Annotated in this window: 109 protein-coding genes and 1 tRNA gene (2 of these 110 only partly in view); 59 read left to right on the forward strand and 51 right to left on the reverse strand. The window is 32.6% G+C overall.

Features of this window, described 5'->3' with window-relative positions; translation table 11 throughout:
• The 8 genes from ACYX4H_RS04770 to ACYX4H_RS04805 all read left to right on the forward strand — a co-directional run.
• A protein-coding gene (locus tag ACYX4H_RS04770; protein ID WP_476238072.1) for a SusC/RagA family TonB-linked outer membrane protein crosses the window boundary here: on the forward strand, positions 1 to 2,691 show its 3' portion. Its footprint begins 804 nt before the window's first position; only the last 2,691 of its 3,495 coding nucleotides appear in the window; its start codon lies beyond the left edge, outside the window; the stop codon is at positions 2,689 to 2,691.
• An 11-nt stretch (positions 2,692 to 2,702) separates the two neighbouring features.
• The gene (locus tag ACYX4H_RS04775; protein WP_476238073.1) at positions 2,703 to 4,094 is read left to right on the forward strand and encodes a RagB/SusD family nutrient uptake outer membrane protein; all 1,392 of its coding nucleotides are present in this window, start codon (positions 2,703 to 2,705) and stop codon (positions 4,092 to 4,094) included.
• A gap of 116 nt (positions 4,095 to 4,210) precedes the next feature.
• A complete protein-coding gene (locus tag ACYX4H_RS04780) occupies positions 4,211 to 5,605 on the forward strand; it encodes a TlpA family protein disulfide reductase (protein WP_476238074.1) in 1,395 nt (464 codons plus the stop codon).
• A 74-nt stretch (positions 5,606 to 5,679) separates the two neighbouring features.
• Positions 5,680 to 6,894 (forward strand): thioredoxin family protein, encoded by a 1,215-nt coding sequence (locus tag ACYX4H_RS04785; RefSeq protein ID WP_476238076.1) that lies wholly within the window; start codon positions 5,680 to 5,682, stop codon positions 6,892 to 6,894.
• 43 nt (positions 6,895 to 6,937) lie between these two features.
• Positions 6,938 to 8,014, forward strand: a complete 1,077-nt coding sequence (locus ACYX4H_RS04790; protein ID WP_476238078.1) for a TlpA family protein disulfide reductase — start codon at positions 6,938 to 6,940, stop codon at positions 8,012 to 8,014.
• 104 nt (positions 8,015 to 8,118) lie between these two features.
• Positions 8,119 to 9,327, forward strand: coding sequence for a thioredoxin family protein (locus ACYX4H_RS04795; RefSeq protein WP_476238080.1), 1,209 nt, complete (start codon positions 8,119 to 8,121; stop codon positions 9,325 to 9,327).
• Between the two features lie 378 nt (positions 9,328 to 9,705).
• On the forward strand, positions 9,706 to 12,849 hold the full coding sequence (locus ACYX4H_RS04800; protein WP_476238082.1) for a TonB-dependent receptor: 3,144 nt from the start codon (positions 9,706 to 9,708) through the stop codon (positions 12,847 to 12,849).
• Positions 12,850 to 12,976: 127 nt separating this feature from the next.
• The gene (locus tag ACYX4H_RS04805) at positions 12,977 to 13,996 is read left to right on the forward strand and encodes an alkaline phosphatase D family protein (RefSeq protein WP_476238084.1); all 1,020 of its coding nucleotides are present in this window, start codon (positions 12,977 to 12,979) and stop codon (positions 13,994 to 13,996) included.
• 85 nt (positions 13,997 to 14,081) lie between these two features.
• Here the strand turns inward: ACYX4H_RS04805 and ACYX4H_RS04810 are convergent, their stop codons facing one another.
• The 3 genes from ACYX4H_RS04810 to rseP all read right to left on the reverse strand — a co-directional run bounded on the left by ACYX4H_RS04810 (position 14,082) and on the right by rseP (position 16,455).
• A complete protein-coding gene (locus ACYX4H_RS04810) occupies positions 14,082 to 14,696 on the reverse strand; it encodes a Crp/Fnr family transcriptional regulator (protein WP_476238086.1) in 615 nt (204 codons plus the stop codon).
• 265 nt (positions 14,697 to 14,961) lie between these two features.
• A tRNA-Asn gene (locus tag ACYX4H_RS04815) sits at positions 14,962 to 15,035 on the reverse strand.
• A 73-nt stretch (positions 15,036 to 15,108) separates the two neighbouring features.
• Entirely contained in the window at positions 15,109 to 16,455 is a 1,347-nt protein-coding gene (rseP, locus tag ACYX4H_RS04820) for an RIP metalloprotease RseP (protein ID WP_476238088.1), read from the reverse strand.
• A 171-nt stretch (positions 16,456 to 16,626) separates the two neighbouring features.
• On the opposite strand from rseP, the gene ACYX4H_RS04825 reads away from it, so the two are divergent.
• The 12 genes from ACYX4H_RS04825 to ACYX4H_RS04880 all read left to right on the forward strand — a co-directional run bounded on the left by ACYX4H_RS04825 (position 16,627) and on the right by ACYX4H_RS04880 (position 28,282).
• Positions 16,627 to 17,301: an SCO family protein gene (locus ACYX4H_RS04825; RefSeq protein ID WP_476238089.1), complete on the forward strand. Its 675-nt coding sequence runs from the start codon at positions 16,627 to 16,629 to the stop codon at positions 17,299 to 17,301.
• Positions 17,302 to 17,398: 97 nt separating this feature from the next.
• Entirely contained in the window at positions 17,399 to 17,632 is a 234-nt protein-coding gene (locus tag ACYX4H_RS04830) for a FeoA family protein (protein WP_475295179.1), read from the forward strand.
• Positions 17,629 to 19,731 carry a ferrous iron transport protein B gene (gene feoB, locus ACYX4H_RS04835; protein WP_476238091.1) on the forward strand — a complete coding sequence of 701 codons (2,103 nt, stop codon included), beginning with the start codon at positions 17,629 to 17,631 and terminating at the stop codon, positions 19,729 to 19,731. The genes ACYX4H_RS04830 and feoB overlap by 4 nt, the downstream gene beginning before the upstream one ends.
• Before the next feature lie 42 nt (positions 19,732 to 19,773).
• Positions 19,774 to 19,911, forward strand: coding sequence for a FeoB-associated Cys-rich membrane protein (locus tag ACYX4H_RS04840; protein ID WP_476238092.1), 138 nt, complete (start codon positions 19,774 to 19,776; stop codon positions 19,909 to 19,911).
• A 72-nt stretch (positions 19,912 to 19,983) separates the two neighbouring features.
• A complete protein-coding gene (locus ACYX4H_RS04845) occupies positions 19,984 to 20,856 on the forward strand; it encodes a 3-keto-disaccharide hydrolase (protein ID WP_476238093.1) in 873 nt (290 codons plus the stop codon).
• A gap of 134 nt (positions 20,857 to 20,990) precedes the next feature.
• Positions 20,991 to 21,650: a metal-dependent transcriptional regulator gene (locus ACYX4H_RS04850; RefSeq protein WP_476238094.1), complete on the forward strand. Its 660-nt coding sequence runs from the start codon at positions 20,991 to 20,993 to the stop codon at positions 21,648 to 21,650.
• Between the two features lie 25 nt (positions 21,651 to 21,675).
• On the forward strand, positions 21,676 to 23,892 hold the full coding sequence (locus ACYX4H_RS04855; RefSeq protein ID WP_476238096.1) for a TonB-dependent receptor: 2,217 nt from the start codon (positions 21,676 to 21,678) through the stop codon (positions 23,890 to 23,892).
• 19 nt (positions 23,893 to 23,911) lie between these two features.
• Positions 23,912 to 24,817, forward strand: coding sequence for a metal ABC transporter solute-binding protein, Zn/Mn family (locus tag ACYX4H_RS04860; protein WP_476238098.1), 906 nt, complete (start codon positions 23,912 to 23,914; stop codon positions 24,815 to 24,817).
• Positions 24,817 to 25,554 (forward strand): metal ABC transporter ATP-binding protein, encoded by a 738-nt coding sequence (locus ACYX4H_RS04865; protein ID WP_476238099.1) that lies wholly within the window; start codon positions 24,817 to 24,819, stop codon positions 25,552 to 25,554. Before ACYX4H_RS04860 ends, ACYX4H_RS04865 begins: the two co-directional genes overlap by 1 nt.
• Before the next feature lie 42 nt (positions 25,555 to 25,596).
• A complete protein-coding gene (locus ACYX4H_RS04870) occupies positions 25,597 to 26,712 on the forward strand; it encodes a metal ABC transporter permease (RefSeq protein ID WP_476238633.1) in 1,116 nt (371 codons plus the stop codon).
• Positions 26,705 to 27,865: a metal ABC transporter permease gene (locus ACYX4H_RS04875; protein WP_476238100.1), complete on the forward strand. Its 1,161-nt coding sequence runs from the start codon at positions 26,705 to 26,707 to the stop codon at positions 27,863 to 27,865. Before ACYX4H_RS04870 ends, ACYX4H_RS04875 begins: the two co-directional genes overlap by 8 nt.
• A gap of 57 nt (positions 27,866 to 27,922) precedes the next feature.
• Positions 27,923 to 28,282, forward strand: coding sequence for a YraN family protein (locus ACYX4H_RS04880; RefSeq protein WP_476238102.1), 360 nt, complete (start codon positions 27,923 to 27,925; stop codon positions 28,280 to 28,282).
• A gap of 6 nt (positions 28,283 to 28,288) precedes the next feature.
• On the opposite strand, the gene ACYX4H_RS04885 is transcribed toward ACYX4H_RS04880, so the two are convergent.
• Positions 28,289 to 29,620, reverse strand: coding sequence for a TlpA family protein disulfide reductase (locus ACYX4H_RS04885; RefSeq protein WP_476238104.1), 1,332 nt, complete (start codon positions 29,618 to 29,620; stop codon positions 28,289 to 28,291).
• A gap of 19 nt (positions 29,621 to 29,639) precedes the next feature.
• Positions 29,640 to 32,996 (reverse strand): transcription-repair coupling factor, encoded by a 3,357-nt coding sequence (gene mfd / locus ACYX4H_RS04890; RefSeq protein ID WP_476238106.1) that lies wholly within the window; start codon positions 32,994 to 32,996, stop codon positions 29,640 to 29,642.
• A gap of 245 nt (positions 32,997 to 33,241) precedes the next feature.
• On the opposite strand from mfd, the gene ACYX4H_RS04895 reads away from it, so the two are divergent.
• Positions 33,242 to 33,673, forward strand: coding sequence for a tellurite resistance TerB family protein (locus ACYX4H_RS04895; RefSeq protein WP_476238107.1), 432 nt, complete (start codon positions 33,242 to 33,244; stop codon positions 33,671 to 33,673).
• 78 nt (positions 33,674 to 33,751) lie between these two features.
• On the opposite strand, the gene ACYX4H_RS04900 is transcribed toward ACYX4H_RS04895, so the two are convergent.
• From ACYX4H_RS04900 to ACYX4H_RS04945, 10 genes are all read right to left on the reverse strand, one after another.
• On the reverse strand, positions 33,752 to 35,386 hold the full coding sequence (locus ACYX4H_RS04900; protein WP_476238109.1) for a sulfatase family protein: 1,635 nt from the start codon (positions 35,384 to 35,386) through the stop codon (positions 33,752 to 33,754).
• Between the two features lie 226 nt (positions 35,387 to 35,612).
• Positions 35,613 to 37,409, reverse strand: coding sequence for a RagB/SusD family nutrient uptake outer membrane protein (locus ACYX4H_RS04905; protein ID WP_476238110.1), 1,797 nt, complete (start codon positions 37,407 to 37,409; stop codon positions 35,613 to 35,615).
• A gap of 13 nt (positions 37,410 to 37,422) precedes the next feature.
• Positions 37,423 to 40,797, reverse strand: a complete 3,375-nt coding sequence (locus ACYX4H_RS04910) for a TonB-dependent receptor (RefSeq protein ID WP_476238111.1) — start codon at positions 40,795 to 40,797, stop codon at positions 37,423 to 37,425.
• A gap of 220 nt (positions 40,798 to 41,017) precedes the next feature.
• Complete coding sequence (locus ACYX4H_RS04915) at positions 41,018 to 42,130, reverse strand: FecR family protein (protein WP_476238112.1); 1,113 nt, start codon at positions 42,128 to 42,130, stop codon at positions 41,018 to 41,020.
• A 101-nt stretch (positions 42,131 to 42,231) separates the two neighbouring features.
• Positions 42,232 to 42,819 (reverse strand): RNA polymerase sigma-70 factor, encoded by a 588-nt coding sequence (locus tag ACYX4H_RS04920; RefSeq protein WP_476238113.1) that lies wholly within the window; start codon positions 42,817 to 42,819, stop codon positions 42,232 to 42,234.
• Between the two features lie 197 nt (positions 42,820 to 43,016).
• Positions 43,017 to 43,385, reverse strand: a complete 369-nt coding sequence (locus ACYX4H_RS04925; RefSeq protein WP_476238114.1) for a cupredoxin domain-containing protein — start codon at positions 43,383 to 43,385, stop codon at positions 43,017 to 43,019.
• 32 nt (positions 43,386 to 43,417) lie between these two features.
• Positions 43,418 to 43,966 (reverse strand): carboxymuconolactone decarboxylase family protein, encoded by a 549-nt coding sequence (locus ACYX4H_RS04930; RefSeq protein WP_476238115.1) that lies wholly within the window; start codon positions 43,964 to 43,966, stop codon positions 43,418 to 43,420.
• A gap of 131 nt (positions 43,967 to 44,097) precedes the next feature.
• Positions 44,098 to 44,256 (reverse strand): hypothetical protein, encoded by a 159-nt coding sequence (locus ACYX4H_RS04935; protein ID WP_475295163.1) that lies wholly within the window; start codon positions 44,254 to 44,256, stop codon positions 44,098 to 44,100.
• A 91-nt stretch (positions 44,257 to 44,347) separates the two neighbouring features.
• Positions 44,348 to 45,190, reverse strand: coding sequence for a helix-turn-helix domain-containing protein (locus tag ACYX4H_RS04940; protein WP_476238117.1), 843 nt, complete (start codon positions 45,188 to 45,190; stop codon positions 44,348 to 44,350).
• Between the two features lie 36 nt (positions 45,191 to 45,226).
• Entirely contained in the window at positions 45,227 to 47,350 is a 2,124-nt protein-coding gene (locus ACYX4H_RS04945) for a Tex family protein (protein ID WP_476238119.1), read from the reverse strand.
• Between the two features lie 267 nt (positions 47,351 to 47,617).
• Between ACYX4H_RS04945 and ACYX4H_RS04950 the strand changes: the two genes are divergently transcribed.
• On the forward strand, positions 47,618 to 49,147 hold the full coding sequence (locus ACYX4H_RS04950; protein ID WP_476238121.1) for an alpha-L-fucosidase: 1,530 nt from the start codon (positions 47,618 to 47,620) through the stop codon (positions 49,145 to 49,147).
• 73 nt (positions 49,148 to 49,220) lie between these two features.
• On the opposite strand, the gene ACYX4H_RS04955 is transcribed toward ACYX4H_RS04950, so the two are convergent.
• From ACYX4H_RS04955 to metG, 4 genes are all read right to left on the reverse strand, one after another.
• Positions 49,221 to 49,397 carry a hypothetical protein gene (locus ACYX4H_RS04955; protein ID WP_186826852.1) on the reverse strand — a complete coding sequence of 59 codons (177 nt, stop codon included), beginning with the start codon at positions 49,395 to 49,397 and terminating at the stop codon, positions 49,221 to 49,223.
• A gap of 144 nt (positions 49,398 to 49,541) precedes the next feature.
• Complete coding sequence (locus ACYX4H_RS04960; protein ID WP_476238122.1) at positions 49,542 to 50,237, reverse strand: YiaD family glycine zipper/OmpA-like lipoprotein; 696 nt, start codon at positions 50,235 to 50,237, stop codon at positions 49,542 to 49,544.
• 13 nt (positions 50,238 to 50,250) lie between these two features.
• Positions 50,251 to 50,721 carry a lipocalin family protein gene (locus ACYX4H_RS04965; RefSeq protein ID WP_476238124.1) on the reverse strand — a complete coding sequence of 157 codons (471 nt, stop codon included), beginning with the start codon at positions 50,719 to 50,721 and terminating at the stop codon, positions 50,251 to 50,253.
• Between the two features lie 226 nt (positions 50,722 to 50,947).
• The gene (metG, locus tag ACYX4H_RS04970; RefSeq protein WP_476238125.1) at positions 50,948 to 53,014 is read right to left on the reverse strand and encodes a methionine--tRNA ligase; all 2,067 of its coding nucleotides are present in this window, start codon (positions 53,012 to 53,014) and stop codon (positions 50,948 to 50,950) included.
• Between the two features lie 205 nt (positions 53,015 to 53,219).
• On the opposite strand from metG, the gene ACYX4H_RS04975 reads away from it, so the two are divergent.
• A complete protein-coding gene (locus tag ACYX4H_RS04975) occupies positions 53,220 to 54,245 on the forward strand; it encodes a S66 peptidase family protein (RefSeq protein ID WP_476238126.1) in 1,026 nt (341 codons plus the stop codon).
• Positions 54,246 to 54,290: 45 nt separating this feature from the next.
• The gene (locus tag ACYX4H_RS04980) at positions 54,291 to 54,545 is read left to right on the forward strand and encodes a hypothetical protein (RefSeq protein ID WP_476238127.1); all 255 of its coding nucleotides are present in this window, start codon (positions 54,291 to 54,293) and stop codon (positions 54,543 to 54,545) included.
• A gap of 79 nt (positions 54,546 to 54,624) precedes the next feature.
• Here the strand turns inward: ACYX4H_RS04980 and ACYX4H_RS04985 are convergent, their stop codons facing one another.
• Complete coding sequence (locus ACYX4H_RS04985) at positions 54,625 to 55,392, reverse strand: TerB family tellurite resistance protein (protein WP_476238128.1); 768 nt, start codon at positions 55,390 to 55,392, stop codon at positions 54,625 to 54,627.
• Positions 55,393 to 55,533: 141 nt separating this feature from the next.
• Between ACYX4H_RS04985 and ACYX4H_RS04990 the strand changes: the two genes are divergently transcribed.
• From ACYX4H_RS04990 to ACYX4H_RS05010, 5 genes are all read left to right on the forward strand, one after another.
• A complete protein-coding gene (locus tag ACYX4H_RS04990) occupies positions 55,534 to 55,944 on the forward strand; it encodes a BrxA/BrxB family bacilliredoxin (protein ID WP_475295147.1) in 411 nt (136 codons plus the stop codon).
• A 100-nt stretch (positions 55,945 to 56,044) separates the two neighbouring features.
• Positions 56,045 to 56,455 carry a hypothetical protein gene (locus ACYX4H_RS04995; RefSeq protein WP_476238131.1) on the forward strand — a complete coding sequence of 137 codons (411 nt, stop codon included), beginning with the start codon at positions 56,045 to 56,047 and terminating at the stop codon, positions 56,453 to 56,455.
• Positions 56,456 to 56,503: 48 nt separating this feature from the next.
• Positions 56,504 to 57,241, forward strand: coding sequence for a lysophospholipid acyltransferase family protein (locus ACYX4H_RS05000; RefSeq protein WP_476238132.1), 738 nt, complete (start codon positions 56,504 to 56,506; stop codon positions 57,239 to 57,241).
• An 11-nt stretch (positions 57,242 to 57,252) separates the two neighbouring features.
• Positions 57,253 to 58,245 (forward strand): acyl-ACP desaturase, encoded by a 993-nt coding sequence (locus ACYX4H_RS05005; protein ID WP_476238133.1) that lies wholly within the window; start codon positions 57,253 to 57,255, stop codon positions 58,243 to 58,245.
• A gap of 12 nt (positions 58,246 to 58,257) precedes the next feature.
• Entirely contained in the window at positions 58,258 to 58,911 is a 654-nt protein-coding gene (locus ACYX4H_RS05010) for an HD domain-containing protein (protein WP_476238134.1), read from the forward strand.
• A 1-nt stretch (position 58,912) separates the two neighbouring features.
• Here ACYX4H_RS05010 and ACYX4H_RS05015 read toward each other — a convergent pair whose 3' ends face one another.
• The gene (locus ACYX4H_RS05015; protein WP_475295140.1) at positions 58,913 to 59,788 is read right to left on the reverse strand and encodes an AraC family transcriptional regulator; all 876 of its coding nucleotides are present in this window, start codon (positions 59,786 to 59,788) and stop codon (positions 58,913 to 58,915) included.
• A gap of 205 nt (positions 59,789 to 59,993) precedes the next feature.
• Here ACYX4H_RS05015 and ACYX4H_RS05020 point away from each other — a divergent pair, with 205 nt between their 5' ends.
• From ACYX4H_RS05020 to ACYX4H_RS05030, 3 genes are all read left to right on the forward strand, one after another.
• On the forward strand, positions 59,994 to 60,578 hold the full coding sequence (locus ACYX4H_RS05020) for a hypothetical protein (protein ID WP_476238135.1): 585 nt from the start codon (positions 59,994 to 59,996) through the stop codon (positions 60,576 to 60,578).
• 443 nt (positions 60,579 to 61,021) lie between these two features.
• Positions 61,022 to 61,618: a hypothetical protein gene (locus ACYX4H_RS05025; RefSeq protein ID WP_476238136.1), complete on the forward strand. Its 597-nt coding sequence runs from the start codon at positions 61,022 to 61,024 to the stop codon at positions 61,616 to 61,618.
• 398 nt (positions 61,619 to 62,016) lie between these two features.
• The gene (locus ACYX4H_RS05030; RefSeq protein WP_475295137.1) at positions 62,017 to 62,616 is read left to right on the forward strand and encodes a hypothetical protein; all 600 of its coding nucleotides are present in this window, start codon (positions 62,017 to 62,019) and stop codon (positions 62,614 to 62,616) included.
• Between the two features lie 73 nt (positions 62,617 to 62,689).
• Here the strand turns inward: ACYX4H_RS05030 and ACYX4H_RS05035 are convergent, their stop codons facing one another.
• Positions 62,690 to 63,763, reverse strand: a complete 1,074-nt coding sequence (locus ACYX4H_RS05035) for a PA0069 family radical SAM protein (protein WP_476238137.1) — start codon at positions 63,761 to 63,763, stop codon at positions 62,690 to 62,692.
• A gap of 143 nt (positions 63,764 to 63,906) precedes the next feature.
• Between ACYX4H_RS05035 and ACYX4H_RS05040 the strand changes: the two genes are divergently transcribed.
• Positions 63,907 to 64,491 (forward strand): Crp/Fnr family transcriptional regulator, encoded by a 585-nt coding sequence (locus ACYX4H_RS05040; protein WP_476238138.1) that lies wholly within the window; start codon positions 63,907 to 63,909, stop codon positions 64,489 to 64,491.
• Positions 64,492 to 64,558: 67 nt separating this feature from the next.
• Positions 64,559 to 65,359, forward strand: a complete 801-nt coding sequence (locus ACYX4H_RS05045) for a type 1 glutamine amidotransferase domain-containing protein (RefSeq protein WP_476238139.1) — start codon at positions 64,559 to 64,561, stop codon at positions 65,357 to 65,359.
• A gap of 77 nt (positions 65,360 to 65,436) precedes the next feature.
• Here the strand turns inward: ACYX4H_RS05045 and ACYX4H_RS05050 are convergent, their stop codons facing one another.
• From ACYX4H_RS05050 to ACYX4H_RS05075, 6 genes are all read right to left on the reverse strand, one after another.
• Positions 65,437 to 66,219 carry an enoyl-CoA hydratase/isomerase family protein gene (locus tag ACYX4H_RS05050; protein WP_476238141.1) on the reverse strand — a complete coding sequence of 261 codons (783 nt, stop codon included), beginning with the start codon at positions 66,217 to 66,219 and terminating at the stop codon, positions 65,437 to 65,439.
• 12 nt (positions 66,220 to 66,231) lie between these two features.
• On the reverse strand, positions 66,232 to 67,716 hold the full coding sequence (locus ACYX4H_RS05055) for a sensor histidine kinase (protein WP_476238142.1): 1,485 nt from the start codon (positions 67,714 to 67,716) through the stop codon (positions 66,232 to 66,234).
• A 188-nt stretch (positions 67,717 to 67,904) separates the two neighbouring features.
• Positions 67,905 to 68,453, reverse strand: coding sequence for a CopD family protein (locus ACYX4H_RS05060; protein ID WP_476238144.1), 549 nt, complete (start codon positions 68,451 to 68,453; stop codon positions 67,905 to 67,907).
• 5 nt (positions 68,454 to 68,458) lie between these two features.
• Positions 68,459 to 69,478, reverse strand: a complete 1,020-nt coding sequence (gene hemH / locus ACYX4H_RS05065) for a ferrochelatase (RefSeq protein WP_476238145.1) — start codon at positions 69,476 to 69,478, stop codon at positions 68,459 to 68,461.
• Positions 69,479 to 69,539: 61 nt separating this feature from the next.
• Positions 69,540 to 69,701: a hypothetical protein gene (locus tag ACYX4H_RS05070; RefSeq protein ID WP_475295128.1), complete on the reverse strand. Its 162-nt coding sequence runs from the start codon at positions 69,699 to 69,701 to the stop codon at positions 69,540 to 69,542.
• A 215-nt stretch (positions 69,702 to 69,916) separates the two neighbouring features.
• Positions 69,917 to 70,813, reverse strand: coding sequence for a helix-turn-helix transcriptional regulator (locus ACYX4H_RS05075; protein ID WP_476238146.1), 897 nt, complete (start codon positions 70,811 to 70,813; stop codon positions 69,917 to 69,919).
• Positions 70,814 to 71,004: 191 nt separating this feature from the next.
• Between ACYX4H_RS05075 and hemA the strand changes: the two genes are divergently transcribed.
• The 16 genes from hemA (at position 71,005) to ACYX4H_RS05155 (ending at position 85,247) form a co-directional block, all read left to right on the forward strand.
• Positions 71,005 to 72,267: a glutamyl-tRNA reductase gene (gene hemA, locus ACYX4H_RS05080; protein ID WP_476238147.1), complete on the forward strand. Its 1,263-nt coding sequence runs from the start codon at positions 71,005 to 71,007 to the stop codon at positions 72,265 to 72,267.
• Positions 72,260 to 73,837, forward strand: coding sequence for a hydroxymethylbilane synthase (hemC, locus tag ACYX4H_RS05085; RefSeq protein ID WP_476238148.1), 1,578 nt, complete (start codon positions 72,260 to 72,262; stop codon positions 73,835 to 73,837). Before hemA ends, hemC begins: the two co-directional genes overlap by 8 nt.
• A gap of 82 nt (positions 73,838 to 73,919) precedes the next feature.
• Positions 73,920 to 74,120, forward strand: a complete 201-nt coding sequence (locus ACYX4H_RS05090; RefSeq protein ID WP_476238150.1) for a four helix bundle protein — start codon at positions 73,920 to 73,922, stop codon at positions 74,118 to 74,120.
• A 44-nt stretch (positions 74,121 to 74,164) separates the two neighbouring features.
• Positions 74,165 to 74,278: a hypothetical protein gene (locus ACYX4H_RS05095; RefSeq protein ID WP_476238634.1), complete on the forward strand. Its 114-nt coding sequence runs from the start codon at positions 74,165 to 74,167 to the stop codon at positions 74,276 to 74,278.
• A gap of 43 nt (positions 74,279 to 74,321) precedes the next feature.
• Positions 74,322 to 75,347, forward strand: a complete 1,026-nt coding sequence (gene hemE / locus ACYX4H_RS05100) for a uroporphyrinogen decarboxylase (protein WP_476238151.1) — start codon at positions 74,322 to 74,324, stop codon at positions 75,345 to 75,347.
• 149 nt (positions 75,348 to 75,496) lie between these two features.
• The gene (locus ACYX4H_RS05105) at positions 75,497 to 76,255 is read left to right on the forward strand and encodes an EI24 domain-containing protein (RefSeq protein ID WP_476238152.1); all 759 of its coding nucleotides are present in this window, start codon (positions 75,497 to 75,499) and stop codon (positions 76,253 to 76,255) included.
• Positions 76,245 to 76,781, forward strand: coding sequence for a GNAT family N-acetyltransferase (locus ACYX4H_RS05110; RefSeq protein ID WP_476238153.1), 537 nt, complete (start codon positions 76,245 to 76,247; stop codon positions 76,779 to 76,781). The genes ACYX4H_RS05105 and ACYX4H_RS05110 overlap by 11 nt, the downstream gene beginning before the upstream one ends.
• 5 nt (positions 76,782 to 76,786) lie before the next feature.
• Positions 76,787 to 77,470, forward strand: a complete 684-nt coding sequence (locus tag ACYX4H_RS05115) for a hypothetical protein (RefSeq protein WP_476238154.1) — start codon at positions 76,787 to 76,789, stop codon at positions 77,468 to 77,470.
• The gene (gene hemF / locus ACYX4H_RS05120) at positions 77,470 to 78,372 is read left to right on the forward strand and encodes an oxygen-dependent coproporphyrinogen oxidase (RefSeq protein ID WP_476238155.1); all 903 of its coding nucleotides are present in this window, start codon (positions 77,470 to 77,472) and stop codon (positions 78,370 to 78,372) included. Before ACYX4H_RS05115 ends, hemF begins: the two co-directional genes overlap by 1 nt.
• 52 nt (positions 78,373 to 78,424) lie before the next feature.
• On the forward strand, positions 78,425 to 79,414 hold the full coding sequence (hemB, locus tag ACYX4H_RS05125) for a porphobilinogen synthase (RefSeq protein ID WP_476238156.1): 990 nt from the start codon (positions 78,425 to 78,427) through the stop codon (positions 79,412 to 79,414).
• 78 nt (positions 79,415 to 79,492) lie between these two features.
• The gene (locus ACYX4H_RS05130) at positions 79,493 to 80,605 is read left to right on the forward strand and encodes a CNNM domain-containing protein (RefSeq protein WP_475295119.1); all 1,113 of its coding nucleotides are present in this window, start codon (positions 79,493 to 79,495) and stop codon (positions 80,603 to 80,605) included.
• A gap of 7 nt (positions 80,606 to 80,612) precedes the next feature.
• Entirely contained in the window at positions 80,613 to 81,086 is a 474-nt protein-coding gene (locus tag ACYX4H_RS05135) for a methylated-DNA--[protein]-cysteine S-methyltransferase (protein WP_476238157.1), read from the forward strand.
• Entirely contained in the window at positions 81,087 to 81,608 is a 522-nt protein-coding gene (locus tag ACYX4H_RS05140) for a DUF4442 domain-containing protein (protein ID WP_476238159.1), read from the forward strand.
• A gap of 61 nt (positions 81,609 to 81,669) precedes the next feature.
• Positions 81,670 to 82,821: a serine hydrolase domain-containing protein gene (locus ACYX4H_RS05145; RefSeq protein ID WP_476238160.1), complete on the forward strand. Its 1,152-nt coding sequence runs from the start codon at positions 81,670 to 81,672 to the stop codon at positions 82,819 to 82,821.
• Positions 82,818 to 83,531, forward strand: coding sequence for a 3'-5' exonuclease (locus ACYX4H_RS05150; RefSeq protein ID WP_476238161.1), 714 nt, complete (start codon positions 82,818 to 82,820; stop codon positions 83,529 to 83,531). Before ACYX4H_RS05145 ends, ACYX4H_RS05150 begins: the two co-directional genes overlap by 4 nt.
• 36 nt (positions 83,532 to 83,567) lie before the next feature.
• A complete protein-coding gene (locus ACYX4H_RS05155) occupies positions 83,568 to 85,247 on the forward strand; it encodes an ABC transporter ATP-binding protein (protein ID WP_476238162.1) in 1,680 nt (559 codons plus the stop codon).
• Here the strand turns inward: ACYX4H_RS05155 and ACYX4H_RS05160 are convergent.
• Positions 85,242 to 85,394, reverse strand: a complete 153-nt coding sequence (locus ACYX4H_RS05160; protein ID WP_476238163.1) for a hypothetical protein — start codon at positions 85,392 to 85,394, stop codon at positions 85,242 to 85,244. The genes ACYX4H_RS05155 and ACYX4H_RS05160 overlap by 6 nt on opposite strands.
• A gap of 264 nt (positions 85,395 to 85,658) precedes the next feature.
• On the opposite strand from ACYX4H_RS05160, the gene ACYX4H_RS05165 reads away from it, so the two are divergent.
• A complete protein-coding gene (locus ACYX4H_RS05165; RefSeq protein WP_476238164.1) occupies positions 85,659 to 87,617 on the forward strand; it encodes an acetoacetate--CoA ligase in 1,959 nt (652 codons plus the stop codon).
• Between the two features lie 30 nt (positions 87,618 to 87,647).
• Here ACYX4H_RS05165 and ACYX4H_RS05170 read toward each other — a convergent pair whose 3' ends face one another.
• From ACYX4H_RS05170 to trhO, 6 genes are all read right to left on the reverse strand, one after another.
• The gene (locus ACYX4H_RS05170) at positions 87,648 to 90,008 is read right to left on the reverse strand and encodes a penicillin-binding protein 1A (protein WP_476238165.1); all 2,361 of its coding nucleotides are present in this window, start codon (positions 90,006 to 90,008) and stop codon (positions 87,648 to 87,650) included.
• Between the two features lie 43 nt (positions 90,009 to 90,051).
• Positions 90,052 to 90,546, reverse strand: a complete 495-nt coding sequence (locus tag ACYX4H_RS05175; protein WP_476238166.1) for a gliding motility lipoprotein GldH — start codon at positions 90,544 to 90,546, stop codon at positions 90,052 to 90,054.
• Entirely contained in the window at positions 90,533 to 91,810 is a 1,278-nt protein-coding gene (locus ACYX4H_RS05180) for a PSP1 domain-containing protein (RefSeq protein ID WP_476238167.1), read from the reverse strand. Before ACYX4H_RS05180 ends, ACYX4H_RS05175 begins: the two co-directional genes overlap by 14 nt.
• Before the next feature lie 188 nt (positions 91,811 to 91,998).
• Positions 91,999 to 92,229 (reverse strand): ferredoxin, encoded by a 231-nt coding sequence (locus ACYX4H_RS05185; RefSeq protein WP_476238168.1) that lies wholly within the window; start codon positions 92,227 to 92,229, stop codon positions 91,999 to 92,001.
• A complete protein-coding gene (locus ACYX4H_RS05190; RefSeq protein WP_476238169.1) occupies positions 92,229 to 93,473 on the reverse strand; it encodes a peptidase U32 family protein in 1,245 nt (414 codons plus the stop codon). Before ACYX4H_RS05190 ends, ACYX4H_RS05185 begins: the two co-directional genes overlap by 1 nt.
• 4 nt (positions 93,474 to 93,477) lie before the next feature.
• A complete protein-coding gene (gene trhO, locus ACYX4H_RS05195) occupies positions 93,478 to 94,551 on the reverse strand; it encodes an oxygen-dependent tRNA uridine(34) hydroxylase TrhO (protein ID WP_476238170.1) in 1,074 nt (357 codons plus the stop codon).
• A 303-nt stretch (positions 94,552 to 94,854) separates the two neighbouring features.
• Between trhO and recA the strand changes: the two genes are divergently transcribed.
• The 4 genes from recA (at position 94,855) to ACYX4H_RS05215 (ending at position 98,431) form a co-directional block, all read left to right on the forward strand.
• Positions 94,855 to 95,853 carry a recombinase RecA gene (recA, locus tag ACYX4H_RS05200; protein ID WP_475295106.1) on the forward strand — a complete coding sequence of 333 codons (999 nt, stop codon included), beginning with the start codon at positions 94,855 to 94,857 and terminating at the stop codon, positions 95,851 to 95,853.
• A 115-nt stretch (positions 95,854 to 95,968) separates the two neighbouring features.
• Positions 95,969 to 96,382 carry a hypothetical protein gene (locus ACYX4H_RS05205; protein WP_475295105.1) on the forward strand — a complete coding sequence of 138 codons (414 nt, stop codon included), beginning with the start codon at positions 95,969 to 95,971 and terminating at the stop codon, positions 96,380 to 96,382.
• Positions 96,383 to 96,412: 30 nt separating this feature from the next.
• A complete protein-coding gene (locus tag ACYX4H_RS05210) occupies positions 96,413 to 96,955 on the forward strand; it encodes an RNA polymerase sigma factor (RefSeq protein ID WP_475295104.1) in 543 nt (180 codons plus the stop codon).
• Positions 96,956 to 96,958: 3 nt separating this feature from the next.
• On the forward strand, positions 96,959 to 98,431 hold the full coding sequence (locus tag ACYX4H_RS05215) for a hypothetical protein (RefSeq protein WP_476238171.1): 1,473 nt from the start codon (positions 96,959 to 96,961) through the stop codon (positions 98,429 to 98,431).
• A 96-nt stretch (positions 98,432 to 98,527) separates the two neighbouring features.
• Here ACYX4H_RS05215 and ACYX4H_RS05220 read toward each other — a convergent pair whose 3' ends face one another.
• Positions 98,528 to 99,271: a lysophospholipid acyltransferase family protein gene (locus ACYX4H_RS05220; RefSeq protein ID WP_476238172.1), complete on the reverse strand. Its 744-nt coding sequence runs from the start codon at positions 99,269 to 99,271 to the stop codon at positions 98,528 to 98,530.
• Between the two features lie 76 nt (positions 99,272 to 99,347).
• On the opposite strand from ACYX4H_RS05220, the gene trpS reads away from it, so the two are divergent.
• A complete protein-coding gene (trpS, locus tag ACYX4H_RS05225; protein ID WP_475295101.1) occupies positions 99,348 to 100,316 on the forward strand; it encodes a tryptophan--tRNA ligase in 969 nt (322 codons plus the stop codon).
• On the opposite strand, the gene dprA is transcribed toward trpS, so the two are convergent.
• Positions 100,313 to 101,419 carry a DNA-processing protein DprA gene (dprA, locus tag ACYX4H_RS05230; RefSeq protein ID WP_476238173.1) on the reverse strand — a complete coding sequence of 369 codons (1,107 nt, stop codon included), beginning with the start codon at positions 101,417 to 101,419 and terminating at the stop codon, positions 100,313 to 100,315. The two genes, trpS and dprA, sit on opposite strands and share 4 nt — an antisense overlap.
• A 104-nt stretch (positions 101,420 to 101,523) precedes the next feature.
• On the opposite strand from dprA, the gene ACYX4H_RS05235 reads away from it, so the two are divergent.
• The 3 genes from ACYX4H_RS05235 (at position 101,524) to ACYX4H_RS05245 (ending at position 103,624) form a co-directional block, all read left to right on the forward strand.
• Entirely contained in the window at positions 101,524 to 102,468 is a 945-nt protein-coding gene (locus ACYX4H_RS05235) for an HU domain-containing protein (RefSeq protein WP_476238174.1), read from the forward strand.
• Positions 102,469 to 102,571: 103 nt separating this feature from the next.
• Positions 102,572 to 103,081 carry an acyl-CoA thioesterase gene (locus tag ACYX4H_RS05240; protein WP_475295098.1) on the forward strand — a complete coding sequence of 170 codons (510 nt, stop codon included), beginning with the start codon at positions 102,572 to 102,574 and terminating at the stop codon, positions 103,079 to 103,081.
• A gap of 324 nt (positions 103,082 to 103,405) precedes the next feature.
• Positions 103,406 to 103,624: a DUF6515 family protein gene (locus tag ACYX4H_RS05245; RefSeq protein ID WP_476238175.1), complete on the forward strand. Its 219-nt coding sequence runs from the start codon at positions 103,406 to 103,408 to the stop codon at positions 103,622 to 103,624.
• A gap of 2 nt (positions 103,625 to 103,626) precedes the next feature.
• Here the strand turns inward: ACYX4H_RS05245 and ACYX4H_RS05250 are convergent, their stop codons facing one another.
• The 14 genes from ACYX4H_RS05250 to atpE all read right to left on the reverse strand — a co-directional run.
• Positions 103,627 to 104,856 carry a murein hydrolase activator EnvC family protein gene (locus ACYX4H_RS05250; protein ID WP_476238177.1) on the reverse strand — a complete coding sequence of 410 codons (1,230 nt, stop codon included), beginning with the start codon at positions 104,854 to 104,856 and terminating at the stop codon, positions 103,627 to 103,629.
• Positions 104,856 to 105,623, reverse strand: a complete 768-nt coding sequence (gene lolB1 / locus ACYX4H_RS05255) for a lipoprotein insertase outer membrane protein LolB1 (protein WP_476238178.1) — start codon at positions 105,621 to 105,623, stop codon at positions 104,856 to 104,858. The genes ACYX4H_RS05250 and lolB1 overlap by 1 nt, the downstream gene beginning before the upstream one ends.
• Positions 105,623 to 106,921 carry a tetratricopeptide repeat protein gene (locus tag ACYX4H_RS05260; protein WP_476238179.1) on the reverse strand — a complete coding sequence of 433 codons (1,299 nt, stop codon included), beginning with the start codon at positions 106,919 to 106,921 and terminating at the stop codon, positions 105,623 to 105,625. The genes lolB1 and ACYX4H_RS05260 overlap by 1 nt, the downstream gene beginning before the upstream one ends.
• Positions 106,922 to 106,979: 58 nt before the next feature.
• Entirely contained in the window at positions 106,980 to 107,294 is a 315-nt protein-coding gene (locus tag ACYX4H_RS05265; RefSeq protein WP_476238180.1) for an antibiotic biosynthesis monooxygenase family protein, read from the reverse strand.
• A 9-nt stretch (positions 107,295 to 107,303) separates the two neighbouring features.
• The gene (locus tag ACYX4H_RS05270; RefSeq protein ID WP_476238181.1) at positions 107,304 to 108,323 is read right to left on the reverse strand and encodes a sugar nucleotidyltransferase; all 1,020 of its coding nucleotides are present in this window, start codon (positions 108,321 to 108,323) and stop codon (positions 107,304 to 107,306) included.
• Between the two features lie 39 nt (positions 108,324 to 108,362).
• Positions 108,363 to 108,677 (reverse strand): GIY-YIG nuclease family protein, encoded by a 315-nt coding sequence (locus ACYX4H_RS05275; protein ID WP_476238182.1) that lies wholly within the window; start codon positions 108,675 to 108,677, stop codon positions 108,363 to 108,365.
• Between the two features lie 152 nt (positions 108,678 to 108,829).
• A complete protein-coding gene (dut, locus tag ACYX4H_RS05280) occupies positions 108,830 to 109,264 on the reverse strand; it encodes a dUTP diphosphatase (protein ID WP_476238183.1) in 435 nt (144 codons plus the stop codon).
• A gap of 1 nt (position 109,265) precedes the next feature.
• Positions 109,266 to 110,717 (reverse strand): lipopolysaccharide biosynthesis protein, encoded by a 1,452-nt coding sequence (locus tag ACYX4H_RS05285; RefSeq protein WP_476238185.1) that lies wholly within the window; start codon positions 110,715 to 110,717, stop codon positions 109,266 to 109,268.
• A 64-nt stretch (positions 110,718 to 110,781) separates the two neighbouring features.
• Complete coding sequence (locus tag ACYX4H_RS05290) at positions 110,782 to 111,228, reverse strand: hypothetical protein (RefSeq protein WP_476238187.1); 447 nt, start codon at positions 111,226 to 111,228, stop codon at positions 110,782 to 110,784.
• 194 nt (positions 111,229 to 111,422) lie between these two features.
• On the reverse strand, positions 111,423 to 112,289 hold the full coding sequence (gene atpG / locus ACYX4H_RS05295) for an ATP synthase F1 subunit gamma (protein WP_475295087.1): 867 nt from the start codon (positions 112,287 to 112,289) through the stop codon (positions 111,423 to 111,425).
• Positions 112,290 to 112,385: 96 nt separating this feature from the next.
• Positions 112,386 to 113,966 (reverse strand): F0F1 ATP synthase subunit alpha, encoded by a 1,581-nt coding sequence (gene atpA, locus ACYX4H_RS05300; protein WP_475295086.1) that lies wholly within the window; start codon positions 113,964 to 113,966, stop codon positions 112,386 to 112,388.
• Between the two features lie 42 nt (positions 113,967 to 114,008).
• Positions 114,009 to 114,539, reverse strand: a complete 531-nt coding sequence (gene atpH, locus ACYX4H_RS05305; RefSeq protein ID WP_476238188.1) for an ATP synthase F1 subunit delta — start codon at positions 114,537 to 114,539, stop codon at positions 114,009 to 114,011.
• Positions 114,540 to 114,591: 52 nt separating this feature from the next.
• Positions 114,592 to 115,092, reverse strand: coding sequence for a F0F1 ATP synthase subunit B (locus ACYX4H_RS05310; protein ID WP_475295084.1), 501 nt, complete (start codon positions 115,090 to 115,092; stop codon positions 114,592 to 114,594).
• A 104-nt stretch (positions 115,093 to 115,196) separates the two neighbouring features.
• A protein-coding gene (gene atpE, locus ACYX4H_RS05315) for an ATP synthase F0 subunit C (protein WP_004569351.1) crosses the window boundary here: on the reverse strand, positions 115,197 to 115,343 show its 3' portion. 42 nt of this gene lie beyond the right edge of the window; only the last 147 of its 189 coding nucleotides appear in the window; its start codon lies beyond the right edge, outside the window — the gene reads right to left on this strand; its stop codon occupies positions 115,197 to 115,199.

Consider the following 115,343-nt stretch of genomic DNA (forward strand, 5'->3'; position numbering starts at 1 on the left):
ATTGTAGTTGATGGTTTCCCTATTACCCAAGGAATAGAATCTCTTAACCCAAACGATATACAAGATATTACTATCTTAAAAGACGCCGCTGCCGCTTCTATTTGGGGTATACGTGCAGCAAACGGTGTTATTGTAATTGCTACTAAAAAAGGAGAAAAAAACCAACAAACTTCAATAGATTTCTCAACAAATTTCTCAATTACACCTCATAATGATATTATGGATTACCAATACGGTTCTACAGATGATTTATTAGCATTAGAGAAACATAAAGGTTTAAATAATTTTCTTAGGTTACCTCAAGGGTTTAGTCAACCGCCTTTAACCGAATCTCAAGAAGCCTATATGAGAGCGGGACTTGGAGAAATTACCGAGGCAGAAGCAGATGCAATTGCTAATAATTATAGAGGTATAGATAGCAGAAGACAATTTGAAGATTTATTTATGAACGATGCCACTTGGACACAGTATAACTTTGCAGTATCAGGAGGAGGAGAACACAGTTCTTACAGAAGTTCAATTGCCTATAATAAAAATAAAAATATAGGCTCTTTTACAGGAAATGATCGTGAGGAAATTTTAGCTAATATCCGCAGTATTTCAAATCTTACAGATAAATTAACATTTACAGGGTATATTGGTTTTAATACCATCAATCAATACTCTAATGGAATGAATTTTGGCGAATTAAGTACTTTGCAACAATATCAAAATATTGTTGATACAGACGGGAATTATTTAACTCAACATTTTTCTTTTAACCAAGACTTTAAAGAGCAACAGGTTGCTTTAGGTTTTCCTTATGACTGGAACTACAATTTAAAACGAGAACACGATAATAAAAATAACCGAACAAAAAGTACATTAATGCGTTTGCAAGCAGCATTAAAATATGATATTACTGATAATTTATCTATAGAAGGTTCTTACCAGTATGAATATTCAAATGCCGAAGCTACACGCCTTTTTAATGAAGAAACTTACCTAACACGAAGTACTGTAAACAGATTTACGGCATTTGATGAAAACAATGAATTGGTAAGCACTATTCCCACAGGAAGTATTATTGAAAAAGGACATAACTATAATAAATCACATTCGGCAAGATTTCAATTAAATTTTGACAAATCGTTTAACAATGGTTTACACCAAGTAAATGCTATTGGAGGTTATGAGCTTCGTCAAGTTTTAGTTAATGGTAATACATCTAGAAACTATGGGTTTGATACCCAGTCTCTCTCTTTTGGAAACGTCCCTTATGGAGAGTTTGTTAATGTAACACCTGGTTTTGCACCTCAAATTATTGAAGACCCTGCAAGATATATAGAAGCTGAAAATCGTTTTATTTCATATTACGCCAATGGAGGCTACACTTTTGATAGAAAATATACACTTAACGCCAGTATCCGTTTAGATGATGCTAACTTGTTTGGAGCAAGCGAAGAGTATCGTAATATTCCTTTATTTTCCGTTGGAGGCAAATGGAATCTTTTAAGAGAAAACTTTATTAATAACGACGTTTTTAGTGCATTAGCATTAAGAGCAACTTACGGAAGTAATGGTAATGTTGATACCTCTACAAGCCCATTTTTACAAGCTTCTATTGCTAGAGATTTTACAAGCGGTAATTTATTTGGTTATGTTTCAAATGTAAAAAATCCTAATTTAAGATTAGAAAAAACATACGTTACTAATATTGGAATAGACTATGGTTTCTTTAACAACAAACTTAGAGGAAGTATTGAATACTACAATAAAAAAAGTGAAGACTTATTATCTAACGTATCCTTTTCTTCTACCTATGGCTTTAACTCAGCACTTATTAATGCTGGAGAAATGACAAACAAAGGTATTGATGTTAATGTGCAAGTTGCGGTAGTAAACACAAAAGACTTTAGCTTTAATACAACCGTTAATTTTAGTTATAATGAAAATGAAATAACCAAAGTAGATACACCTACTCAAAACGTTAACACAGTACTAACTTTTATAGAACCTATACAAAACAAACCATTAAGATACTTATACAGTTTTAGTTATGCTGGTTTAGATGCAAACGGAGATCCTGGAGGATATAACGAAAATGGTGAATTAATTAATGTAAGAGGTCAAAAATTAGTTAACGGTGTTTTAGAAGATGGAAATAATATTACCAATATAGAGGCACTAAACTACGAAGGTACTACACTACCTAGGTATTATGGCTCTTGGATTAACAACTTTACTTATAAAAATTTATTTCTTAAAACATTAACCACCTTTAAATTGGGGCATGTATTTAGAAACACAGACATTTTAAACTTACACTCAGCTACAAATTTAACTTCTTATGGTACTGCCCATGTACACAGAGATTTTGCAAATAGATGGCAAAACCCTGGTGATGAAGAATTTACTGAAATACCAAGACTATGGGACACAGCTCAAGATACATTTAATGATGGGTACAGATATTATTCATTAGGAAATACATTAGTAGATAATGCATCACACATTAGAATAAAAGAAATAGTTTTTGGGTATAATTTTGATAAAAATTTAACAACCAAATTAGGTTTACAACGCCTAAGTTTAAGTTTGCAAGCACGTAATTTAGGGGTTATTACTTTTAACAAGTGGGGTAAAGATCCTGAGAGTTTAATTTTACCTATACAACCTACCTATTCATTAAATTTTACGGCTAACTTCTAAAAATTAAAACTATGAAAAAAATATATATATTATTATTGGGTTTAATTATTTTTACTTCTTGTGATAGAGAAGAATGGTTAGATATTAAACCAAAAGGAGTTGTAATTCCAACAAAAGTAAATGACTACAGGCTTTTACTAGATCAGGTATCTACAAGGTTTGGAGCTATTTCTCCAGTGCTCACTGGTGCCTATTCAAATACAGATTTACTATCTGATGATTTTGTAATTGCAGACGATTTAACTGATAGATTTGGAGTTGAAGACCTTAGAACATACACTTGGGAAAACAACATATTTGATATAACAGAAGAAGATGATGATTGGGCACGTTTGTACGGTCAAATTTACGTTACTAATATTGTTATTGAAGAAGTATTAGATGCCGACGGGAAGTTAGAGGAAAAGAAACAATTGGAGGCAGAAGCCAGAATACATCGTGCATTTGCTTATTTTTCTTTAGCAAACATGTATGGCTTACATTACAATCCGGCTACAGCATCATCTAATTTAGCAGTACCTCTTAGATTAAATTCAGACCTAGAAGGCGTAGATTTCAGTAGAGCCTCTGTACAAGAAATTTATGATTTTATAGTTGATGAAGTAGAAACTTCAATTGCAGATTTACCTGATATTTTTCAAGAAAATACTTTTAAACACCGCCCAACAAAACTAAGTGCCAATATACTACTTGCGCGTATATATCTTTACATGGCTGAATACGAAAAAGCAAGAGAGGCTGCCAATAATGCGTTAGCCATTTATAATGTGCTAAGTGACTACAATACTTATGGTTTGAGATTTTCAGTTCTAAATGTGCCTCGTAATTTTGATGACCCTGAAGTAGCTTGGAATAAAAATGCGAACACGTATAACATGAGAATTCTAACAGATGAACTTCTTAATTTGCATGACCAGGACGATTTAAGACTTACTAAATATGCTCAAATTTCAATTTTCTTTGGTATTCAAAAACCTGGGTTAGCATTGGGTTATCATTACTTTTCAGGACATAAAGCCAATGGATTTACTACTGCTGAAGCCTTATTAATAAGAGCAGAGTGTAATGCCCGTTTAGGGCAACCAGGACTAGCTGTAAACGATTTAAATACGCTTAGAGAAAAGAGATTTGCTACTGGAACGTATACCCCAATTACAAGTACAGATGCTGATGAAGTACTAGATTTGGTAAAACTTGAAAGACGTATTGAATTTGTGGGCGGTGGCTTACGTTTCTTCGACATAAAACGCTATAACGAGTTTGATAATGCAAACATTTCAATTACGCATACCTTAGCGGGTGAATCGCATACACTTGCTCCTGGAGACAAAAACTGGGCACTTCCTGTTGCTCAAATCTATATTCTATCAAATCCTGAAATAGGCGAGAATGTAAGAGATTAACAGTTACTAACATATAAAGCTATCTAAAGTAGTTGTACTTCTGTCACTACAAATAAGATTAGTGCCATAGTAATAAACTATTATAGGTAGCTTTTCTTTTAAAAAACATATTCAAATTGAAAATTTATAAATGTATTACCGTTGTTGCCTTTTTGGTACTACTATTTGGGTCTTGTAAACAAAAATTATCTACTTCTGAATATACAGTTATTTCAGGAAAAATAGAAAACACAAATGGCGGAGAATTAACCATTATGTTTAGAGATGAGTTTAAAGAATTTATCAAAATAAATAAAGACGGATCTTTTTCAGACACCTTAGATATTAAAGATGGACATTACATCATTATATGCGGAAATACATCTACTGGAGCTTATATAACCAAAGGTGGTAATGTTAATTTCACCGCTAGCGAAAAAGACTTTATTAATACCTTAACTTTTAAAGGTGATTATGCAGATTTAAATAATTATTTTGTTGAAAGAGGTAAAGCTGAAAATTATTTTAGGTCTAATGCAAAGGACTATTATGATAAAGATGAAGATACCTTTGTAAAGATGATAACTAATGATAAAAAGCAATTAGAAAACAAGTTAAATGCCCTTGACAATGTACCTGCAGATATCAAAGAAAAAGAGTTAAGACATTTAGCGTACAAAAACCTAGAGTACAAATATATGTACCAAGCATTTTACCACAAGAGATCTCCTGGTAATGAAAATTACAAAGCATCTAAAGGTTTCATGAAAGCGATAAATGAGATTCCTACAGATAAGCCAGAGGATTATAAATACTCTGCAGCATATTACTATTTAATGACATATGTTATTCTTGGAAACAGAACCAACCAAGAATACGAAAAGAATAAAGAAGCGGGTTACCTAGAGGCTTTTAATAATGCAGCGTTAACCATAGAAAGCGAAGATTTACGTAATCTTTTGCTATATGATAATATCATAGGGAAACTTCAAAGAGTACCAAACAAAAAAGAATTTTATGAAAACTTCATGAATATTTCTACTAATGATACTCATAAAGCTCTTATCACCAAACGGTATAATGAATTATCTTTTTTAAATCCTGGAAACCCATCTCCTAAGTTTACAGACTATGAAAATTACAATGGCGGAACAACGTCTTTAGAAGATTTTAAAGGTAAATACGTGTATATAGACATTTGGGCAACATGGTGCGGACCATGTAAATATGAAATTCCTTTTTTACAAAAAATAGAAAAGCAATATCATGATAAAAACATTGCGTTTATAAGTATTTCTGTAGATAAAAAAGCAGACTACCAAGCTTGGAAAAACATGATTAAAAACAAACAGATGTCTGGAATACAATTGTTTGCAGATAGAGCCTTCGAATCAGAGTTTATAAAATCTTATAAAATTAGTGCCATTCCTCAGTTTATATTATTAGATCCAAACGGAAACATAGTTAAATCTCAGGCTCCAAGACCTTCTGACGATAAATTAATAGACTTATTCAAGGAGTTAGGCATATAGAAACATCTAAGATATATTATTCTGCTACTTATGCTTAAGTACTAGAAAGTAATAAATAATGTAAAAGAAAAAACATGAAAAAAATAGTATTTATTGTTGGAGTACTTATTATAAGTTACAGTAGCTTTTCGCAAGGCATTACATTTGAAACTGGAAGTTTTAATCAAGCTTTAACAAAAGCCAAAAAGGAAAATAAATATTTATTTGTTGATTTTTATACAGTTTGGTGTGGACCTTGCAAAAAAATGAATAAAGAAGTTTTTCCTCAAGAAAAAGCTGGGAATTACTTTAACGAAAACTTAATTTCTATAAAAATAGATGCTGAAAAAGGAGAAGGTGTAGAATTAAAAAAGCAATATAACGTTCAAGCTTATCCTACCATGCTTTTTCTAAACAACAGCGGCAAAGAGCTTTATAGAATGGTTGGAGGTAAATCATTAGAAGAGTTTATTACAGGCACAAAAAACGCTTTAAACCCAGTTAAAAGATTAGATGTATTAACCAAAAAATACAATGAAGGAGAGCGCAATTTAGAATTTGTATTAAGTTACATAAACGCTTTAAATGATGCTTTTGATAATAAAACTAGCGCAGAAGTTTCTAAAGAACTAGTTAAATCCTTGCCCATAGAAAAGTTCAATACAAAAAAAATGTTCAACATATTGGCTAACACCGATATTGAATATAACTCTGAAGCCTTTAACTACATAGTAAAAAACAATAAACAACTATTGGCTAATGTTAATAGTTGGAATTATAACAAAACTGTTATTAATACTGTTTCAAAACATTTAACTAATAAAGCAAAAACAGTTTCTACACTTGAAGAATTAAAACATGAAATTAAAAAGGTTAATAAGAGGGTTTCTTTTTTAGAAGAAAAACAACTAGAATCGTTAGAAAAAGAAAGTACCTATAAATTCTTTACTACCCAAAAAGATTTTAAAAATTGGTTTCAACTTAAAATGCAAGAAGCCAATAAATACAAAGGAACAGAAGATTATAAGTATAGACTTCACACCATAGGTTCAGATGCACTTGGAATTCCAGCATTTATTGATTCTGACGATTGTATAAACCGCGTATTTAAAATGGCCAATACTTTGGTAGCCAATAAAGACAGCTTCATAATTGGCAACCTATTACTTGCAAAGGTTTACTTTAAACTAAAGGATAAAGAAAAAGCTATGAATTGCCTTAATATTTTTATTGATAAACATGGATTAGCTGGAGACCGTAAAGCATATACTTCAATTAGTATGTTAAAAACAGCTATTGAAAGTTTGTAGTACACATTAAAAAAAAATAAAACAGACTTAAATTTTCAAAAAAATGAAAAAAATAAAATTAGCCATTTTTGGCCTGCTACTATTATCTATTACAGCTTGTAATACAAAAAAAGAAGTTCCTTTAACCACTAGTAAAATAGAAGTACACACCAATGGTTTAAGCTCAGGAGAAATAACTATAGCGCCCTACCAACGGGTACAAAGCAGAGAAGAATACAATAAATTTACCATAAAAGATTCTTTAAAAAACAACATATCTGTTATTGAAATAGATACAGCACAAGCCATAAGACGTGTAACTTTAAAGTATAACAACAAAACCTATAACACTGAACTTTTTACAGGTACTGGCACATATAAATTAATTATTAAAAACGATAGTCTTATAGTACAAGGAGCTCCAAGACATAACGAATTTTTAAAAATTAGTGAAACGTTAGGAATACCTAAAATGGAACGTTTAAAATATAAAAAAGACCCAACCGAAGCCGAAATCAATTTTATTGATAATTACGCAAACAACCTTATTGCTACCATAAAAAAACACCCTAAAAACATAGCGTTAGCGCAAACTGCTTACGGGCAATTTTGGAGTGCAGATGCCACAACGCTTGACTCTGTTATAAGTAGTTTTGACACTAGTTTACATAACAATTACTTCTTAGCCCCATTGGTGGAACGTCGTAAAAATTTAGATTTAGTAAAAGTGGGGCAACCAGCACCTAACTTCACCTTAAAAAGTATAGAAAATAAAGACATTTCATTATCAGATTATAAAGGCAAATACCTTTTAATAGATTTTTGGGCCTATTGGTGCATACCATGCATAAAAGGTTTTCCAGAACTAAAAGAAATTAGAAAAACATACACTGAAGACAAACTTGCTATTTTAAGCATTAGTACAGATAAAAATTATGATAAATGGGTTGAAGCTGTTGAAAAACACAAATTACCATGGACACAAGTTATTGATGATGCTAATTTACCTGTAGATATAGGCTCAAAATACACAGTTGTTGCCATTCCGCATTTAATATTAATATCACCCGAAGGCACCATAATTTACAAACACCAATACACTGATAATTTAACCAATGAATTAGCAAAAATTTTAAACTAAGTTAACCATTAGCTTTGGTGTTTTAAAAAAACAAACTTTAACATTTCTTTACAAGAGTTTATAAGCACCTAAACGTCTTAGCTTTATAACATAAAAACAAAATAATGAAAAAAATTATAGTTCTATTCGTAGTTACATTAGCTTATAACCTAACATTTTCACAAGGTGTTTCGTTTGAACATTCATCATTTAACGAAGCATTAGCAAAAGCTAAAAAAGAAAACAAATTGTTATTTATGGACTGTTACACCACCTGGTGCGGCCCTTGTAAATGGATGACAAAAGAAATATTTCCGCAAGAAGAAGTAGGCAACTTTTTTAACGAAAATTTTATAAGCATTAAAGTAGACATGGAAAAAGGCGAAGGCATAGATTTAAATAAAAAATATGCTATAAAAGCCTACCCAACTTTACTATTTATTGATGGCAATGGAAATGCAGTACACAAATTAGTAGGCGGTAAACAAGCTATAGATTTAATTGAAGGTGCAAAATCTGCCCTAAACCCTAACTTAAGAATTGATTTTTTAAAAGAAAAATACAATACTGGCAATAAAGATTACAACTTTTTAATCACCTATTTAAAAGCTTTAAATGATCAACATGATAATGAAACTGCAGCTATTGTTGCAAAAGAAATTATAGAACAAACATCATTAGATAAATTTATGACTAAAGATTTGTTTTATGTAATAGCATCAGCACAATACCCATATAAATCTAAAGAGTACAACTATCTACTAAAAAACAAATTACAAATAAAAAAAATAACTGAAGATTACAATTACAGCAGTGTTTTAGGGAGCCCCATAATGGCACATTTGCAAGCTTTTGCAAAAACCAGTAAAAATTTAAAAAAGTTATATGCTGAAATTGAAAATTGCAACAAACAATTTGACATGAATGCTTTTGGCGACATATCAAAAAACCTAACCTATACTTTTTACATTGAGAATAACCAACTAGAAAAATGGTATAACAGTAAAATTGAAGATGTTGAAGCTTTAAAAAATGAAAAAAGCTACATATATGTTTACAATGGCATATGCGATGAAATTTTAAGAACCCCTAAACTAGCTGCAGAATCAAAAATTTTTAATGACTTTTTAAAGAAAGCCCAAGGTTTTTCAACAAATGAAGAAACTGGTATAATAATGGGTAATTTAATGCTTGCTAAACTATACCTTCATAAAAAAGAAAAAGAAAACGCATTAAATGCTTTTAACATTTTCTTTGAGGAGAACAAAAAAGCAGGTGGTAATAATAACCATCCCTCGGTGTCTAATCTAAGAAAGGCCATTGAAACTATTTAAAAGTATAGTTGTGTTGCATAAAAAACCACGCCCTAAGCGTGGTTTTTTTATAGTACTAAATATGAAAAGTAAACAATAATGCGTTTTTAAAAACATGTGAGGAATAAAACAATACCATAAAAAACTTACAAACCAAAGTTTACCTAATGTTAAAACATAAACTAAAATCAAATATTAACATAAAATTAAAACTTATAAAAGTTTTTTTACAAACTAACCCACTTTAAAACAAACAACTAAACAAGCCGTAAAAACAATAAACATTATTAAAACTTAAACTAAATGTTAACTTTTGTATGGTGTTAAAAATTAACATTGACCCACTAACCCTGTTGTATAGTTTTGCCTGCTCCAAAAAACAAATATTAAACAACAGAAATGAAAACAACAAACAAAATTTTAGTTTTAATAACTATAGTTTTATGCTCATTATCAGCTTTTTCCCAATCAACAAATGCATCAATTAAAGGAAAAATAACTGATACTAACAGCGAGCCTTTATTAGGTGTAAACATAATAATTCAAAACACAGCTACGGGTTTTAAAACAGGTGCCAACACCAATATGGAGGGTGATTTTATCTTACAGCAATTACCTCTTGGCCCTTACACAATTAAAATTTCTTATATAGGCTTTAAAACCGTTACTCAAAACGATTTAGAGTTAAACTTAAGCGATGAAATTGTATTAAATATTAAACTAGAAGAAAGTGCCTACGATTTAGATGCTGTAGTTTTAAAAACCAGCGGAACGACAAAACGTATTAAACAACTGGGGGCTTCAACAAAAATTAGTAGTCAACAAATTAAAAGCTTACCTGCCGAGGGTAGAAATTTTACCCGTTTAACAAGTTTATCGCCTTTACAAGGAGGTGGCTCTTTAAATTTGGGGGGACAAAGAAGAACATCTACTAACATTACCATTGATGGCGCAAACGCCCGTAACACTTTAACTGCTGGCGAAGTGGGTCGTGGCCCTTTTACTATTTCACAAGAAGCCATTAGAGAATTTGAAGTTTCAACTAATGATTATACTGTAACCCAAGGGCGTCAAAGTGGAGGCTCTTTAAATGCGGTGACTAAATCTGGTACAAACGAATTTCATGGTAGTGCATTTGGCTTTTATAGAGCCGATGCTTTACAAAGCAAATACAACATAAGAGGGCAAGAAAGAGATGCAGATTTTTACACCTTACAAACAGGAATTAGCTTAGGTGGCCCAATAATTAAAGATAAATTGCACTTTTTTACAACTTACGAAAGACAAGATTCTGGTAGCCCAGTTACCATTGCAGATATACAATCTGAAGATGATGAAAACCGCTATGGCGTTACACAAGAAAATTTAGATAGGTTTTTAAACATTGCCAGAACTCAATACGGGGTAAGTAATGACAAACAAGTAGGGCAATTTGATAGAGAAAGACGAGCACATAACTTATTTGTTCGTTTAGATTGGCAAATTAATAATAAGCACACCTTAACGTTCAGAAACTTATACAATCAATATGAAAGCCCTATGAATACCAGTGACAACTCAAACTTTGAGATTGCTGAAACTTGGTCTGATTTTGAATCGCATGAAAATAGTACGTTATTATCATTACGTTCTATATTTTCAGAATCAGTAACCAATGAATTTAAGGTACAATACCAACATGCAGAACGTTCTTATCTACCAAGTTCTCAGTTACCAAGTGCCAACATTCCACGTGCTATTGTTGATGTAACTTCAGATTTACCAAACGGAAACACAAGATCTAGAACATTTCAGTTAGGAGGACAACGTTACTCTCCAGAAACCAACTTAGAGAAACAAGTTCATATTGCCAATATCACTTACTTAAACACAGATAAAGTAAACTACACTTTTGGTACAGACAATACCATTTCATATCTAGAAACACTATTATCAAATGAACAAAACGGGCGTTTCTTTTTTGATTCTTTAGATGATTTTGAAAATCAAGTTGCAAGCAGATATGCTAGAGAAGTGCCTCTAACAGGCGTACCTCCTATAGTAGAACAAACCGTTTACGATTTATCTTTGTTTGCTGAAGCAGATTTTAACATTAATAAAAACATTAATGTAATTGCAGGCTTACGTTGGGATGCTACTATATTTTCTAAAGCAGGCGCATTCAATCCTGTAGTTTATGACGAATTAGGAATAAGCACAAATAACCAACCTACAGATTTTGATAATATTCAACCAAGACTACAAATGACTTGGAACATTAATGGCAACGATAAAGATATTTTAAAACTTGGTGGCGGCGTATTTTCATCACAACCACATTATTATGCGCAAGTAAACAACATTCAAAATAGCGGTGTATTATTAGGTGCCATTGACGTGTCTGGAGACAATGTGCCTACTCCAAATTTTGAAGGTTACAGACAAGACCCATCTACAGTTCCTGGTGTACCTGATGGCGAAACACCCTTTTCAACTATTAATGCTGTAAGTGATGATTTTGAAGTTCCAACAACATTTAAAGCTAATTTAAACTATACACACTTTTTTGACAATGGAATTTATGTTGGAATAAATGCTTTATTAAGTCATACAAAAAACAACTATACCTACCAAGAAGCTAATTTGGTTGATACACCATATTTTACAACACCTAACGGAAGAGATGTATTTGTACCTGCTAATACCATTGGCAGTAATGGTAGAGTAGACTGGAAGGCCTCAAGAAAGACTGATAAAGTAGGACGCGCTTTATTATTAACATCAGATGGAATATTAGACCAAGCTGCATTAATTATTAATGGCGGATCTAAAATTGGTAAAGATGGATACCTAAATGCTAGTATAACCCTTAACAAAACAAAAGACAACTCTTCATATAACTGCTGTGTTGCAAACACCTCTACATTTTTACCTGTTGAAGGAGACCCAAGAACATTAAATTACGGATATTCAGACAATCACTTTGGAAGTAAAGTAATTTTAAACGGTGCAACACCAACCTGGAAAGGTTTTAAATTAGGTATTACAGCCATAGGTACTGGTGGTTCTAGATATTCTTTTAAAGTAGACAACACAACAAGTGTAAACGGAGACTTTAACTTAAGCAATGATATAGCTTACGTTTATGACCCAAACAACCCAAATACACCAACTGAAATAGCCGAAGCTTACAACCAAATATTAAACGATCCTGAAACTACAAAAGCGTATAAAGATTATTTAAAAGATAGCTTTGGTGGTTTTGCAAAAAGAAATGGTGGTAAAAACCCTTTCTATTACACTGTAGATATGCGTTTAACTAAAGATATTAAATTTTATGGTAAGCAAAATTTACAACTATCTGCAGATGTATTTAACCTAGCCAACTTATTAAATAAAGATTGGGGAGCAAGCCATAATTACGGAAACAGAGAGTTAATGAAAGTAAATGGATTTGACCAAGCAACAAAATCTTACTCATACAACGTACAAACCGGTGCAGGTACAGAGCCTATTGGTGGTACACCATGGAGACTTCAACTTGGTGCTAAATATTCCTTTTAAAGAATATTGTTAGTTGCCTTTATGCGCAATGAGAAATCATTAAACTAAAAAGGCTGGTTTACAGAAGATTTAATGCTTCTGTAAACCTTTTTTAAACAAAAATTATTAGAAACAAAAAAAATCAAAAATGAAATATATTAGTACACTTTTTTTAGTAATCCTTTTAATAACTTGTAAAAGCACAATTCAAAATAATAATAAAGTTCCCTCTAAAAAAAACACTGCAGACTTTATACTTACATTTGGATCATGCAATAAACCAAATAAAAACAATGTGCTTTGGGATGATGTTTTAAACTTAAAACCCAATGTATGGATTTGGGGTGGTGATAATATTTATGGCGATTCTGAAGACATGAATAAAATAAAAGCTGATTATGCCATGCAACAAAAACAAAATGGTTATGCAGAATTAGTAAAAAACACTAAAATTATTGGTATTTGGGACGACCATGATTTTGGTAAAAATGATGCAGGTACTGAATACCCAAAAAAGAAAGAAAGCCAACAATTGATGTTAGATTTTTTTAATGTACCAAAAAATTCTCCTAGAAGAAAGCAAGAAGGCATCTATTCTTCTGAAATTTTCAAAACTAATAAAGGCAGTATTAAAGTTATTTTACTAGATACTCGTTATTTTAGAACCGGTATTTCAAAAGCCGATATTAATGGTTCTCAAGAAAACAGAACTTTGTTAGGTGCAAAACAATGGCAATGGCTAAATAATGAATTACACAACTCTACAGCCGATTTTAATGTTATTGTTAGCAGCATACAAACTATTGCCCAAGAGCACCTTTATGAAAAATGGGCAAATTTCCCTAAAGAAAGAGAAAAATTATTAAATTTAATTGCAGAATCTAAAGCTAAAAGAGTTATACTTTTATCTGGAGATAGGCATATTTCTGAATTTTCTAAATTAAAACACACTACAATTCCTAATCCATTAATAGATTTTACGTCAAGCGGCTTAACACATGCTAGTTTCAACTTTAAAGGTGAACCAAATGCTTTGAGACATGGCGAAGTAATACACACCTATAGCTTTGGAGCTTTATATTTTGATTTTAAAAAGAAAAAAGTAACCATGCAAATGCGTGGAGATAATAACACTATACAACAGGAATTGGTGCAAGTTTACAACTAAGCCAGTTACTAAAATATAGAAAGTTTGAGTTTTTAAGTTTTTTAAAGATTGGGAATTTGCTTTTAAAAAGTAGGTTCCCTCTTTTTTATAACTTTTCTAAGGCTAAAGCAATAGATTGCCTAGTTGTACCAATTAAATCTCCTAAATCTTTTTGAGTTAATAAATTAAAAAGCACATATTCATTACCTGAATAATCATGCACTTTATTATCAAAATAAGTACTTAAATATCTTAACTTTTCTGTAGTACCTTTTTCATTAGACATTTTTACTTTTTTTTCTGCATTACACCAGCGCTTTACCAAATAGCGTATAAACCAATCTGTTAGAATGGGGTCGTCCATTACCACGCGTTTAATAAAGTCTAAATCATAAACACGTAGCTTACAATCTATCATTGTTTTAGAGTATTCGTAAAACTGTTTATTTTCTAAATATTCAAAATTCCCAAAAAAATCTCCATCTCCTAAAACTTCATAAATAAAAGGTTTTCCTTCTTGGTTGTATGTACCCAACTTTACAGCACCTCGCACTATTTGGTAAATGCTTTTTGATCTAAAAATAGCCTTATAAACATTATTACCCTTTAGTTTTATTGTTTCTGAAACATAATTGTCTAAATCAGGATAATTTTCTTTTAAGTGTTGATAAACATCAAAATTTTGAAATTTTTTTATTGTTGCAGAATGTAAATTAATCATTTTTAGCGAGAGAATAATTATGTTACAAATTCTGATTTTTAAAAAAAACAAATGTTATGATAATATTACTAGTAGCTCTCTATAACATTAAATAAATCACATCAGGTATTTTGATAAAAAATACTATTAACTTAAAACCTCTGCAGTTACTTTTTCAATTAGAAACTTTTCAACTTAATATTTACAAAAAAACACCTTTACCATAGCAATAACGTATAAAACGAAAAAAGCCTCTACATTTCTGTAAAGGCTTTTGTTTTTAACGCTCCTCAGGTTGGGCTCGAACCAACGACCCTCTGATTAACAGTCAGATGCTCTAACCAACTGAGCTACTGAGGAAGGTTTTGTTTCGCTTTTGCGAGCGCAAATATATATATTATTTTAGTTCCCACAATACTTTTTTTAAAAAATTTTAATCAAATATTGCTTTATAAATATCATTACCGTTTGCAAACAGCACTAAGGCTATTAAAATAAAGAAACCAACCATTTGTGCATACTCCATAAACTTGTCTCCTGGTTTTCTTCCTGAGATCATTTCATAGAGTAAAAACATAACATGACCACCATCTAGAGCGGGTATTGGTAATAAGTTTAAAACCCCAAGCATAATAGATAAAAAAGCTGTTATACCCCAAAAAGATTGCCAACTCCATGTGTTAGGAAAAATATCATAAATAGCTTTAAAACCACCTACACCTTTATAAGCGCCCGTACTTGGTGTAAATATAGCGCCTAATTGATCCCAATAAGATACTACTCTATCTTTTGCCTTTTTTAAACCAACAGGAAAAGATTCAAAAAAACTATAATTTATTTTATCAAACTTGTAATAACCTAAAGCTTCTAGAGTTTCGGGTGTAGATCCTGCTGCGTAAACCAAGCCTAGTTTGGCACTATCACTTACTTTAAGTGAAAGATTAAGTTCAGATTTATCTCTTAAAACCTTTGCTGTAACGTTTTGTCCTTTAAATTTTGATAGGCTTGCAACCACCTGATCACCGTATTTTGTGTTTACATCATTTAAACCAATAATAATATCGCCTTTTTTGAGTCCGCTACCTTTATTAAATGAAGTATCTGGTACTTCAACAATGGCAAAAGGTGTTCTTAAGTCTATAAATTTTCGTTCTTTAGAATCTATTAATTGTGCTAAAAAATCTTCGGGTAAAGTAACGGTGGCTTGTTGCCCATTACGTTCAATAGTAACATTTTTTCCAAACAATACTTTTTCTGATATTTCAGAGTATTTTTCAATAGTCTCACCATCAACCGCCAATATTTTATCACCCGTTAATAAGCCAGCTTCATTAGCTACTTTATTATTTATTAAAAGACCATCTTTTATATTTTCATTTGGCAAGAAGGTATCGCCATAAAAATAACTCATTCCAACGTAAATAAGTATGGCTAAAATAAAGTTAACGGTTACACCACCAAGCATAATTATTAAACGTTGCCATGCGGGTTTAGAGCGAAATTCCCAAGGTTGTGGCTCTTGTGCCATTTGCTCGGTATCCATGCTTTCATCAATCATACCCGATATTTTTACATAGCCGCCAAGTGGTAACCAACCAATACCATAAACGGTTTCGCCTATTTTCTTTTTAAATAGTGAAAATTTAACATCAAAAAACAGGTAAAACTTTTCTACTCTAGTTTTAAAAGCTTTGGCAGGTATAAAATGCCCTAATTCGTGTAAAACTATTAATAGTGATAAACTCAGTAAAAACTGAGATATTTTTATAACAAACTCCATATATTTTTAATCAAAATTTTTTTGATAACCGCACAAAAGTAATCTTTTAAACCAAGTATAAAAAGACATTTGTGTATTGCACACCTATTTAACACGAATTTAAGTAACATACATTATCTAAGTTATCTTAATTTCGTTGTATTTTTGTAATACTTATTTTTATTAAATATCATGCTTAATTTTTTTAAAGATTATAAAATATTTGCAATTGTTTTTGGCGTTATTTCTGTAATAATAGTAGCATTAATTTACAATACACTTAATGTTTACCAACCACTACCCATTTACCAGCCTGCTATGGTAAGTACTGAGCTTGTAGATAGCACCATTCAGCACAAAAAAAAATATCATAAAATAGCCAATTTTTCTTTTACCAACCAAAACGGAAAAACAATTACTCAAAAAGATTATGAGGGTAAAATTTATGTGGCCGATTTCTTTTTTACAACATGCCAAACTATTTGCCCTATTATGACCAAAAATATGGCACAAATACAAAGCGAAATTATAAATGATGATGATGTTATGCTATTATCGCACTCTGTAACACCCGAAATTGATACCGTTGCGCAACTAAAACGTTATGCTATAAAAAAAGGCGTGAATGATGCTAAATGGAATTTGGTTACAGGTAATAAAAAGGAAATTTATGCTATGGCCAGAAAAAGCTATTTGGCGGTAAAAGATAATGGTGATGGCGGCCCATTTGATATGGTACACACTGAAAACTTTATGCTAATTGATAAAAAGCGTCAAATTCGTGGGTTTTATGATGGCACCAATAAAGCTGATATTAAAAAGCTATTAAACGATATTAACCACCTACAAAAGGAATATAGCAAATAAACCCAATGTAAATTTTAAGTAAACTTTAAACGCCTAAACTTTTAAAAGTTTAAACTTTTAGTTTACTTTTGCTTCTTTAAAATCAATCTAAATAAGTTTGCAATATACCTTAGCTCATCTTAAAAAAGGTGAAACTGCTGTTATTACCGATGTTTCATCAACCGAAATTCCATTAAAATTACTAGAAATGGGTTGTTTACCTGGTAATACAGTACAATTACTACAAGTAGCACCATTTGAAGATCCTATTTACTTAAACATAAACGGATCGCATTTAGCTATTAGAAAAGAAACAGCTCACCTTATTTTAATTGAAAAAAGCACGCTATGAGTAAACAAATAAACGTTGCTTTAATAGGAAACCCTAATACAGGAAAAACCTCTGTTTTTAACGCTTTAACTGGCTTAAACCAAAAAGTAGGCAATTATCCTGGTATTACGGTTGATAAAAAAGAAGGTATTTGCAAACTACCACGTGGTTTAAAAGCACATATTTTAGATTTACCCGGAACCTACAGCTTAAATGCTTCATCACTAGATGAAAATGTGGTTATTGAACTACTTTTAAATAAAAACGATAAAGATTTCCCTGATGTAGCAGTAGTAGTTACAGATGTTGAAAACCTTAAACGCAACCTACTACTTTTTACACAAATTAAAGATTTAGAAATACCAACACTGCTAGTTATTAACATGGCAGATAGAATGCAAAAAAAAGGTATTTCATTAAATATAAATTATTTAGAAGAACAACTACACACCAAAATTGCCGTAGTAAGCACCCGGAAAAACGAAGGCATAGATACCCTTAAAGAACTCATTACCAATTATGGTATGCTAAACAATAAGCCTTGTTTAGATATTAGCACCATTGATACAGCCTATTTTCAAAACTTAAAAAAAACATTTTCCAACCAGCTACTTTACAAATTATGGTTGGTAATTACACAAGATGTTAACTTTGGAAAAATTCAGCGAAATGATTTTGATGCTCTAAACGATTTTAAAACCAAAAGCAATGCAGATTTAAAACGTTTACAACAAAAAGAAACCATAAAACGCTATCAATTTATAAACACTGTACTTAAAAAAGGATTGACAGTAAATTTAGCCAACGCTACAGATTTACGCATAAAACTAGACCGCATTTTAACACATAAAGTATGGGGTTATCTCATATTTTTTACCATTCTATTTTTAATGTTTCAAGCGGTTTATGATTGGGCAACCTACCCTACCGATGTAATAGATGAAGCATTCGCATCATTAGCTAATTGGGTAAAAAACACAATGCCCGCAGGCGCATTTACAAATTTACTTTCCGAAGGTATAATTGCTGGTATTGGCGGTGTTATGGTGTTTATTCCGCCTATTGCTTTTCTATTTTTATTTATTGCTCTCTTAGAAGAAAGTGGTTATATGAGCCGTGTTGTATTTTTAATGGATAATATTATGAAACGTTTTGGCCTTAGCGGCAAAAGCGTTGTGCCACTAATATCAGGTAACGCCTGTGCAATTCCTGCGGTAATGGCCGCCCGAAATATTGAAAACTGGAAAGAACGCCTTATTACCATTTTAGTAACACCTTTCACAACCTGTTCGGCACGTTTACCGGTTTACGTTATAATAATAGCTTTAGTAATTCCGCAAGGTACATTTTTAGGCATGAGTTACAAAGCACTAACACTCATGGGGCTGTATGTTATAGGCTTTTTAACCGCCATTATTTCTGCTTATATTTTAAACAAAGTTTTAAAAATAAAAAGCAAAACCTATTTTGTTATTGAAATGCCTAGTTATAAAATACCACTATTTAAAAACGTTTTTTATACAGTAGTTGAAAAAACTAAAACCTTTGTTTTTGAAGCCGGTAAAATAATTTTAGCCATTTCAATTATTCTATGGGTATTAGCATCAAATGGTCCGGGTGATAATTTTAATAATGCCGAAAATATTATAAAATCCCAAAACCCTTCAATCTCTAAAACTGAGTTAGAAGATAAAATATCAGCTCATAAACTAGAATATAGTTACATTGGTATTGTTGGCAGAACCATTGAACCTGCAATAAGGCCATTAGGTTATGATTGGAAAATTGGCATTGGCCTTGTAACATCATTTGCTGCCCGCGAAGTTTTTGTAGGCACATTAGCAACCATATACAGCGTTGGAAGCGCTAGTGATAATGAAGATGAAGATACCATTAAAAGCAAAATGGCAGCCGAAGTACATAATAACGGCACCAAAGTATTTACATTAGCTTCAGGTATTTCATTATTACTTTTTTATGCCTTTGCAATGCAATGCATGAGTACTTTAGCTATTGTTAAACGCGAAACTAACAGTTGGAAATGGCCTATATTACAGTTAGTTGTTATGAGCAGTTTTGCTTATATAACTGCTTTAATAGCATTTCAATTTTTGAAATAAAATACGCTTGTAATTTAAACGCTAAAAAACGACTGAAATAGCATGAACACCTTAATACAAAACATACTTGTTTTTTCAACCGTAGCAATAGCTATTCTATTTTTAATTAAAAAGTTTATGCCTAAAAAAGCTAAAACCAATAAAGGTTGCAACTCAAATTCAAACTGTGGCTGTCATTAAACCTCAATAATTTTGATTTATTGGGTTTTGCTCTTTACATTTATAACATCTAAACTAAAAACCCAACAACTAATGAGTAAAAAGCTATTATTATATTCTGCTTTATTTTTAAGTTTGAATAGCTTCGCACAAAAAAAAGCCATTAAATTATTTGATGCTAATTTAAGTCATTTTGAAAAATGGAACGGTGTTCCGCATGAAACAGTAAAAGACTTACCCAAAGGCACTTATCAATCTACCAACGTTCATACAGGTACACCTCTCGGGTTAAATAACGACATAAAAAATGTTTTCTCAATTATTACCGAAAACAACGAACCCGTATTAAAAATTACTGGCGAAATTTATGGCGGCTTAACCACAAAAGCATCTTTTGAAAATTATCACCTAAGTGTTATGTTTAAATGGGGTGATAAAAAATGGGCACCAAGATTAAATGCTAAACGCGATAGTGGTATTTTATACCATTGCTACGGAGAACACGGACGTTTTTGGAAAACCTGGAAAACATCATTAGAATACCAAGTTCAAGAAAGTGATATTGGCGATTTTATTCCAATTTCTGGCAATACAGCAACACCAAATGTTGGCGGACCAAAAGTTGAAATTAGAGGCGATTTTTCTGAAATAAAAAAGTTTAATCCAAAATCTAATATGTATTCAGATGGTAGTGGTTACATTCAAGCTTCAATGGAGCCCGATGCTCCTCATGGCGAATGGAATCATTTAGAAGTTTACGTAATTGGTAATGATGCTGTACACGTTGTTAATGGCCATATTGTAATGGTTGTTGAAAACGCTATAAACCCAGAAACTGGCAAACCATTAACTAGTGGGCAAATTCAAATACAATCTGAAGCTGCCGAATGTTACTACAAAGATTTAACCATTACACCAATTAAAAAATTCCCCAAAAGCATTAGAAAAAACGTAAGATTTAAATAATCTTCAAAAAATAAAAGTATTTAAAAACCTTTGTATAAAATAAATACAAAGGTTTTTTTATGGTCTACATTATTTTTTTAATTACATTTGAATAATTTTTTAAGCTTACTTAAAAATAATTTAAAGCAAATTGAATGTCTGTAGCCATTGAAAACTTTGTAAAGGCCATTTACAAAAACGGAAAAAGTAACACCAACAACACCAAACCGGGCAATATTGCCAAAGCACTAAATATATCGAGTGCAGCAGCCACAGATATGGCTCAAAAGCTTGCGGCAAAAGATATTATAGTTTATCAAAAATATCAGCCTTTAAAGCTTACCGAAAAAGGCAACAAAATGGCATTAAATATTGTCCGCAAACACCGTTTATGGGAAAGTTTATTATTTAAATTATTCGATTTATCGTTGCATGACATTCATCGTGAAGCCGAATTATTAGAGCATCAAACCTCCGATTTGTTAGCCGAAAAAATAAGTGATTATTTAGGCAACCCAAAATTCGACCCGCATGGAGACCCTATTCCAAACGCCAATGGCGATATTACTACGGTTGATACATCTATACTGCTTTCAAAAGCTTTAGAAGGCAAAAGCTATATTATTTCAAGGCTGTTAAGTACCGATAAAGAGTTTTTCGATTTTTGTTCGGTAAATGCCTTAAAATATGGCAATACCATTTATGTGTCAAAACAATTTACAACCAGTAAAATGACACAAATTTCAATAAATAATAACACCATCGTACTTAATAGTGATTTCACAAATATCATTTACGTAAATGAAGTCAATTAAACTGTTTTTCATATTAAATTGTATTATGTTAAGCACAGTAAGTGCGCAAAATATAATAGGTAAAGTCACTCATAAAAACGAGGTGCTTCCTTATGTAAACATCTATTTAAAAGGCACTACCAAAGGAAATGCTTCAAACGAAAAAGGAACATTTAAAATAGAAAATGTTTCCGCAGGAAATTACACCATTGTAGCATCGTTTACTGGTTTTAAAACTGCTGAAAAACAAATTACTATAAAAAATAATGAAACGCTTACTGTAAATTTTAATTTAGAAGAAGCGCAACTTTTAAACGAAGTTATTGTTACTGGAACACTAAAAGCAGTGTCGCGCTTAGAAAGCCCTGTACCTGTTGAGGTTTATAAGCCTACATTCTTCAAAAAAAACCCTACACCAAATATTTTTGAAGCGTTACAAAATGTAAATGGCGTACGCCCACAACTTAATTGCAATGTTTGCAATACGGGCGATATCCATATTAATGGTCTTGAAGGGCCATACACTCTTGTTTTAATAGACGGCATGCCTATTGTTAGTGGTTTATCTACGGTTTATGGCTTATCGGGAATTCCTAACTCGTTAATTGAGCAAGTTGAAGTTGTAAAAGGTCCTGCATCATCGCTATACGGTAGCGAAGCTGTTGGTGGTTTAATAAATATTATAACCAAATTACCCGAACATGCACCCATCTTTTTTTACGATAGTTTTGCAACCGGTTGGGGTGAAGCTAATTTTGACGTTGGTTTTAAATCGAAAGTTGGAAAAAAGGCTACTGTTTTAGTTGGTGCCAATTATTTTAAATACTCAAATCCAATTGATAATAATAACGATAATTTTACTGATGTAACCTTGCAAGATCGCATTTCGGTATTTCAAAAGTGGAATTTTAAGCGTAAAAACAATCGTTTATTTTCACTTGCTGGCCGCTATTTTTATGAAGACCGCTGGGGCGGCGAAATGCAATGGAATCCAACGTTTCGTGGTGGTAATGAAGTTTATGGCGAAAGCATTTACACCTCACGATACGAACTATTAGGAAACTACCAATTACCAACACGTGAAAAAATTAATGTTCAATTTTCGTATTCCGATCACGATCAAAATTCAGTTTACGGCAATACACCATATTTAGCCAAACAACGCATTGGTTTTGGTCAACTTATTTGGGATAAACCTTTAAAAAATCATGATTTACTTTTTGGACTCGCAGCCCGATATAATTTTTATAACGATAATACGCCAGCAACCACAACATCAGATGAAATAGTAATTCCTTCAATGTTTTTTCAAGATGAAATTACGCTAGCCAAAAAACACCACCTACTTTTAGGTGCTCGTTATGATTATGATGATAGACATGGTTTTATTTTCACACCAAGATTAGCATACCGTTTTAAACCTACTGAAGATGATATTTTAAGATTAAATGCCGGTACAGGCTTTAGAGTTGTAAATTTATTTACTGAAGACCACGCAGCATTAACAGGTTCGCGAGATGTTATTATTGAAGAAACCCTAAATCCTGAACAATCTTTAAACATAAATTTAAACTATTTAAAGAAAATTTATACCAAAACAGGACAAATAATTACCGTTGATGCATCGGCGTGGTACACACATTTTACAAATGCTATTATACCAGATTACGACACCAACCCAAACCAAATTATTTACGATAATTTAGATGGATATTCAACCTCAAAAGGCTTAAGTTTAAATATTGATGCCATTGTAGGAAGTGGCTTTAAAGCATCAATTGGCGGGACATTTCAAGACGTATCACAAACCGAAAACAACATAACAACCCGTCAAATTTTAACCGAGCGTTTTACAGGTGTATGGTCTTTATCATACAAACATTACCCAAGTAACATCACTATAGATTATACAGGTAACGTTTACGGCCCAATGCGTTTGCCAACACTAGGCGATTTAGATCCGCGTAGCGCTTTTTCACCAAATTGGAGCATTCAAAACATCCAATTAACCTATGCCAGTAAAGCTAATTTAGAATTCTATTTAGGTGTAAAAAACTTATTAAATTGGACACCAAACCAAGGCAACCCGTTTATAATAGCCAGAAGCCATGATCCTTTTGATAAAAATGTACAATTTGATAACCAAGGCAATGTTGTTCCAACCAACAATAATCCGTATGCATTAACCTTCGACCCATCGTATGTGTACGCACCAAACCAAGGGCGACGCTTATTTTTAGGATTGAGATACACCTTAAATTAATATTAAAATGAATACCAATATGAAAAAAGTAGTTTTAATTATATGTGTTTTAAATATGATTTTTAGCTGTAAAAGCGACAAAAAATCATCAGGAAAACTACAAGTAGTAACCACAACCACCATGATAACCGATTTGGTAAAAAATATTGGAGGCAATGTTATAGAAGTAAAAGGATTAATGGGAAGCGGTGTAGACCCGCACCTTTACAAAGCCAGTGAAGGCGACGTAACCAAACTGGTAAGTGCCGATGTTATTTTTTATAACGGTTTGCATTTAGAAGGAAAGTTGGTTGAAGTTTTTGAAAAAATGAAAAACAAAAAAACCGTTGCAATTGCTGATGCTTTAGACAAATCGACTTTGATTGGTTCAGAGTATTTTGCATCAAACTACGATCCGCACATTTGGTTTAACATTGATTATTGGATGCAAGCCGGTGCCTATGTTGAAAAAACACTTGAAGAATCGGCCCCAGAACACGCACAAACTTTCAGAAAAAATTGGGAAAGTTATCACGCACAATTAGTAACTTTAAAACAAGAAATTTCAGAGATTATTGAAACACTTCCGCAAGAAAAACGCATATTGGTAACAGCACATGATGCCTTTAATTACTTCGGAAAATTGTTTCATTTTGAAGTTGTTGGTTTACAAGGTTTATCAACCGCAACCGAAGCTGGCGTGCAAGATGTACAAAAGCTCACAGCTTTTATTATTGAGAATACAGTGAATGCTATTTTTGTGGAAAGCTCGGTACCAAAACGTACAATAGAAGCCTTACAAGCTGCTGTAAAATCCAAAAACCATGAAGTTACTATTGGCGGAACACTTTATTCTGATGCCTTAGGTGATGCTGAAACAGTTGAAGGAACTTATATTGGAATGTATAAGTACAATGTGAATACTATAGTTAATGCTCTAAAATAATGGAACGAAATATTGCCGTAAAAGTAGACGATTTAACCGTTGCTTATAACTACAAACCCGTACTTTGGGATATTGATTTAGAAATTCCCGAAGGCGTACTTATGGCTATTGTTGGTCCTAACGGTGCCGGAAAATCAACCTTAATAAAATCTATTTTAGGCATTTTAAAACCTATTGCAGGTAGTGTTTCTATCTATGGAAAGCCATACAATAAACAACGAAAATTAGTGGCATACGTACCACAGAAAGGCAGTGTAGATTGGGATTTCCCAACCACAGCACTCGATGTGGTGATGATGGGAACTTACGGTAATTTAGGTTGGATAAAACGCCCTGGGCAAAAACAAAAAAAAGAAGCACTAGAGGCTTTAGAAAAAGTTGGCATGCTTCCTTTTAAAAACCGGCAAATAAGTCAATTATCTGGGGGGCAACAACAACGCATATTTTTAGCACGTGCTTTGGTGCAAAACGCTTCTATTTATTTTATGGACGAACCTTTCCAAGGTGTAGATGCCACCACAGAGATAGCTATTATTAATATTTTAAAAGAATTACGAAAAGCTGGAAAAACAGTCATTGTTGTGCATCACGATTTACAAACCGTTCCTGAATATTTTGACTGGGTAACCTTTTTAAACGTGAAAAAAATTGCAACAGGACCCGTAAAAGATATTTTTAACGACGATTATTTAACCAAAACCTATGGTATAAATTACAAAGTAAGCCTACAAAAATAAGCCCCTACAAGTAGATAGTTTAAAAAAAGAAACATTTTGAATATTAAAGATTACATAGAATTACTATTTACAGATTATACCTTGCGCACTATTACACTAGGAACCGCTATTTTAGGAGCAGTTACAGGAATGTTGGGTAGTTTTGCTGTGTTGCGCAAGCAAAGTTTATTAGGCGATGCCATTTCACATGCAGCTTTACCTGGTATTGCCATAGCTTTTTTGATTACCGGCACAAAAGAATCTAACATATTACTTTTGGGCGCTTTAATTAGTGGGTTAATTGGTACTTTCTGGATTCGTGGTATTATTACTAAAACACATTTAAAATCTGATACTGCACTTGGGTTAATTTTATCATTATTTTTCGGTTTCGGTATGTTGTTGCTAACCTTCATACAAAAACAACCTAACGCTAACCAAGCAGGATTAGATAAATATTTATTTGGGCAAGCTGCTACTTTAGTTGAAAAAGATGTTTGGTTTATGACCTTAGTAACGAGCATTTGTTTAATTGTTTTATTACTATTTTGGAAAGAATTTAAAATCTTACTTTTTGATGCCGATTACACCAAAACTCTTGGTTTTAACACCAAATTTATTGATGTTTTAATTACATCATTTATTGTGTTAGCTATTGTTTTAGGTTTACAAACCGTTGGTGTTGTATTAATGAGCGCTATGTTACTTGCTCCTGCAGCAGCAGCAAGACAATGGACAAACAGTTTAGGCAAAATGGTAATTTTAGCAGCTATTTTTGGAGCATTTTCTGGTGTTTTTGGTACTGCGGTAAGCGCTACACAAAACAATTTATCTACAGGGCCAGTAATTGTTATTATTGCGAGTATTTTTGTGTTGGTATCCTTTGTGTTTTCACCAACTCGAGGACTTCTTTTTAAGCAAATTAGATTTATTAAAAACCGCAGAGATCTTCAGCTTAATAAAACATTAGCGTTTATGTATCATATTGCAGAAACTCATAATGATATTTCACATCCGCATGCTATTAAAATTTTAAATAATTTTCATGGGTACACTAAAGGCACGCTTCAAAAATTAGTACATAAAAACTACGTAACCATAAGCGGTAACATGTGGAGTTTAACCAACAAAGGCTTTAAAGCCGCTTCAAATTTATACAACCAACAAACAGATGAGTAGCGCTCAAATTGAAATACAACTTATTGCATGTTTAGCAGCAATTGCCTGCGCCATTCCGGGTACGTTTTTAGTATTGCGTAAAATGGCAATGATTAGCGATGCCATAAGCCACTCTATTTTACCCGGTATTGTTATTGGCTTTTTTATTACACAAGATTTAAATTCACCTGTACTTATTTTATTAGCTGCCGTAACTGGCATAATTACTGTTGTTTTGGTTGAATATATTCAAAAAACAGGTTTGGTAAAAGAAGACACTGCTATAGGTTTAGTGTTTCCGGCATTATTTAGTATTGGCGTTATTTTAATAGCCAAAAATGCTAATGATGTACATTTAGATGTTGATGCCGTTTTATTAGGCGAATTAGCTTTTGCACCATTTGATAGATTGCTAATAAACGGTGCAGATTACGGCCCTAAATCTTTATGGATTATTGGCTCTATATTACTTGCAACTATTGGTTTATTAATTACCTTTTTTAAAGAACTTAAAGTTAGCACTTTTGATGCAGGATTAGCAGCTTCATTAGGGTTTTCGCCAGTGGTTATTCATTATGGCTTAATGGCGGTTTCATCTATTACAACCGTTGGTGCTTTTGATGCTGTTGGCGCTATTTTAGTAGTAGCACTCATGATTGCCCCAGCCGCAGCTGCCTATTTAATAACAAATAACTTAAAACGTTTGCTCTTATTTGCTGTTGTTTTTGGAGTTTTTAGTGCTATTTCGGGGTATTGGGTTGCTCATTGGTTAGATGCTTCTATTTCTGGTTCTATAACAACCATGTTAGGTGTTATTTTTTTACTAGTGTATTTATTTGCGCCAAACAAAGGTGTTATAGCAGTACTTTACAGAGAAAAACAACAACGTGCAGAAGTATCTCTTTTAACATTTTTGTTACATCTTAAAAATCATAATGAAACAGAAGAACGCCATGTTAACCATTTAAACGAGCATATAAATTGGCAAAAAGTTAGAAGTAAAACCGTGTTAGATTTAGCCTTAAAAAACAACATGATTATTATTAATAAAAACATAGTGTCACTTACCAAAAAAGGCGAAAAATTTACCACACAAGCTATTGATTATATTATAACCAATCAAGACGGTAAAATAGAACATATGAAAGATGATTTCTTTTTGTTTAGAGGATAACCGCTATTTACAGATGGTTACAAACCATTGTGTTTAAATAAACATTACCTTTATAACATGGCACAACACAACGAATTAGGCAAAAAAGGCGAGCAATTAGCGGTTGATTTTCTTATTGAAAACAACTATGATATTATTGAACGCAACTACCGTTTTGATAAGGCCGAAGTTGATATAATGGCTCAAAAAAAAGACACACTTGCCATTGTTGAAGTTAAAACTAGGTCTAGCACAGATTTTGGCAATCCGCAAGATTTTGTAAAACCAAAACAAATAAAAAACTTAGTAAAAGCTGTTGATGAATACGTTACCGTAAACAATTTAGATGTTGAAGTTCGTTTTGATATTATTGCTATTGTGAAAAATGGCAAAACTTTTAAAATAGAACATTTAAAAGATGCTTTTTATCACTTTTAACATGCGTTACTCTTCTTGAAAAAACTTTATAAAAGCATCAAAATCTTCTGGTTTTGAAATAATTTTTTTGTCTTTATTTAAAACAAAATAAGTTGGTGTTGCAGATACAGCATAATCATCTCCAATTGGGTTATCCCATTTTCCTTCACCATAAACATGAATAAACTCAGGAAAATCGTAGGTTAAACTTTTCCATTTATAGGGTTCATTTTCTAAAGCTACAGCCACTACTTTTACATTTGTTTTTTCCTTCATAAATTTTTGTAACAAAGGAATTTCATCTAAACAATGCGAACAGGCGCTGCTCCAAAAAACAATAACATATTTATCAAACCCTTGAAGTTCTGTTAGTTTTTTTGTTACTTTTTTTCCGTTTTGCGTTATTTCAACATCAAAATCTGGTGCTACTTTACCACGTGATAAATTTTCAAAAGTTATTAAACTATTTATAAGCTCTTGATCATTTAACGCTACAGCAATATCCATTAAATATTTTTCTGAAATGTAATTGGCTACAGTTTCTTGGTTTAAATCTACCATTTGCTGCCACAAACTTACTAACAAAATACGTTTTACTTTATTATTTGCAGGTTTCATGGCATTTGCAACAACGTTAATGTTTGTTTTATAATTTTCAACTTCATCATCAGCATCTACATTCATACCAAACACATAGTTTAGCATTTTTTCTTCTAAAATATTAGAGCTTTGAAGGGTTTTGTTGGTAAAATCTACATGATCAAAATAGTGCGTTTGCAAATTTTTAACGTAGGTTTTTACATCTTCAAAAGTTGAAGGAATATAAGGCTTATTGGCTTTTATAAAATTTAAAACTATAAGATTTTTAGCTGCTTCTTCGTAGCTTTTTTGCGTGTTTCTTTGGGTATCAAAAATTTTTAGAAGCGCCAGTGTGTCTTTACTTTTTTCACTGTAAAATTTACCTATACTGTGGGTAACCATAGACATGCTATTGGTGTACGATGTTAGTAATTTATTTTCTATAGATTTTTGGAACTTTACGCCTGTTTCAGAATTAAAAGTTAATTCAATATCTTCTTCTGCATTGTAAATAATATCAAAATTATAGTCTTCTTGAGGTATGGCATACACCAACCTGTACATACCTTTTGTTACTGTAGAGTCTAGTTTTAGCTGAAACGTACCATCTGTATTCACACTAGCGTTTGTTATGTATTGTGAAACTGTTGGCGTTACTTTATAAAGCAGTGCTATTTTATAGTCTTCGGGTGGTGAAAACGTACCTTTAATGGTGTGTTGCCCCCAAGCAAATATGGGACATACTAATATAGCTACAATAAGTTTTAAACAGTGTTTCATATTATTTAATAGACAATAATTACGCCACAATAGGTTTTAATAATGTTAAAGCTTTTTCTACAGAGTTTACCTTATCAAAAGTAAGTAATAATCTTAAACCTTGGCGGGTTTGTTTCTCTTTCATTTTACAAATATTAGAATTTGTTTGTACGTATTTTAAAACGTTTGTAAATGTGGTACTTTGATAAAAACTACTTTGCTGGTTGCTTATAAAATACCCTATAAGCTTTCCTTTTTTCATTATTATTTTTTCAAAACCTATTTTAGTTGCTAACCACTTTATTTTGACACTGTTTAACAAATCGGTCACTTGTGGTGGTAATTCTCCAAACCTATCAATTAAATCATTTTCAAACCTTGTTAGTTCTTCTTCGGTTTCAAGTTCGTTTAGTTTTGTGTATAAACTTAATCTTTCGGCAATGTTGTTTATGTAGCTATCTGGAAATAACAATTCAAAATCTGTATCAATAGTTACGTCTTTTACGTATGTTTTGTCTTCTTCTGGTTCATTATATAAATCTTTAAACTCGTTTTCTTTGAGTTCTTCAATAGCTTCGTTCAATATTTTTTGATAGGTATCAAAACCTATTTCATTTATAAATCCGCTTTGTTCACCGCCCAACAAATCTCCCGCACCACGAATTTCAAGATCTTTCATTGCAATATTAAACCCGCTACCTAAATCTGTAAACTGCTCTAAGGCAGCAATACGCTTACGGGCATCTTCAGTCATGGCACTATATTCGGGCGTAATAAAATAACAGAATGCTTTTTTATTGCTTCGGCCAACGCGACCACGCATTTGGTGCAAATCACTTAACCCAAAATTATTGGCATTATTTATAAAAATAGTATTGGCATTTGGCACATCTAAACCGCTTTCAATAATGGTGGTGCTAACTAAAACATCAAAACCGCCATCCATAAATTGAAGCATAAGTTCTTCTAGTTTTTTGCCTTCCATTTGCCCGTGGCCAACGCCAATTTTAGCATCGGGCACCAAACGCTGAATCATGCCTGCAACTTCTTTTATATTTTCAATACGGTTGTGAATGAAGAAAATTTGTCCGCCACGTTCAATTTCATAACTCACCGCATCACGTATGGTTTCTTCGTTAAAACGAATAACATGACTTTCAATTGGGTAGCGGTTTGGTGGTGGTGTTGTAATTACCGATAAATCGCGCGCTGCCATTAAACTAAACTGAAGTGTACGCGGTATTGGTGTTGCGGTTAATGTTAACACATCAACGTTTTCTTTTATGGTTTTTAGTCTTTCTTTTACGGCAACTCCAAATTTTTGTTCTTCGTCTACAATTAAAAGCCCTAAATCTTTAAATTTTACGTTTTTGTTTACCAATTGGTGTGTGCCAATAATAATATCTACACCTCCTTTTTCTAACTGCTCTAGGGTTTCACGTTTTTGTTTGGCGGTTCTAAAGCGGTTTACATAATCAACGGTAACAGGAAAATCTTTTAAACGTTTTCTAAAAGTGCGTGCATGTTGGTAGGCTAAAATGGTTGTTGGCACCAAAACAGCTACTTGTTTGCCGTTATCAACAGCTTTAAATGCCGCACGAATAGCTACCTCTGTTTTACCAAAACCAACATCGCCACAAATAAGCCTATCCATTGGGCGCTCACTTTCCATATCGGCTTTAATATCGGCCGTTGCAGTACTTTGGTCTGGTGTGTCTTCATAAATAAAAGACGCTTCTAACTCATGCTGCATATAGCTATCTGGTTTGTATTGATAGCCTTTTTCGGTTTTACGTTTAGCGTAAAGTTTTATAAGGTTAAAAGCAATATGTTTTACTTTTGCTTTTGTTTTTTGTTTTAAGGTTTTCCAAGCATTGCTACCTAGTTTGTAAACCTTTGGTGGTTTGCCGTCTTTACCGTTATATTTTGTTATTTTATGAAGTGAATGTATGCTTAAATACAGCACATCGCGCTCACCATAAATAAGTTTTATAGCTTCTTGTTTTTTGCCTTCAACATCAATTTTTTGAAGTCCGCCAAAACGCCCAATACCATGATCTATATGGGTAACGTAATCTCCAATATCTAAATTAGTTAGCTCTTTTAATGTTATGGCTTGCTTTTTGGCATAACCATTTTTTATACTGAATTTGTGATAACGTTCAAATATTTGATGATCGGTGTAGCAAACTATTTTATTTTCATGATCTACAAAACCCTGGTGTAACGATAAAATTACGGTGTTATACGGTGCAACTTCTAAATTTGAATCGTCAAAAATATCATGAAAACGTTTAGCTTGTTGCTCACTAATACACGCTATATAATTTTTATAACCGTTGTTGTGGTTTGTATTTAAATCTTCAATTAATAAATTAAATTGTTTGTTAAAAGACGGTTGTGGCGAGGTATTAAATTCTAGGGTTTGATGCCCTTCATTTTCGGAATTTGTGAAAATATTTTGTGTACCAAACTCTAAAATTGAAAATTCTAAAAGTTGGCTTTTTAGCAATGCCGAATTACAGAATAATTCTTGCGGTTTGCTGTGTTTAATATCGGGCGAAAGGTTTGTAAATGCAGCCTCGGCTTTTTCAAAAAAATCGTCAATTCTAGAAAAAAGCATGTTGGCATTTTTTATACCAATCACTGTTTTTTGGGCTATGTACCGTAAAAAACTTTGGCGTCTTTCTTCTAAAAGTTTATTAGCAACATTGGGTATAATGTTAATTTTTTTTATTTGATTTATAGATAGTTGAGATGCTACATCAAAGGTTCTAATACTATCAACCTCATCACCAAAAAATTCAATACGGTAAGGCTCATCATTTGAGAATGAAAACACATCTACAATGCCACCTCGCACAGAAAACTCGCCAGGTTCTGTTACAAAATCTACGCGCTTAAATTTGTATTCAAACAGTACTTCGTTTACAAAATCTATTGATAAATTATCGGCTACAGCAATTTTAAGGGTGTTACGCTCAAGCTCTTTACGGGTAACTACTTGCTCAAAAAGTGCATCGGGGTAGGTTACTATTAATGCTGGTTTTTTTTGTGAATTTATACGGTTTAAAACCTCGGCACGTAATAGCACATTGGCATTATCTGTTTCTTCTATTTGGTACGGCCTACGGTAACTACCTGGGTAGAAAAGCACATTGGTTTTATCACAGAGTTGCTCAAAATCGTTTAGGTAATGTGCGGCTTCTTCTTTGTCATCAAACACCAATAAAAATGGTTTTTTGGCTTGTTTAAATGCGTTGGCAATTACAAATGATAATGATGAACCTACGAGACCTTTTAAATGTGTTTTTGATTGTTTTTGGGCAATAGCATTTTGCAGATTATGCGTTTGCAAAACCTGTAAATAGGCTTGAGAAATATGGGTTTTACTCACCTAATTATGTTTTTAAAGCTGCAAAGATAAGGTATGTACTTTATTTTAGGCAATATACAAGCTTAAAATGCATGGATTATTGGGTTAAGTTTGCGTTAGGGATTGAACGGTGTGTTTGAGCTCGCCGACGTAGGAGGCAGCGAGTAGTGAAAGCCCGCCCACAGGGAACGCCCAAAAAATTATTTTTTTAAGCTACATTTATTAAAAAAATATGTAGGTTTGCAGCACTTAAAAAATTGATAATTATGTCGTTTTCAGATTTATTTGACAGTGGTTTTAAAAAGCGTAATGAGAGCCATTTTGCTTCTATTGTAAGAGTTGCTATGGCCGATGGTGTTATTACTGATGATGAGCGTGCTTTTTTAGATAGATTAGCTAAAAGATTAGATATTAGCGAGGTTGATTATACAACTATTTTGAAGGATTATGCTAAGCATCCTATTAATCCGCCGGCGTCTTACGATTTACGTTTAGAGCGTTTGTATGACCTTGTTAGAATGGTTTATGTTGATGATATTCATGGCGAAGCTGAAGATACTTTACTTAACAAAATTGCGGTTGGTTTAGGTTTTCATGCGGTTAATGTTAAATATATTATTGATAAAGCCTCAACACTTGTTAAACAAGGGGCAGACCTTGATACGTTTGTTGATGCTATTAAAAATATGAATAGATAGTTTTTTTAAACTTTAGAATAATAAAAAAGCGAAACCAAAATTGGTTTCGCTTTTTTGTTTTTTATTGTTGATTAAAGTTTAGTTCCAACTTTCATCAATTACTTGTTGTATTTGTGGGTATTGTGCATCGTTTTCTTTTACTTCTTCTCTTAGCTTTTTAAGTCTGCTTTTTAAATTTGTAATTATTGAAGCGTATTGAGGGTCATCATACCTATTGTCCATTTCATTGGGGTCTTTATTTAAATCATAAAATTCCCAAGCTACAGGTGTTACAAAATCTGACATTGATTCTGGGTTGTGTGCCCACTTTTGTTCACCTGAATCTCTGTTTACTAAATAATCGCGCCCATAGAAAAAGATAAGTTTATAATCTTTTGTTCTAATACCAAAATGTGCAGGATTGTTATGCTTGTGCGCCATGTGCATCCAGTATCTATAATAAGTATCTTGTTTCCAACCTTCTGGTTCTTTGGTGGTTTCTAATATAGATTTAAAACTTGCGCCTTGCATATAATTTGGTGTTTTACCTCCTGCCATGTCAATAATTGTTGGTGCAAAATCGGTATTATTAATTATAGCATTTGACCGTGAACCTGCTTTTATAGTTTTTGGATAACGTACTAAAAATGGCATTCTTTGAGACTCTTCATACATCCATCGTTTATCAATATAATCATGTTCTCCTAACATAAAACCTTGATCTCCGGTATACATAATTATGGTGTTATCTAGAAGGCCTTCTTCTTCTAAATAATCTAGGAGGCGTTTTACATTATCATCAACACCTTTTACACACCTTAAATAACGTTTTAAATATTCTTGGTATGCTAATTCTTTGTATTTTGGATCTGGTATGTTAGGATCTATATTCATATGCATACCCATGTTTCTTATTACATTTCTATGACCTATAGATGAGCCTATTGTATCAGTTAGTGTATTATTAATACCGCGGGTAGCTATAGAGCCGTTATTACCATTATACCACATACTTGATGGTTCTGGAATAACATGGTCTTTTAAATATGTTTCATACCTAGGTGCATACTCAAAAAAATCATGAGGCGCCTTAAAATGATGCATTAAAAAGAATGGTTTGGTTTTATCTCTTTTGTTTTTAAGCCAATCTAAAGATATGTCTGTAATAACATCAGATGAATGCCCTTGGTATTTAGTGGCGTTTACTTCTCTAACCAAATCTGCTTCAAATCTAATTTCTGTTTTTGTACCACCATCTCTACTGTAAAGGGTTGGGTTAAAATAATCTCCTTGCCCTGGTAAAACGTTGTAATAATCAAAAGCTTCTGGTGCATGTTTTAAATGCCATTTACCTACCATAGCTGTTTGATAGCCTTGTTTTTTTACTTCTATTGGTAAGTATTGTTTATCTGCTGAAAGCGCTCCACTTAAATCTACAACGCCATTAACCTGCCCGTATTGGCCTGTTAATATGCTTGCTCTTGATGGTGTACAAATAGAATTAGTACAGAATACATTTTCAAGCAAAATGCCCTCTGTTGCTAATCTATCAATTGTTGGTGTTGGATTTAGTGATGCTAATCTTTTTCCGTAAGCACCAATGGCTTGTGATGTATGATCATCGGCCATGATGTAAATAATATTGGGCTTTTCTGTTTTAGCTTCTTTTTTACATGAAAGTACTACAGATAGTAGTACTAATGGAATTAGTTTTTGTAGTGTTTTAAACGTCATTGTTTTAGAAGTTGTTTATTGGTTTTTAAATATAATTCATTTATTTTTCAAAAAAGCCATTTTACAAAATTTATAAATGCACCGAAGTACATTACTCCGGTGCATTTTCAAACTAAAACTCAAAAGCTCACTTATATATTAATGCTTTTGAATTTTAGGAGGAATTTGTTTTAAGAACTGAAAAAACTATTTAATGTAAATAATAATACTTCTATTAGGGTTTACGTTATTCATATCCTGGATTTTCAACAAGCGCAGGACTTCGTTGTATTCTAGATAGACCTATAGGAAAATAATAATGGTGCTCTTCAAATATTCTATCCCAACTATCAGTTGCTGTACCTGTAGTGGTATGAACTATTTCATACATTCCAGGGTTATCAAAATCTTTACGCCATCTAACACCTGTATACTTATTACCCTTGCTAGCTCTACGGTCTAGCTCTATGTGCGCAATACGCCATCTTCGTAAATCCCAGTAGCGATGTTGTTCAAAAGTTAACTCTACTGCTCTTTCATTACGTATGGTTTCCCAATTTATTTCGGTCTTATCTGGCATTAATACACGTCTTCTTATTCTATTTAAAGCCTCTAAAGCTTCTTCTTCACGCTCTAAAGCATAGGCAGCTTCTGCTAGATTTAAATAAATTTCTCCTAAACGAAACACCATATAATCGGTACCTCCTTGCCCCCTTGCTGGTCCTACTAAAAATTGTTCATTACATCTTTTTTGGTTAAACATTCCTGTAAGCCCAATATCTCTAGAAGGGCCTTTGGCAGGTACATCAATACCATCAATATTAGATGTTTCTAAAACACCGTTTACATATAATCCTTCATGCATCCAAACCACTTGCCCACCGTACTCGTCTTCTGGAAGAAAAATATTAGCTCTACATCTAGGATCTTTTCTTCCTATAAAATCAGCCATATCATGAAAAACACCTTCTACTAAGGTAGATTTATCTAAGGTTCCTGGTGTACCATCTACATACTCATACATTTCAAATGTCTCTAAATAGGTATTTAAAAATGTTGTACCGCTTACAACTGCTGGTGCGCACCAACGCTCCCAATCTTCGGGTCTAGCACCCTGACCTCCAAAAACTTCTGTAAAAATAGCTTCGTTATTATTTCCTAATTCGGCATCTTTAGTGAATAAGGCAGAATATGAAGCCTCAGCCTCCTCGAATGAACTTGGATTGTCTCCATATAACGTGAATGGTCCTTCATCAATAATTTTTTTTGAAGCATCGTAAGACAGTTTCCAATATTTATCAGGGTTACTAATACCCAATAAACCATTTAATTGCATTGAACCAAACTCTCCAATACTTCCTGCATACATCATAGCTCTGCTTTTTAGAGCTAATGCGGCCCAATGCGTAGGCCTTCCTCCAATTAAAGTTTTATCTTCTAAGAGTGATACCGCTAAATCGCATTCTTGAGCAATGAAATCATAAGTTTCCTCCTCAGAATTTCTAGGCACTTGCAATTCATCTAATGGCAAATCAAAGCTTTGTGGCTCTGTGATTATTGGAACACCTCCATACCTTTTTACTTTTTGAAAATACACCCATGCTCTTAAAAAATGTAATTCTCCAACTCGGGTATCTTTATAATCTTGTGGTAATATGCTTGCCCCTTCTAGTTTTGAAATAGTTTCATTGATTTCTCTAACCAAAGCCCAATCCCAATACTCATTGGTTCCTTGACCTCCTGAACCTAGCTCGGTAAATAAACCACGCGTAAATTGATAGCCCCCAGGCCATCCTCCAAATGTTCTACTATAACCTCCGGCACAAGCATCTACGACTAGTTTGCTTGGGTTTTGATCGTTTGAGCCTGGTAGAAACCTAGCTCTTGCAAATAAATTTGCTACTACTAAGTCTGTTAAGGTTTCATCATTAAACACGCTATCTTCAGCAAAACGGCCAACGGCTGTTCTTTCTAAAGGATCTTCACATGAAAAGAAGGTAATTCCTAATGTAAAAATCACTATAAATAATCTTATTTTTTTCATTATATTTTTTTTATTATAATCCAACATTAATTCCTAAACTTACATTTCTTTGAACTGGGTAAGTAGCTATACCGTCTTGACTTCTGGCTTCAGGATCTATATTAAAAATATTTTTTTTCTGTAGAGTTAAAAGGTTATACCCTGCAAGGTAAATTCTTGCATTTTTAACATTAATTTTGTCTAAAAAGCTTTTTGGAATTGTGTACCCTAATGTAAGAGACTTTAATCTTGCATAAGTGGCATCTCTTTGGTAAATATCTAATGTTGCATCATTATGCTGGTTTAGCCCTATTGTACTTGGTGCAGGTAATTTAGCTGCTGAAGGGTTATTTGGATTCCAACTATGATCTACTTGGTATTGAAATGGTACAAAACCAATACTAGTTGTTGCAGCTAGCTCTAAATCATTTGGTACTACATCAAAATTTGTTGCCCCTTGCCATAACATAGCAAAATCAAACCCTTTATATTCTAGATTTACATTTAGCCCGAAAAACCATTCTGGAGTTTGGTTTCTACCAATAACTTCTTGGTCTCTAAAATCAATAACATTATCGCCGTTTCTATCTACATACTTAACGTCTCCCAATGTAGGCTCACCTAATTGCGGATATTCTAAACCATCATTGTCAATTTCTTCTTGTGTATCATAGAAGCCATCTGTTCTATAACCAAATCTACGGTTAACCCATTGGCCGGTTCTTTGATTTAATCTAGCATCGTCAGGGTCATCTAAATCAAACTCTCGCTCTATTACTTTTACAAATTTCTCACGTGTCCATGTTACATTTCCTGATATGTTTATGTTTAAGTCTCCAATAGTATTTTTATGTGTTAGTACCAACTCAAACCCTCTATTATCACGTTCTTCAAGATTTTCTCTTGGTAAAACAGCCCCAAAAGTATCTGGAAGTGCATCTTGACGTGTAGCTAAAAGCCCAGACCTTTTGCGATAAAAAGCATCAAATTCTATACCTAGTGCGCTATTCCAAAAGGTTGCATCTATACCTAAATTATAGGTAGTTATTTCTTCCCAAGTTATATTAGGGTTTGCTAGCCCCTCCGTTCTTAAGGTTGTTAGATACTGTTGTCCTTCATAAAGATAATGTTGATTTATATTGTTTCTTAAACCATAACCGCTTAAATAATCAAAATTAGATATATTATCGAATCCTAAACTAGCTACTGATGCTCTTAATTTTAAAAAGTCTATAGTTGATGAATTACTTAAAAAATTTTCTTTAGACATTACCCAACCTAACGAAAGACCTGGGAATAAACCCCAACGAGTATTGGTAGGAAATTGAATATTTGCATCTAATCTATATAATGCTTCCAATAAGAACTTTTCTTTGTAATCATAATTTACACGACCTATAAAGGCCGAACGTCCATTTTGAGAAAAACTATCTCCAACTTGTTGTTCTCCTATAGCTGCGAATAAAAATGGTTGATCTATAGTTAACGGATCATTTCTTAGTGCATAAAAATTGTAAGCATCAGTATAAATATTTTCATAAATAGCTTTAGCAGACAGGTTGTGATCACCAAAAGTTTTCTTATAATCAAGTCCTATTTGGGTGGTTATTCTACTAAAATCATTATTGGTTACTCTTGTATCTGCAATACTTGTAGTAAAAGACTCTGTACTTTCTCCTGTGGTAAAATCATGATCATAGGTTGTAAAAGGTGTTCTAATTTTTCTACTTAAGTTACTTGATCTTTGAAAAGCCAGTTTACCAAAAGCACTTATGCCATTTATTGGAACATCATAATTAAAATCTGCAACTAAATCAAATTGTTTTCTTTTATCTAGAAAAAAGCCAGTAATTGAACTATTAGAATATGCTACTGCACTTTGCCCAAGTGGATGTGATGCTGTTAACAAACCATCAGGATTCCTCTGGATTGTTGGATTAGATGATGCTATAAAACGAAAAATTCTACGGTACGCATCTTCTCCATTATCAACATTTACTGGTGTTTCTGTTTCTTGTTCCCTATATTTTAAATTAAGCCCAACTGTTAATCTATTTGAAATATCGGCGTCTAAAGTTAAACCAATATTATATCGTTCAAATTTACCATCGCCAGATTCTAATAAAGAGTTTTGCTGTAATGCTCCAATTGAGCCAAAGTACTTAACTTTTTCAGTTCCGCCTCTAACATTAATGTTGTGCTGGTGCATCATAGACCAATCTTTAAGCACCGTATCTTGCCAGTCAGTACCTTTAAAACCTTCCTCTGTACCTGCTTTAAATTTTTCTATATCTTCATTAGAATAAGTAAGATCATTTTCTGCTACTCCTTCTAGTATTTCAGCTCTCTGTACATAATCTGCATAACTAGCAGCATCGGCTATTTGAGGTAAAAATGTTGGTTGTTGAAAAGTTACACTACTTGAAAAGTTAATTTTAGGTCTGCCAACTTTACCTCGTTTAGTTGTTACAAGAATAACTCCGTTACCTGCTCTAGCTCCGTATACAGCAGCAGAAGCATCTTTCAAAACAGATATAGATTCAATTTCATTAGGGTCTAGCTGTTGATAATCTCTTGGCACACCATCAACAATTACCAAAGCATTGCCAAACCCTCTAATTCTTACATTTGCCTGATCTCCACCTGGTTGCCCATCATTTTGAGTTACAACTAAACCAGGTAAACGACCTGCTAATGATTGCGTAGTATTTGTTGTTGGTGTTTGAACTAAATCTTTAGATTGAACAGTTGCAACTGAACCTGTAACAGTTGCTCTCTTTTGCTTACCATAACCCACTACCACAACCTCATCTAGTTTAGCAGAGTCTTCTACCATTACTACATTTATTATAGTTTGATTATTTATGGGAATTTCTTTTGTTACATAACCTAAATATGACACCACTAAAACGGCGTTTGTGTTTTCTATATTTAATGAATAATTACCGTCAAAATCTGTTTGTGTACCATTGCTTGTGCCTTTTTCTAAAATATTAGCTCCAGGTAGTGGTACTCCATTTTCATCTGCAACAATTCCTTTTACTGTTACTTTTTGCGGTTTTAAAGCACTTGCTTTTAAGTTTTTGGTTTTTGCGCTAGGTTTATCTTTTTTTTCTAATAAATAAATACGCTTTTTTATAACATTATAATCGGTTTTGGTAGTTTTGAAAACCGATTCTAAAATGGTTGTTATTTCTTGTTTGTTTACATTAACAGAAACTTTTCTGTTTAAATCAATATCCTTTAGTTTATAAATGAAACGAAATTGTGTTGATGCTTCAATTTCATCTAACAAGTCACTAACTGTTACATTTGTTAAATCTAATGTAATTTTTGTTTGTTGTGAATAAGTATCATTTGCTTGAAGTGTCATAAATGATACGAAAAAGAAAAGGACACTTAGCTTCATTTTTAAATCGAATTTTAGTGAAGGACAAAATCGCCCCCTAATTGTAGGAGATTTTTTTTTCATACTTTTGTGGTGTTAAATGTGGTTAATCTATTATTTAGTTTAATTGCGTCATATTATCGGGAAATGTTGCAGCATTTTCCGATTTTTTTTTCAATTCTTCTTAAGAACTAAAATGACTATTAGTTTAGTAATTGTAATTTTACATAAGCATTTTGTTTTAATTTATAATTATTTTATATTCTGTTATAATGTAATCTATATTATAATTTTGCTTAAACTCTTGTAAAACAAGGTGTATTGGTGGGTTTTTGCCAAAGCTAGCATTAAACTTATCTAAAGACACACTGGTATTATTATTAATAATTTCAACATTGTAATGGCGTTCTAGTTTTTTTAAAATGTTTTGAAAAGTCATATCTCTAAAAACCAATTCTCCATCCATCCAAGATGTATATATACTTGTGTTAACTTTACTGTTAATAATGGCTTTATTTTGTTTGTTAAACGTTGCTTTATAACCTGGTTTTAAACGTTTTATTTCTTCATCATTAACAACCTCACGGTCTGTATAAAGCCCCACAGAACCTTCAACTAAAACCACATCGGTTTTTGTGTCTTCAGCATAAGCCTGAACATTAAATTTTGTACCATAAACTTTCACATTAAGAGCTTTAGCGTTAACAATAAAAGCTGATTCTGGATTTTTAACTACATCAAAAAACACTTCGCCATCTACAAACACTTTTCGTTCTTTTCCTTCTATAAATTGTACAGGATATTTTAATGATGACCCCGAATTTAAAAATGCCGTTGTACCATCAGAAAGTACCACCTCAAATTTCTTTCCGTAAGGTATTGTTAACGTATTATAAATTAAAGTTTCAACTTTTGCTTTAGCATTATTGTACTGTAGTTTATTTTTTTGTTGTGTACCAACAGTATTGCCTTGGTTACTTACAATAGTTGTATTTGTATTTTCATTTAAAACTTTAATTGTTCCGTCATCTAGTGTTAACGTAATTACTTTAGCTGGGTTAGATATTGGTGTTTCTTTTGAAAAAAATATTACTTGAGATAAAAATAATGCTGTTATTAAAATAGCTGCAACAGATGATACTGCGGTTATAACCTTTTTTTTAGATTTTATATTATTTTGAATGTTGCGCCACAAGGCATTCTTAATGTTGCTTTTATTTTTTTTAAAATCCTGTTTTTTATTAGCTAATTCAAGCATTTGTTTTTGATATGTTTCAATTAGCATCTCTTCATGATTATTTAATGTACCATGAATAGCTTTGTCTAATAGTTTTCTAAACTCTTTTTCTTTCATAATTAATGCTTGTACCTTTATGTTCTAAAAAAAGGCAGGTACTCCCATTAATTTTTTGGTTTTAACATTTTTTTAACACTTAGGAGTGTTTAAAAAATGGGCTAGAAACTAGACAAAAGCACACATAAAAAGGTAAGGAATGAAGTTAATGTGTGCTTAATAGATTTTGTAGCTATAGATATTTGATTTTCAACAGATTTTTTTGAAATACCTAATTTAACAGCAATTTCATCATTTGAATAATGTTTTAACCTGCTTAACTCAAATATTTTTGCACAACGCTTTGGTAATTTATTTAGTGCCATTTTAATAACACTAAGTTTTTCTTCAAAATCCATCTGTTTTTTTATATCTGGCTCAACAGACAGTTTTAAGGAATTGATAACTTGTTGCTCTAACTTTGTGAATTTTTTATTTTTTAAAAACTTAAAAGAAGCATTTCGTACTGCTACATAGATGTAAGCATCAAAGTTCTTTATATCAAGCTTTGCCCTATTTTGCCAAAGCTTAATCCAAATATCTTGTACAATATCCTTGGCATTATTATCATTACCAACAATAGATTTTGCATGTTTAAACATAGGCTCCCAATACAAATCAAATAATTTTTTATATGATTTGCAATCGCCTTGTTTTATAAGCAATAGCAAAAATTCTGCATTAGTAATATGCTTAGTTGGTAGTGGCAATTTTATAGTTGTTTAGTTTAGTTGTGTTGCAATAAATGTACATTTAAAATAAACTTACACAAAAAAAATGCTGTAATTGGTGACATATTTCTAAATATTGAATTAATTTTTTTAGGAAAATACACACGCACCCAAATTAAAAAAACCTCAAAAAACATTTGCTCCTTGAGGTTTTTAATACGTTAACAGTTAACTTATTACTTTACTGTAAGCGTGTATTGTGGTGTTGGGTTTAACGGACAAAAGTACACATATTCACCTTTTGTTAATTTTGTTGGATTAGATTTTTCTACCTTTCCGTTTTTTACAACTTGTGTAACATAAGCTGTTTTAATATGGTTTTCTGCATTACTAGCATCTGCTCCTTTTTTTACTAAAACCAAGCCTACATCTTTGCCTACATTATTGTTTGCAATGGCAAAAACATAAGTACCTTCATTTACTGTTACAGATTTTTGTGTAAACTCACCTTTTGTTTGTTCTAAAGTAATGGTTTTTACCTCTTGTGCGTTTACATTTACTATAAATGCTAAAGCTACTACTAAAATTGATACTACTTTTTTCATCTTTCTGTTATTATTATTTTGGTTTAAATTATTTATACGTTTGCTGTTTCAAGTTCTTGAGCTAAAGGAAAATCTATAGCTACTTCGGTTAAATTGTGTAAAGTATTGGTAACTGTTATCATGGCATAAGCCAATGTTAAGTCTACTAAATTTTCTTTGGTGTAACCTGCATTAAAAAAGGCTTCTTTTGCAGCTTCTGAAGCTTTACCGCCATTTTTAGCTACATCTTTTGCTAAAACAGCTAAAGCATTATATTTTGCATCCCATGAAGCTTTTCCTTGTCTAAGTTCTAAAATTTGCTCGTCTGTAAAACCTTTTAATTTACTTGTTGCAGTATGTGCAGACTGACAATACTTACAATTATTAACTTGACTTACAGCCAAGTCTATAACCTCTTTTTCTTTTGCTGAAAGCGATAATTTTGTATCTGAAAATTGCAAAAAAGCGCCTAATGCAGTTTTTGAGTGCGCCATAGTAGCGTATAAATTTGGTACAAAGCCTAATGCTTTTTGTAAATTATCAAAAATTACTTGGTTGTTTCCTGTTACTTCTTCTCTTGTTGGTACATTAAATGTGCTCATAATTATTAATTTTTAAATTGTTGTGTTTATTGTTTTTAATCTTGGTACAAAGTTGCAACATGCTTGGGTTTTACACCATGTAAACATATCCCGTTGGCATGTCATTTTTTCCCTTTTGTGTTTTTCTAGTTTTAATTTTGGTTTACAAATGGGCGTTCTGCATCACAATAAAAATCGTGTATGTGTTTTTGTTCACAATGTGTTTTAGCACTAATAGTGTTAAACGCTTGTTGCTTTTTTCCTCTGAAAATTTCAATTAAATTGAAAATAGATATGTGTTTTAAATTCATCGTTCTGTTGTTTTACAATTACAATGCAAAGATGAATGAAAAGTAAAGGCGTAACCATAGATGAAACACCCAAGTGTTTGTCAATTTTTCCCTAAGAAGTAGTTTCTAGTTGTTTTTTGAAGTCTGAAGGTGATACGCTAGTGTATTTTTTAAATAAACGGCTTAAATGCGATGCATCTTCAAAGCCTAATTCAAACGCAATTTCTTTAGCTGTTTTGTTGGTGTACATTAATAAACGTTTTGCTTCTAAAATAATACGTTCGTGAATTATTTTTAACGGACTTTTATTTAATTTTGAAAATGAATTTGATAGCGTTTTGGCCGATTTATATAAAGCATCTGCATAAAACTGTACACTATGTTGCTCTCTAAAATGTGTTTCAACCAGTACATTAAAAGCTCTTAACAGTTCGGTTTTAGCATTTAGTTTTTGGGCATCAACATCCGTTTTATCCTTTAATAATCGCGTAGTTTTTATAATGAATCTTGCCATGAGCATTCGTAACATTTCTGCCTGAATATTGTCTTTAGTTTCTAATTCATCAATAAAAATATCGTGTAGAATATTAAACTTTATCTGTTCTTTTTCGTTTAATGTAATTATGGGGTTTGGCTCATTTCCAAAGAACAAAATACCAGCGCAACCCACCTCTTTATCATGGTCTTTTATACAGTAAAATTCGCGGTTAAAAAAATACACTTTTAAATTTTCACCATCTAAAAACTTAAAATATTGCACGTTTGTAAGCGCCAAAATACTGTGTGGTTGCAAAGTAATTGGTATGCTATCTACCTCAATATTAGCCCTAACTGCATTTGTACAAATAAACGCGTAAACATCTAAAGGTTTAGCTGTTTTAAAGGGTTGCAAAAGGGTTTCATTTCCTATTTTTAATAAGGCGTTTGTTGTAAACTCGGTAAATGCATGTATCATGCACAATAAGTCTCAAAACTAAACAAAACATTACATTTATTTATGCAACTTTAATTGAATACGCTTTCGCGGAAAATCTACCTCTAAAACCTTAACAATAACTTGCTGATGCAAGCTAATATGATCGTTTACATCGCTTACAAAGCCATCGGATAGATTTGAAATATGAATTAAACCACTTTCTTTGATTCCAATATCTACAAAAGCACCAAAATTAGTAACGTTGTTTACAATGCCTGGTAATAATTGCCCTTCTTGCACATCGGTAATGGTTTTTATGTTTTGATTGAAGGTGAAAACCTTAGCTTGTTCGCGAATATCTAAACCAGGTTTTTCAAGTTCTTTTACAATATCTTGAAGCGTTGGCAACCCAACTGTTTCTGAAACATATTGATTTAATTTTATACTTTTTAACACTTGTGAATTTCCAATAAGCTCGCTAACGGTTTTGCCTTCGTTTTTAGCAATGGTTTTAACAATGTGATAGCTTTCTGGATGCACCGCCGAATCGTCTAACGGATTTTTAGCCTCTTTTATTCTTAGAAATGCCGAACCTTGCTCGAAAGCCTTTCCACCAAGGCGTGGTACACTTTTTAAATCGGTACGCGATTTAAATGCACCGTTCTCGTCGCGATAAGTCACTATATTTTCGGCAAGTTTTGGTCCAATACCAGACACATAACTTAACAAGCTTTTACTAGCTGTATTTAAGTTTACACCAACAGCATTTACACAATGCTCAACAACAGTATCAAGCTCACTTTTCAGCTTTGTTTGGTCTACATCGTGTTGATATTGCCCAACGCCAATGCTTTTAGCTTCAATTTTAACCAATTCTGCCAATGGGTCTTGTAATCGCCTTCCAATAGAAACGCTTCCGCGTACGGTAACATCATAATTTGGGAACTCGTCGCGCGCAATTTTTGATGCCGAATAAATACTTGCTCCTGCTTCGCTAACCACAAATACTTGCATATCGTTTTTAAATCTAATTTTACGCACTAGAGCTTCGGTTTCGCGTGAGGCTGTTCCGTTTCCAATAGCAATGGCTTCAATTTTATAAGCTTCGGCTAATGTGCTAATTTTTTTAATTGCGCCTGTGCTATCGTTTTTTGGCGGATGCGGATAAATGGTTTCGTTATGTTTTAGCTGTCCCTGGGCATCTAAACATACTATTTTGCAACCTGTACGAAATCCTGGGTCGATTGCTAAAACACGTTTTTCTCCTAATGGCGACCCTAATAATAATTGCTTTAAGTTTTTGGCAAAAACAGTAATTGCAGCTTCATCAGCTTTTTCTTTGGCTTTTTGTAAAGCTTCATTACTTAACGATGGTAATAATAAACGTTTATATGCATCTTTTATGGCTATTTCTATTTGTTCGGCGCAATCGTTATTGGATTTTATAATGCGTTGTTCAATTTTATTTAACGCTCTGTCGTCATCAATTTCAATTTTTACACGAATAAACCCTTCTTTTTCTGCTCTAAGAATGGCTAGTAAACGATGCGACGGAATTCTGCTAAGCGATTCTTCCCAATTAAAATAATCTTTAAATTTTTGGGCTTCTTCTTCTTTTTCTTTTGTTTTTATAACCTTTGTTGAAATAATAGCGAAACGCTCTAATTGATACCGAATATTATTACGAATATCGGTGCGCTCGTTTATCCATTCGGCTATAATGTGGCGTGCGCCTTCAAGAGCGTCTTCAAACGCGTTTACTTCACCTTTTACATAACGAAGTGCAACCGACTCTACATCTCTGGCATTCTGGCTCATTATTATTTTTGCTAAAGGCTCTAAACCTAACTGGCGCGCTTTTTCGGCTTTTGTTTTTCGGCTTTTTTTGTATGGTAGGTATAAATCTTCAAGCGTGGTTAAATCTGATGAAGCGGTTATTTTTTGTTCTAAATCTGATGTTAAAACACCTTGCTCTTCCAAAGCTTTTAAAATGGCTACTTTTCGTTTTTCTAAAGCTTCAAACTGTTCTTTATATTTTACAATATTGCCTATTTGTACCTCATCTAAATTTCCTGTGGCTTCCTTCCGGTAACGAGAAATAAACGGTATGGTACATGCATCATTTAATAAACTAATGGTATTTTGTATGGCTTTTTCTGGTAATTGCGTATGTGTTTGTATGTAATTTAGTAATAACATGTTTTTAATTTTGAAACAGATGCAATTTAGAAAAGAAACTTCTTTTTTTATATAACTAAAGGTATTTCTGTATAGTTTTTTACTTAACATCGTTATTTTTCAATTGATAATCAACACAATAAAACATCAACAACAATCAGTAAAATCTAACCAATATTTAGTAAAATGACCATTCGTTCTACTTTTAAAAACGATTGTTACACTCAATTTGTTATCAATTAATTTAATTTGCGTTGTATTCTAACCAAATGTAAATAAACTTAAGAGATGAAAAATTTTTTGAAAATTTTAGCTGTTGGTCTTGTATTGGTTTCTTGTAAGCAAGAAGAAAAGTTAGCCATGGCAAATGAAAGTGACTCTAGCAACTATGAAGCTAATTGGGAGTCTTTAGCAAAACATACAGCAGACCCTGAATGGTTTCACGATTCTAAACTAGGCATATACTTTCACTGGGGTGTTTATAGCGTTCCTGCTTATGGCTCAGAATGGTATCCGTACAGGTTATACAGAGTTAATGAACACCCAGATTATAAAGAATACCATGAAAAAAATTATGGTAAGTTAGAAGAATTTGGTTACCATGATTTTATACCAATGTTTAAAGCTGAAAATTTTGATGCTGAAAATTGGGCAGATTTATTTAAAGCAGCCGGCGCTAAGTTTGCTGGCCCTGTTGCACAACACCACGATGGTTTTGCAATGTGGGATAGTGAAATTAACCCTTGGAACTCTGCCGATATGGGTCCAAAAAAAGATATTACTGGTGAAATATTAACAGCCGTTAAAAAACGTGGTTTAAAAACCATGACATCTTTCCATCATGCTAGGTTAAGACAACGTCATGACGGTGATTCTACTAAATGGGATACTTACAATAGCCATTTTGCTTACCACCCAGATTACCCAACGTCTTCTGAAGATGAAAAACTTAAAATGTTTTATGGTAACATGCCACAAAAAGAATTTGACCAATATTGGCTAGATCAGGTAAATGAGGTGGTTGATAAATATTCACCAGACATGTTATGGTATGATGTATGGTTAAACCATGTAGCTGAAGATAAAATACAAGAAATGTCTGCTCATTTTTTAAACAACGGTTTAAAAACAGGACAAGAGCCTGTATTAATTGCTAAGCATGACGATTTACCTAAAACTATGAGTGTTTTAGATATTGAACAAGGTGGTAAAAAAGATGTTTCTGAAACCGTTTGGATGACCGATATTACTGTTAGTGATAAAGGTAGCTGGTGCTATACGCATGGGCAAGTATACAAATCTCCAGAGTTGTTATTAAGAAATATGATTGATGTTTGGAGTAAAAACGGTGTTGTATTATTAAACATTTCACCAATGGCCGATGGTACTATTAATAAAGAACAACGCGATTTATTAACAGGTGTTGGCTCATGGTTAGAAACTTATGGTGAAGCTGTTTATGGCACAAGACCATTCCATATTTACGGATTTGGGCACGCAAAAGCCGAAGATGGTGCTCATGGTGGGCAATCGGCTAAAGTAAAATACACCGCTAGTGATATCCGTTTTACTACTTCAAAAGATAAAAAATCACTTTACGTATTTATTTTAGGAAAACCTAAAGCAGGAAGTAAAATTAAGTTAGGTAAACTAAATAATATTGGATATGGACCTGCAACACCTGTAAAACGTGTTGTTGAGTTAAAATCTGGTAAAGAAGTTGAATGGGATAGAACTGAACGTTCTCATAGTATAACGGTACCAAATGACATTGAGTTAAGTGGTTTAGCCAATGTTTTTAAAATGGAATTAGAATAAGCATAAGTTTATTTACAATAAAAAAAGCGCATGATTTAAAAAATCATGCGCTTTTTTATTCCTATTTAAAATTTTAAGCTACTTTTTTAAGCAAATCAAAACAAGGGCATTTGCCACAACGCTTTTTTTCGCTTTTTTTATACTTTTCGCAGCACTTACTTTTTACTTTTTTGGCATTAATAATACCAGCTTCATGCAAACTTTTAAGTGCTTTTTTTTGTTGCTTCTTGTCTAATTTATTTTTACCCAAAACTTATATTGTTAAAATACAAACCATTGCAAAGATATATTATTTTTAATAAATCTAAATAAGATTAATTGTTAAAATTACATTTAAACAAAAAAAGAGGTGTTATGTAACACCTCCCTTTTCATAATAAATCAATTAAATCTATTATCCCTTAACCTGATTTTCTGCTTCTTCAATCATTTTTTCATTTGGTAAAATAGCCACATTAACTCTACGGTTTTTGGCCCTACCTTCGGCTGTACTGTTATCATGTACCGGTTGTGTTTCTCCAAACCAATTGGTTGTTAAACGCCCGTTGTTAATACCATTTCCAGCTAAATAATTTGTTACTGCGTAGGCTCTATTTTTTGAAAGCGTCATGTTATAATCTTCAGCACCTTGGCTATCAGTATGCCCAACTACTAAAATGTTTGTGTCTGGATATTCTTTAAAAACACCAATTAACTTATTTAAAGTAGCTTGAGATGCTGTGTTAATATTATACTTATTAGTATCAAAATATACACCACTTGATTCATCAAAAGTTACAACAATACCATTATCTACACGTTCAACCTCGGCACCTGGAATTTCTTCTTCAATTTTTTGAGCTTGCTTATCCATTTTGTTACCAATAAGTACGCCTGCACCACCGCCAATAACACCACCAATAACAGCACCTAACTCGCCGTTACCGCCTTTACCAACATTATTACCTATTATGGCTCCTAAAATAGCGCCACCGGTAGCACCAATTACAGCGCCTTTTTGTTTATTATTTGCATTTTGAACCGATTTACAGTTTGTTAAACCAAAGGTTAACACTACTGTAAACAGAAGTATTGATATTTTCTTAATCATAATTTTTTAGTTTTTATTGTTTAGTAAAATTCATTGAAATTGTAAACGGCTTACCTTTTACATTAACCGTTTGCTGCCACTGCATCATGGTATCAGACAATGCTGTTAAACTTAACCTAAAACCGGTATTGGTTTCAGATTTATACTTTTCTGAAGTTGGTTTTAAAAGAAAATCATACAAACCAGTTTCTGCATTTACCTCATCAATTGTAAACACAAAGTATCGCTCTCCAGATGCACAACTTAAACCGTTAATTGAATATATACCTGTGTTGTTATTTGGCACAAATTGCCATGTACTACCTTCAAAGCAGGCTTTATCTGCATCATTTAGAAGTGTTACATCATATGTGCCAGCTTCACTGTAATCTATATTATTTAACACCCAGTTTCCTTTAATTACTTTTTTTGAAGTTCTTACTGTTTTTGATGTTCCGCAGGAAAGAATTGTTATTGAAAGACATAGTAAAATTAATTTTTTCATTATGCTGTTTTTGTTTTTGGTTACTGTAATTATATACGAATATTGATATACCTTCAGATTGTAATTTTAAGCAACATTGATTTTAACATTACTTTTAGAAATGCATTTAAACCAATACAAAACAACACGTTATAACAAAAAAACAGCCATTTTAGGCTTGAATATTTAACAAACATTAACAAAAAAAGCACCTTAAAAAGGTGCTTTTAAATAATGATACATATTTTTAGCTTATTTGCAACCCATTATTTACCGAAGCATCATCAGGGTTTACAAAAACCAATTTACCTTCGGGCGTTTCAGTCATTAAAATCATGCCTTGGCTTTCAACACCACGTAAAGCTCTTGGTGCTAAATTTACCAAAACGGTTACTTTTTTACCTATAACCTCTTCAGCAGTAAAACTTTCTGCAATACCTGATACTATAGTACGAGTATCAATACCGGTATCTACTTTTAACTTTAAAAGCTTTTTGGTTTTAGGCATTTTTTCTGCTTCTAAAATTGTACCAACACGTATATCAAGCTTTGTAAAATCTTCAAAAGTAATGGTATCTTTTTGTGGTTCTACTTTTTTATTGGCAGCTTCATTTGCTTTTTTACTAGCTTCTAGTTTATCTAACTGTTCTTGTATGGTTTTATCTTCAATTTTAGAGAATAACAATTCTGCTTTTCCTATTTTATGACCTGCAGGTAATAAGACATCTTTGTTAGGGATATCATTCCATTGTGATTCTGAAGCAAGTTCAGAATGACAAAGTATATTTTTAAGTTTTTCAGCAGTAAATGGTAAAAACGGCTCGCATAAAGTAGCTAAAGCACTTGCAATTTGAAGCGCAACGTACATTACGGTTTGTGTTCTAGCCTCATCTACCTTAATTGTTTTCCAAGGTTCTTCATCAGCTAAATACTTATTTCCTAAGCGTGCTAAATTCATTAACTCTTGGCCCGCTTCTCTAAAACGGTAACGTTCAATAGAACTTGCAATTACATTAGGATACGCTTTAACAGCAGCCAGAGTTTCTTTATCTACAATATTAAACTCACTTGGTGTTGGTGTAACGCCTTCGTAATATTTATTAGTTAATACTACCACACGGTTAATAAAGTTACCAAAAATGGCAACTAACTCATTATTATTTCTTGCTTGAAAATCTTTCCAAGTAAAATCGTTATCCTTTGTTTCTGGTGCATTTGCCGTTAACACATAACGCAAAACATCTTGTTGGCCAGGGAAATCTTTTAAATATTCTGGTAACCAAACCGCCCAATTTTTAGAGGTTGAAAGTTTGTTACCTTCTAAATTTAAAAATTCATTAGCAGGTACATTTTCGGGTAAAATATAACTTCCTTCAGCCTTTAGCATACTTGGAAAAATAATACAGTGAAACACAATATTATCTTTACCAATAAAATGTACTAGTTTGGTATCTTTATCTTTCCAATAGGGTTCCCAATTTTTTCCTTCGCGTTCTGCCCACTCAATAGTTGATGATATGTAACCAATTGGCGCATCAAACCAAACGTAAAGTACTTTGCCTTCGCCACCTTCAACAGGTACCGGAATGCCCCAATCTAAATCGCGTGTTACGGCTCTAGGGCGCAAACCATCATCTATCCAAGATTTTACTTGTCCGTATACATTTGGTTTCCAATCTTTTTTATGACCTTTTAAAATCCATTCTTTTAAAAAATCTTCATGCTTATCTAGCGGTAAAAACCAGTGTTTTGTTTGTTTTAAGGTTGGCGTATTTCCGGTTATTGCAGACTTTGGATTAATTAAATCGGTGGCATTATGGCTTGTTCCACAATTTTCACATTGGTCTCCGTAGCTTTCTTCATTTCCACATTTTGGGCATGTTCCAATTACAAACCTATCGGCTAAAAATTGTTTAGCTTCTTCGTCATATAACTGCTCTGTAGTTTCTTCAATAAATTCGCCTTTATCATATAAGGTTTTAAAAAATTCTGATGCTGTTTTATGATGAATTGGTGCCGATGTTCTGGAATAATTATCATAGGTAATTCCAAAATCTTCAAAAGATTGCTTTATAATAGCATGATATTTATCTACAATATCTTGTGGTGTAACACCTTCATTTTTAGCTTTAATAGTAATAGGAACACCATGTTCATCACTGCCGCCAATAAAGGCTACATCATTACCAGTTAAGCGTAAATAACGCACATAAATATCGGCTGGCACGTAAACACCCGCTAAATGTCCAATATGTATTGGCCCATTGGTGTATGGTAATGCAGTTGTAACTGTATATCTTTTTGGTTTATTCATAATTCCTATTGTAAATCTATCACTAAGGCGCAAAAGTACACATTTTAAGGGCTTTTTACGAAAAAAAGTGCGTAATAAATACATGTTGAAAGCCATTAGAAAATCATGCAAATTTGATAAATTATGGTATTTCAGCAGATTTAATTCAATTAACAATTTTTAAGTTATTTGAGGGAGTTCTTCAAAATTATGTTTCATTAAAAAAATGTACATTTACATTATGTCTAGAAACCTACTATTATACGTGTTTTGTATATTTTTTTTCTTCGGAAGGATTAGTGCAAACACCCAAAACAAACCAATAAAACACCAAGTTAATTTGATACAACCACCTTATTTAAAAGCTGGTGATACGGTTGCCATTGTTGCACCTGCCGGCATTCTAAAAAACAGAACCGCTGAAATTGAAAGCGCTAAAAAACTACTTAAAAGTTGGGGGTTACACGCTAAAGTTGGCAAATATGTTTTTAACCAAGGACGCCATTTTGCTGGAACTGATGATGAACGTTGTGAAGATTTTCAAAACGCATTAAACAACCCAAACATTAAAGCTATTTGGTGCGCCAGAGGCGGTTATGGCTCTGTTAGAATTTTAGACAAATTAGATTGGTTTAACTTTAAAGAAAACCCTAAATGGATAATTGGCTATAGTGATATTACGGCCATTCACAACCAAGTACATACTTTAGGTGTACAATCTATACACGCCATGATGTGTACAAGCTTACAAGATGCACCAGAAACCATTAAAGAAACTATAAAAACTTTTAAAGATGCACTTTTTGGCCAACCGCTAAGCTACACTTTAAAAGGTACAAATTATAACAAAACAGGTAATGTAACGGCGCCAATTGTTGGTGGAAATTTAACTATTTTACATACTATGTTAGGCTCTAAAACTAGTATTAATACAGCCGGAAAAATTCTTTTTATTGAAGAAATTGGCGAATATAAATACCATATAGACCGTATGTTGCAAAGTTTAAAACGTGCTGGGTATTTTAATAATTGTGAAGGTGTTATTATTGGCGATATGACAAAAATTAAACGCAACACAACACCTTGGGGAAGCTCTATTGAACAACTTATTTTAGATGTACTTTCAGAATACAATTTCCCAATTGCCTTTAATATGCCCGCTGGCCATGAAAAGGATAATAGAGCATTAATTTTAGGAAAAACAGCTACATTAACGGTTAAAAAAGAACATTCAACCATTATTTTTAACTAGAAATTAATTTTATCATAGCATTGTGCAGAATTTAAACCCTTATCTATGATGAAAAAATTACAATTATTACTTACAGTTATTATGTTAAGCGCTGTTTTTACAGCAAAAGCAGACACTATTAAAATTGCAAATTTAAACTTAAACAACCCCGATGTTAGAAAATGTTTATTAGAATCTACACAAAGTGAAGGTTGGAAATTAGCATCGGTTTATTTAAATGATGACAACAAATTAGTATATATTTTTGATAAAAACGATTCAACAAAAATTTATACAAGCAAAGAAGTTTTTACTAAATAAAAACCGTTTTTAAACCACATAAAAAAATCCGTGTAAAATGCTTTTACACGGATTTTTTATTTTTTCTAAATATGTGGCGTTAAAACTTCAATTCTTTTTGCAAATGCTCATAAGCATCTTGTACTTGCCTAAACTTTTCTTCAGCACCTGCTTGATGTTCTTTTCCTAAATGAATTACCCTATCTGGATGATATTTTTTTGCCATTTTTCGGTAAGCGCGTTTAATATCATCAACACTTGCATCTTTTTCAATTTCTAAAACTTTATAAGCATTATCACTACTGTTATAAAACATGGCTTTTATACTTTCATAATCTCTAACACTAATACCCAAATAGCCTGCTATTATTTGTATTTGCCGTTCTTCATCTTTAGTAACAACACCATCGGCTTTTGCAATTCCAAATAAAAAATGCATTAATTGCAAACGAGACGGATGATCCATCATTTGCTTTATTTGCAAACACACTTGCCTTGTAGATATGTTTTGCTTGCTTATATTTTTAAACAATTGAAACGCATGGTTTGCGCGTTCTTTTCCATACATTGTAGAAAACTGTTGGCGTACATAATCTAATTCTCTTTGGTCTTGTTTACCATCGGCCTTTATAACTATTGAGGCTAAAACAAGTAAGCTAACTTCAAAATCTCCTGATTGTGTTTGGGGGCGTTCTGCCCTACCACTATAGTTTGGTCTTTTACGTTGTTTTCCTTCACCTAAAAAAGTATCTTTACTACCGTTAGACATGGCATCAACAACGCTACCTAAAGCAATACCTATAATAGCGCCTATGGGGCCACCAAAAGACCACCCAAGTGCACCACCAATCCATTTTGAAACACTCATAATAATTATAAATTTTATTTATTGGTAAATATAATATTAGTTAGTTGATTGCAGGCATATTTTGTTACACAATTGATATCTTTGCAATCCAAAAAGTAATTTTTGGCAACTAATAAATTGTTAATTAAAAAATTTTAAAATATGTATCCAGCAGAATTAGTAAAACCAATGCGCGAAGACTTAACAAATGTTGGTTTTGAAGAATTACAAACGGTTGAAGCAGTTGATGCTGCTATAGCTAAAGAAGGTACAACATTGGTAGTTGTAAACTCTGTATGTGGTTGTGCTGCAGCAAATGCACGCCCAGGTGCTAAAATGAGTTTAGAAAACAGCAAAAAACCAGACCATATTGTTACTGTTTTTGCAGGTGTTGATAAAGACGCTGTAACAAAAGCTAGAGAATATATGGTACCGTTTCCTCCAAGTTCACCAAGTATGGCTTTATTTAAAAATGGTGAACTAGTACACATGCTTGAACGTCATCATATTGAAGGAAGACCTGCTGAACTTATTGCAGACAACCTAAAAGACGCTTATAACGAGTTTTGCTAATAACACTTTAAGCTTATAAATTACAAACCGCGAAAATAATCGCGGTTTTTTATGCTTAAAACGCAACCTTTTTATTAATACATCATCTTCAAAATAAAAAATGATTGCTAATAATACGTTTAAATTTATAAGCTTAATAATTGTTTTATCAATTGTATTTTTTGCTGGGTGTTTAAGTGATGATGATAATCAAGCTTCATCATACAACAGTGAATTAGAAACACTAACGCAATTAAAAAATGATATTGAAACATTAGCTGCAAGCTCTGTTTGTAATGAAACTACAACATGTAAATATATTGCCTTTGGTAGCAAACCTTGTGGTGGCCCATGGAGTTATTTGGTGTACTCTACATCAATAAATGTACAAGATTTTGAAACCAAGGTAGAACAATACAACCAACTTGAAAGCATATTTAATGCTAAATGGGGCGTGGTTTCAGATTGCGCCGTTACCCTACAACCCAATGATGTTATTTGTAAAGACAATGTTTGTACTGCCGTGTATTAAATACCTTAGTTTTATTTTACTTCTTTAAAAAATCATGTACTTTTGGGCATGGTAAAAATTTTATCTTACCCAATAACCGTTATTTACTACTTCTGTTTTTTTTTAACACTAGTAATATTTCACCCTATACAATGGTTTTGCTTTAATGTATTTGGGTACAAAGCACATAAATTAAGTGTAGATGCACTTCAGTTTTTTTTAATTAAATGTACACATATTTTAGGCACACGCTTTACATTTATTAATAAGCACAATATACCAACCAATACCCCAATTATTATTGTTGCCAACCACCAAAGCATGTATGATATATCGCCCATAATGTGGTATATGCGCAAACATCATGTAAAATTTATAAGTAAAAAGGAACTTGGTAAAGGCATACCTAGCGTATCATACAATTTACGTCATGGCGGTTCTGCTTTAATTGATAGAAAAAACCCCAGACAATCTTTACCTGCTATTATGAAATTTGGCGAATATATTGAAACCACTAAACGAGCAGCCGCTATTTTTCCAGAAGGCACTAGAAGCAAAACAGGGCAACCAAAACCCTTTCAAACTAAAGGTTTAGAAATATTATTTAAAAAAATACCATCGGCACTTATTGTGCCTATTTCAATAAATAACTCATGGAAAATGTTTAAATACGGAAAATTTCCTATGGGTTTGGGTACACACATTACATTTAAAGTGCATACTCCTTTAAAATTGGCTAATTACCAAGATAAGCACGCACTTATAAATGAAATTGAAACTACCATAAAACAAGATATTCACCTTTAAAAAAATATAAAATGTCGTTAAAAAATGTACGTTTAGAAGTAATGCAGTTTTTAGAAAAAGATGTTGACGCATTAATTCAGAAATACTTAATTCCCATAGATAAAATTTGGCAACCAACAGATTTTTTACCAAACTCTGAAAGTGATACGTTTTTTGATGAAATAACCGAAATACGAGAACTATCAAAAGAATTACCTTATGATTTTTGGGTAGTTTTAGTTGGTGATATGATTACTGAAGAAGCTTTACCAACCTATGAGTCTTGGTTAATGGATGTTGAAGGTATTGACCAAGTAAATAACCCCGGAGGATGGTCTAGATGGATTAAACATTGGACGGGTGAGGAAAACAGACACGGTGATGTACTAAACAAATACCTTTACCTTTCTGGTAGAGTTAACATGCGCGAAATTGAAGTAACCACACAACATTTAATTTCTGACGGTTTTGATATTGGTACAGATAGAGACCCTTACAAAAACTTTGTATACACTAGTTTCCAAGAACTTGCCACATACATATCTCATAACAGAGTAGCAAAAATTGCCAAAAAATATGGAAATAAACGATTAGCTAGAATGTGCCAAATGGTTTCTGGTGACGAAATGAGACACCACAACGCCTACTCTGAATTTGTGGAGCGTATTTTTAAAGTAGATCCTAGCCAAATGATGATGGCATTTCATTACATGATGAAACAAAAAATTACCATGCCAGCACATTTTTTAAGAGAATCTGGTGATAAAATAAGTACTGCTTTTGAAGAGTTTTCAAACACGGCACAACGTATTGGCGTATACACCTCAACTGATTATGTTGATATTCTTAAAAAATTAATTGACCGTTGGGAAATAGATAAAATAACAAACCTAACGGATGAAGCTGAAAAAGCTAGAGATTACTTAATGAAATTACCAGATAGAATGTACCGCTTAGCAGATAGAATGAAAATTCCTGAAAATTCATTTGAATTTAAATGGGTACAACCTGCCATTGCTAAATAAAGTTAAGCTTATATGTCTTCAGGAACCATAATACAAAAAACAAAAATCTTTGTAGAAAAAACCCTTTCTGGAGCCGAAGGTGGCCATGATTGGTTTCACACACTTAGAGTTTATAACAACGCTCTTTTAATTGCAAAAAACGAAACTGTAAATACATTTGTTGTTGCATTGGGCGCATTGCTACATGATATTGCAGATAGTAAATTTTACAACGGCGATGAAACTGTTGGCTCAAGAATAGCCCGCGAATTTTTATTTAAACTAAATGTAGATTCGGCAGTTATAGAACATGTCGTAAATATTATTGAAAACATATCATTTAAAGGTGGTAATGAAGTACAAAAATTTACATCGGCAGAATTAAACGTAGTACAAGATGCTGATAGGTTAGATGCCATTGGCGCCATTGGTATTGCCCGTACCTTTAATTATGGTGGCTTTAAAAACAGGCAACTTTACAACCCAAACATTCCGCCTAATTTAAACATGACCAAAGCCGAGTATAAAAAATCTACAGCGCCAACTATAAACCATTTTTACGAAAAATTACTGCTTTTAAAAGACCGTATGAATACAAAAACAGGTAAAAAACTTGCCATTGAAAGACATCTGTTTATGGAACTGTACTTAAAACAGTTTTACAATGAATGGAATGGCAAGGTTTAGCTTAACCTATTATTTGTTTAATTTCTTTTCTGTAGTTAGAGGCACTTTTACCAATTATTTCATTAAACTGCTTATTAAAATGCGAAAAGTTATTAAAACCACACTCAAAACAAATATCTGCAATACTCATTTGGCTTTCATTTAAAAGTTTCGTGGCATGCACTATGCGTATTTCATTTACTACTTGTGTAAATGTTTTACCAGTTGTTTTCTTAAAATAACGGCAAAAAGCGGGCACTGTCATACTAACTTTATCTGCAATATCTTCTAAAGCAATATGTTCTTTAAAATTAGCATTTACAAACTTATAAATAGTTTTAATTTTATCTGTGTCTTGTGGTTCAGCTTCAAACACAAAACCATCGGCATTTAAAATGGTATAATCATCGGTAGTTGCTAAATATTGTAAAATTTCTAACAATTTTAAAATTCTATTAAAACCATTATAATTTTCTAAATCTTCAATTTTAGAGCCCACAACATCTTTAGTTGCTCTATTAAATAGAATACCGTTTTTAGCTTTTTCAAAAAGCGTACCTATAGCATTAGCCTCGGGCACCGCGTTAAAAAAATCTTCACCTAAAAAATCTGGTCTAAACTGTATGGTTGTTTCAATACCAGCAGCAGTAAGCCTGTCGGTAAATCCGTTATGCGGTAAATTTGATCCTATTAATATAAGCTGACTATTATTAAAGTATGATAAATGGTTTCCAATATGTGTTTTACCTTGGCCTCTATTCACATAAATTAATTCTAACTCTGGGTGAAAGTGCCAAAACATTTCACCTCTATCTAGCTTGTCGTTATGTTGCTTTACAAGCACCGATTCTCCAAATGATGGTGAAAGCTTTTTAAATGTAGGTTTCTTTGTAATCATAGTAGGATGATTTTTATGCAAAATTAATATATATTATGCATACATTATATATTTTATTACCCCAAATATATGCAAAATTAACTTAACGGTGATTTAACATATCCTTAACGGTTAAAATAGCATATAAATAAGCTAAAATTGATGTTTTCCACCCTTTATAACTGCCATATCTTTGTACCGTTATCAAAAAGTAACACCCCAAAACATGAATACATTTTTAAAACATACAAAAAAAGGACTTATAATGGTAGCCATGGCAGCTACGGTTGTAGGTTATGCTTCAGATGATAATACTATAATTAAAGATGCTGCCAAAACAGCTATTACTTTAAATAATGTAAAGGAAGGAAACTTACTTACAATTAAAGACGCTTACGGTATTACATTATATAAAGAAGTTATTGAACAAACTGGTATTTATAATAAAGGTTTTGATTTAACTGCTTTACCTGAAGGAAACTACTTTTTTGAATTAGAAAAAGATGTTGAAATAAAAACAATTCCTTTTTCAGTACAAAACAACAAAGTAAATTTTAAAAGTGAAGATGAAACCATTTATCACAAGCCAGTAACAGTAGTTAAAAATAATTTAGTTTATATAACTAAGCTTGCATTAAAAGGTGAAACTGTAACAATTAGTTTTTATGATACCGTTACAGATGACTTATTACATACAGAAACAATAAAAGGTACTCAAGCCATTGAAAAAGCATACAAGCTTGAGACTGGTAATTATAAAATAGTCTTTAATTCAAATAATAAAGATTTTACAAAATTCATTAATAATTAGTTTAATGTCTTATTTAGTTTAGTTGGTAAAAGTGGGCTGTGGTGGCCCACTTTTTTTTGCTATATATTTTTTTCTTCCTCTACTTTTATTAGAGCAAGCATTTTAATTATTGCATTAAAATTTTATTGTTTAATAACCTGGCTTTAAATAATAAAAAAAATCAGTATTGATATTTACTTCGCCAACGCCAAAAGTTAAAATCAATATTTTTAAAATAAACTACACACACTAGCCCCAATAAATTTTAAAAAAGAAGGAGTTCACTAAAACAAAAATTTACCACTAAATATATGCTTAATTAACATGCCAATATTCTATATTAACACATGTAGAAAATCAAAATAAAAACAGGGTTAAAATAGCATATAAATTAGTCAAAATCAATGTTTTACCCACTTAAAAACCACCATATATTTGCAGTGTAAACGTTAATAAAACAGATTATGAAAAACGTATTATCACACACAAAAACAGTAATTGTAATGGTAGCAATGTTAGCTGCGGTTATGGCAAATGCAAATGAAATTTCTTTAATTAAATTTGGTAAAGATTTAAGAGGAACTGCATTAACAATTGAAAATGTAAAAGAAGGAAACCTTTTATCTATTAAAGATAATTATGGTATTACTTTATATAAAGAAGTTATTGAACAAAGCGGTTTATACACGAAAGGTTTTGATTTAACTGATTTACCTGACGGAAACTACTTTTTTGAATTAGAAAAAGACATGGAAATTAAAACCATTCCTTTTAACGTAAATGCTGCAAAAGTTACTTTTAATAAAGCTGAAGAAACTACAACTTTCAAACCTTTTGTTAGAGAAAGTAACGGTTTAGTTTATGTAACTAAATTAGCTTTAAACGCTGAACCAATGGAAATTAGCGTATATGGCTTAGGTGAAAATGATGCTGAACTTTTATTAGATGAAACTATTGAAAACACAAAAAACATTGAACGTGTTTATAAATTAGAGTCTGGTAAATACAAAATGGTTTTCAACTTTAACGGTAAAGAATACACCAAATATATCAATAATTAATATAAAGTTTATTAGTTCTTATTTTGTTTAGTTTTGTTAAAGCGAGCCATTGGGCTCGCTTTCTTTGTTTTGTATAACTATCATTATTGTTATAAAAGTTTACTTAGTGCAATACTGGTTAACTTTTCACTTTATAAATTGAATACTATTAAGCAGTAATAAAATGTTTGTAATTCTACAAAAAACAAAGCTAATAGCGCTTTTATTTTAAATTGTACCAAAGTATAATTCACAACATAAATATATGCGTTTTTAACACCAAGATGTGGCATATTGACTTAACATAAACTTAGCATACATTTAACAGATAATATAGCATATAAATTAGTCAAAATCAATGTTTTACACACTTAAAAGCCGCCCTATATTTGCAGTGTAAACGTTAAATTATCCAAATCATGAAAAACGTATTATCACACACAAAAACAGTAATTATAATGGTAGCAATGATGGCTACGGTTATAGGTTATGCAAATGAGATTTCTCTAATTAAATTTGGTAAAGATTTAAGAGGAACTGCATTAACAATTAACAATGTAAAGGAAGGTAACCTATTATCTATTAAAGATATATATGGCGTGACATTATATAAAGAAGTAATTGAGCAGACAGGTATGTACTCAAAAGGTTTTGATTTAACCGATTTACCTGACGGAAACTACTTTTTTGAATTAGAAAAAGACATGGAAATTAAAACCATTCCTTTTAACGTAAAAGACACTGTTGTTTCTTTTGACAAAAATGCCGAAACTACTAGTTTCAAACCTTTTGTAAGACAAAAAGATAATTTAGTATTAGTTACTAAACTAGCTTTAAAAGGTGAACCATTAAAAGTTAGTATTTACGGTGTTTACAACACAGTTACAGATCTTTTATTTAAAGAAACTATTGAAGATGAAAAAACTATTGAACGTGTTTACCAATTAGAATCTGGCAAATACAAAATTGTTTTCAACTTTGATGGCAAAGAATACACAAAGTACATTAACAAGTTATAATAAGTAATTAAAATTCTTATTTAGTTTAGTTTAGTTTTGCAAAACGGGTCTTTTTTTAAGACCCGTTTTTTTATTAAAACAGCTTTAATTGTGCACTTTTATTAGCTTCATGCAAATTAACATTCAATTTAGGCATACCTTTATTTTTAAAGTATTTTAACCTAGCTAGTTTAACTAAATTATTAATTTGTTCGGCTATTTTACCTTCTCCATGCATACGCGTTTCGTACCTACTATCATTTAAACTTCCGCCATGGCAACTTTCAATTTGATGCAACACTTTATCTGCTCTATCGGGCATTGTTTTCTTAATCCAATCTGTAAAAATAGCCCCAATAGCCCCGTTCAACCTAACAATTGTATGCCCAATTGAAAGCGCGCCATTATCTGCAGCAGCTTTTGCCAGTGGTAATATTTCATGACTGTTAATTGACGGAATAATGGGTGCAATCATTACATTAACAGGTACACCATTATCACTTAAAATTTTAACGGTTTCTAATCGTTTTTTTATAGTGGCTGTTCGTGGTTCTAAAACACGCCTTATATCTTCAGATAATGAGGTTATTGACATGTTTACACTAATTAAATTATCTTTTGCAAGTGCTTTCACAACATCTAAATCTCTTAAAATTAGTGTGTTTTTTGTAATAATTCCAACAGGGTGTTTATATTTTAAAAACACCTGTAAGCATTGGCGTGTTATTTCAAATTGCTTTTCGGCAGGTTGATAACAATCTGTATTTCCAGACATTACAATGGTTTTAGCTTGCCAACTTTTCTTTTTTAAAAGAGCCTCTAAAAGCTTAGGCGCATCTTTTTTAACTAAAATGCGCCTTTCAAAATCTAAACCAGCACTGTAACCCCAATATTCATGAGAATTTCTAGCATAGCAATAAATACAACCATGTTCACAACCTTGGTACGCATTCATTGAATAAGCCATACCAACATCTGTACTTTCAACCTTGTTTACAATGGTTTTAGGGAAAACCTCTAAATATTTGGTTTTATTTTTATCGGCTATTTCACCTTCTTTTTGGCAATATTCTAAGAAATCATTACGGGTTTCATGACTAAATTCAAAAAAATGATTAGAGACGTTAAGCTGTGCGCCACGTCCTTTTATAACAGACTTGGGGTTCATTTAAATAATTTATAAAATTGTTGGGAATACCTATATTTTATAAAATTACATATTATTTGTACTTATAAATGTTAAAGAAAAATTGGTTTATTAACAACTATGTATTTTGGCTAGCTTTAACTAACTTACACTAAAAATTAAACATGTGTAATACCAAAAAAATAGTACAAAACATATTTAAAAACGTTACACTAACAAATAATGAATTACAAATAATTTCAAAAACTTTTGAAAAAGTTTATTTAAAAAAAGATGAAACTCTTTTAAAAATAAACACAACGGTAAAAAATCAATATTATGTTTACAGTGGTTGTTTAAGAACTTTTTATATTGATAAAACTGGCAAAGAACACACACTACAATTTGCTATTGAAGATTGGTGGATAAGTGATTATACCGCTTTTTTTACTTCAGAAAAAGCCATAATGAACATAGAATGCATACAAGAGGCCACTTTATTTAAATTATCAAGAGCCCAAATGGAGCATTTATTACACACCATTCCTGCCTTAGAAACATTTTTTAGAAAAAAAATGGAGCGTGCTTTTTCAAGTTTTCAAAAACGTATTTTATCAAACTTAGCATTATCTGCTCAAGAACGCTACGTTGCATTTGTAAACACATACCCAAATATTGAGCAAAATGTAAAAAACTATCACATAGCTTCATATTTAGGTATAACTACCGAAAGCTTAAGCAGAATTAGAAAAGCGTTAGCCAACAATTAATTTATTACCATACATCAATTTTTTTGTGTTCACGGCTTCTTAATTTTGTTTAAAATTTAATACAGAAATGAAAAAAGCTCTTTTAATTTTTACAACGGTTGGTGTATTGTTTGCTTGTAATAACAAGTCTGAAAAAAATACAACTACCAAAGAAAAAGAACATAATAACACAGAAAAACACACAAAAATGAAACAAGTATTATTTGTATTAACTAGTCATGATGAACTAGGAGACACAGGACATAAAACAGGTTTTTGGATTGAAGAATTTGCAGCACCATACTATTTACTTAAAGATAACGGTGTACAAATAACTATTGCATCACCAAAAGGTGGGCAACCACCAATAGACCCAAAAAGTAATGAAAAAGATTTTCAAACACCAGCAACTGTTAGGTTTAATAATGATAAAGAAACGCAAGCTATTTTAGCTGAAACGGTGAAATTAGAAACAGTAAACCAAACCAATTTTGATGCTGTTTTTTACCCTGGAGGTCACGGTCCATTATGGGATTTAGCCGAAAACAAAAATAGCATTGCCCTTATTGAAGCTTTTTACAATAACAATAAGCCAGTAGCCGCTGTTTGTCATGCCCCTGCGGTATTTAAAAACACCAAAAACACTAATGGAGAGCCTTTAGTTAAAGATAAAAAAGTAACTGGTTTTACAAACACCGAAGAAGAAGCTGTACAATTAACCAATGTTGTACCATTTTTGGTTGAAGATATGCTTAAAAATAATGGTGGTGTATACTCAAAGAAAGATGATTGGAACGCTTATGCCGTTGAAGATGGCTTAATAATTACGGGACAAAACCCTGCATCATCTGAACTGGTTGCAGAACTACTTTTAGAAAGATTAAAATAAAAAAAAGACTATTAAAAAGAAAATCAAAGGCTTTAGTTAAACTAAAGCCTTTGATTTTTTTGGAATGTTTTACACAATTATTTACCTGGAAAGTTAGCTTTACGCTTTTCTAAAAAGGCTGTTGTACCCTCAGTAAAATCTTCAGTGCCAAAACATGCACCAAAAGCTTTAATTTCAATATCAAAACCATTTACACCATCTTTATAACTTGCATTAACAGCACTAATTGCTTCAGCAATAGCCACTGAAGAATTATTGGTTATTTTACCTGCTATTTTTTCGCACAGAGGTAATAAATCTTCTTGGGTAGTTACATGGTTTACTAAACCGTAATTTTGTGCTGTATTAGCATCAATCATACCTGCTGTCATAATCATTTCCATGGCGCGCCCTCTGCCAACCAATTGTGTTAAGCGCTGTGTGCCGCCATAACCAGGAATAACACCAAGAGACACTTCGGGTAAGCCCATTTTTGCATTATCGCTAGCTACTCTAAAATGGCAAGCCATAGCTAACTCTAAACCGCCACCAAGTGCAAAACCATTAACAGCAGCAATAACTGGTGTAGTTAAATTTTCAACAAAATCAAATAATATTTTTTGACCTTTTGCAGCTAACGCTTCACCTTGTTCTACACTAAAATCAGCGAACTCACTAATATCTGCACCAGCAACAAAAGCTTTTTCGCCACTACCTGTAACTATTATAACCTTAGTTTGAACGTCTAAATTTGCTGCTTTAAAAGCTTCATGCAGCTCTTGTATAGTTTCTTGGTTTAAGGCGTTTAATTTTTTAGGTCTGTTAATAGTAATAGTTGTAATGTTATTACTAGTTTCAGTTAGTACATTATTAAAATTCATGTTTTAATATTTTTAGGTTTCAGGAAATGTTACTTTAAACGTGGTTCCTTTATTTTTTTTAGTTGTAAATGTTATAGAGCCATTATAGTTTTCTACTATATTTTTAACCATAGCCAAACCAAGCCCCATGCCGCTTGTTTTGGTAGTAAATTTGGGTTCAAATACTTTATCTATATTTTCTTCGGCAATACCAGTGCCATTGTCTTCAATTGTTAAAACAATATTATTTTGGTTTGTAGAAACATTTATTGCAATTTTTGGTGTTCTGCCTTCAGGTATTGCCTGTATGCCATTTTTAACCAAATTTGTAACTACACGTATAAGCTGTGTTCTATCAAATTTAGCAATAATTTCTTCGGAATTTGATGAAAAAGCAATGTAATCTTCATTAAAAATATCTAGTGCTAATTTTATAATTTTAACTACGTTAAGTGTTTCATTTTGTTGCGCAGGCATTTTAGCAAAGTTTGAAAATGCCGATGCTATTGAACTCATGGTATCTATTTGTTGAATGAGCGTTTTACTAAATTCATCAACTTTTAAATGAATGGTTTCATCTTCAGGATCAAACTTGCGTTGAAAATTTTGCACCGTTAAACGCATGGGTGTTAACGGGTTTTTAATTTCATGTGCTACTTGTTTTGCCATTTCTCTCCAAGCTTGTTCTCGCTCACTTTTAGCTAGTTGTACGGCACTTTCTTCAAGCTCATCAATCATGCTATTATACGAGTTTACTAGTATTGAAATTTCATCACTTGTATCATCTATTTCAATTTTTTTATTGCGCTTTTCTAAACGGGTTGATATAATTTTATCACTAATGGCTTTTAATGATTTTGTTATAAATTTTGAAAGTAAAAATGCAATGGCAATAGCTGTTAAAAATATAACTATAAAGGCAAATGCTAAACGTTTTAAAAACTCTTCTAATTCTTTATTTAAAAAATCGTCGTTTTCTAAATATGGTAGGTTTAAAATAGCAATGGGTTTAGACTGGTTATCTGTTAAAAAGGTGTAAGATGATTGAAATGTTTCACCGTTTTCTACATGTTTATTAACATAGCGGTGTTCTGCTATTTGAGACTCGTTGTTTATTTGTACGGTGTTAAAAATGGCGTTTAGTATTTCGGCATCAATACAGGTTGTTTGAGCGTCTTGCAGTAAACCTGCTTTTGATGACATTAGCAAATTCCCTTCTAAATCGTATAAATTTATTTGTAGTTTATGAATATCTGAAACGTTATAAATTTCATATTTGTAGATATAGGGTATGTTTTCGGTTTTAATTTCCCATGTGTTTTGGCGGCCGTTTAAAACGCGCTTTAAATGGGTTTGTATGTTTTTTTCTTTACGCTCTAAACGCCCTTTATGATAGTCTTCACTTTGCTCTTTGTACTGGTAAATTGCTACCGCCGATATTAATACTGATGCCAATAGCACTAGCAATATCATGGCTAAAAATATACGGGTGCGTAATGATAGTTTTTTGAAATTCATTTTAGTTTTGATGTTGCATAAATATAGCAATTATCACACCAAACAGGCTAAGCCTAATTTAAAAAAACAAAACGGCTTTTGGTTTGTGTTAGGGATTGAGCTATTTGTTTGAAATCCTTTTTGCTTTTTAAAAAAAGTAAAAAGATTGAGTAGCGAAAGCCCGACCCGATAGGGGAACACCCAAATTATTAGGCTTCTGGGTTTTTCTCGCGTATGCGTTTGTAAATTTTAAAGCCTAACATAATTAAAATGCCTAAAATTAGCATACCTACAATGCCCCAAATCCAGTTTATACTGCTTTTTAAAATGACTAGAAAAATTACGGCAAAGAGTATAAATGTGGCGCCTTCATTCCAAATACGCATGTAACTTGAAGTTTTTTTTACTACATCATTTTGCAATTGCTTGTAGTAAACATGTGTAAACCAATGATATACAAACAAAAGCAATACAAAAGTTAGTTTTACGTGCATCCAGGGTTGTTGTAACCACGCCGGATTTATTATGAGCAACCATACGGCAAAAATGGTACACAATATTGCTGATGGCCACGTTATTATGTACCACAGCCTTTTGGCCATTAGTTTTAATTGTTTGCCTAGTATTTCTTTTTCGGGCGATGGTTTGTGAAATGCTTCTATTTGGTAAACAAACAGCCTTGGTATGTAAAACAAGCCAGCAAACCATGTGATTACAAATATTAGGTGAAAGGATTTTATGTAGTTATAATAATCCATTTACATTAGTTTTTATACCAATTTGTTATCCATTTTGATAATAGATTTACAAAAGCATCATCGTCATTTAAACATGGTATGGTTGTGAATTGATTGCCGCCTACTTCATGAAAAATTTCTTCGCCTTCCATGGCAATTTCTTCAAGTGTTTCTAGGCAATCGCTTACAAATGCAGGTGTTACAATGGCCATATTTTTTACGCCTTGTTTACCTAAACGCTCAATGGTTCTATCTGTATAAGGTTGTAGCCAAGGGTCAAACCCTAAACGCGATTGAAATGATGTTGAATATGTACCGTCTTTTAACTGTAATTTTTCGGCAACCAAACGGGTTACTTCTAGGCATTGGTGGCGGTAACAAAACTCATGGGCTTTACTTGGTGTTGCACAACAACTGCCATCTATTTTACAATGTGAATTTGTTACATCGCTTTTTCTTATATGGCGTTCTGGCACCCCATGATATGAAAACAACAAATGCTCATAAGGTTTGTTTTTTAAATGATTACTTATTGAGTTTGATAACACTTCAATATAATCTGTTTTATTATAAAATGCAGGAACCGATGTTATTTTTAGGTTTGGAAAATGCAGCTCTTTAAGTTCTTCGGCTTTTACTAAAATAGTTTCGGTGGTTGCCATAGCAAATTGTGGGTATAGCGGAAATAGCAAAATCTCATCAACACCTTTATCAACTAATTCTTGCAAGCCTTTTTCAATTGTCATACTACCATATCGCATAGCTAAAGCTACAGGTATATCAACTTGTTTTTTAATTTTATTTTGAAGTCTTTCAGAAATAACAATTAGTGGCGAACCTTCATCCCACCAAATTTTTTTGTAGGCTGCAGCCGATGCTTTTGGACGTGTTTTTAAAATAATGCCTCTTACAAGAAGCGCTCTAGCAACGTAAGGAATATCTATAACGCGCTCATCCATTAAAAATTCACCTAAATATTTTTTTACATCTTTAGGTTCTGGGCTATCTGGCGAGCCTAAATTTACAAGTAAAACACCTTTTTTCATGTTGTAAAAATACAACACAAATTATAAAAATGCACTTAGAATTATAGATTTAAATTATGCTTTATTTCTGTTTACTATGGTAATAAACGCTTGGTCTGTTGTCATTATAATCACAATCTTGAAAAATACCACAAGATGTGCTTTGTCTAGCTAATGATTTTGTTTGCGTGTTTTTGTTATGATATTTGTATAACGCTTCAATTTCAGGTGATAAAAACTTCATAATACTTGGGGTTTTGTATATAAATTTATTGCAAAGTAACTTCAATTTAAAAAAACATTAAAGCTAACACCAAAATAGCTTACAAATTGTAATATTTTAACGTTAAAACACATACTGTTGTAAAGCAAAACACAAAAAAAAGTTAATGTATACATTAAAAAATACAACAAAATCCCCTAATTATCAAACAAGTAACCTGTAATTTATTACACTATTTATGATAAAGACATAATGTATTTTTTTGGTGTTGTGCCATATTTCTTTTTAAAAGCAGCAATAAAATGGCTTGAAGTACTGTACCCTACTTTTAAACCAACTTCGTTAACGTTATTTTCACCAGATTCTAAAAGTTTTCGGGCAAATTCCATTTTATAGTCAAAAAGAAAGCTAAAAACCGAATCGCCATAAATTTGTTTAAAACCTTCTTTAAGTTTTTTAATATTTAAGCCTATTTCATCGGCCAATTCTTGTAAAGTTGGTGGCTCTGCCATACGAGATACTATAATATCTTTTGCTTTTCTAATTTTTACAACATTAGCTTCATCAATTAAAAATGGGCACTGCTCAATATTAGCATCTTCACTTCTATTAAAATATAAACTTAAAAGCTCGTAAGCTTTTCCTTTAAAATATATGTGCTTAATAGAACTGTTTAAACTGTAGTTAATTAATTGGTTTAAAACTATGGCCATTGATGGCGAAATTACACCATCTTTATAATATTTTTTATCTCTGTTTTCTTCATTTAAAAACGAAATATAATCGGCTTCTTGAGAAAACAAACCGTGAAATTTTTTTATTGATATAAGTATTGAAACTATCCATGAATTTGGTTCAACCTGCAAGTCTATTGGTAATTCGCGTTGCGGATTGTAAAGTAATAACGAGTTTTCTTCATGAATATCTAAAACATATCTACCCTGATTAAAAACAAACTTAGTGGCACCCTTAATACAAAAGTGAAATTGTATGTAACTGCTATCTATATCTTTAGCTACATTTTGTATTGTTGCGCCATCATTTTTATAGGTTAAAACCAAAACACCATCATCTACAATTGTTTCGTTAAAAGTACCTGCAGCGATATTTTTTTCATCTATTTGACTATTCATAATGCAATATTATTTAGATTCATTCTACATTAAAGGCTTTTAAACCCGCTATTTCACCTCAAAAATATGACATTTATCATATTTTGCATCAAAATAGCTTTAAAAAACTTTTAACGATACTAAAAGTTCTTTGAGCGTTATTTTTTTTTGAACGATGCTTTTATTTTTGCTCCCCATAGTTAGGTAATTAAATGCAAAAGTATAACATATCAAAAAGTAAAAACTTTTACGCCATTGGTTTAAGTTACAAAAAAGCCGATGCCGTTATACGTGGTCACTTTAGTTTAAGTGATGAATCTAGGCTTAATTTACTTCAACAAGCTAAAGATAATGATATTGAAAGTATGGTAGTAACATCAACCTGTAACCGTACTGAAATTTATGGTTTTGCAGAACACCCTTTTCAACTTATAAAATTACTTTGCGATAATACCGAAGGCACTGTTGATGAGTTTCAAAAAGTAGCATATGTGTATAAAAACAAAGATGCTATTGGCCATATGTTTAGAGTGGGCTCTGGTTTAGATAGCCAAATTTTAGGCGATTTTGAAATTATAAGTCAGTTAAAATCTAGCGCCATTTTATCTAAAAACAATGCGCTTTTAAATCCGTTTTTAGAGCGTTTGGTAAATGCCGTTATACAAGCTAGCAAACGTATTAAAACTGAAACCGAAATTTCATCGGGCGCCACATCAGTTTCATTTGCATCTGTTCAATATATTTTAAAAAATATTGAAAACGTTTCAACTAAAAACATATTACTTTTTGGCACAGGCAAAATTGGCCGAAACACATGCGAAAACTTGGTTAAACACACCAAAAATGAGCATATAACACTAATTAACAGAACTAAAGATAAAGCCGAAAAAATTGCAGGCAAGTTCAATTTAGTTGTTAAAGATTATGCTAATTTACAAGAAGAAATATCAAATTCTGATATTTTAATTGTTGCCACAGGTGCACACAGGCCAACTATTGATAAGCTTATTATTCAATCTAAAAAACCATTACTTATTTTAGATTTATCTATACCAAAAAACGTTAATGAAAACGTAACCGATTTAGATAATGTTACATTGGTACATTTAGATTATTTATCGCAAATGACTGATGAAACTTTAGAAAAACGCAAAGCGCACATACCGCATGCCGAAGCTATAATTAGCCAAGTTAATACAGAGTTTAATAGCTGGTTAGAAACGCGTAAGTTTGCGCCTACCATTAAAGCGCTAAAATTAAAACTAGCAGATTTTGCAACTGCTGAACTTGATACCCAACGCAAAAAATTATCAGACTTTAATGAAGAACAGGCGGCTTTAATTAGTAAAAATATTATTCAGAAAATAACCAATCATTTTGCGCATCATTTGAAAGACGATAGCAACGCAACTAATGATAGTTTAGAGCTTATTAAAAAAGTGTTTCAGCTAGAAGAACAATCTCAAAATGTCTAAAACCATAAAAATTGGCACACGCGATAGCGAATTAGCGCTGTGGCAAGCCAAAACCGTACAACAACAACTTGAAAATTTAGGGTATAAAACAACATTAGTTCCTGTAAAATCTACCGGAGATATTGTACTAGACAAACCACTTTATGAGCTTGGTATTACTGGTATCTTTACAAAAACCTTAGACATTGCCCTAATAAATAACGATATAGATATTGCCGTACATTCATTAAAAGATGTACCAACCATTTTACCAAAAAGCATTACTCAAGTAGCCGTTTTAAAACGCGGTAACGTTAATGACACGCTTGTTTTTAAAGACAACGAAGAGTTTTTGGGTGCACCAATAGCCACCATTGCTACAGGCAGTTTACGCAGGCGTGCACAATGGTTAAACCGCTACCCAACACACACCGTAGTAGATTTAAGAGGTAACGTAAATTCACGTTTAGAGAAATTAAAAAACAACAACTGGAACGGTGCCATTTTTGCAGCCGCTGGTATTGGCAGAATTGGCATAAGACCAACCGAAGCTATTAATTTAGACTGGATGATTCCTGCACCAGCGCAAGGTGCTATAATGATTGCCGCTTTAAAAGAAAACACTTTTGCTGTTGAAGCCTGCCAACAATTAAACCATGAAGAAACCGAAATTTGCACCACTATTGAACGTGAGTTTTTAAATAAACTTGAAGGTGGTTGTACAGCGCCAATAGGTGCTCTAGCAAGAATTAAAGATGACGAAGTAACATTTAAAGGCATACTTTTAAGTAAAGACGGTAGTAAAAAAATTGAAGTAAAGCGTGTTGAAAAACTAGGCAATCATCACGATATTGCAACTTATGCATCAAACTATATTATTGATCGCGGCGGAAAACGCTTAATGGATGATATAAAAAACGAAGGTAAAAAAACCAACGTATATTCCACAAAAGCATTAACCGAAGATCAACGCTTACTATTAAATGATAAAATAAAAGTAGAAAGCTCAGATTTTATAAAAACCAACCCCAACCGCATACCAAAGCACGTAGTAAAAAACAGTATAGACAACGTAATTATAACCAGTAAAAATGCCGTTGATGCGCTGTTAACCAATTTTTCAAAAGAAGAATTACAGTTTAAAAATATTTATTGTGTAGGCCGAAGAACAAAGCGTTTAATTGAAAATAAAATAGGCACCGTAAAACATACCGAAAAAAATGCCAAAGCTTTAGCTAATTATTTAGTGGAATATATTGAAGGTACCACAGTTACATACTTTTGTAGTAATTTAAGGTTAGATGATTTACCATCAATTTTAGAAAACAATCATATAAAAGTAAATGAAGTTGAAGCATACCAAACAAAATATGATGCAACAGAACTTGATGACACCGTAGAAAGCGTTATGTTTTACAGCCCTTCAACAGTACAAAGTTTCAAACAAAAAAACAGCAATAACGTAATAGCATTTTGCATTGGTGAAACCACTGCTAAAGAAGCAAAAAAACATTTTACCGATGTTAGAATAGCCAAAGTACCAACCGTAGAAAGCGTTATAGAGTTGGTTAATGAGCACTATATGTTGTAGCTCTCAGCTATTGGTTTTTGGCTTTTGGCACAACTACGCACTATAACCAACACCTAAAGCAAATAGTTAAAAGTTAATAATAATGAGAGACTTTAAAAAACTGGACATATGGAAAAACGGAATCGAACTTGTAAAACAGGTCTATCAATTATCTAACAGATTACCTTCCGAAGAAAAGTTTGGTATAAAAAGTCAACTCACAAGAGCCGCAGTTTCTATTCCATCTAATATAGCTGAAAGTTGTAGTAGAAATAGTGAGATTGAATTTAAACGATTTTTTTAGAAATTGCAATCGGTTCTCTATTTGAAGTAGAAACACAATTAATTATTGCTAAAGAATTAAAATTCCTAAAAGAAAACGAGCTTGAAAATAGTTTTATTTTAATTCAAAAAGAAGCAAGAATAATAAATAGTTTAATAAGCAAAATAAAAAATAGTTAATGCTTTTTAGCCAACCGCTAAAAGCAAAAAGCCAAAAGCTAACATGATAAAAAACGATTTATTTTTAAGAGCATTAAAAGGAGAAACTGTAGAACGTCCACCAGTTTGGATGATGCGTCAAGCAGGTCGTTACCTTCCTGAGTTTATGGAAATTAAAGCCAAATACGATTTCTTTACACGTTGCCAAACTCCAGAACTTGCCAGTGAAATTACAGTTCAGCCTATTCGTCGTTATGGTATGGATGCTGCCATTCTATTCAGCGATATTTTGGTAATTCCGCAAGCTATGAATATTGAGGTGCAAATGAAACCAAATTTTGGCCCGTATTTGCCAAATCCAATTCGTACACAAAAAGATGTCGATAATGTTATTGTGCCAGATGTTACTGAAGCTTTAGACTACGTTTACCAAGCCATAAAAGCCACCAAAGAAAAACTTAACAACGAAATACCATTAATAGGTTTTGCAGGTTCTCCATGGACCATTCTTTGCTATTGCGTACAAGGACAAGGCAGTAAAAATTTCGATAAAGCCAAAAAATTCTGTTTTACAAATCCGGTGGCAGCACACCAAATGCTTCAAAAAATAACCGATACAACCATTGCTTACCTTAAAGAAAAAGTAAAAGCAGGTTGTAACGCCGTACAAGTGTTCGATTCTTGGGGCGGAATGCTTTCTCCTGAAGATTATCAAGAATTTTCATGGAAATACATTCAGCAAATTATAGATGCCTTAAAAGACGATGCTCCGGTAATTGCTTTTGGTAAAGGCTGTTGGTTTGCGTTAAACGTTATGGCAAAATCTGGCGCATCTGCTTTAGGTGTAGACTGGACGTGCTCACCAAGAAACGCACGATATTTAACCGGTAATAACATTACGCTTCAAGGAAATTTTGACCCAACACGACTGTATTCTTCACCAGAAAAAATAAAAGAAATGGTTACCGAAATGATTAACCAATTTGGTAAAGACAAATACATCGTAAATCTAGGGCACGGTATTTTGCCAGATATACCTTTAGAAAACGCAGAAGCCTTTATAAACGCTGTAAAAAACTATAAAGCCTAAAATAAATTGGGCGTTACCTACTTTTTTAAGTAACAATTAGTAAAAAAATTCAACTAATAGGCATAAAAAAGTAGGTTGCGCTTTCACTACTCGCTCTCTGCGAGGAGCTCAAACAGACCGTTCAATCGCTAACGCAAAACGAAGAACGCATGCTAAAAAATATTATATCAGGTATAAAAGCATATTTTGGAGCTTTTGGTTTAATTTCAAAACTAAAACTCTGGAAGTATTTTGCTATTCCCATGTTAATTAGTGTAATTACAGCCATAATTATTTTTGGTTCTGCCTATTCACTTTCAGATAATATCGGGCATTTTATAGCCAAAATCTGGATTTGGGATTGGGGACATGAAACCTTCACAACTATTAGTAGTTTTATTGGAGGTTTAATCATTATCGTTATCGGTCTTATTCTATTCAAGCATATCATTATGGCGCTTTCTGCACCATTTATGAGTCCCGTTTCAGAAAAAATTGAAGCGCATATTACAGGAAAAACCATTCATTACCACCGCAATACCACGTTTAAAGAACAATTGTGGCGAGGTATTCGAGTAAATGTTAGAAATTTAGGCATGGAACTACTCTACACCATTCCTATTTTACTTTTAAAATTAATACCAATAGTTAATATATTTTCAACCATTTTACTCTTTTTAATGCAAGCCTATTATGCGGGTTTTGGTAATATGGATTACACACTAGAACGCCATTTTAAATACAAAGAAAGCATTCAATTTGTGCGTAAAAACCGTGGTTTAGCTATTGGCAACGGCATTGTATTTTTACTGTGTTTATTTGTTCCTGTTGTTGGTGTTATTTTGGTGCTACCACTATCTGTTACAGCCGCTTCTGTTAGAACCACGCAAGCATTAAACCTAAACAATACACCAGAACATGCTGTTTAGTTTTAATAACTTCGAAATACACACGATAAATAAAAAAGATGCTTGGTCTTTATGTGATTTTGCTGTTACAAACGAAGATCGATTAAAACGCTTTTTTCCTATAACCCTTCAACAGAATTTAACCCCAGAGCTCTCTGAAATTTTCACAAATAAAAAGGAAAAAGAATTTTTAAAAAAAGAAGAATTCTTATTCACCATAAAGCCTAATAATTCTCGTAAAATCATAGGTGTCATTTACTTAAAAGAATTAAATTGCGAGACAAAACAAGGTGAATTTGCTTATGCCATAGATTATAATTTTGAAGGCAAAGGCATCATTTCAAAATCTATAAAATTCTTGTCTCAATATGCTTTTCAAGAATTTAAGTTAGAAACGCTTCAAATAATAGTTCATAAAACTAATTTAGCTAGTATTAAAGTGGCAAAAAACTGTAATTTTAATTGGACTAAAACTTTAGAAAAAGCATACACACCTCCTTGTGAAAACCCTCTAAACATGGAGCTTTATCAATTACAAAAGCTATAACCTACATGAATATTATTGAAAAATATGATAAACCTTTTCAATACGGCGCACTAGCATTAAACCTTATTATGGTCTATCAGTTTTTTATGCTTTGGTACCAACCAACACCAAATGATATAGAAAAAATAAGCTCTTTTATAACCCTTATACTTTTTGAGTTTGTATTGCTACACTCTGGAATTTTTATGGCTGCAATGCCAAAAAAATTATCACTACTCATATTCATACCTTTTTATGGTATTTTTGCTCTGGCTTTTAATAATTTCTCAAAAGACAATACAATTTTAATCCTTTATTGCTTTGTTATTTTAAACCGCATGCGTTTTGCCTTTTCCAATGTATCATCGCATATAAAAGCAAGAGTTCTATTTAATGCCATTACATCAATGATGGTGTATTTTGTTTTAATTTTTGTTGTTTTAATTTTTGAATCATTTATACCTAAACTTGGTTTAACAACCCAATTTATAAACGAAACTAACTTTTATAAAAGCATTGATGCTACTGGCGAGTTTATAGAAAAACCTCATATCTCTATGTGTTTTGGTTTTTTATATTACATTGGTCTGTCTTTTGTTGAAGCCTATTTTTTAAGTAAAAAACCTTCACCACAAACCATTAAAAAATTAAAAACAATAAAAAGTTTCAATGCTTATAAAGCTTTTAAAAACAAAGAACGTATAAGATAATGAAAAACAAATTCTACCAATACATACAAAACTTACAAGATCGCATTACCGCAAAACTAGAAACCATCGATGGTAAAGCCAAATTTCAAGAAGATATCTGGAAACGTCCTGAAGGTGGCGGCGGAAGAACCAGAGTAATTGAAAACGGAAACGTGTTTGAAAAAGGCGGCGTAAATATTTCTGGCGTTCACGGTAAATTACCAGACACCATGCAAAAATACTTTGGTGTTGAAGATGCCGATTTTTTTGCTTGCGGACTAAGCTTAGTACTACACCCAAAAAATCCAATGGCTCCAACCGTTCATGCTAATTGGCGCTATTTTGAAATGTATGACCAAGATGGAAATATTGTAGACCAATGGTTTGGTGGCGGTCAAGATTTAACACCTTATTATCTGTTTGAAGAGGATGCGAAACACTTCCACCAAACATGTAAAACGGCTTGCGACAACCATAATCCTGAGTTTTACCCGAAATATAAAGCACGTTGCGACGAGTATTTTTACAACGCACACCGTAACGAAGGTCGTGGTTTAGGCGGTTTATTTTTCGATTATTGCAAAGCTACAGAAGAAATGACCATGGAAAACTGGTACAATTTTGTTACCGAAGTTGGCGATAGTTTCCTTAGTGCTTACGTACCTATCATTGAAAAACGCAAAGGTTTACCATACACCAAAGCACAACGCGACTGGCAAGAAATACGTCGTGGCCGTTATGTGGAATTTAATTTAGTACATGATAAAGGCACTTTGTTTGGTTTAAAAACAAACGGACGCATTGAAAGTATTTTAATGAGTTTGCCTCCGCATGTACAATGGGTTTATGACCATCAACCTGAAGCTGGAAGCGACGAAGAAAAATTAATTGAAGTATTAAAAAATCCTGTAGATTGGGTGTAGAGTTTAAGTAAGCAACGTTTAACTTTACACTTTTAACTTTTAACTTAAAAGTATGTATCCATTAAGAAGAAATAGACGATTAAGAACCAACGAAGCCATTCGTAGTTTAGTGCGCGAAACCGTATTATCTCCAAACGATTTTTTAGTACCACTTTTTGTGGTAGAAGGTAAAGGCGTAAAAGACGAAATTGCGTCTATGCCAAACTACTATCGTTATAGCGTAGATTTACTTGAAAAGGAAGTAAAAGAACTGTGGAATCTAGGTTTAAAATCGGTACTACTATTTGTAAAAGTGCCCGATAATTTAAAAGATAACAAAGGTGCTGAAGCTTTAAACCCAAACGGATTAATGCAGCGCGCCATTAAAACGGTTAAAAATGCTTGCCCTGATATGTTGGTAATGACCGATGTGGCTTTAGACCCTTATTCGGCTTACGGGCATGACGGTATTATTGAAAACGGACAAATAATAAACGATGAAACAACCGAATTTCTCGCAGAAATGAGCGTATCTCACGCACAAGCTGGTGCTAATTTTGTGGCGCCAAGTGATATGATGGATGGTCGTATTCTTACCATTCGCGAAGCTTTAGAAGATGAAGGTTTTATAAACACTGGTATTATGAGCTATTCTGCTAAATATGCCTCTTCATTTTACGGGCCATTTCGTGATGCTTTAGATTCTGCACCAGTTGATTTGGTTGATATTCCAAAGGATAAAAAAACCTACCAAATGGATTTTGGCAACCGTTTTGAAGCCATACGTGAAACCGAAATGGATATTGATGAAGGTGCCGATATTGTTATGGTAAAACCAGGTTTATCGTATTTAGATATTCTGCGTGAGATAAAAAATGAAGTCGATGTTCCAGTGGCTGTTTATCAAGTTTCTGGTGAATACGCCATGATTAAAGCCGCTGCTGAAAAAGGTTGGCTTAACCACGACCAAGTAATGCTAGAAACCACAATGGCATTTAAACGCGCTGGTGCTGATATTATAGCGAGTTATTTTGCAAAAGATGTAGTAAAATTAATAAGTTAATAAAAAAATTAAACCACTGTAAAATTTTTTAAGGTTATAAATTTGATTTTGTAAATTAGCCACAAACAAATCAAATTCATGGCCTTACTTATTTTTTACGGCGTTATATCCATTTTCTTTTCCTTTTTATGCTCTATTTTAGAAGCTGTTTTATTAAGCGTAACCCCAACATTCATAAATGTTAAAAAGAAAGAAGGCAAAGCCTATGCAACAGCATTAGAAGCCTTAAAAAAAGATGTAGACCGCCCGCTAATTGCAATATTAACTCTAAATACTATTGCGCACACAGTTGGTGCTATTCTAGTTGGTGTACAGGCTAAAGTAGCTTATGTTGAAATGTACGGAAGCAAAACAACATCTATTTTTGGTATAAAATTTACCGAAGATTTAATGGTGGGTGTGGTATCATCAATAATGACAATTTTAATTTTAATTGCTTCAGAAATTATACCCAAAACTATTGGCGCCACCTACTGGAAAGGACTTGCTAACTTCACATCAAAAGCATTAAAAGTGCTTATTTTTCCATTAAAATGGACAGGTATTTTGTGGCTTTTACAACTTACAACAAAGTTAATTGGTGGTAAAGGACATCACGGAAGCGTTTTAAGTAGAGAAGATTTTCATGCCATGGCAGATATGGCTCACGAAGAAGGTGTTTTTCAAGAATCTGAAAGCAAGGTAATTAAAAACCTTTTAACCTTTAAAGAGGTAAAAGCCAAAGATGTAATGACGCCTAGAACGGTAATGAAAACTGAAAGTGAAACCACAACCGTTGAAGATTTTTTCAATAGAAACTTAAATTTAAGATTTTCTAGAATACCCGTTTATATTGATAATGAAGACAACATTAAAGGCCTTGTTTTAAAAGATGAAGTTTTTAAAGAAATGGCACTCAATAACGGATCCAAAAAGTTAGGTGAAATTAAAAGAGACATCATTATTGTAGACCGCGATATGCCCATACCAAAACTGTTTGAAAACCTAGTTGAAACAAGAAATCACATGGCATTAGTTGTAGATGAATACGGTACTGTAAGCGGTTTGGTTACCATGGAAGATGTTATTGAAACATTGCTTGGTCTTGAAATTATGGATGAAAGTGATAACGTATCAGATTTACAAGTACAAGCCCGTAAAAATTGGGAGGCAAGAGCTAAAAAACTGGGTATTTTAAAAGACGAAGAATAGAAACATAATGGAGAGTTGTATCATCAAATCGCCTTTAGGTTTCATAAAAATTATTGGCAATATTGATGGTATTTCGTCTGTTACAATTTTAAATTCTAAAGAAAGTATTACTGATGTAATTCCTGAAACTCTTGAAGATTGTGCAATACAATTACATGAGTATTTTAATGGCAACCGTAAAAAATTTAGTGTAAAACTAAATCCTGAAGGCACACCGTTTCAAAAAAACGTTTGGCAGGCTTTACAAAATATTCCGTACGGTAAAACCGTTTCATATTTAGAGTTATCTAAACATTTAGGTGATGTTAAAGCCATAAGAGCCGTTGCCAGCGCCAACGGAAAAAACCCTATATGGACAATTGTACCATGCCACAGGGTTATTGGTACTAACGGGAGTTTAACTGGGTATGCAGGCGGATTACACAGAAAACAATGGCTTTTAAATAATGAAAGCCCGTTTAAACAACAAACACTATTTTAAATGTATCAAAAACTAGTAAAAATATTAAGACGCTTTTTTACTGATGCGCAAATTTACAAGTATGGCTTTAATTGGTCATCAATGTATAAGCGTTCAACCGGAAAAGTTATTCGGGTTTCTGATGATTTAAGACGTGTAACCGTAAAAATACCTATTAGTTATAAAAACCGAAATTATGTAGGCTCTATTTTTGGTGGTAGTTTGTTTTCGGCAACAGATCCTATTTTCATGATTCAACTTATAAATATTTTAGGTGATGATTATGTGGTTTGGGATAAAGACGCTACCATAAAATACAAAAGACCTGCAAGAGAAGATGTGTTTGCTAAATTTTTAATTTCTGAAAGTGACATAACACAAATAATTAAAAACGTTGCCATAAATAACGAAACAGACTTTGTAAAAAACCTAAATTTAGTTACTGAAGATGGGGTTATTATTGCAGAACTTACCAAAACACTTTACATAGCAAACAAAAAATACTACAAGGCCAAACGCAAACAAAAATCTCAAAAAAATTAGCTTAATATTATGCGTGCATAATTTTTTAGTATATTTAGTTATTCCTAAACTATAAACTAAAATGAGATTTATAAAAAAACTAATTAAATGGCTTCTAGCTCTTTTAGGTGTATTAATAATTGTGCTTTATGCTACAGATACAGATTACTTAATAAAAGCTGTTAGAACTATTTATTTAACAGGGCATTCAACAGCCTATTTAGAAGACTACAAAAAATTTGACAACCAACCCATAACCATTGGCACACCACAACCCTGGCCAAATCATAAAAACTACAACACGGTTAAAGAAACCCCTACTTTAAACAACATAAACAAAGCAAACGGCACCATTGCCTATGTAATTATTAAAAATGATAGTGTTTGGTTTGAAAACTATTACGATGGTTTTAGCGCCAACTCAAAATCAAACTCATTTTCAATGGCCAAAAGTTACGTTTCGGGTCTTTTGGGCAAAGCTATACAAGATGGTTATATAAAAAGTTTAAACCAGCCTGTTAGTGATTTTTTACCAACCTTTAATGAAGGTTTGGCAGCAAAAATGACGGTAGGTCATTTATCTAGTATGGCATCAGGCACCACCTGGGATGAGCAATATTACTCACCGCTTTCAATTGTAACTCGCGCTTATTTTGATGATAATTTAGAAAAAGTAATGTTGGGCCTTAAAATGGAAAAAGAACCAGGTAAAAGTTTTAAATATTCTAGTGGCGATACTCAAATGCTAGCCATGGTTATAGAAAAAGCCACAGGTAAAAAACTATATAATTATTTAACCGAAAGCTTTTGGAAACCACTTAACTGCGAAAACCAAGCCCTTTGGCAAGTAGATAGTGAAAACCATGATTTAGTAAAAGCCTACTGTTGCATTGCCAGTAATGCCAAAGATTTTGCACGTTTTGGTAAACTTTATAAAGACCACGGTAAATGGAATGGCAAACAGGTTTTAGACTCTGCTTTTGTAGCAAAATCACTAAAACCCGTATACCCAAATGGTAATGTTTATGGTTACGGTTGGTGGTTACAAACCATAGGAAACAAAAACTTTTTTATGATGCGTGGCCACTTGGGCCAATACGTAATTGTAGAACCCAATGACAATGTTATTATTGTAAGACTTGGCCACTCAAAAGGCGTAAATAATGTTGTAGGACATTTCACTTCAGATATAAATACGTATATTGAAGAAGCTTACAAAATGCTTGGTGAATGATTAGCAAAATTAACCTTGAAAACATACTATTTTTAGATATTGAAACCGTACCCGAACATGAATGTTTTTCTTCTTTATCCGAAGAAAAACAAGCGCTTTGGGAACAAAAATCAAAATACCAAAGAAAGGATGAATTCACAGCCGAAGAATTCTATGAACGTGCTGGTATTTGGGCAGAGTTTGGTAAAATTGTGTGTATTTCGGTAGGGTACTTTAAAATGCAAGGCGACCTTAGAAAATTTAGAGTAACCTCTTTCTTTGGTGATGAGCCCAAAATACTTCAAGATTTTAAAAACTTAATTACAACTCATTTTAGCCAAAACAAACATTTACTTTGCGCCCATAACGGTAAAGAATTTGACTTCCCTTACATTGCTCGCCGTATGATAATACATGGTATTGAATTACCTTATAAGCTCAATTTATTTGGCAAAAAACCATGGGAAGTTCCGCATTTAGACACTTTAGAACTCTGGAAATTTGGCGATTATAAAACCTATACATCATTAAAACTATTAACTAATGTTTTAGGTATTCCGTCACCAAAAGACGATATTGATGGTAGCGAAGTTAGAGGTGTTTATTACGAAGAAAAAAATATTGATAGAATAATTACCTATTGTGAAAAAGACACTATAGCAGTTGCGCAAATTTTCTTAAAATTTCAAGGCGCTAGTATATTAACCGATGATGAAATTATTCATATTTAAAACCTATTAAATATAAGAAGTTAGTAATTTCACATTATGAAAAAAACACCTGTTTTATCAATTAAAAACCTGTCTATTTCCTTTGGAAAAAATAACGTAATTCATAACATTTCGTATGATTTATTTGAAAATGAAATTTTAGGTATAGTTGGTGAATCTGGTTCAGGAAAATCGGTATCATCATTAGCTATTTTAGGCTTGTTACCTAAAGCTATTTCAAAAATAACATCGGGTAACATTTTTTATAATGAAACTGATGTAACAATACTTTCAAACAAAGCTTTTCAAAAAATTAGAGGCCAAAAAATAGCCATGATTTTTCAAGAACCTATGAGTTCTTTAAATCCGTCAATGACCTGCGGAAAACAAGTGGAAGAAATTTTACTTCAACACACCAAATTATCAAAACCTGACATTAAAACCGAGGTTATGTCGCTTTTTGAAAAAGTAAAGTTACCAACACCTCAACGCGTATTTACATCATATCCTCATGAAATATCTGGCGGACAAAAGCAACGTGTTATGATTGCTATGGCTATTGCCTGTAAACCCGATGTTTTAATTGCCGATGAACCTACCACAGCTCTTGATGTTACTGTACAAAAAGATATTATAAAGCTGCTTAAAAACCTTCAAAAAGAAACAAAAATGAGCGTTATTTTTATAACGCACGATTTGGCTTTAATATCTGAAATTGCAAATAGGGTTTTGGTAATGTATAAAGGTAATATTGTTGAAGAAGGCCATGTTGCAAGTATTTTTAAGAACCCGCAACACAATTATACAAAAGCGCTAATAAATTCGCGCCCATCGTTACAAACACGTTTAAAAAAATTACCAACTATTCAAGATTATTTGAATAATACTATTGTAAAAACTGAAATTACAACTGAACAACGCAAACTTCAGCATAAAAAACTATACAACAAACCTCCGCTTTTAGAGGTTATTAATGTTGAAAAGGCATACGTTTCAAAATCTGGATGGTTTTCAAAACCTTCAACATTTAAAGCGGTAAATAATGTAAGTTTTAAATTGTATGAAGGTGAAACTTTAGGGTTGGTTGGCGAGTCTGGTTGCGGAAAATCTACTTTAGGCAACGCCATTTTACAATTAGACAAAGCCACTGCCGGCCAAATAATTTATAAAGGCACAGATATTACAAAACTATCTAAAAACGCTATTAAAACACTTCGAAAAGATATACAAATAATATTTCAAGATCCGTATTCATCATTAAACCCAAGAATACCGGTTGGTGAGGCCATTTTAGAACCTATGCAAGTTCATAAACTATACAACTCTCATAAAGCACGAAAAGAAAAAGTTATTGAAATTTTAAATAATGTTGGGTTAAATGAAACACATTTTAACCGTTACCCGCATGAGTTTTCTGGTGGGCAAAGGCAACGCATTGGTATTGCACGCACAATTGCACTGCAACCCAAACTTATAGTTTGCGATGAGTCTGTATCTGCATTAGATATTTCGGTACAAGCCCAAGTTTTAAATTTATTAAATAACTTAAAAGAAACTTTTGGTTTTACTTATATTTTTATTTCGCATGATTTAGCGGTTGTAAAATATATGAGCGACCAGCTTTTGGTAATGAATAAAGGTAAAATTGAAGAGCTTGATGACGCCGATGTTATTTACAACAACCCGCAAACAGCTTACACTAAAAAATTAATTCATGCTATACCCAAAGGGTTATAGCATGAATATTTTTTTTGTTAAGTAAAACAAACTTTTAAAAAACCTCAAGTTTTCTTGAAGCGTTTCCTTTATTTTACTTTCGTGAAATGAAGACGACTCTATAGAAGCCGCCTCTGCCGTTGGCAGTTCAGGTAGATTTGGTTCCATATTTTTGTAGGTTAAGTTCATGGTAGATTTAGGAACAAATTCAAATATTTATAATGGTTGATTTGGTTTTGCTAATATCAAACTTTTTTTCAAAAACATAGCTAAAAAACATATTTTTTCGATGAAATGCATTAATATTATTTTTTTTGTAGGCTAAGTACTATATTTTAATGTAATACTGGTAACATAAATACATATTTAAATAGTTATCTTTGAGTTATTCAAATAAACTATTACACCAACTAAAAATATTAAACTAACCTTATGAAAAAACTTTGGGAACCATCAAAAGCGTTTAAAGATCATAGTCATTTACAAGCGTATTGCAATTGGTTAGAACAGCACCAAAATTTAAAGTTTGATAATTATGAGGAGCTATGGCAATGGTCTGTTTCTAACACCGAAGCTTTTTGGGAAAGCCTTTGGTTTTATTTCAAAATAACATCACATACGCCTTATAAAAAAGTGTTATCTGGCTATAATATGCCAAATTGTAAATGGTTTGAAGGTGCCACTTTAAATTACAGTGAGCATATTTTTAAACAAATGCAACCTAACAAAACAGCTATACTTTTTAAAAATGAATTAGGTAAACAAACAAAAATTACATGGGCACAATTAAAAGAAAAAGTTGCCGCCATGGCAAGCTATTTAAAAGCCTTAGGTGTTAAAAAAAACGATTGCGTAGTGGCCTTTTTGCCAAATGTACCCGAAGCAACCATAGCATTTTTAGCCGTTAATGCTTTAGGTGCTGTATGGTCTAGCACATCACCAGATTTTGGTACAGAAAGCGTTGTAAATAGGTTTTCTCAAATTAAACCCAAAGTACTTATTGCTACAGATGGTTACACATATAACAGTAAGCCTTTTGATAAAACCAGTACCGTTAAAGCCATTATTGCGGCTTTACCAACTCTTAAAAAAGTAATAATTCAGCCTTATTTAAATGAAAATGCTTTAAATAATTTTGATGATGATTGTGAAGATATAAATGCTATACTTAACAAAAAAGGCGAAAAATTAACCTTTACACCCGTAGATTTTAACCATCCTATGTGGGTTTTATATTCATCTGGCACCACTGGATTACCAAAAGCCATTGTACACTCTCACGGAGGCATTTTACTTGAGCATTATAAATACATGGCATTTCATAACAATGTACATGAAAACGAACACTTTTTTTGGTTTACAACTACAGGTTGGATGATGTGGAATTTTTTACAATCAGCCTTATTAATGGGCGCATCCATTGTGTTGTATGATGGCTCACCAACTTTCCCAAATTTTGATGCACTATGGACGCTTACTGACGATTTAAATATCGACCATTTTGGTACCAGCGCACCTTATTTAGTTGCCAACATGAAAAAAGCACTAAACCCAAAAAAAACACACAAATTACACACTTTAAAATCTATTAGCTCAACAGGCGCACCATTGCCAACAGAGGCTTTTAAATATGTTTATACCAATATTAAAGATGATGTTTGGTTATGCTCAATGGCCGGAGGTACCGATGTTTGTACGGCATTTGTTGGCGGCACTCCGTTTTATGCTGTACATGCCGGAGAAATTCAATGTAGAGCCTTAGGTGTCTCGTTATTTGCCTTAGATGATTTAGGCGAACCTATTAAAGACGATTTAGGCGAAATGGTAATAGATAAGCCTATGCCATCAATGCCCATTTACTTTTGGAATGATAAAGACAATGCCAGATACAAAGCCAGTTATTTTGAAGATTACCCAGGCAAGTGGCGCCATGGTGATTTTATAAAAATTAATTCTGAAACCAACGGATTGGTAATTTACGGACGCTCTGATGCAACATTAAACAGGCACGGAATTAGAATTGGCACAAGCGAAATTTACAGCGCCGTTAACAAAATAAACGCTGTAGAAGATGCTCTAATTATTAATCTTGAATTAGAGGGCGGTAAACATTATATGCCTCTATTTGTAAAGTTAAAACCAGGATTTGAATTAAATAATGCGGTTAAAAAGAATATTAATAGTCAATTAAAAAACGATTATTCTCCACGTCATGTTCCCGATGAAATAATTGAGGTTAAAGACATACCTTATACCATTAGTGGCAAAAAAATGGAAGCGCCTATAAAAAAGATTCTTTTAAAAATGCCCATAGAAAAATCAATAAACATTGATGCTATGCGTAACCCAGAGTGTGTAGATTTTTATATTGAATTTGCTAAAACCATATAAAAAAAGCGCTCTTAAAAAGAGCGCTTTTTTTTAAAACCCATCTAAATCATCGGGTATATCATCTTTTATATTATCTTCATCAGTAGTATTAGTATCTATTTTAGAACAATCAACTACTATTGATAAATCTTTAGGAGCTTCAAAAGCTTCTTTTGAAATATCTAAAGTTGTATCTTCATAACAACTTTTCATATATACACCCCAAATAGGCAATGCCATTGCTGCACCTTGGCCATATGTAATGCTTGCAAAATGAGCTGCTCTATCTTCTGCTCCAACCCAAACACCTGTTACAAGATTTGGTACCATACCCATAAACCAACCATCACTTTGGTTTTGTGTGGTTCCTGTTTTTCCTGCTATTGGGTTTTTAAACTCATAAGGATAACCCGTTACAACCTCTCTATAATCTGCCCTATACGAATCTGCACCTTTTGTTCTCAATCTTGCTCCAGAACCATGCTCTGTAACACCTTCCATAAGTTTAACAGCAACATAGGCAGTTTCGGCACTTAAAACGTCACGCGTTTCGGGTTTAAATTGGTATAGTATTGTTCCATTTTTGTCTTCAATAGTTGTTACCATTACCGGTTTTGTATAAACACCTTTATTAGCAAAGGTTGAATATGCGCCTACCATTTCATAAACACTTAAATCTGGTGTACCTAATGCAATAGAAGGTACTGCAGGAATATCAGATTTTATACCTAATTTTCTAGCTAAATCAACCACGGGCTGTGGGCCTACTTTATCAATTAACCTAGCTGTAATGGTATTAACCGAATTTGCCAGGGCGTTTTTTAGTGTTCTTGTACCACCATAATCATTTTCGCCACCTGAATTTCTAGGGCACCATTCTTCTGGATTTCCAAATTTGTTAGCTTCAATACAAAACGGTGTATCTGGAAATTCATCACAAGGAGAATAATGTAATTGATCTATAGCTGCTGTGTAAACCAAAGGTTTAAATGTAGAACCAATTTGGCGCTTACCTTGCATTACCATATCGTACTGAAAGTGCCTATAATTCATGCCACCAACCCATGCCTTAACATGGCCTGTAGTAGGATCCATAGACATCATACCTGTTCTTAAAAAAGATTTGTAATAACGCATAGAATCCCATGGTTTCATAATGGTATCAACCTCAGATGGGTTACCTTTATCCCATTTAAAAACCGTCATTTTTGTTGGTTTGTGAAATGAGGCTTCAATGTCTTTATCAGATTTTTTTAAATCGTATTTTAAATGCCTCCAACGTTCAGATTGTTTCATGGAACGTTTCATTAAAGCTTCTATTTCACTTTTATCTAACTCTAAAAAAGGAGCTGTTGGGTTACGTTTTGGTGTATTTTGATGAAAAAACTCTGCTTGTAACCTTGGCATGTGCTGTTGTACAGCATCTTCAGCATACTTTTGCATTCTAGAATCAATGGTTGTGTAAATTTTTAAACCATCGGTATATAAATTCCATTTTGTACCATCTGGTTGCGGATTTTCCTTTATCCATTCTTTCATAAAACCATCTAAATATCCTCTAAAATATGTTGCTAAACCTTCACGGTGTGACTCTGGTGAATAATTTAAATCTAATGCTGTTTTTTGAAGTGAATCTTTAAGTGTTTCATCTATATAATCATACTTATACATTTGTGATAAGACCACATTACGTCTGTTTTTTACGCCTATTGGGTTTCTATGAGGTCTTGGGTTATAAAGCGATGAATTTTTAAACATACCTACCAACATAGCCGATTCTTTCAATGTTAATTCTTTTGGTTCTTTGCCAAAATAAATACGTGCGGCACTACGAATACCATCGGCATTGTTACCAAAATCGTAAATATTAAAATATTGTGCTATAATTTCTTCTTTGGTATATTGTTTTTCTAAACGGATAGCAATAATCCATTCCTTAACTTTTTGTAAAATTCTTCCAACGGTGTTTTTTGAACCTTCTCCATGAAATAATTGTTTAGCTAATTGTTGCGAAATAGTACTGGCACCACCGCCACTACCCAATTTTACAACAGCGCGTAAAGTACCTCTGGCATCAACACCAGAGTGTTCTTTAAACCTAACATCTTCTGTAGCAATTAAGGCATCAACCAAATGTTTTGGCAGTTCATTGTAACCTATGGGTGTTCTGTTATCGTTAAAATAGAATTTACCAAGTGTTTGCCCATCAGCAGAAATAATTTCAGTAGCTAAATTGGTCCTTGGGTTTTCTAAAACGGTGTGATCTGGCATTTCACCAAATACACCCCAAGATGCTAATAAAAAAATTAGAATTACAGATAGTGCTCCAGCTGAAAAAAGCATCCAAAACCAACGTATGTATTTAGAAAAATCTGGTACTGCTTCTTTTTTATTTTGATTTTTTGTTGCCATAACTTAAGTACGAAAAAAATTATAAGTGCCTAAATATTGATAGTTAATTTGTGTTTGGGTGTTCAATTCTAAATCCAACATCAGTAATACCATCTAAACTTACCACGCCATTTACTTTACCATTTTCTCTCATAGCGTGTTGTATGTTTACCGTGTAAGTGCCGGTTTCATTAAATATAACGTTTTCTTTATACCAAAGTTTGTTTTCTTTAACATCAGTATAACCAGTGCCCAAAAACTTACCGCTGGGATCTGCCATTCTATACTCTAAAGTATCTTTTATGGTTTTTCCGTGCGGAAAAATCATCTCAACAATTACATGTAAATTACTGTATTTGTATGCGTTGGTGTTTCTTAAGTTTACAAATAGGTTATATTTATTTGTGGTATCTGGTGGTGTAATTTTAAAACTTACAATAGAATCTTTGTGCCATGTATTTGGAATAGGTTTATAGCTATCAAAAACACGATTTGTATCACATGAAACCATTACAATTGAAACTATCAATAAAAATAACCAACTATTACTTTGCTGCATTTTTAGTGTTTTGGTTTTGAGGTTTTCGGTTGTTTTTGTTTCTATTTCGGTTACTATTTCCTTTATTGCCTCTGTTAGTGCTTTTAGCTTGGTTACTATTATTGGTTTTATTAGTATTGTTTCTGTTATTGTTATTTTTTCTATTCCTATTATTTTTACGTTTTCTTTTGGGTTTTGGATTATCAAAACGCGTTAAACTATCTTGCCCAACAACATTTTCAAATTCAGTTTTCGTTTCTTCAGGAATATCGGCAGCGTATTCTTCAAGGCTTGCAACCTTGTCGTTTTTCTTGTTTAGGGCAATTATTTCTTGTACTTGATCTGTAGTTAATTTATGCCATGTTGCCCATTCGCCTTCATAGGCAAACCACATGTGTTTTTTAAAAATATCGGTTTTTTGGCAAACGGCTAAACCTTTTTCGGTTTTTAGTTTAACATCGGTTTTTGGAAAATCTTTTAAAGCATCTAAATAGGTATCTAACTCATAATTTAAGCAGCATTTAAGCTTACCGCATTGGCCTGCTAACTTTTGCGGATTTAGTGATAATTGCTGATAACGTGCCGCCGATGTGCTTACCGAACGAAAATCTGTTAACCAAGTTGAACAACACAGCTCGCGCCCACAAGAGCCAATACCACCAAGTCTTGCTGCTTCTTGCCTAAAGCCCACTTGTTTCATTTCAATACGCGTACGAAACTCTCTGGCAAATACTTTAATTAGCTCTCTAAAATCTACACGCTCTTCGGCAGTGTAGTAAAATGTGGCTTTACTGGCATCACCTTGAAATTCAATATCAGAAATTTTCATTTCTAACTTTAAATCTATAGCAAACTGGCGTGCTTTTACTTTCATAGGCTCTTCTCTATCGCGTGCCTTTTGCCAAATATCAATATCTTTTTGTGAAGCTTTTCGGTATATTTTCAGCCCTTCTTTTGTATTCTCAGGTATGTTTTTACGCTTCATTTGTACGCGTACCAACTCACCTGTAAGTGTAACCATACCAATATCATGCCCTGCCTTTGCTTGTGTTGCCACAATATCGCCAATGCTTAATGTTATATTTTCTGGGTTGTGGTAATACTCTTTGCGGCCGTTTTTAAAACGCACCTCAACCCAATTAAATGGTTTTTCGCCATTGGGTAGTGTCATATTTGAAAGCCAATCAAAAACCGTTAGTTTATTACAACTATCGGTTCCGCAGGTACCATTATTTTTACAGCCTTTAGGTTGGCCATCTTTAGTAGAACAGCTTGTACAAGCCATAAGTTTTTATATTGAATTCGTTAATAAATAATTTATTACGAATGATGGGTTTATAATTTATTTGTTTTATGCTGAAGCACTTATGATAATTTAAACGTATTTTTTAAAGTAATATTTCAAAACTACGCTATTACCGATGTAAAGATAAGATTATTATACTTACTTAAAAATTAGGTTGTGTAATATATTTAAACTGTTTTTACACTAATAATTTTTACTGGGCATGCTTTTGATGCATTATCACAATCTTCAAAAATAAATTGGTCTGGAGATTTAAATGTATAAAATCCTTTTTTTTCTTTTGAATGAAGCAGTACACTTTTGCCGTCTTTTTTTGACATTTGAAACTGATTTGGTGCTAACTCCACACAATAATTGCAACCAATACACTTATTACGTTGCAAGGTAACTACAACCATTATGCCTCTACTTTACTTTTTACAATTTTATATAATTTATCTGAAGGCCTAATTCTAAACCCTAACGGAATAGTAACAGAATCTCCTTTTTTAGCTATGTTTAATTTTTCATCATTAACCAACATATTTTCAATTTTTAGCTCTTTTACACCAGTTGTTGGGCCTGTAATTAAAATGGTGTCTTCAGTTTGCAAATCAAATGCTTCAATTTTAAACTCTCCTATTTCTGGTTTTGGAAAATAATGCACACCCTTACCAATGTATACTTTCTTTTGTGTTGCGTGTGATCCTGATCCTTTACTCCATTCTCCAAGTTTTTGGCCTAAGTAATAGCCACTCCAAAAACCTCTGTTATAAACTGTTTCTATAGTTTGCATCCAGGAAATAACCTCCTTTTTACTATAAGTTCCTTCTTGTATTGCATTAATGGCTTCTCTGTAACATTTAATAACTTTTGCAACGTATTCTGGTGCTCTTCCTCTACCTTCAATTTTCAAAACTTTTATACCAGCATCAACAACTTGGTCTAAAAAATCTATAGTGCACAAATCTTTAGGAGACATGATATATTCATTATCTAGCTCCATTTCAAAACCAGAATCTTGATCTATAACCGTGTATTTTTTTCTGCAGTTTTGTTTACAGGCGCCTCTATTGGCTGATGAGTTACTTGAATGCAGACTCATGTAACATTTACCAGAAACCGCCATACAAAGTGCACCATGGCCAAAAATTTCAATTTCAACTAATTTACCCGATGGCCCTTTTATTTGTTCATTTTCAATTTGCTCGGTTATTTTTTTTACTTGGCGTAAACTTAACTCTCTGCTTAGCACCATAGTATCTGCAAACATGGCATAGAATTTTACCGTTTCAATATTGGTAATATTTATTTGGGTTGAAATGTGCACTTCCATATCAACCTCTCTAGCCATAGCTATAACAGCTTGATCCATGGCTATAACTGCAGTTATATTTGCTTCTTTAGCTTTTTTTACTAATGTTTTTACAATAGACAAATCATGATCATAAACAATGGTATTTAGTGTAAGGTAAGTACGTACATTTTTTTCTTTACATCTTCTAGATATTTCTTCAAGATCATCTATAGTGAAATTAATAGACGCTCTAGCGCGCATGTTTAATTGCTCAACTCCAAAATAAATAGAGTCTGCACCATTATCTAAAGCCGCTTGCAGAGATTCAAAATTCCCTGCAGGCGCCATTAATTCAATATGCTGCATAATGCTAGGCTTTGTTAGATTTAAAATTATCGCTAATGTTTCTTAAATCTTTTTTAAAGGGTAAATTTTCTGAACGTCCCTTTTTAAATATATCGTTACTATTACCTTGGCCTTTGCGTAGTGCTTTTTGCTCTTCATAAGGTAATGCGTGTATTTCTTTACATGTAGTAGAGCAACAATTGTTCATTTCGGCTTTACAATCGTCACATTGAATAAATAGTAAGTGGCAAGCATCATTTGCGCAATTGGTATGCACATCGGCAGGTTTACCACATTGGTGGCATTGTGCAATTACATCATCACTTATCTTTTCTGCTCTACGCTCATCAAACACAAAATTTTTACCAATAAATTTATTTTCTAATTCGTGCTCTTTTACTTGTCTGGTATATTCAATAATGCCGCCTTCTAACTGAAACACGTTTTTAAATCCTTTGTGTTTAAAATAGGCACTGGCTTTTTCACAACGAATACCACCTGTACAATACATTACTAAATTTTTGTCTTCTTTGTGTGCTTTTAAATCGTCTTCAATGATATCTAAAGATTCTCTAAAGGTATCAACATCGGGTGTTACGGCATTTTTAAAGTGGCCAATTTCACTTTCGTAATGGTTACGCATATCAACCAAAACGGTGTTATCATCTTCAATAAGTTCATTAAATTTTTCGGCACCAACGTGTACACCTTTGTTGGTTACATCAAAAGTATCATCATTTAAACCATCGGCAACAATTTTATTACGCACTTTTACTTTTAATTTTAAAAAAGACATGTTGTCTTGCTCAACAGCAATATTTAACCTAATATCTTTTAAAAAATCAATAGTGTCTAAATGTGCTTTAAATTCATTAAACCTATCTGCAGGTAATGATAATTGGCCGTTTATGCCTTCGGTTGCTACGTAAATTCTACCTAAAACATCAAGTTCATTCCAAGCTATAAAAAGCTGATCTCTAAATTCTTGTGGGTTTTCAATTTTGGCGTACTGATAGAAAGAAAGCGTTAAGCGGTCTTTACCGGCTTGTTCTATTAACGCTGCTCTTTCTTTAGCGCTTAATGTATTGTACAGTTGCATGCTATACTAATTTTAAGGTTAAAGTCGCAATATTGCGATATAAAGATTTTTTCTGAGCCGCAAAGGTACATTTTTTAGACAAAACTGTTTGTTTTCAGAAAAAAAAGCACCTTAGAAATGTACCAAAGTGCTTTTTCAAATTAAGAATAGCGTTAGTTTTGTTAGTAAAAAAACATGTTTTTCATAGCATTGTTTTTCCCGCTTTTAAAGTAGATGCAAATTGTGGAAAAAGGTTGCGTTATAAAATTGTATTGTGACAAAAGATGTAGTATTTTAGCATACAATTTTTTAGATTTAAAAGAAATGAGCAGCGAAAAAGAAGCAAAATTAAAAGCACTAAAACTTACACTAGATAAATTAGATAAAGCCTACGGAAAAGGAACCGTAATGAAAATGAGTGATTCTGCCATTGTTGATGTTGAAGCTATTCCCTCAGGTTCTTTAGGCTTAGATATTGCATTAGGTGTAGGCGGTTACCCGCGCGGGCGTGTTATAGAAATTTACGGGCCAGAATCATCTGGTAAAACCACATTAACCTTACACGCCATTGCCGAAGCACAAAAAGCTGGTGGCATTGCAGCATTTATTGATGCAGAACACGCTTTTGATAGGTTTTATGCTGAAAAACTAAACGTTGATATTGATAACCTAATTATATCGCAACCTGATAACGGTGAACAAGCTTTAGAAATTGCCGATAATTTAATTCGCTCTGGTGCAATTGATATTGTAGTGGTAGATTCTGTAGCAGCATTAACGCCAAAAAGCGAAATTGAAGGCGAAATGGGCGACTCAAAAATGGGTTTACATGCACGATTAATGTCTCAAGCATTAAGAAAACTAACAGCATCAATTAGTAAAACCAATTGTACTGTTATTTTTATTAACCAATTACGTGAAAAAATTGGTGTTATGTTTGGTAACCCAGAAACCACAACAGGTGGTAATGCATTAAAATTTTACGCATCGGTTAGGTTAGATATTCGTCGTTCAACACAAATAAAAGATAGTGCAGGCGAAGTTTCGGGTAACAAAACCCGCGTTAAGGTTGTTAAAAACAAAGTAGCACCACCATTTAAAATGGCCGAGTTTGATATTATGTATGGCGAAGGCGTAAGTAAAGTTGGCGAAATTTTAGATATTGCTGTTGATAATGAAGTTATAAAGAAAAGCGGTTCTTGGTTTAGCTACGGCGATACCAAATTAGGCCAAGGTAGAGATGCTGTAAAAGCCTTAATAAAAGATAATCCTGAACTTATGGATGAACTTGAAGCTAAAGTTAGAGAAATTGTAGCCTCGTAAAAAAATTTTTCTAAATCCCGATTAATTCGGGATTTTTTGTTTCTTACACGCAACCATTCAATATTACCAGCATCTAAAGGGTATAAACATGTATTTAACCCTAATATTATTTGCTATGAAAAGAGTTATTATGCTATGTTTAACACTCGTGCTTTTAGCATCGTGTAGTGTTAACGATGACGATAATTTAAACTTTAGTTTTGAAATTTTACCTGTTGAAAGTGTAGACATACCTGATGAGTTTGTTCTAGGTGAAACATACCCTATTACAATTTCATATTACAAACCCACTACATGCTATGCTTTTAACGATTTTTATTATTTAAAAGAACTTAATGAACGTACTGTTGCACCAATAAATTACGTGTTTGACCGCAATAACTGCGAACCATTAGAAAATGAACTTGTTGAAGCCACCTTTAACTTTATTGTAACAAGCAATGGCTCATACATTTTTAAGTTTTGGCAAGGTGAAGATGATAACGGCGAAAGCCAATACTTAACTATAGAAGTACCTGTTGCAGAGTAAAAATAAGTACTAACTAATACGTGTTTAAAGTTGAGTTTAAAACAACTCATAGAAAATTGTAAACGCAATGATACTAAAGCACAAGGAGAATTATACAAACTTTTTGCAAGTAAGTTATTCTCTTTGTGCTTAAAGTATTCACGTAATTATGCCGAAGCTGAAGATAATTTGCAAGATGCATTTCTAACAATTTTTAATAAAATAGAACAATATAAAGGTAAAGGATCTTTTGAAGGTTGGTTAAAAAGAATTACAGTAAACACCGCATTACAACGCTACAGAAACGAAAAAGTTTTTGATATTGTGAATGAAAATACCATTGAAGATGCTGAAGTTGATATTGAAGAAAGCAACTATTCAATAGATTATTTACTGCAAATAATACAAGAATTACCCGATAGATACAGGCTGGTTTTTAACCTTTACGTACTAGACGGCTATTCACACAAAGACATAGCTGAGATGCTTAAAATAAATGTAGGTACCTCAAAATCTAATTTAGCACGTGCTAGACAGATTTTAAAAAAGAATATTGAAGATTATAAAATATCTGAAAGTTTACAATCATTATAAAAAATGAGTGATAAAAAACATATAGACAGGTTGTTTCAAGAGCGCTTTAAAGATTTTGAAGTGGCACCAAGTGATGCCGTTTGGAAAAATATTGAAGCCAACTTAAACAAGAAAAAGAAAAAGCGTGTTATTCCTATTTGGTGGCGTTACGCCGGTGCTGCGGCCATTTTGCTACTGTTACTTACCGTTGGTTTTTTTATGAATACTAACAAAAAAGAAACGCCCATAAAAGTTGTAGACACTGAAAAAACCAACAACAACAGTAATACAATTAAAACCAAAACAGCAGTAACAAAAAACCCCAACACTAGTATAGCAAATACGAATACAAATGAGACAAATGAGGTTTATAACACACCAAAAAACGCTGTAAAAACTAATTTTAATAAAAACAATGGCACAAAAAATAGTATTGCCATAAACAAAAGCAGTGTTAATAAAACAAGTAATTCAAATAAAAACAAGCAAGAAATTGTAAATAACGCTACTTCAAAAAGCGCTCAAAACAAAACACTTGTTGCTCATAATAATTCTAAAGAAAACAACACTAAAACACTTCAAAATAATACTTCAGAAAAACAAAAAACAAGTAACAAAAACATCGCCAAAGCTGAAAAAATTTCCGAAGAAAATAACACAAAAACTATTGCTAAAAATACTTCAGAAAACAAAAATGAAGCATTAACTATTGAAGACGCTTTAGAAAAAAATAAAGACCTTATAACCGAAGAAAACAACAAAAAAAGATGGCAAGTAGCCGCCAATGCAGCACCTGTGTATTTTAATACTTTAGGCGAAGGCTCATCAATAGACCCACAATTTACCAACAACGCAAAAAGTGGCGAAATTAATATGAGTTACGGTGTTACAGCTAGTTATGCCCTTAATGATAAAATAAAAATTCGTTCAGGTATTAATAAAGTAAATTTAGGTTATAATACTAATGATGTTGTGTTGTTTCAAACCGCCGGTATTAGCGCCCAACGTTCGTTTGCAAATATTAGCTCAAACAATACTAACACCAGTTCAGATGTTGCTAATGCAGCCTCAAGTAGTGTGTCTGTAATTAGCGAAACTACTTTAAAAAGTGTGCCAGAATCTTTTATAGCTTCTGAAACAACACTAAACCAATCATTGGGTTACATTGAAGTGCCTTTAGAAATTCAATATGCCTTACTAAATAAAAAATTTGGTGTTAATGTTATTGGCGGATTTAGTTCGTTTTTTTTAAATGATAACAGCATGTATTCTGAGTCTAATACCGGGCAACGTGTACTTTTAGGCGAGGCTACCAACCTTAATAAAATAAGCTACAGTGCCAATTTTGGTTTGGGTTTAAATTATAAATTTTCAGAAACTTTTGATTTGAATTTAGAACCTATGTTTAAATATCAAATAAACACGTTTAACAATACTTCTGGTAACTTTACACCATTTATAATTGGTGTTTATACTGGATTCGCCATTAAATTCTAGGTTTTTGGTTAGATCTAGGTAATGGTTTATTAAGCTCAAACTATTACCTAAAAAGCTGCTTCATTTTTGTGATGCAGCTTTTTTTATTAAGTAATGTTAATGTTTTTCATTAAACACTTCTAACTGTTTTAAAATAACATTTCTGGCCTTGGCGTTAAGCGCTTTAGTATTTTCAATTGTTAAGCCTTTTGTATTTATAAACTTATGAATTTTTACGCGCATTCTGCCAGGGCTTCCGCTAAAAAAAGTATATGAAAATCGTTTTTTGTTATCGGCAAACGTTAGTGGCACAATAGGTATTTGGTGGTTAATGGCTAGCCTAAAAGCACCGTCTTTAAAATCATCTAAAACAATATGCTCTTCGGGCACGCCACCTTCAGGAAAAATACAAATACTTAAACCTTGTTTTAGCCTGCGTTGTGCTCTTAAAAACACAGCTTTTCTGCTCTCAGGAGAGCTTCTATCTACTAAAATACAGGTGCGTTTATAAAAGAAACCAAACAACGGAATTTTAGCCAATTCTTTTTTACCTACAAACACAAACGGGTTTTTAACCGAAACTAACATTAACATGATATCGGCCATAGATGTATGGTTAGCAATAAACATATAACTTTTGCCCTTTTCTGGAATTTGTTCTTTTTGAAAAGATGTTTTGAAACCCATACCTATTAAAATAAACTTTGCCCAAAACCTAGCAAGTTTAAAAAAATATGGATACCACGATTCTTTACTGATAGATAATAATAAAAAAGGGAACAATACCACTATGGGTAAAGCCACCAAAATGTAAAACCAAATACGGTAAAATGTCCAAAAAATGTATTTAAATAACTTCATAAGTTTCAAAAGTACATAATTGTATTGAGCAATTCTATTAAAAAATTTACCTTTGCAGCTTCATAAAAAGTAAACCATGGCAAGAATACTAACTGGCATACAAAGTACAGGAACACCACATTTAGGTAATATTTTAGGCGCTATACTACCCGCAATTGAAATGGCACAAAAGCCCGAAAACGATTCGTTTTTATTTATTGCAAACTTGCATACTTTAACGCAAATTAAAGATGCTGAAACGTTACGCACCAACACCTACTCTGTTGCCGCTACTTGGTTAGCTTTTGGTTTAGATATTGAAAAAACGGTATTTTACAGACAAAGTGATATACCACAAGTAACAGAATTATCATGGTATTTAAGCTGCTTTTTCCCTTACCAACGCTTAACATTGGCTCATAGTTTTAAAGATAAAGCCGATAGATTAGAAGATGTAAACTCTGGGTTATTTACTTATCCAATGCTTATGGCTGCCGATATATTATTATACGATGCCGAAATTATTCCAGTTGGTAAAGACCAATTACAACATATTGAAATGACCAGAGACGTTGCCTCTAGGTTTCATAGTAAAGTAGGTGATGTTTTTGTTTTACCCGAAGGAAAAATACAGGAACAAACCAAACTTATTCCTGGTACCGATGGTGAAAAAATGAGCAAAAGTAGAAACAACACCATCAATATATTTTTAAATGATAAAAAGCTACGCAAGCAAATAATGAGTATTCAAACAGATAGTACGCCTTTAGAAGAACCTAAAGATTGGAGTACTTGTAATTGTTTTGCTATTTACAGTTTACTTGCTAATGAAGACCAAATAAATACCATGAAGGCCAATTACGAGAATGGTAATTATGGTTACGGACATGCAAAACAGGCTTTATTTGAGCTTATTGTTGAGAAATTTGCCACCCAACGCGAAACATACCATTACTACATGGAAAATATTGATGAATTAGAAAAAGCACTAAACGTTGGTGCCGAAAAAGCAAAAGTTGTAGCTAATGCCGTTTTAAGTAAAGTTAGAAAAAAAGTAGGGTATTAAATAACCTCAAATAGTTTTCCTGGTAGCGGCCTAATAACCCCTTTTAATTCCATATTTAAAAGTGTACTTGATACTTTAAAAATAGGTAAATTACAGTTAAGCGCAATAATATCTAACTGCTCTTTATTGTTGGTTTTTAGGTAATTATATATTATTTTTTCGGTAGCATCAAGCTCCACAAAAAGCTGTTTTTGTATAGGTGCTGGTTTTTGCTCATTTTCAAGTTGCCAGTTTAATAAATACGGCACATCTAAAGGGCTGGTAAGCATGTGTGCTTTTTGGTATTTTATTAGGTTGTTGCAACCTATACTTTGGGCATCGGTAACTCTGCCTGGTACTGCAAAAACATCGCGGTTGTATGAGTTTGCAATATCGGCAGTTACAAGGCTTCCACCTTTTTCGGCAGATTCTATAACTATAGTAGCCTCACTTAAGCCTGCAATAACTCTGTTACGTTTTAAAAAATTATTTCTATCAAAAGTATCGGTGCTCCAAAAATCTGAAAAAAAGCCACCGTTTTTTTCAACTTCAGCCATATATTTTTTGTGTACTTTGGGGTAAATTTGATTAAAACCATGTGCTAAACACGCCACTGTTTGTAAATTGTTTTTAATTGCTGCTTTATGTGCTGTAATATCGGTTCCGTAAGCAAAACCAGAAACAATTATTGGGTTGTACGGTTGGAGAGTTTCAACTAAGCGCTCACAAAAATCAATACCTTTTGTGGTTATTTTTCGGGTACCAACAATACTAATTAACCGTTGGTTTTTTAGGTTTACATTGCCCGCTTGAAATAGTATAATTGGGCCATCAATACAATGCTTTAATTTTTCAGGATAATCATCATCTTCAAAATAAAGCACACGTACATTATTGTTTTTTATAAAGTGTATTTCCTTTTCTGCTTCTATTAAGTGTTTAGAGTCATGAATACTTGCAATTGTAACGCTTCCTACACCATCAATTTTAAGTAAATTTTGCTTTTTTTCTTTTAAAACCGCCTCTGCAGAACCACAAATTGAAATGAGTTTTTTGGCTGTTACATCGCCTATATTAGGCACATGTTGTAAGGCTAACGTGTAAAGCAAATTATTTTGAGTCATTGTATGTATTTGATTATGAATTCAAAATAAAATAATTTTTTTAATGTTAATAAATAGTTAACCCTAAATTTTAAATAGCGGCATATTTTTTTAATTTTGTTACCATGCAACTTGAAACCTACATAAGCGATTTACTTTACAGATATGAGTGTGTTACAGTACCAAATTTTGGAGCATTTTTAACACAACGCGTATCTGCACAAATAGATGACACTACTCACACGTTTATTGCACCAAGTAAACGTATTTCATTTAATGAGCAAATTCAAAATAATGATGGGCTACTAGCCCATTACATTGCCGATGTAGAAAAAATACCGTTTGAAGAAGCGAATAAAAAGGTTGAAAAACGTGTTAAATTTTTAAAATCGAATTTAACACAAGGTCAAACACTTACTTTTAAAAATATTGGTGATATTGTTTTAAACAACGAAGGTAAATTAATGTTTGAGCCAACTTATAAGCTTAACTATTTAACTGATGCCTTTGGTTTATCTGAATTTGAATCAGGTGAAATAAGCAGAGAAGTTTATAAAAAAGAAGCTGAAGCTATTGAAAACGTAGTGCCAATTACAGTAACTACTGAAAAACGTAAATCTAGGCCATATTTAAAATATGCTGCGGTTGCTTTAATAGCGCTAACATTAGGTGGTTTTGGTGTTTATAATAACTACAACCAAATTAATAACCACAATAAAATAGCCCAAGAAGACGCTATTGATAAGCTTGAAAACAAAATACAAAAAGCCACTTTTAACCTAAACACCTTACCCGCTATAAACTTAAATGTAAGCAAACAAACTGGTGGCTACCACATTATTGCTGGTGCGTTTAGAGTTGAAGAAAACTGCAATAAAAAAATAAAACAACTTAAAGCTGCTGGCTTTAAAGCCCGTAAAATTGGTGTAAACAAATATGGTTTACATGAAGTTGTTTATGGTAGCTATGAAGACAGGTTAGAAGCTTTAAAAGCTTTAAGAAACATTAAAGCTAACCACAACAAAGACGCTTGGTTAAAAGTAGACCCAAGTGTTAGCACCTTAAAATAACCACAAATTTTTGAGGCTTACAGCCAATACGTTTTAGTTTCGTTTTAATTGTTTTATAAATTATTAAAATGATAGTACCTTTGCAGGCATTAAAATGATAATAATGAACGCAAAAACGCCTGAACAATCTAAAACCATACTTACAGATTTAGTTTTACCAAGTGAAACAAACCCTTTAAACAACTTGTTTGGTGGCGAACTTTTAGCTAGAATGGATAGAGCCGCTAGTATTGCTGCAAGACGCCACAGTAGACGTATTGTAGTAACAGCATCGGTTAACCATGTAGCGTTTAATAGAGCGGTTCCGGTGGGTAGTGTTGTTACGGTTGAAGCTAAGGTATCTAGAGCCTTTACATCATCAATGGAAATTTATATTGATGTTTGGACTGAAGACCGCGAATCTGGCGAGAAAACAAAAGCCAATGAAGCTATTTATACTTTTGTAGCAGTTGATGAAACGGGACGCCCTGTGAAAATTCCTGAAATTAATCCTGAAACTAAGCTTGAAAAACAACGTTTTGATGCTGCTTTACGCCGTAAACAGCTAAGTTTATTATTGGCAGGCAAAATGAAACCTAATGATGCTACCGAGCTAAAAGCATTATTTGTTTAGTTTGAAGTTTGAAATAAGCTTTTAATTATTCTTTAAACTGTTTTTTTGTGTTTAAAGAAATTTCTTTTTACTTCAATTTTTAAAATGTTGTTGCCTTAACTGCGTTAGGGATTGCAGTGGTATCCTTTTTAAAACCTTGGCTATTTGCCTTTACTTTTATTATTTAAATACAATTTTAATGTAATAAAGTAAAATTTTAAAATGTATTTTAAAAAGATTTAACGTAAAGCCCGACCCCTTGAGGGTAACGCCCAAATACTTATATTTTAAACTTTTTTGTATAACTATAGTCTTATTAGCAGTATAACCAAAATACTTTTTGCTATGAGATTTTTTGTTATTTTAATTACTACTGTTTTAACATTTGGTGCTACATCTTGCGCTACGCATGTACAAACACGCCGACCAATTACTAAGGTTACGGTTGTTAAAACACCGCCTAAGCATTATAAAATTGTAACGGTTAGAGGTAAACGTTATTATTTTTGGAACGGAAATCATTATGTAAAAACGAGAAGGGGCTACGTTATTACAAGGGTGTAATGTTACATGGCGTTAATCCAGTGTGCGGGGTTTTCTTTGGTTAAACCTTTTGAAATGATGAAACCTAAAATGGTTTCGCCGTTACTTGGGTTTGTAAACACCTCGCCTATAGCTTGTTTTGTGGTTACCTTGTCGCCTTTTTTAACGTATATTTTAGAGAGGTTTTTATAGTAAGTCCAATAGTTACCATGACGTATTATTAAAATGGGGTTTACGTTACGCATTTTAAGTATTTCATAAACCTCGCCGTTAAAAACGGCACGTGCCGTGGCACCTTTTTGGGTTGAAATACGCACACCGTTACTGTTTATTGTTAATGACCTATCTATTGGTGATGGTTGGCTACCGTAACGCAGGCTAACTACACCACGCTCTACAGGCCATGGTAGTTTGCCTTTATTGGCTACAAAATTTGATGCTAGTACTTTTTCATCGGGTGTGAGTGCAAAACTTTTTGAACTGGCTGCTTTACCAGCTGCTTTATTAGATTTTGCTATGGCGGCTTTAATAATTTTGTCTATTTCGGCATCAATGCGTGCTGCTTCGCGTTGTTTTTGGCGTATTTGTGCGGTGTATTTTGATAGGTTTTTTCTAATAGATTGCATTAAATTTTCATGCAATTTACGCTCTGCTTCTAATGTTTTTTGAGTAACTCTATTTTCGGCAATTAGTTTATTTTTTTCTTCTTTTTGCTTTATTAGGTTGTTGTTTAAGCTTTGTAACTCTTCTGTTTTAGCTTTTATTTCTTCGCCTTGTTGTTTTTGGTGATTGGTGTACTGCTTTAAGTATTGTAACCTTTTATAAGCTTGTTTAAAGTTTGTTGAAGACAGTAAAAACATAATACGGCTGTGTTGGTTTTTACTTTTGTATGACTTAACAATCATGGCTGCATAGTCTTCTTTTAATTGTTTTAGCTCATTTCTTAAATTGGTTATTTTTTTTTGGTTTGTATTTATTTCACGTGTTATATAATTTGCTTGTTGGTTGGTTACTTTTATTAAATTATCTAACACGCTAATTTTATAACTGAAAGCTTCAATTTGCGACAGTTCGGATTTTTCTTTTGATTTGTTTTGGGCTCTTAATTGGGTTATTTTTTGAATTTCGCGACGCAGTTCTTGGCGTCTACTTTCAAGTTCTTTGCGTTTGTTATTTTGTGAAAACGCTCCTATACCGCACAACAAAATGCTTAGTAAAATAACTAATTTATAAAACGAAAGTTGGTTGCCCATTAAAACTCTATTTCTTTATATCCTGATGGTATTTTAAACGGAAAACGTAAATCTTCGTTTAAAGTTACATTTTTAAACTCCAAATTTACAATAAGTTCTTGGTCTTTTTCTAAAGCTATTACTTTTACTTTTTCTGGTAGAATTTGATTATTTACTTTTTGGTATGCTAAGTAATCTATTTGCAAATGCCTAAACTTTTCTGGTTGTGATATTTGTTGAGATTTTAATTTGAATAAGGCCGGATCTAACAAATAAAAAATTTCAAATAAACTACGTTGGTTTTTAGGCTGTAAAACATAGGCACTATCTTGCACCGATACTTTGTAATTAGTTTCTTTTAAATTATAAATAGCATTGCCCAAAAGTAGGTTTTGTACTTTTTCAAAGTTTAATTCTGTGCCTAACAATTTGCTTAAATAGGCATAATCTCCTTCAAAATACGTTTTATCTAACTTATTATAAAAGCTAACTTTTTGCGGTGTTACCATAGCTTTTACTACAGAAAAGGTAGCGCTTAACCATAACACTTCATCTTTTTTACTTCTAAAACTAACCGTATGTGTTTGCGATTTTGAACCTTCAATATATGTTATTTTTAAATTAGATTTTAATGTTTTATAAGTAGCATGTTGCTTGTAATGAGCTTTAATTAGTTGTTTTGCTGATAAATTATAATTAGCCTCACCACCACTTACTGTTCGGGCAGATTTACAACTAAATAACATTACCATAACTATGGCAACAACTATTGGGGTACGTAATTGCATTAATTTGTGTTTTGTAATTGTTTTGCTTTATCACTAAACGTTTTTGCTTTAGCTGTATTGTTTAAAAGTGTGTAGGCTTTACTTATCTGGGTATAAAAATCGGCTTCCATTTTAGCATCATCAATAATATAATCTAAACCAATTTCTAAAGTATCAATAGCATTTTGCGGTTTGTTAAGCGCATTAAATGACACCCCATTAATGAGGTATAATATAGGCTGCGATGGATAATTATTTAACGCCTGCGTGCTTTTGATATTTGCTGCATCAAATTTATTTTCATCTAAATACAAAAGCAATACGCTTTTTAAAACAGTAAAATTATTAGGTTGAAGTTTTAAAGCACTTTCAAAGTTTTGTAAAGCAGCAGCTTTATTGTTATTAGCCAAATAATATTGTCCTAACTCAATTAAAGTTTTGCTATTATTTACACTTTCAACTAAGGCAGTAGCTTCAACTAAATCAGATTCATATTCCGGATTTTTGCTTACAAAGTTTATAAAATCTGTAAGCACTTTTAATTTAGCATCGGGCTTTATTAGTGTGCTTTTAACCACTGTTTTCATGGATGCTATGGCTTTTTCAGCATTGTTTTCATCTAAATAAAACTTGTATAAAGCCAAATGTACTAACTGAGATTCTGGTTTTATTTTTAATAGCTCTTTAGCAGTTTCAAAAGCCTTTTCTTTTTGGTTGTTTTCACTATACCTGTAAATGAGTGCTAGGTAATTAGCTTCTTTATTAGGGTTGCTATCAACACGTTGCTGAAGATTTTGAATTTGATCTTGTTTGCGGCCTGTAAGCTGATAAATTTTATTACGCATAACATCTCTAGACATGGCTATACCATGTTTAGCATCAAGTTCATCAAGAATTTTTAAAGCATCGTCATATTTTTTCATTCTTAGGTAAAGTGATGCTAAATCTTCTTTATAATCTGGGTGATATTCTACTAATTGCTTTACCGTTTTAATTGCACTATCGTATTCATTTTGACTTATGTAAAACCCATACAACTCATCTAAAAACCACTCGTTGTCAGGGTCTTTATCTACAGCCTTTTTAAGTGCTTCTTCAGCACTACCAAAATTTTTAACTTTGTTGTAGCTTTTACCAAGTTCAAAATACAAAACTGGCACAGAGGCATCTAAATCTATACATTTTAAAAGTGCTTGTACGGCTCTGTCATAGTTTTCAATGCCTTTTTGTTTCATAGCCTCATAAAACTGCTCCTGAAATGCATCTTCAACATTACCCAAATCATCATCAGGTGTTTTGTTGAAATCTACTTGTGCCATTGAAAAATTTGGTACAGTAAAGACTACAAAAAGAATAATGACAATATGTATAAATCTATTAACCATAAACGTTTTTCATTAACAAGTCATCAGTTACTTCTAATTTCTCAAGTACTTCAATACTTTCGCACGCATTTCTCATAGCGTCCCTATAGGTATTAGCTTCTACGGGAAGGTTTTTTCCTGCGCTTTCAAAGGTGTTTTTACTAGGCCATTGTGCATAAGCAATATAAAGTAAAGGCTCTTTTTTATGCAATCTAGAGCCTAAACTTCCTTCATACTGATATATTAATTTAGTTAATGCACGCCAAGATTCTAAAAAAGATGATTCTTTATTAGACTTTACTTTAAAAGCGTACATAACTATATGCATATAAAAAATTTATTCTAAAACGGAATAATCTCCAATACTAATATTAGTAAAGTTTCCGTTGTACTTTACGTTATTACCAATCATGGCATTGTCTAAATTAGCATTTTTTATTGATGTATTGGTTTGAATTAAGCTGTTTTTAACAGTTGAATCTTCAATAACAGTACCATTTCCAATTGATACGTGTGGGCCAACTGTGGTATTTTTTAACACCACGTTTTCACCAATAAAACAAGGTTCTATTATGTTAGAGTTTTCTAGAGTTACTGATGAGGCTACTAGTTGCTCTTCGCCATCGGCCTTTAAAAAATTAAGCATTTTACCATTAGTGTCAACAGTAATAGCTTTATTTCCGCAGTCCATCCACTCATCAACCGTACCTGTTTTAAATACTTTACCATCGGCCATCATGCGTTTAATACCATCGTTAATTTGGTATTCGCCACCATTCATAACATTTTCATCTAAAACTTCTTGTAGTTTATTTTTTAAAACTTCAACATCTTTAAAGTAATAAATACCAATAACAGCTTGGTCACTTACAAAGGTTTCAGGTTTTTCAACAAGCTCAACAATTTCGTTGTTATCATTAAGTTTTACTACACCATAAGCTTCAGGATTTTCAACTTGTTTTGTCCAGATAACACTATCTGCTTCAGCATCTAAATCAAATTCAGCTCTAATTAAAGTATCTGCATAAGCAATTACTGCTGGCCCTGATAATGATGGTTTTGCACACATAATGGCATGCCCTGTACCAAGTGGTTTATCTTGACGGTAAATAGAGGCTTTGGCGCCTAAACCTTGGGCTAAAGCTTCTAAACTTTTTACAACATCATCACCAAACCAAGCCGGATCACCTAATACAAAAGCCACTTCCTCAATGGGTTGTTTTAAAACTTTAGCAATGTCTTTTACCAAACGGTGTACAATTGGTTGACCTGCAACCGGAATTAAAGGTTTTGGTACTGTTAAACTATGTGGTCTTAAACGCGAGCCACGACCCGCCATTGGAACTATAATTTTCATGATGCATGCCTGCGTAAGCAGGTATCTTTTAGGTTAATATTATTTTCTTAATTTATTAAAATTCAGATTCCAATTTTCAGTTAAGTCTATCCAATTGGGGTTCATGTTTTCTATTAGATCAATTTTCCAATCTCTTTTCCATTTTTTAAACTGTCTTTCTCTAATTTCAGCTTCACTTCCATTTTCAAATTCTTCAAAATAAACAAGTTTATCACAATTATATCTTGCTGTAAAAGCTTTAGGGTAAAATTTTAACTTATGTTCTTTAACTCTTTCATCTATATTATTGGTAACACCTATGTATAAAACACCATTAGGTTTATTTGTCATGATATAGATATACCAATATTTCATGCTTGAATACCTGCAAAAGCTAGTATCTCTTTTTTAAGTTCTACTTCTTTTATAGATTTGATAAAATCCATCTAAGCCTATTTGCTTGGGTACAGCCACCCCATTGTCTAACGTTTATTTATTATAAGATTCCTGCTTTCGCAGGAATTGATTTACTTTGTTCCGGTACTTCCAAAACCACCAGCACCTCTTGAGGTTTCAGATAGCGCCTCTACTTCTTCCCATTCAGAACGCTCATGTTTGGCTATTACCAATTGTGCAATACGTTCGCCGTTTTCAATGATAAAATCTTCATTTGAAAGATTAACCAAAATAACACCTATTTCGCCTCTATAATCTGCATCTACAGTTCCTGGTGCATTTAATACTGTAATACCCTTTTTTGCTGCTAAGCCGCTTCTTGGGCGCACTTGTGCTTCAAAACCAATAGGTAACTCAATAAACAATCCTGTTTTTACAATGGTTCTTTCTAAAGGTTTTAACGTTATGGCTTCATTTATATTTGCTCTTAAATCCATGCCTGCTGAAGCAATGGTTTCATAGTGTGGCAAATTATGACTTGATTTATTAATAATTTTTATTTGCATGTTATCTTTTTAATAATTGTTGGATTTGATTTTTTTCTGAAAACCAAATAACACCCAAAAATACAATTAACAGCGAAACTCCCACAATATAATTGCTGCGAAATTGATAGAATGACAATACTGAAAACACTATTGAAAGTGATAAATACAGACTAATTTTTTTGAGGTTATATGGTATTGGGTAATATTTTCTTCCGAAGTAAAAAGATAATAACATCATTATTGCATAAGCTGCCAAGGTAGCTACTGCCGATGCTTTGTAACCGTAACTTGGAATAAAAACAACGTTAATTATTAATGTTACCAAAGCTCCTACTATAGAAATATAGGCTCCAAATTTAGTTCTATCAGTTATTTTGTACCATACAGATAGGTTATGGTAAATACCTAGGCAAAAGCTAGCTAAAAGAATAATTGGAACAATACTCATGGCCTCCCAAAAATCTTGATCTCTTATAATGAAAACTTTTAAAACATCAGCAAAAACAACAACAGTTAACAAAATACCTGAACCAAATATTACAAAGTATTCTAAAATTTTAGCATAATTTTTTTGAGGATTTTCTGCCTTTGAATGACTAAAAAAATAAGGTTCTATCCCTAAACGAAAGGCTGTAGCAAACAATGTCATAAATAATGCTAATTTATAGCATGCAGAGTACATGCCTATTTTAGTTTCAGCAATTGTTTCTGGCAATAAATTATTTAATAAAATACGATCATAAGTTTCGTTAATTGTAAATGCTAAACCAGATATTAAAACAGGAAAAGCATAACGTGTCATTTTCTTCCAAAGTTGAACATTGAAATTATACTTAATTTTAACGTAAAATGAAGCCATTAAAATAAGTGTTACGGTACTTGCAAACAAATTAGATATTAACACATAACTTATTTCAAAATTGGGTTGATAAATAGACGAAAATGCATTTACACTTTCAGCTAAACCTGGTAACAACAAAAAGAAAAATAAATTAAAGCCTATATTTATAGCTACGTTAACTATTTTAATAATAGCATATTTTATTGGCTTAGCATTGGCACGTAACCATGCAAAAGGAATTATAACTAAGGCGTCTAAAAATAAAATCCATATAACAAACTTTATATGATAAACCTCTATACCAGTAGCTAGAGCTATTGAGTTTTTAAATATAAATGCTAAAACAAATATGACAAATGAAGTAAAAATTATTGATAATGATGACGTACTTATAACTTTATCTTTACTTTCTTCTTTATTAAAAAATCGAAAAAAAGCGGTTTCCATCCCGTAAGCCAAAACAACATTGAATATAGCAAACCAAGAGAAGATAATTGACACCCTTCCATAAACACCAACAGCCATAACTTCTGTATATAATGGTGTTAGTAAAAAACTTAACATTCTAGGAAGCACAGTTGCTAAACCATAAATAAATGTTTGCTTGAATAATGTTTTTAATCCGCCCAAAAAATTGTTCTTTAATATGCCAAAATTACGTTTTTAACAACTGCTAAGCAAAGATAAACTATTGTTACATACGTTGGTTTAATGAACTTTTTGTTTCCCTTTTTTTAACCGTTATTTTAAAGTATTTAACTTTATTTGCTTGTTTATAGCTTACAACACATTCATTGGTTTTTAAATCAAAAGGAAATAATTTTTTTGTACTCGTTTTTGGTAATGTATTGCCGTATTCTGCCATAGGTTCTGCACTCATTACAATATCTAAAGGTTTATTATTACCTGTTTTAAAGGTTGCTTTGTATGTTTTATTTGTTTGTTTTAATGGTGCTACTTTATTTTGAAAATAAACACTATCTAATTGTATTGCGTTATTGCTTTTAGTGGTAATATATAAATGGATGCCAGAGCCCGTAAACCTTGCTGGGTTAGACCACGTTTTATAATAAGCTTCTTTAATTTCTATTGGTACTTTATTATCAATATGTTTTGTTGTTGAGCATTGAGAAAAACTCATTATTGTTATTGTAATTAAAAAAAAACTTAATATATATTTTAACGTTTTCATGATGTGGATTATATGTTTAAATATAATAATTACAAAATGGATGCCATAAAAAAAGCCCTACCAAATTTGGTAAGGCTCTTTATGTTGTTTATTCTTTTTTTTGCTTCGATTACTCAAATTAACCGCAGCAAAATGATATATTATTAATTATTCAAAGCTTCTGCACCACCAACAATTTCTAATATTTCATTAGTAATGGCTGCCTGACGCGCTTTGTTATACGTTAATTTAAGTTGATCTCTTAATTCTGTAGCATTATCTGTTGCTTTATGCATTGCAGTCATACGTGCACCATGCTCACTTGCAAAAGAATCTCTAATACCTTTGTAAAGTTGAGTTTTTAAAGACTTTGGTATTAACTCTTCAACTATTTCAACTTTTGAAGGTTCAAATACGTAATCTAAATTAGTATTAGCATCTGCTTCTGAAGCCATAGGAACTATTGGCAAAAACTGCTCTGTAGTTACTATTTGCGTAGCTGCATTTTTAAATCTGTTATAAACTATTTCAATTTTATCAAATTGTCCTGCAACAAATTTATCCATTAAAGTTTGTGCTATTTCAGCAACATTATCAAAGGTTAAATCGTCAAAAACTTCACTGTGGTTAGCTATTATTTTATCTGATCTTTTAAATGCATCATTAGCTTTTTTACCAACCACTACATATGAAACTTCTTGGTTTGCATAAGTATCGTTGGTTAATCTTGTAACTTCTTTTACAATATTTGAATTAAAAGCACCACATAAGCCTCTGTTAGATGTTATAGCTACAATAAGTACTTTTTTTACATCACGTTGTTCAGCAAATTTGCTTCCAGAATCTGCATCTAAAGTAGCACTTAGTCCTTGCAAAAGCTCGGTTAATTTATCAGCATATGGACGCATTGCTGTAATAGCATCTTGCGCTTTCTTTAACTTAGCAGCCGATACCATTTTCATGGCACTGGTAATCTGCATTGTTGAAGATACCGATGATATTCTGTTACGTATTTCTTTTAAGTTTGCCATATTTTCCTCTCCTAACCTCTCCAAGGGAGAGGGATTGATTAGTTAAAATAAACTTCCTTTCTTATTTCTCCCGTTAGGGAGATTAAGAGGGGATTATTAAGCTTTATATTTTGCTGATAAATCTTTACAAACGCTTGTTAAAGTATCTGTAACTTCATCAGTTAATTTACCTGCTTTTAAAGTATCTAACACATTTCTGTGTTTTGTGTTTAAGAATTCAATAAAATCTTTTTCAAATTCTTTTACTTTTTCAACAGGAACATCTTTTAATAAGTTTTTAGATCCAGCATAAATTATTGCTACCTGATCTTCAACAGTAAACGGATCGTTTTGTGCTTGCTTTAAGATTTCTACGTTACGCTTACCTTTTTCAATTACGTTAAGTGTAGCCGCATCTAAATCTGAACCAAATTTAGCAAATGCTTCTAACTCACGGAACTGAGCCTGGTCTAACTTTAACGTACCAGATACTTTCTTCATTGATTTAATCTGGGCCGAACCACCTACACGAGATACTGAAATACCTACGTTAATTGCAGGACGCACACCAGAGTTGAATAAATCTGACTCTAAGAAAATCTGCCCATCAGTAATAGAAATTACGTTTGTTGGAATATAAGCTGATACATCTCCCGCTTGTGTTTCAATAATTGGTAAAGCAGTTAAAGAACCGCCACCTTTTACTATTGGTTTTAACGACTCAGGAAGATCGTTCATTTCTTTAGCAATATTATCATCAGCAATTACTTTTGCAGCACGCTCTAATAATCTTGAGTGTAAGTAGAAAACGTCACCTGGGTAGGCCTCACGTCCTGGTGGGCGACGTAATAATAAAGATACCTCACGGTAGGCAACGGCTTGTTTAGATAAATCATCATAAACAATTAAAGCTGGTCTACCAGTATCTCTAAAATACTCACCAATTGCAGCACCTGCAAATGGAGCATATACTTGCATTGGAGCAGGATCTGATGCGTTTGCAGCAACAATTACTGTATAAGCTAAAGCTCCTTTTTCTTCTAAAGTTTTAGCTATACCAGCTACTGTAGATGCTTTTTGACCTACTGCAACATATACACAAAATACAGGCTCACCTGCATCATAAAATTCTTTTTGATTTAAAATGGTATCTATACAAACTGTAGTTTTACCAGTTTGTCTATCTCCAATTACTAGCTCACGTTGCCCTCTACCAACAGGAATCATAGCATCAATAGATTTGATACCGGTTTGCATTGGCTCATCAACTGGCTGACGGTAAATAACACCAGGTGCTTTACGCTCTAATGGCATTTCGTAAAGATCACCTCCAATAGGGCCTTTACCATCAATTGGGTTACCTAATGTATCAACAACACGACCTACCATTTCTTCTCCTACTTTAATAGAAGCAATTCTTTCAGTACGTTTTACTGTTGCACCTTCTTTAATTTCTTTTGAAGGACCTAATAATACTACACCAACGTTGTCTTCTTCAAGGTTTAATACAATACCTTCAAGACCGTTTTCAAACTCTACTAACTCGCCATACTGCGCATTAGATAATCCGTAAACACGTGCAATACCATCACCAACAGTTAACACAGTTCCTACTTCTTCTAATGAAGCAGATGCTTCAAATCCTGCTAGTTGTTGCTTTAAGATTGCTGATACTTCAGCTGGTTTTACTTCTGCCATCTTTTTATTTGTTTTGACCCTTTGACGTTGCTTTGGGCAAGTTTAATTTAATGTAAATTCTCTTTTTAATTTGTTTAATTTGTTTAGAACACTAGCGTTAAATTGCTTATCTCCTATACGTAATATAAAACCACCAATAATATTTTCATCAACTATGTTTTCTACTTCAACAGCTTTATTGGTTAGTTCTTTAATTTTTGCTAATACTTTAATTTCAAGATCTTTAGTCATTGGTACAGCCGTTGTTACTTGTGCAACTTCTTTACCATTAAGCTCGTCAAACAATAAGGTGTATTTTTGAGCTACGTTTTCTAAAATATCTATGCGTTTATTAGCTATTAAAATGTTAAATAGCTCTGAGCTTATGTTATTTATGCCGGAGAAAATTTGAGTTAAAGCAGCTTTTTTAACTTCAGATTTTATTACTGAACTTTTTAGTACAAGGCTTAACTCTTCGCTTTCTGAAATTGTTTTAGCTATTGTAACCATATCATTATTTACAGCATCGGCTGCTTTTTGATCGGTGGCTAAACTAAGTGCCGCTTTTGCGTATCTTACTGCTGCTCTAGACATATCCTATCATAAATCTTTTCCAAAGGATAAAGACTTTCTTTTTAATTAATAATTAGTTTAAAGTTGCTTCGCCTAACATAGACTCAACTAATTTTACTTGCTTGTCTTTGTTAGATAATTCTTCGCGCACTACTTTTTCTGCAATTTCTATTGATAAGTTTGCAACTTGAGATTTTAATTCTGAAATAGCCGCTTTCTTTTCTGTTTGAATAGTAGCTTGTGCCTGCTCCATTAGTTTTGCAGCTGCAGCATTGGCTTCTTCTTTAGCGTCTTCAATCATTTTATTTTTCATCTCACGTGCTTCTTTAAGCATTTCATCACGCTCTGCTCTGGCTTCGTTTAATAACCTTTGGTTATCTGCTTGAAGGTTTTGCATTTCTTTTCTAGCATTATCAGCTTCATCTAATGCATTTTGTATACCTTCTTCACGCTCATTTAATGAGTTTAAAATTGGTTTCCAAGCAAATTTGAACATTAGGAAAAGTATAATTCCTAAAATTAAAACTTGCATAAAAAATAAGCCTGGTGAAAAATCGTTTAATAACTGCTCCATTATCTATGAATTAAATCTTTGTTCTTTTTTGTTGTTTAATTTTTTAAACATTTCCTGCAACCAACCGTTACAGGAAAATGTTTTTTGATTTGTTTACCGAAAAATTATTTTCCTAAGATTAAAGCACCAAATGCTAAACCTTCTAATAATGCTCCGATGATGATCATCGCTGTTTGGATTTTACCAGCAGCCTCTGGTTGACGAGCAATACCTTCCATTGCTTTACCACCAATTTGACCTAAACCGATTCC

Source organism: Seonamhaeicola sp. ABD4_340, assembly GCF_056312135.1.

Excerpts from the sequence above, each read along its gene's own strand:
- ACYX4H_RS04775 (WP_476238073.1), top strand. The coding sequence starts at position 2,703 with ATGAAAAAAATATATATATTATTATTGGGTTTAATTATTTTTACTTCT.
- ACYX4H_RS04785 (WP_476238076.1), top strand. The coding sequence starts at position 5,680 with ATGAAAAAAATAGTATTTATTGTTGGAGTACTTATTATAAGTTACAGT.
- ACYX4H_RS04790 (WP_476238078.1), top strand. The coding sequence starts at position 6,938 with ATGAAAAAAATAAAATTAGCCATTTTTGGCCTGCTACTATTATCTATT.
- ACYX4H_RS04795 (WP_476238080.1), top strand. The coding sequence starts at position 8,119 with ATGAAAAAAATTATAGTTCTATTCGTAGTTACATTAGCTTATAACCTA.
- ACYX4H_RS04800 (WP_476238082.1), top strand. The coding sequence starts at position 9,706 with ATGAAAACAACAAACAAAATTTTAGTTTTAATAACTATAGTTTTATGC.
- ACYX4H_RS04805 (WP_476238084.1), top strand. The coding sequence starts at position 12,977 with ATGAAATATATTAGTACACTTTTTTTAGTAATCCTTTTAATAACTTGT.
- ACYX4H_RS04810 (WP_476238086.1), bottom strand. The coding sequence starts at position 14,696 with ATGATTAATTTACATTCTGCAACAATAAAAAAATTTCAAAATTTTGAT.
- rseP (WP_476238088.1), bottom strand. The coding sequence starts at position 16,455 with ATGGAGTTTGTTATAAAAATATCTCAGTTTTTACTGAGTTTATCACTA.
- ACYX4H_RS04825 (WP_476238089.1), top strand. The coding sequence starts at position 16,627 with ATGCTTAATTTTTTTAAAGATTATAAAATATTTGCAATTGTTTTTGGC.
- feoB (WP_476238091.1), top strand. The coding sequence starts at position 17,629 with ATGAGTAAACAAATAAACGTTGCTTTAATAGGAAACCCTAATACAGGA.
- ACYX4H_RS04840 (WP_476238092.1), top strand. The coding sequence starts at position 19,774 with ATGAACACCTTAATACAAAACATACTTGTTTTTTCAACCGTAGCAATA.
- ACYX4H_RS04845 (WP_476238093.1), top strand. The coding sequence starts at position 19,984 with ATGAGTAAAAAGCTATTATTATATTCTGCTTTATTTTTAAGTTTGAAT.
- ACYX4H_RS04850 (WP_476238094.1), top strand. The coding sequence starts at position 20,991 with ATGTCTGTAGCCATTGAAAACTTTGTAAAGGCCATTTACAAAAACGGA.
- ACYX4H_RS04855 (WP_476238096.1), top strand. The coding sequence starts at position 21,676 with ATGTTAAGCACAGTAAGTGCGCAAAATATAATAGGTAAAGTCACTCAT.
- ACYX4H_RS04860 (WP_476238098.1), top strand. The coding sequence starts at position 23,912 with ATGAAAAAAGTAGTTTTAATTATATGTGTTTTAAATATGATTTTTAGC.
- ACYX4H_RS04865 (WP_476238099.1), top strand. The coding sequence starts at position 24,817 with ATGGAACGAAATATTGCCGTAAAAGTAGACGATTTAACCGTTGCTTAT.
- ACYX4H_RS04875 (WP_476238100.1), top strand. The coding sequence starts at position 26,705 with ATGAGTAGCGCTCAAATTGAAATACAACTTATTGCATGTTTAGCAGCA.
- ACYX4H_RS04880 (WP_476238102.1), top strand. The coding sequence starts at position 27,923 with ATGGCACAACACAACGAATTAGGCAAAAAAGGCGAGCAATTAGCGGTT.
- ACYX4H_RS04885 (WP_476238104.1), bottom strand. The coding sequence starts at position 29,620 with ATGAAACACTGTTTAAAACTTATTGTAGCTATATTAGTATGTCCCATA.
- ACYX4H_RS04895 (WP_476238107.1), top strand. The coding sequence starts at position 33,242 with ATGTCGTTTTCAGATTTATTTGACAGTGGTTTTAAAAAGCGTAATGAG.
- ACYX4H_RS04900 (WP_476238109.1), bottom strand. The coding sequence starts at position 35,386 with ATGACGTTTAAAACACTACAAAAACTAATTCCATTAGTACTACTATCT.
- ACYX4H_RS04905 (WP_476238110.1), bottom strand. The coding sequence starts at position 37,409 with ATGAAAAAAATAAGATTATTTATAGTGATTTTTACATTAGGAATTACC.
- ACYX4H_RS04910 (WP_476238111.1), bottom strand. The coding sequence starts at position 40,797 with ATGAAGCTAAGTGTCCTTTTCTTTTTCGTATCATTTATGACACTTCAA.
- ACYX4H_RS04915 (WP_476238112.1), bottom strand. The coding sequence starts at position 42,130 with ATGAAAGAAAAAGAGTTTAGAAAACTATTAGACAAAGCTATTCATGGT.
- ACYX4H_RS04925 (WP_476238114.1), bottom strand. The coding sequence starts at position 43,385 with ATGAAAAAAGTAGTATCAATTTTAGTAGTAGCTTTAGCATTTATAGTA.
- ACYX4H_RS04930 (WP_476238115.1), bottom strand. The coding sequence starts at position 43,966 with ATGAGCACATTTAATGTACCAACAAGAGAAGAAGTAACAGGAAACAAC.
- ACYX4H_RS04935 (WP_475295163.1), bottom strand. The coding sequence starts at position 44,256 with ATGAATTTAAAACACATATCTATTTTCAATTTAATTGAAATTTTCAGA.
- ACYX4H_RS04940 (WP_476238117.1), bottom strand. The coding sequence starts at position 45,190 with ATGATACATGCATTTACCGAGTTTACAACAAACGCCTTATTAAAAATA.
- ACYX4H_RS04945 (WP_476238119.1), bottom strand. The coding sequence starts at position 47,350 with ATGTTATTACTAAATTACATACAAACACATACGCAATTACCAGAAAAA.
- ACYX4H_RS04950 (WP_476238121.1), top strand. The coding sequence starts at position 47,618 with ATGAAAAATTTTTTGAAAATTTTAGCTGTTGGTCTTGTATTGGTTTCT.
- ACYX4H_RS04960 (WP_476238122.1), bottom strand. The coding sequence starts at position 50,237 with ATGATTAAGAAAATATCAATACTTCTGTTTACAGTAGTGTTAACCTTT.
- ACYX4H_RS04965 (WP_476238124.1), bottom strand. The coding sequence starts at position 50,721 with ATGAAAAAATTAATTTTACTATGTCTTTCAATAACAATTCTTTCCTGC.
- metG (WP_476238125.1), bottom strand. The coding sequence starts at position 53,014 with ATGAATAAACCAAAAAGATATACAGTTACAACTGCATTACCATACACC.
- ACYX4H_RS04975 (WP_476238126.1), top strand. The coding sequence starts at position 53,220 with ATGTACATTTACATTATGTCTAGAAACCTACTATTATACGTGTTTTGT.
- ACYX4H_RS04980 (WP_476238127.1), top strand. The coding sequence starts at position 54,291 with ATGATGAAAAAATTACAATTATTACTTACAGTTATTATGTTAAGCGCT.
- ACYX4H_RS04985 (WP_476238128.1), bottom strand. The coding sequence starts at position 55,392 with ATGAGTGTTTCAAAATGGATTGGTGGTGCACTTGGGTGGTCTTTTGGT.
- ACYX4H_RS04990 (WP_475295147.1), top strand. The coding sequence starts at position 55,534 with ATGTATCCAGCAGAATTAGTAAAACCAATGCGCGAAGACTTAACAAAT.
- ACYX4H_RS04995 (WP_476238131.1), top strand. The coding sequence starts at position 56,045 with ATGATTGCTAATAATACGTTTAAATTTATAAGCTTAATAATTGTTTTA.
- ACYX4H_RS05000 (WP_476238132.1), top strand. The coding sequence starts at position 56,504 with ATGGTAAAAATTTTATCTTACCCAATAACCGTTATTTACTACTTCTGT.
- ACYX4H_RS05005 (WP_476238133.1), top strand. The coding sequence starts at position 57,253 with ATGTCGTTAAAAAATGTACGTTTAGAAGTAATGCAGTTTTTAGAAAAA.
- ACYX4H_RS05010 (WP_476238134.1), top strand. The coding sequence starts at position 58,258 with ATGTCTTCAGGAACCATAATACAAAAAACAAAAATCTTTGTAGAAAAA.
- ACYX4H_RS05015 (WP_475295140.1), bottom strand. The coding sequence starts at position 59,788 with ATGATTACAAAGAAACCTACATTTAAAAAGCTTTCACCATCATTTGGA.
- ACYX4H_RS05020 (WP_476238135.1), top strand. The coding sequence starts at position 59,994 with ATGAATACATTTTTAAAACATACAAAAAAAGGACTTATAATGGTAGCC.
- ACYX4H_RS05025 (WP_476238136.1), top strand. The coding sequence starts at position 61,022 with ATGAAAAACGTATTATCACACACAAAAACAGTAATTGTAATGGTAGCA.
- ACYX4H_RS05030 (WP_475295137.1), top strand. The coding sequence starts at position 62,017 with ATGAAAAACGTATTATCACACACAAAAACAGTAATTATAATGGTAGCA.
- ACYX4H_RS05035 (WP_476238137.1), bottom strand. The coding sequence starts at position 63,763 with ATGAACCCCAAGTCTGTTATAAAAGGACGTGGCGCACAGCTTAACGTC.
- ACYX4H_RS05040 (WP_476238138.1), top strand. The coding sequence starts at position 63,907 with ATGTGTAATACCAAAAAAATAGTACAAAACATATTTAAAAACGTTACA.
- ACYX4H_RS05045 (WP_476238139.1), top strand. The coding sequence starts at position 64,559 with ATGAAAAAAGCTCTTTTAATTTTTACAACGGTTGGTGTATTGTTTGCT.
- ACYX4H_RS05050 (WP_476238141.1), bottom strand. The coding sequence starts at position 66,219 with ATGAATTTTAATAATGTACTAACTGAAACTAGTAATAACATTACAACT.
- ACYX4H_RS05055 (WP_476238142.1), bottom strand. The coding sequence starts at position 67,716 with ATGAATTTCAAAAAACTATCATTACGCACCCGTATATTTTTAGCCATG.
- ACYX4H_RS05060 (WP_476238144.1), bottom strand. The coding sequence starts at position 68,453 with ATGGATTATTATAACTACATAAAATCCTTTCACCTAATATTTGTAATC.
- hemH (WP_476238145.1), bottom strand. The coding sequence starts at position 69,478 with ATGAAAAAAGGTGTTTTACTTGTAAATTTAGGCTCGCCAGATAGCCCA.
- ACYX4H_RS05070 (WP_475295128.1), bottom strand. The coding sequence starts at position 69,701 with ATGAAGTTTTTATCACCTGAAATTGAAGCGTTATACAAATATCATAAC.
- ACYX4H_RS05075 (WP_476238146.1), bottom strand. The coding sequence starts at position 70,813 with ATGAATAGTCAAATAGATGAAAAAAATATCGCTGCAGGTACTTTTAAC.
- hemA (WP_476238147.1), top strand. The coding sequence starts at position 71,005 with ATGCAAAAGTATAACATATCAAAAAGTAAAAACTTTTACGCCATTGGT.
- hemC (WP_476238148.1), top strand. The coding sequence starts at position 72,260 with ATGTCTAAAACCATAAAAATTGGCACACGCGATAGCGAATTAGCGCTG.
- ACYX4H_RS05090 (WP_476238150.1), top strand. The coding sequence starts at position 73,920 with ATGAGAGACTTTAAAAAACTGGACATATGGAAAAACGGAATCGAACTT.
- hemE (WP_476238151.1), top strand. The coding sequence starts at position 74,322 with ATGATAAAAAACGATTTATTTTTAAGAGCATTAAAAGGAGAAACTGTA.
- ACYX4H_RS05105 (WP_476238152.1), top strand. The coding sequence starts at position 75,497 with ATGCTAAAAAATATTATATCAGGTATAAAAGCATATTTTGGAGCTTTT.
- ACYX4H_RS05110 (WP_476238153.1), top strand. The coding sequence starts at position 76,245 with ATGCTGTTTAGTTTTAATAACTTCGAAATACACACGATAAATAAAAAA.
- ACYX4H_RS05115 (WP_476238154.1), top strand. The coding sequence starts at position 76,787 with ATGAATATTATTGAAAAATATGATAAACCTTTTCAATACGGCGCACTA.
- hemF (WP_476238155.1), top strand. The coding sequence starts at position 77,470 with ATGAAAAACAAATTCTACCAATACATACAAAACTTACAAGATCGCATT.
- hemB (WP_476238156.1), top strand. The coding sequence starts at position 78,425 with ATGTATCCATTAAGAAGAAATAGACGATTAAGAACCAACGAAGCCATT.
- ACYX4H_RS05130 (WP_475295119.1), top strand. The coding sequence starts at position 79,493 with ATGGCCTTACTTATTTTTTACGGCGTTATATCCATTTTCTTTTCCTTT.
- ACYX4H_RS05135 (WP_476238157.1), top strand. The coding sequence starts at position 80,613 with ATGGAGAGTTGTATCATCAAATCGCCTTTAGGTTTCATAAAAATTATT.
- ACYX4H_RS05140 (WP_476238159.1), top strand. The coding sequence starts at position 81,087 with ATGTATCAAAAACTAGTAAAAATATTAAGACGCTTTTTTACTGATGCG.
- ACYX4H_RS05145 (WP_476238160.1), top strand. The coding sequence starts at position 81,670 with ATGAGATTTATAAAAAAACTAATTAAATGGCTTCTAGCTCTTTTAGGT.
- ACYX4H_RS05150 (WP_476238161.1), top strand. The coding sequence starts at position 82,818 with ATGATTAGCAAAATTAACCTTGAAAACATACTATTTTTAGATATTGAA.
- ACYX4H_RS05155 (WP_476238162.1), top strand. The coding sequence starts at position 83,568 with ATGAAAAAAACACCTGTTTTATCAATTAAAAACCTGTCTATTTCCTTT.
- ACYX4H_RS05160 (WP_476238163.1), bottom strand. The coding sequence starts at position 85,394 with ATGGAACCAAATCTACCTGAACTGCCAACGGCAGAGGCGGCTTCTATA.
- ACYX4H_RS05165 (WP_476238164.1), top strand. The coding sequence starts at position 85,659 with ATGAAAAAACTTTGGGAACCATCAAAAGCGTTTAAAGATCATAGTCAT.
- ACYX4H_RS05170 (WP_476238165.1), bottom strand. The coding sequence starts at position 90,008 with ATGGCAACAAAAAATCAAAATAAAAAAGAAGCAGTACCAGATTTTTCT.
- ACYX4H_RS05175 (WP_476238166.1), bottom strand. The coding sequence starts at position 90,546 with ATGCAGCAAAGTAATAGTTGGTTATTTTTATTGATAGTTTCAATTGTA.
- ACYX4H_RS05180 (WP_476238167.1), bottom strand. The coding sequence starts at position 91,810 with ATGGCTTGTACAAGCTGTTCTACTAAAGATGGCCAACCTAAAGGCTGT.
- ACYX4H_RS05185 (WP_476238168.1), bottom strand. The coding sequence starts at position 92,229 with ATGGTTGTAGTTACCTTGCAACGTAATAAGTGTATTGGTTGCAATTAT.
- ACYX4H_RS05190 (WP_476238169.1), bottom strand. The coding sequence starts at position 93,473 with ATGCAGCATATTGAATTAATGGCGCCTGCAGGGAATTTTGAATCTCTG.
- trhO (WP_476238170.1), bottom strand. The coding sequence starts at position 94,551 with ATGCAACTGTACAATACATTAAGCGCTAAAGAAAGAGCAGCGTTAATA.
- recA (WP_475295106.1), top strand. The coding sequence starts at position 94,855 with ATGAGCAGCGAAAAAGAAGCAAAATTAAAAGCACTAAAACTTACACTA.
- ACYX4H_RS05205 (WP_475295105.1), top strand. The coding sequence starts at position 95,969 with ATGAAAAGAGTTATTATGCTATGTTTAACACTCGTGCTTTTAGCATCG.
- ACYX4H_RS05215 (WP_476238171.1), top strand. The coding sequence starts at position 96,959 with ATGAGTGATAAAAAACATATAGACAGGTTGTTTCAAGAGCGCTTTAAA.
- ACYX4H_RS05220 (WP_476238172.1), bottom strand. The coding sequence starts at position 99,271 with ATGAAGTTATTTAAATACATTTTTTGGACATTTTACCGTATTTGGTTT.
- trpS (WP_475295101.1), top strand. The coding sequence starts at position 99,348 with ATGGCAAGAATACTAACTGGCATACAAAGTACAGGAACACCACATTTA.
- dprA (WP_476238173.1), bottom strand. The coding sequence starts at position 101,419 with ATGACTCAAAATAATTTGCTTTACACGTTAGCCTTACAACATGTGCCT.
- ACYX4H_RS05235 (WP_476238174.1), top strand. The coding sequence starts at position 101,524 with ATGCAACTTGAAACCTACATAAGCGATTTACTTTACAGATATGAGTGT.
- ACYX4H_RS05240 (WP_475295098.1), top strand. The coding sequence starts at position 102,572 with ATGAACGCAAAAACGCCTGAACAATCTAAAACCATACTTACAGATTTA.
- ACYX4H_RS05245 (WP_476238175.1), top strand. The coding sequence starts at position 103,406 with ATGAGATTTTTTGTTATTTTAATTACTACTGTTTTAACATTTGGTGCT.
- ACYX4H_RS05250 (WP_476238177.1), bottom strand. The coding sequence starts at position 104,856 with ATGGGCAACCAACTTTCGTTTTATAAATTAGTTATTTTACTAAGCATT.
- lolB1 (WP_476238178.1), bottom strand. The coding sequence starts at position 105,623 with ATGCAATTACGTACCCCAATAGTTGTTGCCATAGTTATGGTAATGTTA.
- ACYX4H_RS05260 (WP_476238179.1), bottom strand. The coding sequence starts at position 106,921 with ATGGCACAAGTAGATTTCAACAAAACACCTGATGATGATTTGGGTAAT.
- ACYX4H_RS05265 (WP_476238180.1), bottom strand. The coding sequence starts at position 107,294 with ATGCATATAGTTATGTACGCTTTTAAAGTAAAGTCTAATAAAGAATCA.
- ACYX4H_RS05270 (WP_476238181.1), bottom strand. The coding sequence starts at position 108,323 with ATGAAAATTATAGTTCCAATGGCGGGTCGTGGCTCGCGTTTAAGACCA.
- ACYX4H_RS05275 (WP_476238182.1), bottom strand. The coding sequence starts at position 108,677 with ATGAAATATTGGTATATCTATATCATGACAAATAAACCTAATGGTGTT.
- dut (WP_476238183.1), bottom strand. The coding sequence starts at position 109,264 with ATGCAAATAAAAATTATTAATAAATCAAGTCATAATTTGCCACACTAT.
- ACYX4H_RS05290 (WP_476238187.1), bottom strand. The coding sequence starts at position 111,228 with ATGAGTTTTTCTCAATGCTCAACAACAAAACATATTGATAATAAAGTA.
- atpG (WP_475295087.1), bottom strand. The coding sequence starts at position 112,289 with ATGGCAAACTTAAAAGAAATACGTAACAGAATATCATCGGTATCTTCA.
- atpA (WP_475295086.1), bottom strand. The coding sequence starts at position 113,966 with ATGGCAGAAGTAAAACCAGCTGAAGTATCAGCAATCTTAAAGCAACAA.
- atpH (WP_476238188.1), bottom strand. The coding sequence starts at position 114,539 with ATGTCTAGAGCAGCAGTAAGATACGCAAAAGCGGCACTTAGTTTAGCC.
- ACYX4H_RS05310 (WP_475295084.1), bottom strand. The coding sequence starts at position 115,092 with ATGGAGCAGTTATTAAACGATTTTTCACCAGGCTTATTTTTTATGCAA.